Origin of the sequence: Pseudomonas sp. BF-RE-22 (genome assembly GCF_019956155.1) — a bacterium.
Taxonomy (GTDB): Bacteria; Pseudomonadota; Gammaproteobacteria; order Pseudomonadales; family Pseudomonadaceae; genus Aquipseudomonas; species Aquipseudomonas migulae.
The window spans coordinates 1-115,343 of the sequence record NZ_JAHBDD010000008.1 but is presented as its reverse complement, the minus strand read 5'-3'; the positions used below and the strand labels follow the sequence as shown (position 1 = coordinate 115,343).

Annotated in this window: 81 protein-coding genes and 1 pseudogene (1 of these 82 running past the window's edge); 42 read left to right on the top strand and 40 right to left on the bottom strand. The window is 62.0% G+C overall.

The genetic code is table 11. The features are described 5' to 3' along the window. From KGA82_RS05625 to KGA82_RS05610, 4 genes are all read left to right on the top strand, one after another. Positions 1-488, top strand: the 3' portion of a protein-coding gene (locus KGA82_RS05625) for a 2-hydroxyacid dehydrogenase (protein ID WP_223449877.1). It extends 442 nt beyond the left edge of the window; 488 of the gene's 930 nt are visible here — the last part of the coding sequence; its start codon lies beyond the left edge, outside the window; its stop codon occupies positions 486-488. A 119-nt stretch (positions 489-607) separates the two neighbouring features. Then, complete coding sequence (locus KGA82_RS05620; RefSeq protein ID WP_223449876.1) at positions 608-1,987, top strand: MFS transporter; 1,380 nt, start codon at positions 608-610, stop codon at positions 1,985-1,987. 18 nt (positions 1,988-2,005) lie between these two features. Beyond that, positions 2,006-2,398, top strand: a complete 393-nt coding sequence (locus tag KGA82_RS05615) for a RidA family protein (RefSeq protein ID WP_223437932.1) — start codon at positions 2,006-2,008, stop codon at positions 2,396-2,398. After that, positions 2,391-3,002: an RraA family protein gene (locus KGA82_RS05610; protein WP_223449874.1), complete on the top strand. Its 612-nt coding sequence runs from the start codon at positions 2,391-2,393 to the stop codon at positions 3,000-3,002. The genes KGA82_RS05615 and KGA82_RS05610 overlap by 8 nt, the downstream gene beginning before the upstream one ends. On the opposite strand, the gene KGA82_RS05605 is transcribed toward KGA82_RS05610, so the two are convergent. After that, positions 2,999-3,931 (bottom strand): LysR family transcriptional regulator, encoded by a 933-nt coding sequence (locus tag KGA82_RS05605; RefSeq protein WP_008027993.1) that lies wholly within the window; start codon positions 3,929-3,931, stop codon positions 2,999-3,001. The genes KGA82_RS05610 and KGA82_RS05605 overlap by 4 nt on opposite strands. 161 nt (positions 3,932-4,092) lie before the next feature. On the opposite strand from KGA82_RS05605, the gene KGA82_RS05600 reads away from it, so the two are divergent. The 7 genes from KGA82_RS05600 (at position 4,093) to KGA82_RS05570 (ending at position 13,791) form a co-directional block, all read left to right on the top strand. Beyond that, entirely contained in the window at positions 4,093-5,403 is a 1,311-nt protein-coding gene (locus KGA82_RS05600) for an MFS transporter (RefSeq protein WP_223449872.1), read from the top strand. Between the two features lie 128 nt (positions 5,404-5,531). Beyond that, positions 5,532-6,761, top strand: coding sequence for a Zn-dependent hydrolase (locus KGA82_RS05595; protein ID WP_223449870.1), 1,230 nt, complete (start codon positions 5,532-5,534; stop codon positions 6,759-6,761). Positions 6,762-6,911: 150 nt separating this feature from the next. Next, complete coding sequence (locus KGA82_RS05590; RefSeq protein WP_223449868.1) at positions 6,912-7,937, top strand: histone deacetylase family protein; 1,026 nt, start codon at positions 6,912-6,914, stop codon at positions 7,935-7,937. 278 nt (positions 7,938-8,215) lie between these two features. After that, complete coding sequence (locus KGA82_RS05585; RefSeq protein ID WP_223449866.1) at positions 8,216-10,120, top strand: sigma-54-dependent Fis family transcriptional regulator; 1,905 nt, start codon at positions 8,216-8,218, stop codon at positions 10,118-10,120. Further along, positions 10,120-11,838: an ABC transporter ATP-binding protein gene (locus KGA82_RS05580; protein WP_223449865.1), complete on the top strand. Its 1,719-nt coding sequence runs from the start codon at positions 10,120-10,122 to the stop codon at positions 11,836-11,838. Before KGA82_RS05585 ends, KGA82_RS05580 begins: the two co-directional genes overlap by 1 nt. Then, the gene (locus tag KGA82_RS05575; protein WP_008027979.1) at positions 11,828-12,505 is read left to right on the top strand and encodes a S8 family serine peptidase; all 678 of its coding nucleotides are present in this window, start codon (positions 11,828-11,830) and stop codon (positions 12,503-12,505) included. The genes KGA82_RS05580 and KGA82_RS05575 overlap by 11 nt, the downstream gene beginning before the upstream one ends. Continuing rightward, positions 12,502-13,791, top strand: coding sequence for a tryptophan 7-halogenase (locus KGA82_RS05570; RefSeq protein WP_223449863.1), 1,290 nt, complete (start codon positions 12,502-12,504; stop codon positions 13,789-13,791). Before KGA82_RS05575 ends, KGA82_RS05570 begins: the two co-directional genes overlap by 4 nt. Before the next feature lie 126 nt (positions 13,792-13,917). Here the strand turns inward: KGA82_RS05570 and KGA82_RS05565 are convergent, their stop codons facing one another. Both KGA82_RS05565 and KGA82_RS05560 read right to left on the bottom strand, forming a co-directional pair. Next, positions 13,918-15,408 (bottom strand): aldehyde dehydrogenase family protein, encoded by a 1,491-nt coding sequence (locus KGA82_RS05565; RefSeq protein ID WP_008039918.1) that lies wholly within the window; start codon positions 15,406-15,408, stop codon positions 13,918-13,920. Between the two features lie 231 nt (positions 15,409-15,639). After that, a complete protein-coding gene (locus KGA82_RS05560; protein ID WP_192228860.1) occupies positions 15,640-16,362 on the bottom strand; it encodes a hypothetical protein in 723 nt (240 codons plus the stop codon). Between the two features lie 202 nt (positions 16,363-16,564). On the opposite strand from KGA82_RS05560, the gene KGA82_RS05555 reads away from it, so the two are divergent. Then, positions 16,565-16,819: a DUF1652 domain-containing protein gene (locus tag KGA82_RS05555; protein ID WP_008027970.1), complete on the top strand. Its 255-nt coding sequence runs from the start codon at positions 16,565-16,567 to the stop codon at positions 16,817-16,819. A gap of 50 nt (positions 16,820-16,869) precedes the next feature. Here KGA82_RS05555 and KGA82_RS05550 read toward each other — a convergent pair whose 3' ends face one another. Further along, a complete protein-coding gene (locus tag KGA82_RS05550; RefSeq protein WP_008039921.1) occupies positions 16,870-17,226 on the bottom strand; it encodes a hypothetical protein in 357 nt (118 codons plus the stop codon). A 345-nt stretch (positions 17,227-17,571) separates the two neighbouring features. Between KGA82_RS05550 and peaA the strand changes: the two genes are divergently transcribed. The 4 genes from peaA (at position 17,572) to peaD (ending at position 22,132) form a co-directional block, all read left to right on the top strand. Continuing rightward, positions 17,572-19,152, top strand: a complete 1,581-nt coding sequence (gene peaA / locus KGA82_RS05545; RefSeq protein WP_223449859.1) for a quinohemoprotein amine dehydrogenase subunit alpha — start codon at positions 17,572-17,574, stop codon at positions 19,150-19,152. A gap of 80 nt (positions 19,153-19,232) precedes the next feature. Beyond that, positions 19,233-20,663, top strand: a complete 1,431-nt coding sequence (peaB, locus tag KGA82_RS05540; protein WP_046032632.1) for a quinohemoprotein amine dehydrogenase maturation protein — start codon at positions 19,233-19,235, stop codon at positions 20,661-20,663. A 1-nt stretch (position 20,664) separates the two neighbouring features. Further along, positions 20,665-20,988: a quinohemoprotein amine dehydrogenase subunit gamma gene (gene qhpC / locus KGA82_RS05535; protein ID WP_008027961.1), complete on the top strand. Its 324-nt coding sequence runs from the start codon at positions 20,665-20,667 to the stop codon at positions 20,986-20,988. Between the two features lie 25 nt (positions 20,989-21,013). After that, positions 21,014-22,132, top strand: a complete 1,119-nt coding sequence (gene peaD / locus KGA82_RS05530) for a quinohemoprotein amine dehydrogenase subunit beta (RefSeq protein WP_008039931.1) — start codon at positions 21,014-21,016, stop codon at positions 22,130-22,132. A gap of 113 nt (positions 22,133-22,245) precedes the next feature. Here peaD and KGA82_RS05525 read toward each other — a convergent pair whose 3' ends face one another. Further along, positions 22,246-22,647, bottom strand: a complete 402-nt coding sequence (locus KGA82_RS05525; RefSeq protein WP_223449855.1) for a lysozyme inhibitor LprI family protein — start codon at positions 22,645-22,647, stop codon at positions 22,246-22,248. Between the two features lie 48 nt (positions 22,648-22,695). Then, positions 22,696-23,619 (bottom strand): ADP-ribosylglycohydrolase family protein, encoded by a 924-nt coding sequence (locus tag KGA82_RS05520; protein WP_223449853.1) that lies wholly within the window; start codon positions 23,617-23,619, stop codon positions 22,696-22,698. A 198-nt stretch (positions 23,620-23,817) separates the two neighbouring features. Here KGA82_RS05520 and KGA82_RS05515 point away from each other — a divergent pair, with 198 nt between their 5' ends. Next, positions 23,818-24,306 (top strand): SRPBCC family protein, encoded by a 489-nt coding sequence (locus tag KGA82_RS05515; RefSeq protein ID WP_223449852.1) that lies wholly within the window; start codon positions 23,818-23,820, stop codon positions 24,304-24,306. A 481-nt stretch (positions 24,307-24,787) separates the two neighbouring features. Here KGA82_RS05515 and inhA read toward each other — a convergent pair whose 3' ends face one another. Further along, complete coding sequence (gene inhA / locus KGA82_RS05510) at positions 24,788-25,471, bottom strand: isonitrile hydratase (RefSeq protein ID WP_008027950.1); 684 nt, start codon at positions 25,469-25,471, stop codon at positions 24,788-24,790. A gap of 90 nt (positions 25,472-25,561) precedes the next feature. On the opposite strand from inhA, the gene KGA82_RS05505 reads away from it, so the two are divergent. Continuing rightward, positions 25,562-26,554 carry a GlxA family transcriptional regulator gene (locus KGA82_RS05505; protein ID WP_223449846.1) on the top strand — a complete coding sequence of 331 codons (993 nt, stop codon included), beginning with the start codon at positions 25,562-25,564 and terminating at the stop codon, positions 26,552-26,554. Here the strand turns inward: KGA82_RS05505 and KGA82_RS05500 are convergent. Continuing rightward, a complete protein-coding gene (locus KGA82_RS05500) occupies positions 26,530-26,919 on the bottom strand; it encodes a hypothetical protein (RefSeq protein ID WP_223449845.1) in 390 nt (129 codons plus the stop codon). The two genes, KGA82_RS05505 and KGA82_RS05500, sit on opposite strands and share 25 nt — an antisense overlap. 353 nt (positions 26,920-27,272) lie before the next feature. On the opposite strand from KGA82_RS05500, the gene KGA82_RS05495 reads away from it, so the two are divergent. From KGA82_RS05495 to KGA82_RS05455, 9 genes are all read left to right on the top strand, one after another. Further along, positions 27,273-28,445 carry an MFS transporter gene (locus KGA82_RS05495; RefSeq protein ID WP_223449842.1) on the top strand — a complete coding sequence of 391 codons (1,173 nt, stop codon included), beginning with the start codon at positions 27,273-27,275 and terminating at the stop codon, positions 28,443-28,445. 170 nt (positions 28,446-28,615) lie between these two features. Then, on the top strand, positions 28,616-29,350 hold the full coding sequence (locus tag KGA82_RS05490) for a thioesterase II family protein (protein ID WP_223449840.1): 735 nt from the start codon (positions 28,616-28,618) through the stop codon (positions 29,348-29,350). 192 nt (positions 29,351-29,542) lie between these two features. Beyond that, positions 29,543-38,785, top strand: a complete 9,243-nt coding sequence (locus tag KGA82_RS05485; RefSeq protein ID WP_223449838.1) for a non-ribosomal peptide synthetase — start codon at positions 29,543-29,545, stop codon at positions 38,783-38,785. A 54-nt stretch (positions 38,786-38,839) separates the two neighbouring features. Next, positions 38,840-39,898, top strand: coding sequence for a TauD/TfdA family dioxygenase (locus KGA82_RS05480; RefSeq protein WP_008032309.1), 1,059 nt, complete (start codon positions 38,840-38,842; stop codon positions 39,896-39,898). An 11-nt stretch (positions 39,899-39,909) separates the two neighbouring features. Next, complete coding sequence (locus KGA82_RS05475; RefSeq protein ID WP_223449830.1) at positions 39,910-43,008, top strand: non-ribosomal peptide synthetase; 3,099 nt, start codon at positions 39,910-39,912, stop codon at positions 43,006-43,008. Then, positions 43,005-54,803, top strand: a complete 11,799-nt coding sequence (locus tag KGA82_RS05470) for an amino acid adenylation domain-containing protein (RefSeq protein ID WP_223449827.1) — start codon at positions 43,005-43,007, stop codon at positions 54,801-54,803. Before KGA82_RS05475 ends, KGA82_RS05470 begins: the two co-directional genes overlap by 4 nt. A gap of 92 nt (positions 54,804-54,895) precedes the next feature. Then, entirely contained in the window at positions 54,896-55,861 is a 966-nt protein-coding gene (locus tag KGA82_RS05465; protein WP_223449821.1) for an alpha/beta hydrolase, read from the top strand. Positions 55,862-56,237: 376 nt separating this feature from the next. Next, positions 56,238-56,933, top strand: a complete 696-nt coding sequence (locus KGA82_RS05460; protein ID WP_207286022.1) for a DUF1963 domain-containing protein — start codon at positions 56,238-56,240, stop codon at positions 56,931-56,933. Positions 56,934-57,037: 104 nt separating this feature from the next. Further along, entirely contained in the window at positions 57,038-57,229 is a 192-nt protein-coding gene (locus KGA82_RS05455) for an antitoxin (protein ID WP_223449819.1), read from the top strand. A 98-nt stretch (positions 57,230-57,327) separates the two neighbouring features. Here KGA82_RS05455 and KGA82_RS05450 read toward each other — a convergent pair whose 3' ends face one another. From KGA82_RS05450 to pvdM, 5 genes are all read right to left on the bottom strand, one after another. After that, entirely contained in the window at positions 57,328-59,745 is a 2,418-nt protein-coding gene (locus KGA82_RS05450; protein ID WP_223449818.1) for a TonB-dependent siderophore receptor, read from the bottom strand. A 125-nt stretch (positions 59,746-59,870) separates the two neighbouring features. Further along, positions 59,871-61,532 carry a cyclic peptide export ABC transporter gene (locus KGA82_RS05445; RefSeq protein WP_223449816.1) on the bottom strand — a complete coding sequence of 554 codons (1,662 nt, stop codon included), beginning with the start codon at positions 61,530-61,532 and terminating at the stop codon, positions 59,871-59,873. A 104-nt stretch (positions 61,533-61,636) separates the two neighbouring features. Further along, complete coding sequence (locus tag KGA82_RS05440) at positions 61,637-62,542, bottom strand: formylglycine-generating enzyme family protein (RefSeq protein ID WP_008032321.1); 906 nt, start codon at positions 62,540-62,542, stop codon at positions 61,637-61,639. A 29-nt stretch (positions 62,543-62,571) separates the two neighbouring features. After that, a complete protein-coding gene (locus KGA82_RS05435) occupies positions 62,572-63,852 on the bottom strand; it encodes an aminotransferase class V-fold PLP-dependent enzyme (RefSeq protein WP_223449810.1) in 1,281 nt (426 codons plus the stop codon). A 28-nt stretch (positions 63,853-63,880) separates the two neighbouring features. Further along, positions 63,881-65,230, bottom strand: a complete 1,350-nt coding sequence (gene pvdM / locus KGA82_RS05430; protein ID WP_223449808.1) for a pyoverdine-tailoring dipeptidase-like protein PvdM — start codon at positions 65,228-65,230, stop codon at positions 63,881-63,883. A 260-nt stretch (positions 65,231-65,490) separates the two neighbouring features. On the opposite strand from pvdM, the gene KGA82_RS05425 reads away from it, so the two are divergent. Continuing rightward, positions 65,491-67,119, top strand: a complete 1,629-nt coding sequence (locus tag KGA82_RS05425) for a PvdJ/PvdD/PvdP-like protein (RefSeq protein ID WP_223449802.1) — start codon at positions 65,491-65,493, stop codon at positions 67,117-67,119. A 160-nt stretch (positions 67,120-67,279) separates the two neighbouring features. Here the strand turns inward: KGA82_RS05425 and KGA82_RS05420 are convergent, their stop codons facing one another. From KGA82_RS05420 to KGA82_RS05410, 3 genes are read right to left on the bottom strand one after another with little or no spacing between them, the layout of a single operon-like run. Beyond that, positions 67,280-68,674 (bottom strand): efflux transporter outer membrane subunit, encoded by a 1,395-nt coding sequence (locus KGA82_RS05420; protein ID WP_223449801.1) that lies wholly within the window; start codon positions 68,672-68,674, stop codon positions 67,280-67,282. Positions 68,675-68,681: 7 nt separating this feature from the next. Continuing rightward, a complete protein-coding gene (locus KGA82_RS05415; protein ID WP_207286032.1) occupies positions 68,682-70,655 on the bottom strand; it encodes a MacB family efflux pump subunit in 1,974 nt (657 codons plus the stop codon). Then, a complete protein-coding gene (locus KGA82_RS05410) occupies positions 70,656-71,828 on the bottom strand; it encodes an efflux RND transporter periplasmic adaptor subunit (protein ID WP_223449800.1) in 1,173 nt (390 codons plus the stop codon). A 514-nt stretch (positions 71,829-72,342) separates the two neighbouring features. Between KGA82_RS05410 and KGA82_RS05405 the strand changes: the two genes are divergently transcribed. The 7 genes from KGA82_RS05405 (at position 72,343) to KGA82_RS05375 (ending at position 82,876) form a co-directional block, all read left to right on the top strand. Continuing rightward, positions 72,343-72,822, top strand: a complete 480-nt coding sequence (locus KGA82_RS05405) for a sigma-70 family RNA polymerase sigma factor (protein WP_008032335.1) — start codon at positions 72,343-72,345, stop codon at positions 72,820-72,822. A gap of 149 nt (positions 72,823-72,971) precedes the next feature. Further along, positions 72,972-74,309: a lysine N(6)-hydroxylase/L-ornithine N(5)-oxygenase family protein gene (locus KGA82_RS05400; RefSeq protein ID WP_008032337.1), complete on the top strand. Its 1,338-nt coding sequence runs from the start codon at positions 72,972-72,974 to the stop codon at positions 74,307-74,309. 492 nt (positions 74,310-74,801) lie between these two features. Then, positions 74,802-77,504 carry a magnesium-translocating P-type ATPase gene (gene mgtA, locus KGA82_RS05395; RefSeq protein ID WP_223449799.1) on the top strand — a complete coding sequence of 901 codons (2,703 nt, stop codon included), beginning with the start codon at positions 74,802-74,804 and terminating at the stop codon, positions 77,502-77,504. A 153-nt stretch (positions 77,505-77,657) separates the two neighbouring features. Continuing rightward, a complete protein-coding gene (locus tag KGA82_RS05390; RefSeq protein ID WP_008032341.1) occupies positions 77,658-78,374 on the top strand; it encodes an MgtC/SapB family protein in 717 nt (238 codons plus the stop codon). A gap of 123 nt (positions 78,375-78,497) precedes the next feature. Further along, a complete protein-coding gene (locus KGA82_RS05385) occupies positions 78,498-78,896 on the top strand; it encodes a chemotaxis protein CheY (RefSeq protein WP_223449794.1) in 399 nt (132 codons plus the stop codon). A 110-nt stretch (positions 78,897-79,006) separates the two neighbouring features. Continuing rightward, positions 79,007-79,633 carry a response regulator transcription factor gene (locus KGA82_RS05380; protein ID WP_008039990.1) on the top strand — a complete coding sequence of 209 codons (627 nt, stop codon included), beginning with the start codon at positions 79,007-79,009 and terminating at the stop codon, positions 79,631-79,633. After that, a complete protein-coding gene (locus tag KGA82_RS05375) occupies positions 79,634-82,876 on the top strand; it encodes a transporter substrate-binding domain-containing protein (protein ID WP_223449793.1) in 3,243 nt (1,080 codons plus the stop codon). 3 nt (positions 82,877-82,879) lie between these two features. Here the strand turns inward: KGA82_RS05375 and dkgB are convergent, their stop codons facing one another. From dkgB to KGA82_RS05360, 3 genes are all read right to left on the bottom strand, one after another. Then, positions 82,880-83,683: a 2,5-didehydrogluconate reductase DkgB gene (dkgB, locus tag KGA82_RS05370; RefSeq protein ID WP_223414215.1), complete on the bottom strand. Its 804-nt coding sequence runs from the start codon at positions 83,681-83,683 to the stop codon at positions 82,880-82,882. 236 nt (positions 83,684-83,919) lie between these two features. Then, positions 83,920-84,459, bottom strand: a complete 540-nt coding sequence (locus KGA82_RS05365; RefSeq protein ID WP_008032351.1) for a PaaI family thioesterase — start codon at positions 84,457-84,459, stop codon at positions 83,920-83,922. A gap of 97 nt (positions 84,460-84,556) precedes the next feature. After that, a complete protein-coding gene (locus tag KGA82_RS05360) occupies positions 84,557-85,465 on the bottom strand; it encodes a LysR substrate-binding domain-containing protein (RefSeq protein ID WP_223449792.1) in 909 nt (302 codons plus the stop codon). A 105-nt stretch (positions 85,466-85,570) separates the two neighbouring features. Between KGA82_RS05360 and KGA82_RS05355 the strand changes: the two genes are divergently transcribed. The 4 genes from KGA82_RS05355 to KGA82_RS05340 all read left to right on the top strand — a co-directional run bounded on the left by KGA82_RS05355 (position 85,571) and on the right by KGA82_RS05340 (position 89,520). Then, a complete protein-coding gene (locus KGA82_RS05355; protein ID WP_192417982.1) occupies positions 85,571-86,437 on the top strand; it encodes a pirin family protein in 867 nt (288 codons plus the stop codon). A gap of 92 nt (positions 86,438-86,529) precedes the next feature. Beyond that, positions 86,530-87,213, top strand: a complete 684-nt coding sequence (locus KGA82_RS05350) for an isochorismatase family protein (protein ID WP_223449790.1) — start codon at positions 86,530-86,532, stop codon at positions 87,211-87,213. Positions 87,214-87,269: 56 nt separating this feature from the next. Continuing rightward, complete coding sequence (gene ycaC / locus KGA82_RS05345) at positions 87,270-87,896, top strand: isochorismate family cysteine hydrolase YcaC (protein ID WP_008032356.1); 627 nt, start codon at positions 87,270-87,272, stop codon at positions 87,894-87,896. A gap of 181 nt (positions 87,897-88,077) precedes the next feature. Next, a complete protein-coding gene (locus KGA82_RS05340) occupies positions 88,078-89,520 on the top strand; it encodes a mechanosensitive ion channel domain-containing protein (protein ID WP_223449787.1) in 1,443 nt (480 codons plus the stop codon). Positions 89,521-89,656: 136 nt separating this feature from the next. Here the strand turns inward: KGA82_RS05340 and KGA82_RS05335 are convergent, their stop codons facing one another. From KGA82_RS05335 to KGA82_RS05325, 3 genes are all read right to left on the bottom strand, one after another. Further along, positions 89,657-92,086 carry a TonB-dependent receptor gene (locus KGA82_RS05335; RefSeq protein ID WP_223449786.1) on the bottom strand — a complete coding sequence of 810 codons (2,430 nt, stop codon included), beginning with the start codon at positions 92,084-92,086 and terminating at the stop codon, positions 89,657-89,659. Between the two features lie 101 nt (positions 92,087-92,187). After that, positions 92,188-93,147, bottom strand: coding sequence for a FecR domain-containing protein (locus KGA82_RS05330; RefSeq protein WP_207286040.1), 960 nt, complete (start codon positions 93,145-93,147; stop codon positions 92,188-92,190). Further along, entirely contained in the window at positions 93,147-93,653 is a 507-nt protein-coding gene (locus KGA82_RS05325; protein ID WP_223449785.1) for a sigma-70 family RNA polymerase sigma factor, read from the bottom strand. Before KGA82_RS05325 ends, KGA82_RS05330 begins: the two co-directional genes overlap by 1 nt. 303 nt (positions 93,654-93,956) lie before the next feature. On the opposite strand from KGA82_RS05325, the gene KGA82_RS05320 reads away from it, so the two are divergent. After that, on the top strand, positions 93,957-94,397 hold the full coding sequence (locus KGA82_RS05320; RefSeq protein ID WP_008040019.1) for a carboxymuconolactone decarboxylase family protein: 441 nt from the start codon (positions 93,957-93,959) through the stop codon (positions 94,395-94,397). Here the strand turns inward: KGA82_RS05320 and KGA82_RS05315 are convergent, their stop codons facing one another. From KGA82_RS05315 to paaA, 12 genes and pseudogenes are all read right to left on the bottom strand, one after another. Continuing rightward, positions 94,398-95,990: a DHA2 family efflux MFS transporter permease subunit gene (locus KGA82_RS05315; protein WP_223449784.1), complete on the bottom strand. Its 1,593-nt coding sequence runs from the start codon at positions 95,988-95,990 to the stop codon at positions 94,398-94,400. Then, positions 95,987-97,108: an HlyD family secretion protein gene (locus KGA82_RS05310; protein WP_223449783.1), complete on the bottom strand. Its 1,122-nt coding sequence runs from the start codon at positions 97,106-97,108 to the stop codon at positions 95,987-95,989. The genes KGA82_RS05315 and KGA82_RS05310 overlap by 4 nt, the downstream gene beginning before the upstream one ends. A 97-nt stretch (positions 97,109-97,205) precedes the next feature. Continuing rightward, positions 97,206-97,301, bottom strand: a pseudogene (locus tag KGA82_RS05305) (AraC family transcriptional regulator); the annotation flags it as partial. A 241-nt stretch (positions 97,302-97,542) separates the two neighbouring features. Continuing rightward, the gene (gene paaZ, locus KGA82_RS05300; protein ID WP_008032371.1) at positions 97,543-99,597 is read right to left on the bottom strand and encodes a phenylacetic acid degradation bifunctional protein PaaZ; all 2,055 of its coding nucleotides are present in this window, start codon (positions 99,595-99,597) and stop codon (positions 97,543-97,545) included. A 58-nt stretch (positions 99,598-99,655) separates the two neighbouring features. Then, the gene (locus tag KGA82_RS05295) at positions 99,656-100,909 is read right to left on the bottom strand and encodes an OprD family porin (protein WP_223449782.1); all 1,254 of its coding nucleotides are present in this window, start codon (positions 100,907-100,909) and stop codon (positions 99,656-99,658) included. 32 nt (positions 100,910-100,941) lie between these two features. Then, entirely contained in the window at positions 100,942-102,588 is a 1,647-nt protein-coding gene (locus KGA82_RS05290) for a cation acetate symporter (protein ID WP_008032374.1), read from the bottom strand. Beyond that, the gene (locus KGA82_RS05285) at positions 102,585-102,893 is read right to left on the bottom strand and encodes a DUF485 domain-containing protein (RefSeq protein WP_008032377.1); all 309 of its coding nucleotides are present in this window, start codon (positions 102,891-102,893) and stop codon (positions 102,585-102,587) included. The genes KGA82_RS05290 and KGA82_RS05285 overlap by 4 nt, the downstream gene beginning before the upstream one ends. Positions 102,894-103,070: 177 nt before the next feature. Beyond that, positions 103,071-104,147, bottom strand: a complete 1,077-nt coding sequence (gene paaE / locus KGA82_RS05280) for a 1,2-phenylacetyl-CoA epoxidase subunit PaaE (RefSeq protein ID WP_223449781.1) — start codon at positions 104,145-104,147, stop codon at positions 103,071-103,073. A gap of 33 nt (positions 104,148-104,180) precedes the next feature. Further along, a complete protein-coding gene (gene paaD / locus KGA82_RS05275; RefSeq protein WP_223449780.1) occupies positions 104,181-104,714 on the bottom strand; it encodes a 1,2-phenylacetyl-CoA epoxidase subunit PaaD in 534 nt (177 codons plus the stop codon). Then, a complete protein-coding gene (gene paaC / locus KGA82_RS05270; protein ID WP_223449779.1) occupies positions 104,701-105,462 on the bottom strand; it encodes a 1,2-phenylacetyl-CoA epoxidase subunit PaaC in 762 nt (253 codons plus the stop codon). Before paaC ends, paaD begins: the two co-directional genes overlap by 14 nt. 8 nt (positions 105,463-105,470) lie before the next feature. Then, entirely contained in the window at positions 105,471-105,752 is a 282-nt protein-coding gene (paaB, locus tag KGA82_RS05265) for a 1,2-phenylacetyl-CoA epoxidase subunit PaaB (RefSeq protein ID WP_007943393.1), read from the bottom strand. A 28-nt stretch (positions 105,753-105,780) separates the two neighbouring features. Further along, the gene (paaA, locus tag KGA82_RS05260) at positions 105,781-106,770 is read right to left on the bottom strand and encodes a 1,2-phenylacetyl-CoA epoxidase subunit PaaA (protein ID WP_008032385.1); all 990 of its coding nucleotides are present in this window, start codon (positions 106,768-106,770) and stop codon (positions 105,781-105,783) included. Between the two features lie 220 nt (positions 106,771-106,990). Here paaA and KGA82_RS05255 point away from each other — a divergent pair, with 220 nt between their 5' ends. Beyond that, entirely contained in the window at positions 106,991-107,542 is a 552-nt protein-coding gene (locus KGA82_RS05255) for a hypothetical protein (protein ID WP_223449778.1), read from the top strand. 550 nt (positions 107,543-108,092) lie between these two features. Here KGA82_RS05255 and paaK read toward each other — a convergent pair. From paaK to paaF, 6 genes are all read right to left on the bottom strand, one after another. Next, positions 108,093-109,418, bottom strand: a complete 1,326-nt coding sequence (gene paaK, locus KGA82_RS05250; protein WP_223449777.1) for a phenylacetate--CoA ligase PaaK — start codon at positions 109,416-109,418, stop codon at positions 108,093-108,095. Between the two features lie 99 nt (positions 109,419-109,517). Next, entirely contained in the window at positions 109,518-110,729 is a 1,212-nt protein-coding gene (gene pcaF / locus KGA82_RS05245) for a 3-oxoadipyl-CoA thiolase (RefSeq protein ID WP_192228902.1), read from the bottom strand. Next, positions 110,722-111,171 (bottom strand): hydroxyphenylacetyl-CoA thioesterase PaaI, encoded by a 450-nt coding sequence (paaI, locus tag KGA82_RS05240; protein ID WP_008025274.1) that lies wholly within the window; start codon positions 111,169-111,171, stop codon positions 110,722-110,724. Before paaI ends, pcaF begins: the two co-directional genes overlap by 8 nt. After that, a complete protein-coding gene (paaH, locus tag KGA82_RS05235; protein WP_223449776.1) occupies positions 111,164-112,681 on the bottom strand; it encodes a 3-hydroxyacyl-CoA dehydrogenase PaaH in 1,518 nt (505 codons plus the stop codon). The genes paaI and paaH overlap by 8 nt, the downstream gene beginning before the upstream one ends. 3 nt (positions 112,682-112,684) lie before the next feature. Then, a complete protein-coding gene (gene paaG, locus KGA82_RS05230; RefSeq protein ID WP_008038297.1) occupies positions 112,685-113,476 on the bottom strand; it encodes a 2-(1,2-epoxy-1,2-dihydrophenyl)acetyl-CoA isomerase PaaG in 792 nt (263 codons plus the stop codon). A gap of 50 nt (positions 113,477-113,526) precedes the next feature. Then, the gene (gene paaF, locus KGA82_RS05225; RefSeq protein WP_223449775.1) at positions 113,527-114,300 is read right to left on the bottom strand and encodes a 2,3-dehydroadipyl-CoA hydratase PaaF; all 774 of its coding nucleotides are present in this window, start codon (positions 114,298-114,300) and stop codon (positions 113,527-113,529) included. A 359-nt stretch (positions 114,301-114,659) separates the two neighbouring features. Here paaF and paaY point away from each other — a divergent pair, with 359 nt between their 5' ends. Next, on the top strand, positions 114,660-115,256 hold the full coding sequence (paaY, locus tag KGA82_RS05220) for a phenylacetic acid degradation protein PaaY (protein WP_223449774.1): 597 nt from the start codon (positions 114,660-114,662) through the stop codon (positions 115,254-115,256). The last annotated feature ends 87 nt before the right edge of the window (positions 115,257-115,343 follow it).

The window sequence follows — 115,343 nt, the reverse complement described above, 5'->3', positions numbered from 1 at the left end:
TCGCTCAGGATCTGGCCGCTTCCGGTTATGACGTTCGTGGTTGGGCGCGCAGTGACAAGACGATAAACGGCGTGCAGACCTTCGCCGGTGCGGCAAGCCTGAAACCGTTTCTTGAGGGTGTGGAGTTGCTGATCAACTTGTTGCCGCTGACCAGCGAAACCCGCGGCATTCTTGGTCATTCAACTTTCGAACAATTGGCCAATGGCGCTGCGCTGGTGAATTGCGGCCGGGGCGGTCATCTCAATATCGACGACCTCGAACAGGCCCTGAAACGAGGAAAACTGCGCGGCGCGCTGCTGGATGTTTTCGAGCAAGAACCACTGCCGGTTGATCACCGTCTCTGGACAATGCCCGGTGTGACGATTACGCCGCACATGGCTTCGGCAGCCTCCCACGACTGCATTGCCGAACAAGTTGCGGAGAACTTCCGCCGTTTAAATGCCGGCGAACCTTTATTGAATAACGCGGACCGATTACTGGGTTACTGAATATAAAAACTCGCCCACTCAGTTGGGCGATACATAACAACAATCCCTCACTCTCAAACGATTTACTGCCAGTCAAAACAATTAAATAAACGAGTTCTGAAGAATTCCTGGAGTCAGTGATGAGCGATCTATCGTCCGCAGAAAAGTCCGGTGCCCCGCCGGAAGTTGCAATCAGCATGAAAAAAGTTGCCGTGGCCAGTGTCATCGGCACCACGGTGGAATGGTACGACCTGTTTGTGTTTGCCACCGCTTCGGCGCTGGTATTCAACAAGGTGTTCTTTCCGGACTTCGTGCCGCTGATCGGCACATTGCTGGCATTCGGCACTTTCGCTTCGGCGTACCTGGCGCGGATTGTCGGCGCGGCATTGTTCGGGCACTTCGGTGACCGCTTGGGTCGCAAGTCAATGTTGTTGATTTCGCTGTTGACCATGGGCGCCGCCACGTTCGCGATCGGCTTGTTACCCAATTACGCGGCCATCGGGATATGGGCGCCGATCCTGTTGTTATTGCTGAGGGTGATTCAAGGCCTGGCGCTGGGCGGTGAGTGGGGCGGGGCGGTGTTGATGGCGGTGGAACATGCGCCGGCCAACAAGCGCGGCCTGTACGGTTCCTGGGTGCAGATTGGCGTCCCGGCCGGGACCATGATTGCCAACCTGGCGTTCCTGGTGATCGCCGCGTGGCTGTCGCCTGAAGACCTGTTGGCCTGGGGCTGGCGTATTCCGTTTCTGGCCAGCGTGCTGCTGATCGCCGTGGGTTTGTACATCCGCTTGAACATCGCCGAAACCCCGGCCTTCAACAAGGTCAAGGAAGCGGAAGTGCAGGTGAAAATGCCGCTGGCCGAAGTCTTCCGCAAGTACTGGAAGCAAGTGGTGCTCGGCGGTATTGCGACGATGTCGACCGGCGCGTCGTTCAACATCATCGTCGCGTTCGGCCTGACGTACGGCACGCAGAATCTCGGTTTCAGTCGCAGCGTGATGCTGGGCGTGGTGCTGCTGTCCTGCGCCTGGTGCATCGTCATGCTGCCGGTGTTCGGCGCGTTGTCGGACCGTTTCGGCCGCAAGCCGATCATTGTTGCCGGCATCGTTGCCGAGGCGTTGGTCGCGTTCCCGATGTTCTGGCTGATGGACACCAAGGAGCTGTCGCTGGTGATCTTCGGCTACTTGCTGTTGATGACCGCATTTGCCGCCAACTACGGGCCTATCGCGACTTTCCTGGCGGAGTTGTTCGGCACCCGCGTGCGTTATTCGGGACTGTCGATCAGCTACATGCTGTCCGGCCTGCTCGGCAGCGCCGCAACACCCATCGTCACCACTGCGTTGCTCGCAGCGACCGGCAAAGGCTCGTCGGTGGCCTGGTACATGATCGGCGCGGCGCTGATTTCCTTGGTGGCGTTGTTGCTGCTGACCGAGACGTTCAAGCGCGACATCAGCGAAATCCCGGCGGCGGGTCCGGCCGACGATCAACCCGTTCGCAAACCTTTCAAATCGGCTGCGGCCTGATTCATGGAGCTCAACAGCATGCGCAGAATTCAATCCGCTCCGGGCTTCATCGGCCCCGTCGGGCCTTACTCTCAAGCGGTGGTCAGCGGCCATCTGGTGTTCACCGCCGGGCAGATTCCGGCCCAAAGCACACTCGATGAGCAGCCCGCCGATTTCACCGAGCAAGTGCGGCAAACCTTGCGCAATCTCGAGGCGATCCTGATTGAAGCCGGCTCGGGTTTCAGCCACGTGATCAAGGTCAATGCGTACCTCACCGATCCGGCGCAACTGGAGCCGTTCAACGCGGTGTATCGCGAGTTTCTCGGCCATGCGCCGCCGGCGCGAACCACGGTGTGCGTGGCACTGTGGGGCGTGTCGCTGGAAATCGACTGTGTGGCCGAGGTGATTGCCAGGGAGCCGCAGCATGGATAAATCACAGTTGATCGAGCAGTTCAAAGCGGTGAGCTTTCCGACCCTTGGCCATTTTCTGGAGGCGGGTTTTGCCGACTCGCAACTGCGGGCGATGGTGCCCAATGTGAAACTGGTGGGCCGTGCGCTAACCCTGAAATTGGTCGGCGCCGATGCCATTGCCGTCAACCGGGCGTTGGCGCTGATAAAGCCGGGCGACGTGTTGGTGATCGACACCGGCGGCGACTGGCAACACGCACCGGTCGGCGCGGTGACCAGTTGTGCCGCGAGTTGCGCCGGGGCGGCGGGCATCGTGGTGGACGGCGCCGTGACTGATTTGCTGGAGCTGCGAGAGGGCGGATTGCCGGTTTTCGCTCGCGGCACCAGCCTGCTGACCACCAAGCTGCACGGTCGCGGCGACAGCCAGATCAACCAGCCGATTCACTGCGCAGGCGTCACCGTGCAGCCGGGTGATCTGGTGCTGGCGGACGACAACGGCGTGCTGTTTCTCGATTGGCACACCGCGGCCGGTGTCATCGAGCAGGCGCTGGCGTCTGATCATGCCGAACCGCGCTTGCTCGAACGTTTGCGCGCCGGTGAACCGGTCGCGCAGGTGTTGCGGGTCTAAGCCGTCAGGCAGCGTTGCAGGCTCTCGATGAATATCGTCTCGGCCCGGCTCATGCGCTGCTCGCGGTTCCACAGCAAATGAATGTCCACGTCGGCAATCCCTTCGTGGGGCGGCAGGCGCCAGAGCAATCCGGCGTCGACGTCCGCCGCCACTACGTGCTCGGGCAAACAGCCGATTCCGAACCCGGCGATCACCAGTCGCCGCACTTCTTCCAGGCTCGGTGACGACGCCACGATGCGTCCGCTGAAGCCCTGCTGATCGCGAAAAATCGTCAGCGGCGAGAGCATGCCGCCGATCTGGTCGCTGGTGAAACTGACGAAATTCTCCCGCTGCAAATCCCCTTGGTCGACGTTCTGCTGGCCGAACATCGCATGATGCTTGCCGCAGAAAAACGCATAGCGCTGACGCAGGAACAACCGTTGTTCCAGCCGCGGTTGCGGGCGGCGATTGAGGCTCAGCCCCAGCGTCGCGGTTTTTTCCTGAAGCGCACTGACGATGTCGGAGCTGCGCATCACGTCCACCTCCAGATCGACCCGCGGGTGCTGCCGATGGAAGTCCGCGAGGAAGTCATCGAAGCGTTCCGAGTAGATCCGGCTGATGATCAGCAGGCGCACCTTGCCGATCACTTCGTCGGCCGGTTGCTCCAGCACGCTGCTGACCTGGGACATCTGCCCATAGATTTCCCCGGCCAGTGCGAAGATCTGCTCGCCGACTTCGGTCAGGGCAAAACGTGGCCCGCGACGGGCGATCAGTTGGCGACCGAGTTGTTCTTCCAGACGCTTCAATGCCTGGCTCACGGCGGGTTGCGTCAGGTGCAGGCGGGCGGCGGCGCGGCTGATGCTCAGCTCCTGGCCGATCACCCGAAAGGTGCGCAGCAGGTTCCAGTCCAGTCGGTCATTGAGCAGGCGTTGCACATCGCGTTCGACCATGTGGTTCTCGATTATAAGCTGTCGTAATACTGCGCATAATAAATAGAAAATTGACTAATCATAGCCTCGGGACGATAAATCACTCCCAGACAGGCGCCGTCAGAGTGCCTTGGATTTACTGCTTTTCTCCTGCCAAAAAAACAATCAATGGAGTCCGAACCATGAAGCCCCCAGCTTCTTCCCAGCCACGTCGTGCGGCAGCCGCAGCCTTCATCGGCACCATGATCGAGTGGTACGACTTTTACATTTACGCCACCGCCGCCGCGCTGGTGTTCGGTGCGCTGTTCTTCCCCTCCGACGACAAACTGTTCAGCACCATGGCCGCGTTCGGCACATTCGCCGTGGGCTTCTTCGCGCGGCCGTTGGGCGGGATCATCTTCGGCCACATCGGTGACCGCATCGGGCGCAAGAAATCGCTGATCATTACCTTGCTGATGATGGGCGTGGTCACGGTCTGCATCGGTTTGCTGCCGACTTATGCACAGATCGGCGCCGCAGCGCCGGTACTGCTGATTCTGCTGCGCATCGTCCAGGGCATTGCCGTGGGTGGCGAGTGGGGCGGGGCGGTCTTGATGGCCGGCGAGCATGCGCCGAAAGGTCGCCGCAATTTCTTCGCGTCCTTTGCGCAACTTGGCAGCCCGGCCGGTTTGATCCTGTCGCTGCTGGCATTCAGCGCAGTCACCCGTTTGCCGGAAGAAGACCTGATGAGCTGGGGCTGGCGCTTGCCGTTCCTCGCCAGTTCGTTGCTGCTGCTGGTGGGGTTGGCGATTCGCCTGGGCGTGAACGAGTCACCGGAGTTCCTCGCCAGTCGCGAACTCGCCGCCAAGAGCACGCGTAAAGAGCAGGCGCCGGTCATGGAAGTCCTGCGCACCGCGTGGCGTCCGCTGTTGCTGTGCATCGGCGCCAACACCCTGGGGATTGCCGGGGTGTATTTCACCAACACCTTCATGATCGCCTACACCACCCAGCAACTGCAGTTGCCGCGCTCGCTGATCCTCGAGTGCCTGTTCGTGGTGGCGATCATTCAGTTCTGCATCCAGCCGCTGGCGGCGTGGCTCGCAGAAAAAATCGGCGCCACGCGTTTCCTGTGCCTGGTGTCGTTGTTGGCAATGGCTTCGCCTTATCCGATGTTCGTGCTGGTCAGCTCGGCCCAGGCACCGCTGATCATCCTTGGCATCGCGCTGGCAGTGGTGTGCATGGCGTCGTTCTACGCGGTGATCGCCGGGTACGTCAGCGGCATGTTCGAGACCCGCGTGCGCTACACGGCGATTTCGCTGGCGTATCAGATCTGTGGTGCTGTGGCCGGTGGTTTGACGCCGCTGATCGGCACGCTGCTGGCGCATAAATTCGCCGGTCAATGGTGGCCGATGGCGCTGTTCTACAGCCTGATTGCTGCGACTTCGCTGGTCTGTGTGCTGTCCCTCGCCCGTCGCCATGCCAGCGCTGAACGCGCTGAGCTGGCCACCATTTGAACTTGTAGGAGCCGGCTTGCTGGCGATTGCGGTGTGTCAGTCGACATATTTATCGCCTGAACGCACGCCATCGCCAGCAAGCCGGCTCCTACAGGGGATCGTCGTTTCGAATATTTTTGGAGAACCTCATGTTGAAGATTAATGGCGAACGCCTGTGGGCGAGTCTGATGGCGATGGCCGAAATCGGCGCCACCGCCCGTGGCGGCAGTTGCCGCCTGGCCTTGAGCGATGAAGACAAGGCCGGTCGTGAACTGTTTGCCCACTGGTGCCGCGAAGCCGGCATGACCCTGAGCGTGGACGCCATCGGCAACCTGTTCGCCCGCCGCGCCGGCACTGACCCGGACGCTGCGCCCGTGATGATGGGCAGCCATCTCGACACCCAGCCTGAAGGCGGACGCTTCGACGGCGTGTACGGTGTGCTCGCCGGCCTTGAAGTGGTGCGCTGCCTCAACGACCTCGGCATCCAGACCCGCAAGCCGCTGGAAGTGGCGGTGTGGACCAACGAAGAAGGCGCGCGCTTCACCCCGGCGATGTTCGGCTCGGCGGTGTTCACCGGCATCATGCAATTGGACGCGGCGCTGGCGGTGCGTGATGCCGATGGCATCAGCGTCGGTGATGAGCTGAAGCGTACCGGTTATGCCGGCGAGCGTCCGTTGGGCGGTGCGGTGGATGCGTATTTTGAAGCCCACATCGAACAAGGCCCGATCCTTGAAGACAACGCCAAGAGCATCGGCGTGGTCAGCGGCGGCCAGGCGATTCGCTGGCTCGACGTGCGGGTCGAAGGCATGGCCGCTCACGCCGGCACCACGCCGATGCCGCTGCGCAAGGATGCGCTGTACGGCGTGGCGCGGATGATTCAGGCGATTGAGAGTCTGGCCACCGATTTCGCCCCGGAGGGCCTGACCACCGTCGGTGAGTTGAGCATCAACAAGTCGTCGCGCAACACCATTCCGGGGTTGGTGAATTTTACCGTCGACCTGCGTCATCACCGGGACGACGCCATCGATGCGATGGAGCAGCAAGTGCGCGCGCGGCTGCAGGCGATTGCCGACGGTCGCGGCCTGAACCTGACGATCACCCCGCACTGGATCAGCCCGGCGACACCGTTCGACGCAGACTGCGTGGCGGCGGTGCAGCACGCTGTGGATGCCCTGGGCTACGCTCAGCAATCGATTGTCAGCGGTGCCGGGCATGACGCGATTCACCTGGCGCGATTCTGCCCGACGGCGATGGTGTTCATCCCGTGCGTCGGAGGCTTGAGTCATAACGAAGCCGAAGACGTGCTGCCGGAAGACGTGCGGCAAGGCACCGACGTGCTGCTCAACGCCGTGCTGTCCCGCGCCGGCAGAACTGAATAAACCCGGTCCCTGTAGGAGCGAGGCTTGCCCGCGAAGGCGTCAGCACAACATCGACGTTTGACTGACACACCGCCTTCGCGGGCAAGCCTCGCTCCTACAGGAGGGTGCACTCGGACTCGAGAATTACGTTAACTGACAGGAATCAGGCCCATGCGCAGTTTTTTCCATCCCGAACAATTGCTTCACCATCCACGCAGCTATTACTCCCGCGGACAGATGCGCACGCCGCAGGAAGTGCCGGAGCGTGCGCAGCGACTGGTGCAGGCGTCTCGCTCGCTGGGCTTCAAAGTCGAGCAGCCGGTGGATGCCGGACTTGATCCGCTGCTGGCGGTGCACGGTGCGCCGTACCTGGCGTTTCTCCAGGAAGCGCATCAGCGCTGGAAGGAAATCCCGGAAGATTGGGGCGACGAAGTGATGTCGAACATCTTCGTCCGTGAGCCAAACGCTCTGCGCGGAATCCTGGCTCAGGCCGCCCGTTATCTCGCGGATGGCAGTTGCCCGGTGGGTGAACAGACCTGGCGTTCGGCCTATTGGTCGGCGCAAAGCGCAGTGGCCGGGGCGCAGGCGTTGCTTGATGGCGAGCCGGCGGCTTACGCGTTGTGCCGTCCACCGGGGCATCACGCCCGGGCCGAAGCGGCCGGTGGTTTCTGCTATGTGAACAACGCGGCGGTGGCGGCGCAGGTGTTGCGCGGCGGGTTTGAACGCGTCGCGGTGCTCGACACCGACATGCACCACGGTCAGGGGATTCAGGAGATTTTCTACGACCGCGATGACGTGCTGTATGTCTCGGTGCACGGCGATCCGACCAACTTCTATCCGGGGGTTGCCGGGTTTGCGGATGAGCGCGGTGTCGGGGCGGGCGAGGGGTACAACCTGAACTTGCCGATGGCCCATGGTTCGAGTGAGGCGCACTTTCTTGGGCAACTGGAGGTGGCGCTGGCGGCGGTGAAGGATTTCGCTGCCGAGGTGTTGGTGCTGTCCCTGGGTTTCGACATTTTCGAGCTGGACCCGCAGAGCAAAGTGGCGGTGACGCGGGAAGGGTTTGCGCGGCTGGGTGAGCGGATTCGCAGCCTTGGGTTGCCGTGCCTGATTGTGCAGGAGGGTGGGTATCACCTGGAGAGTCTTGAGGACAATGCACGGGCGTTTTTTGTCGGGCCCGAGGTGTGGCGGATCTGAGTTGTGGGGTGCCTGGATGATCGCCTTCGCGGGCAAGTCGGGTCGCCGCACCGCTCGCTCCTACAGTGCCTGAGTTGGCTCGCCTGTTTGTGGGCGACGCTGAACCTGTAGGAGCGAGCGGTGCGGCGACCCGACTTGCCCGCGAAGAACGATAACTCGGTGCAACGGATGAAACCCAAACGCTGTAAGGCACTTGCCATCGCCCTGACGTTAACGTAAAGATTGCGGCAGGGCGCTGAACTTAAAAAAGCGCAGGGCGGACCGATCCGGAGCGCTTGATGACGCTAATAAAAACAACTTCCCCCAAGCTGCACCGTGAAGCCCGGCTGGCCCGGGAAAAACTCCATCTTGAGGGTGAAGTCCCCGATGGCGTGTTGCGGGCGGAAATCGATGCATCGTGGCGACGCAGCCTCAGCCATGGCGTGCATTTCAACAGCAAACATGAACTGGCGCTGGAATCGAGCGCGAGCCTCGACGTGCTGCTGGCGAACAATCGCCTGCTGATCGACGCGGCATTGCCGGCGATCGATTACCTGGCCGAGCGCCAGGGCAAGGAAGGCCTGATCATCCTCGCCAATTCAGACGCGACCATCCTCGCGGTCGAAGGCCGTGCCGATCGCCTCAAGGGCAGCGGCCTGCAGGACATCACCCTTGGTGCCTGCTGGAGCGAAGCCGCTCGCGGCACCAACGCGCTGGGCACCGCGCTGGTGGAAGCCCGGCCGACGATGATCGATTGCGGCGAGCATTACCTCGATCGCCTGACCGATTTCTCCTGCACCTCCGTGCCGATTTATTGCCCGCAAGGCGACATCCTCGGCGTCCTCGACCTGACCCGCGAAGGCCCGCTCGGCCGAGTTCACGACAGCACCGCGCTGTTGGCCATGGCGGTCAGCCAGATTGAAAGCCGGGTGTTCAACGCCAGTTTCCCTGACCAGATCGTGCTGGCGTTCCACAGCCGCCGACAGTACCTCGAATCCCCTTGGCAGGGCTTGCTGGCGGTGAGCCTTGGTGGGCAGATTCTTGCGGTCAGCGCCCAGGCGTGTCAGTTGCTCCATGCCGAACGCTCGGCGCTGGTCGGTCGCCGTTGCGAAGAGTTTCTCGGCGTCGATGGCTTGCAACTGTTGTCGCGTTTGCACCAGGGCGGCGTCGGCAGTTTGCAGACCGCCAAAGGTGAGTTCTTCTACAAAACCCTGCGCGCACCGCAGCGCTCGATCAACGTCAGCACGCCGCCGCGCAGCCCGGCGAAAACCGCCAAACCTCAACCGGATCTCGACGCCCTGGCCGGCAGCAACGTCCGTTATGCCCGCGCCCTGCGCATGGCCCGTCAGGGGCTGGCCAACGAGTTGCCGGTGTTGCTGCTCGGCGAAACCGGCACCGGCAAGGAAATGATCGCGCGCGCCTTGCACATGGCTGGCAGCCGCTGCGACAAGCCCTTTGTCGCGGTGAACTGCGCGGCGATCCCCGAAGGCCTGATCGAGTCGGAACTGTTCGGCTACCGTGAAGGCGCGTTCACCGGTTCCCGGCGCGGCGGCATGGTCGGGCGTCTGCAACAGGCCCATGGCGGCACGTTGTTTCTCGACGAAATCGGCGACATGCCGCTGGCCTTGCAGGCGCGTCTGCTGCGCGTTTTGCAGGACCGCAAGGTCGCGCCTTTGGGCGCCGGTGAAGAACAGGACATCGACGTCGCCCTGATCTGCGCGACCCACCGCGACCTCAAACGCCTGGTCGAAGAAAAACACTTCCGTGAAGACCTGTTCTATCGGGTCAACGGTATCAGCGTGATGCTGCCGGCCCTGCGCGAACGCGACGATTTCGGCGCGCTGGTCGGTCGTCTGCTGGCCAGGCTAGACGCACCGGCCATGCTCCTGCATGACGACTTGAACCGCTTGCTCGCGGGTTACCACTGGCCGGGCAACATCCGCCAACTGGAAATGGTCTTGCGCACCGCGCTGGCCATGCGCGAACCGGGGGACACCGTCCTCACCCTCGATCACTTGCCCGACAGCATGCTCGACGAACTGAACGCCAGCGAGCGGCCGGCGTCCGGGAGCATTCGCGAAAACGAACTGGAGCTGATTCGCCAGTCCCTGGACAGCCATCAGGGCAACGTCTCGGCCGCCGCCGACGCCTTGGGCATCAGCCGCGCAACCTTGTACCGCAAGCTCAAACAGTTGCGTTCGTGATGCAGCGCCTGATCGTTCGGCTGATCGACAGCCAGAACCCCGAAGCCCTGCAAGCGGCGTTGCGCTGGCTCTACAGTTTTGTGCGCCCGCATCGTCTGGCGATTGCCGGACTGCTCGGTTTATCGGTCTGCGCCTCGTCGCTGGTGCTGGTGCAACCCTGGCTGACCAAGCTGTTGATCGACGATGGCTTACTGGCGCGCAACTTCCCCATGCTGGTGCTGATCGCCGGGTTGATGATCGTCGCCGGGCTGCTCGGCACAGCGCTCTCGGGGATCAATCGTTACCTGCACACGCGGCTGTCCGGGCGGATTCTGTTCTCGCTGCGCGATGACCTTTATCGGCATTTGCAAACCCTGTCGCCGAGCTTCTACGGGCAACGGCGCATTGGCGACCTGATGTCGCGCCTCGATGGCGATGTCGCGGAGATCCAGCGCTTCGCCGTGGATTCGCTGTTCTCGGCAGTGTCGAGCGTGATCGGTCTGGTGGTCGCCGTGGCGATGCTGCTGACGTTGTCGTGGAAGTTGTCGCTGCTGGCGCTGGTGCTGATTCCCCTCGATGTGCTCTGGCTGCGCTGGATGCGGCGCAAGGTCGAGCGCGATGTGCGCCAGTTGCGCGAGCGTTCGGCGGACATGTCGTCGTTCATGGTCGAGACCCTGCCGGTGATGAAATTCATTCAGTCGGCCGGTCAGCAGCAACGTGAGTCGCGGCGTCTGGAGGCGTTGGGGCAGGGCTACATGAGTCAATTGCTGCGCCTGCAAGTCACCGAGTTTTTCACCCAGGCGGTGCCGGGCACGCTGACCTCACTGTCCCGTGCCTGTGCGTTTTTGATTGGCGGTTATTGGGTGGTGCAGGGGACCTGGCAACTGGGCGCGTTGATCGCGTTTTCCACGTACCTGGGGATGGCGGTCGGACCGGTTCAAAGTCTGCTTGGGCTCTACGTGGCGATTCAGCGGATGACGGTCAGTCTGGGGCGCGTCATGGAATTGCGCGGTGAAGAACCGACCGTGCTGACCCCAGTTGAACCCCGGCCAATGCCGTCCTCCGGTGAACTGCGTTTCGACGACGTGCACTTCAGCCATCCCGGTCGGCCGAGCACCTTGCGCGGCATCGAAGCGCGGATTCCCTACGGTTTGAAAGTCGCCCTGAGCGGCGGCTCCGGCGTCGGCAAATCGACGCTGATCGATTTGCTGCAACGGCATCACGATCCACAGTCCGGGCGGGTGCTGCTCGGCGAAGTCGACCTGCGGGAACTGGACCTTTTCCAGTTGCGCCGGCGGATTGCCGTGGTCAGTCAGGACATCGTGCTGTTTCGCGGCAGCCTCGCCGACAATCTGGCCTACGCGGTACCCGATGCCAGCCGCGAAGCAATCGCCGACGTGGCGCGGCTGGCGCAACTCGACAGCCTGATCGCCTCATTGCCCGAAGGTCTCGACAGTCCGTTGGGCGAACGCGGGCAGCAGTTGTCCGGCGGGCAGAAACAGCGCATCGCCATCGCCCGGGCACTGTTGCAGGACCCGCTTATTCTGGTGCTCGACGAAGCCACTTCGGCGGTGGATGAAGCCACCGAGCGCGAAGTGATCGAGGCCATCGACCGACTGTTTGCCGGACGCACGCGCATCCTCATCAGTCATCGCCCTTCAACCCTGGCCGATGCCGACCTGCGCTTTGAATTGCTCGACGGCGTGCTCACGTCGAAAACGGTGCTGCATGAAATCTGAACTGCGAATCGGTGTAGTGGACAGCGGCCATTCGGCGGCGCAGCGGGTGCAGGTGATCGCCGGACGACGGTTCTCGTTGCTGGCGGACGGTCTGGCCGAAAGTGACTTGCGCGACGACCCGCTCGGCCACGGCAGTGCGGTGATCGAAGCCATCAGTCATCGGGCTCCTTCTGCGGTGTTCTGCGTGGCTCAGGTGTTCGACCAGCGTGGCGTCACCAGCGCCTTGCAGATCGCCACGGCAATTGACTGGCTGGTGGCGCAGGACGTACGGCTGATCAATCTGAGCCTCGGTTTGCGCCAGGACCGCAGTCTGTTGCGCGAAGCCTGCGCGGCAGCGGTAGCGCAAGGCATTCTGCTGTGTGCGTCGAGCCCGGCGCAGGGCGAGGGCGTGTTCCCGGCGAATTATCCACAGGTGCTGCGGGTGACCGGCGATGCACGTTGCGCCGAACAGGAATGGTCATGGCTCAACAGCGCTCAGGCGGATTTCGCGGCGTGCGTGCACGGGACGTATCCGGGGCAGTCCGGTGCCAGTCTGGGCTGCGCGGCGTTGAGCGGGCACATTGCCGGGTTCCTGGTTTCACAGCCCGAGGCGAGCAACGAACAGATCATCGACTGGCTGCGCAAGAATGCCCGTTATCGCGGTCCTGAACGGCGCTTCGGAGCATGATCCTGATTCTGGGCGCGGGGCCAGCGGGGGCGGCGGTTGCCTTGGGCTTGCGGCGGCTCGGTTACCCCGTGACGCTGGTCAGCGAGTGGCGCCGGTTCGCCGCGCTGGAAGGCGTTTCGCTGCGGGTGCTGGAGGCATTGCGCGGTGCCGGTCTGTATCAGGCGCTGGCGGATGCGGCCTTGCCGTCGCAGCGGCAGGTGTCGTGGAACGGTCAGCAGCATGCGCAAAACATCGAATTCCTGCTGGACCGCCCGAGCTTTGATCGAGGACTGCGCGTGGACCTGCGCCTGGCGGGCGTTGAGCTGATTGAAGGTCGGGTGCTGAGCGTTCAGACCTCGGCGGAGGGACATCGGGTCGAGATCGAAGGGCACGAAGCGTTGGTTGCCGATTTTCTGGTGGAGGCGCGCGGACGCCAGGCACCGGCACTCGGCAAGGGGCTGCGCGGGCCGGAGACGGTCAGCCTGCTCAATCGCTGGCAAGGCGCGCCGGGCAACACCGCCAGTGCCGTGGAAAGTCTTGCGGACGGCTGGGCGTGGATGGCGCGGCGGGCGGACGGTCAGTGTTATTGGCAATGGACGGTGGACGTCGCCAGCGCCGAGCTGCCGGGCAAGGCGCAGTTGCTCGATTATTGTCGCCGGCAGCGCCAGGGTTCCTCGTTGGCGCGTGAGTTTTTTGGTGCCGAACATGAGGTCGATCTACAGCTGCACGCCCGCAGCAGCACCGCGATTTTGAGCCCGCAAGTGTGCGGCGAAAACTGGATTCGGGTCGGCGATGCGGCGATGGCGGTGGACCCGCTGTCGGGCAATGGCATCTTTCAGTCCTTGTCCTCGGCGTTGCAGGCGCCGACGGTGATCAACACGTTGTTGCGAAAACCTGAGCGGTCGGCGTTGGCCCAGCGCTTTCATCAGCAACGGGTGGAGCAGTTGTTTTTGCGTTTTGCGCGGATCGGGCGGGATTTTTATGCCGATGAGCAGCGTTGGCTGGATCAACCATTCTGGCAGGCGCGGCAGCAGTGGCCGGATGCCGAGGTGGCGCATGCCGAGGCGGATTTTGCCGCGCTGCGGATCGAACGGGCGCCGGTGTTGAAGGATGGGTTTGTGGATGAGGCCGAAGTGGTGATCACAGCGGATCAGCCGTTGGGGATCTGGCATGTGCAGGGGGTTGAGTTGGCGCCGCTGGTGCGCAGGTTGCGGACCGAACCGGCCGGGCAGGCGTTGGCGGGGTTGACGGTGGAGCAGGGGAGGATGGTCAGGAGTTGGTTGTTGGGGCAGGGGTTCAAGCCCTGAGTTTGTGGTGACTGATCTGGCCTCTTCGCGGGCAAGCCTCGCTCCTACAGGTTTTCGTGCCCTTGTAGGAGCGAGCGATGCGGCGATCCGACTTGCCCGCGAAGGCGGCCTAAAGAACGCTGAAAATCAAAGCTTGATCAACACCGACTTCAACTCGGTGTAATGCTCAATCGCCGCATACCCCATCTCCCGCCCGACCCCCGACATCTTGTACCCGCCAAACGGCAGCGCCGGGTCCAGGGCGCTGTGGCAATTGACCCACACCGAACCGGATTTGATCCGCGGAATCATCCGGTGCACCGCCGCCAGATCATTCGACCAGATGCTCGCGCCAAGCCCGTAGGGACTGTCGTTGGCCATGCGCAACGCATCGGCCTCATCATCAAATGGAATGGCCACCAGCACCGGCCCGAAGATCTCTTCCTGCACCAGCGAGTGCTTCTGGTCGACATCAACGATCACCGTCGGTTTGACGAAGAATCCCGGCCCGAATTGCTCACCGCCGCAGGCAATCGTCGCTCCGCTTTCCCGACCCTTTTCGATGTACCCGTAAACCCGTTCCTGCTGGCGCGCCGAGATCAGCGGCCCCATCTCGACACTCGGGTCCAGCCCGTTGCCGAGCTTCATGGCATTGGCAATGTCGGCGATGTCCGCCACCACATTGTCGAAATGCTTGCGCTGCACATACAGCCGCGAACCGGCACAGCAGACCTGACCCTGGTTGAAGAAAATCGCGCTGGCAGCGCCTGCGGCGGCGGTCTTCAGGTCGGCGTCGGCCATGACGATGGTCGGCGATTTGCCGCCCAGTTCCAGGGTCACGCGGGTCATGGAATCCATGGCGATCTTGCCGATCTGCTTGCCGACGGCGGTGGAGCCGGTGAAGGTCAGCTTGTCCACCAGCGGGTTGTGGGTCAGCGCCGAACCGGCGGTGATGCCGGTGCCGGTGACCACGTTGAACACGCCTTCGGGATAACCCGCTTCCAGCACCAGTTCAGCGAGTTTCAATGCAGTCAGCGGGGTTTCGTCGGCGGGTTTGAGCACCACGGTGCAACCGGTGGCCAGTGCCGGGCCGAGTTTCCAGCAGGCCAGCAGCAGCGGGAAGTTCCAGGCGACGATGGCGCCGACCACGCCCACCGCTTCGCGACGAATGAAACTGTGGAACTGATCGTTTGGCATCAGCGGCAACGACACTTCCACGCTGGAGCCTTCGATCTTGGTCGCCCAACCGGCCATGTAGCGCAGGAAGTCGATGGACAGTTGCACGTCCATCACCTGGGCCACCGCCGCGCTCTTGCCGTTGTTCAGGCATTCCAGCTGCGCCAGCAGTTCGGCGTCGCGTTCCATCAGGTCGGCGAGTTTCCACAGCAAATTCTGCCGCTCGCGGGGGCGGGTGCGGGTCCAGGCGGAATCATCGAACGCCTGACGCGCCGCGAGCACCGCACGGTCAACGTCTTCGGGCGTGGCTCGCGGCACCACGCACAGCACTTCGCCGGTGGCCGGGTTGTGCAGTGGCATGGTCTGGCCGTCGGCAGCCTCGACCCAGTCGCCGCCGATAAGCATGCGCGGGGCGCGCTGGATGAACGCCGAGGTGGCGGGAAGCAGGTAGGGGAGCGTCATGGCGAGGCCTCTTGTTGTTCGTGAGAACGAGGCTTTCGCAATGGCTGTGCCAACTGTCCGGAAGGGCCGGATAGCCCTTTGGCGGCGGGCGTGGGATGAAATTCGGGGCCGTCGGGTTCCGCTGTGTTGTCGCAAATCGCGACGGCGGCTGAGATTCAAGAGACGGGTTTTTCAGCTCAGGCCAACGATGTGGCCTGAGCTGATTCGGGCACTCCGCGCCTGTTGTCGGAATCAGGCCGTCACGTCGATCTTGTTGCGCTCGGCCAACATCACCGTTTCCGTCTCCCGCGTCATCCGCTCGCCTTTACTCCACAGCTGGGAAGAGAAGAAGCCGTTCAGGGTTTCAGCGTTTGGCACCGAGCCTTTCTTCAAGAACAGGGCGCCCAGATCGATGGTGTTGGCGAAGTTTTCCTTGTTCAGGTTGTACCCGCCCACGTAGCTGCCGCCCCATACAGAGTCGGCGGCCACCAGGTCGATGGAGGCGTCGCGGTAACTGCTCGCTGCCGATTTCAGCGAACTGGAAGCATTCAGCAGATTGTTCAGCCGGTTCATATCGGAGGAACTGAGCTGGCCTGAACTGTTGAGGGCTTTGAGGCTTCCATCCGCTTGAATGGTGAAGCCGAATTTTTTGTCGGCGAGATCCGGATAGGCGTGGGCCAACGCTGACTGGAACTCTTCAAAAGAGTATTTCAGCGATTGATGGGCATTTTTGTGCCGCTCGGCAACCTGCGGGAAGTCAGGTGACTGGGATCGGCCGATCCAGGTCTCGATCGATTCCATGGCCGGGCTGGGTGCCGGGGTTTCATCGCCTGGATGGTAAATCGCTGCCGGATTGATGTTGACCGCTGTTTTCTGCAGGTCTTCACTCAGCGTTTTCGCGGTCAGTGGTTGGCTGGACTGGCTGAGCTGAGCCGCCGATGGCTGGATCAAGGCAGCATTTAAAGAAATTGCCATGTCGTCATTCCCTTAACGTTTGGTGTAGGCAGGTTATCGGCGCAAAGCGCGATACCTTGAGCGCCGATGACCGCCCGTCGAGACGACGAGCAACCGGGTTGCGCCCTTGAGCCCCCCACTTTTGGGGAATAGAATTTTCAGGCTCGGTGGTGAAATGACGGAGCATTTCCCCTGCTATACATCTGGCGTAAGGGAGGTTGCGATGTTCCTTTCAACCCTGGAAATTCAAAGCATCATCGAACACAGTTTTCTACCCGCCGTCTGCACCTGCAACATGGAAGCGGACCAGTCCATGACGATCCGGGTCTGTGACTGCATGACGGGCAAAGTGGACCTGATCGCCACCCACGTTCCGGTGTGGACACTGGACAGTCCCCATGCCATCGCCACGCTGGTGGCGGACATGCGCCAGGAAATCGAGGCGCACAAGAGCATTCATCCCACCTATTCCATCTGAACCGGCGACAAGCCGCACCGTTGAAGGCCGGTGCGGCTCGCGTCAGGCAATCAGGCTGCTATTTTCCGGGAAATCTCGTCGAACGTGTTGCTATCAACGGCGGCCAGCAGCTTTTTGTCGTCTTTCAGCGTTGCCAGAAAGGTCACTTCGGTTTCTTTTCCGGCCAGCATGAAACCGGCAATCGCGCCGATGGGCCCCAGCAGCATGGCGCCGGCGACGCCGAAGCCGATGGCGTCCTTGATGTTGTTGATCGACTCTTCGTTGGCGACTTCCACGCTTTTGAACGAGGAGAGTGGCAGGGTGATGCCGGGCCACGGGTGAAGCGACGTTCTCAAGGTGAAAACGCCGTCTCTGTACTCTCCGTCACCCTGCAGAAAGTCCCCCGCCAGGACAGTGATGTTTGCCATTTCGTTATCCCCTGAACGGCAATTGGTGAACAACCATTTCGCCCCCGCACGGGCCTGTCGTCAATCGTCGTGCGATGAGCTGTCCCGGTTAAGGCATCTATGCTTGTCTCAGACTGCAACAACTGTCGCGATATTAGACGCACGCGCTCTCGATCAAGCATGGCCAATCGCATTCAACTTCACGCAAACGCTTGATAAAAAAGGTAATCGGCAAGCTGGCACGCTCCGTGTATTGCTCATCGCAGACGTTTCTCTTGCCTCCGTCTGCGGTGCGCCGCCGGCGGCAGAAACCATAAAAACGATAAGCCACAAAAATAAGAAAGCACCGTGCGAGGTTCGACGTTGATGAAGAGAAAACTCCGATCAGGCCTGAGCGTCAGTCTGCTGGCCGTGGCCGCGTGTGTGGCGCTGCATTCGCCTGACAGCCTGGCAGCCCGCGACGCCCAGACCATCCTCAAGGAAACCTGTCAGGGCTGTCACACCCCTGAAGCCGAAAACACCCTGAGCCGCATCAGCCACCAGCGTAAAACCCCGGAAGGCTGGCTGATGAGCATCGCCCGGATGCAGACCATGCACGGTTTGCAGATCAGCGATGACGACCGCCGTACCCTGGTCAAATACCTGGCCGACACCCAGGGCCTGGCGCCGAGCGAGACCGACGGCGTGCGTTACGCGCTGGAGCGTCGACTCAATACCGTCGAGAAGTTCGACGACCAGACCAGCCAGATGTGCGGTCGCTGCCACTCCGGTGCGCGGGTCGCCCTGCAACGGCGTCCGGCCCAGGAATGGGAGCGCCTGGTGAACTTCCACCTCGGCCAATGGCCGTCCCTCGAATACCAGGCATTGGCCCGTGACCGCGACTGGTTCGACATTGCCCGTAAAGACATGGTGCCGCTGTTGGCCAAGCGGTATCCGCTGGACAACCCGGCCTGGAAAAAATGGCTGAGCGCAGCACCCAAAGCCGAAGCGTTTGCCGGTGACTGGAGCTTCAGCGGCCACTTGCCGGGCAAAGGTGAACTGGCCGGGGTGATGAGCGTGACCGCCGCTGGCGACGACACCTTCAAGGTCAGCGTCAAAGGCCAATACGCCGACGGCACGCCGTTCAATGGCGACGGCAGCGCGATTCTCTACACCGGCTACGAATGGCGCGGCAACGTGACCATCGACGGCGTGACCATGCGCCAGGTGTTCGCCGCCCAAGGCAATGCGATGCAAGGCCGGATGTTCGAGGCCGAGCACGATGAACGGGGTCTGGACTTCGTCGCGGCCAAGCAGGGCAGCAGTCGTTTGCTCGCCGTGCAGCCGGGTTACCTCAAGGCCGGCAGCGAGTCTGAAGTGACCCTGGTCGGCAGCGGTCTCAGCGGTAAACCGAACTTCGGCAAAGGCGTGGAAGTGGTCGAAGTGCTGGAGCAAAGTCCGCAGCGTATGCGCGTCAAGCTCAAGGCTGCCGCCAACGCCCAACCGGGGCTGCGCAACGTCACCGTCGGCACGCTGAAAGGCCCGACCCTGTCGGTCTACAGCAAAATCGCCGAAGTCAAAGTCGTGCCCGAGTTCTCGGTGGCGCGGATCGGTGAGGGCGGTGGTTCGACGCCGAAAGTCCAGGGCCGTTTTGACGCCGAAGCCTGGGGCAAGGGATCTGACGGCAAACCGTATCGCATCGGCGTGTTCCCGGCGCAATGGAAAGTCGAAGCCTTCGACGACCGCGCCAAGGAAGACGAAGACGTCAAGTTCGCCGGCACCATGCAGGCTGACAGCGGCGTGTTCACACCGGGCGATGCCGGGCCGAACCCGCAACGCAAAATGTCCACCAACAATGCCGGCAACCTCAAGGTGATCGCCGCCGTCGACGACGCAGGGAAATCCCTGACCGGCGAGGGCCACATGATCGTCACCGTGCAACGCTGGAACAATCCACCCATTCCATGAGTTGGCTGACCGTTAACCGTTTCAGACACTTTTTGGAATGACCGCAGGCCTCGTGAAGGAGGTCTGCACAGGAGGTTGCAATGGGCGCTATTTTGAATCTGGTCGAGCGGAATCTGCACGAAGTGCACGTCGACGCCGACCGCATGCTGTTCCACATTCCCAGCAGTTCGCTGTTCGCCAGCGATGAGCTGACGGGCACCATCATCGACACCTTGCGCGGTCCAGGCTGTTCGTCGGACGACCTGATCCAGCGCCTGGCCGCACGTTTCAACGGCGAAGAAATCACCGAGACCCTGCGCGAACTGATCTCGCTGGAACTGGTCAGCGACGGCTCGCCGCTGACCCCGGACATCGGCACCAAACGGGTCGAGCGCACCGCGATCAATACCGTGGTGCTCAACGTCAACACCGGCTGCAACCTGAGCTGCACCTACTGCTACAAGGAAGACCTCGACAAGCCGTCGGCGGGCAAGAAAATGGACGTCGAAACGGCGATTGCGTCAGTGGAAATGCTGCTGCGCGAATCCCCGGACGAAGAGCGCTTCACCGTGGTGTTCTTCGGCGGCGAACCGTTGAGCAATCGCAAGCTGATCGAGTACATGGTCGATTATTGCGAGAAGCGTTTTCGCGAAGCCGGCAAGTTCGTCGAGTTCGTGATGACCACCAACGCCACGCTGCTCACCGAAGAAACCGTGGACTACCTCAACGCTCACCGTTTCGGGCTGTCTGTCAGTATCGACGGGCCGAAAACCGTGCACGACCGCAACCGCATCACCGTGGGCGGGCAGGGCACCTATGATGTGGTGCGGCGCAAGGCCGAGATGCTGCTGTCGCGCTACAACAGCCGTCCGGTTGGCGCGCGAGTGACGTTGACCACCGGCGTCACCGACGTCGAAACCATCTGGGATCACTTGTTCAACGAGCTGGGGTTTGCCGAAGTCGGTTTTGCCCCGGTGACTTCCGGCGACATCAGCACCTTCAACCTGACCAGCGATGAGCTGATCGAAGTCTTCGCCAATATGAAGAAGCTCGGTCGGCGTTATCTGGAAGCGGCGCTGGAGCACCGCAACATCGGCTTCTCCAACCTTCACCAGTTGATCACCGACATCCACGAAGGCCACAAAAAAGCCCTGCCGTGTGGCGCGGGCCTGAAGATGCTGGCGGTGGATCACAAGGGCGAACTGAACCTGTGTCACCGTTTCACCGGCTCTTCGCTACCAACCTTCGGCAACGTGCACAGCGGGGTGAAACAGGTGGAGTTGAACGACTTCCTGTCCCAGCGTCTCGACCGTACCAACACCGGTTGCGAAGACTGCCAGATCCGCAACCTCTGCTCCGGCGGCTGCTACCACGAGAGTTACGCCCGTTACGGCGACCCGACCCACCCGACCTATCACTACTGCGAACTGATGCGTGACTGGGTCGACTTCGGCATCGAGGTCTACACCCGGATCATGGCCAACAACCCTGCGTTTATCAGCAGCTACATCACTCCGCGCAAGGCTCACTGATATGAAACATCTCAAGGCAATCAATAACAAAGCGTTGAAACTCGATGAAGCCGCGGCCGAAAACCGCATCGAAGAAGTGGTGGCGATGAGCTCTGTCGCGGGCTGCGCCTCGACCACCGACCCGGGCTGGGAAATCGATGCGTTTGGCGGTGTGTCGTCGCTGTGCCAGCCGATGGAAGCCGACCTTTATGGCTGCTCCGACCCTTGCTGGTGGCCGGCCCAGGTGCCGGACATGATGAGCACCTACCCGGACTGGAACAAGGATGCCCAGGCGTCCAACGACAACTGGCGCAACCTTGGCACTGTCTTCCCTAAAGACAAGTGATCGGACAGACAAGAAGGATTCCAGCATGCCTAGCATCAAAGCCTGCGGCCTGGCCGCGTTTGCCGTCCTGAGCACCTGTTCGCTCACTGTTCTGGCCGATGAAAACACTGCACTGCAAGACGGTCACGAGTACATGTTGACCACCAATTACCCGAACAACCTGCACGTGATCGACCTGGCCACGGACACGCTGTTCAAGACCTGCAAGATGCCCGACGCCTTTGGTCCGGGCACCGTCCAGTTGTCGCCGGACCGCAAGACCGCTTACGTGCTGAACAATCACTACGCGGATGTCTACGGCGTCGAGCTGGACAGCTGCAAACAGGTGTTCCACGCCAGCATCACCCAAAAGCCGGGGGAGAAAGCGAAGTCGATGTTCGCCTTCACCCTCAGTCATGACGGCAAGGAGCTGTTCACCGTTGCCAACCCGACGTTGATGCTCAATGACCGCTATGAAGTTCAGCAGCCACGACTGGATGTCTACGCCACCGACGCCGGCATGGATGCCAAACCCGTGCGCAGTTTCCCGGCGCCACGGCAGCTGACCATCATGCAGAGTGGCGACGACGGCACGCTGTATGTGGCCGGGGCGGACGTCTACAAGGTCGATGTGAAAACCGGAAAATTCGACGTACTGATCCCCAGCCGGCACTGGAAACGGGCGAACTACAGCGCACCGGACGTGCTCTACGTGTGGAACCAGCAGACCTATCGCCATGACTTCTCGCTGCTCTACACCGCGGCAAAGTTCAAGGACAAGAAGCAGGATCCGTTGACCGCCGAGTACCTGTACGGGTTGTTCAGCATCGATCTGAAAACCGGCAAGACCGAAACCACCGACTTCGGCCCGCTGACGGAAATCTACTTCAGCGGCATGCGCTCGCCGAAGGACCCGAACCTGATGTTCGGCGTGCTCAATCGCCTGGCGAAGTACGACATCAAGGAAAAGAAAATGCTCCAGGCGGCGACGCTGGATCATTCCTACTACTGCATTTCCTTCAACAAGGACGGCAGCAAGATTTACCTGGCGGGGACGTTTAACGATGTGGCGATTTTTGATGCCGACAGCCTGAAACAGGTGGGCAGCATCAAGTTGCCGGGTGGGGATATGGCGATTACCACGGCGCAGATTTTCGTCCGGTAATCGCGGCGTTTGAAAGGACGTCTTCGCGGGCAAGCCTCGCTCCTACGGGTTTCGGTGATCCCTTGTAGGAGCGAGGCTTGCCCGCGAAGAGGCCATGGAAAATGCTAGAGAACTTACTGCCCCGGCACAGGGCAACTCAAATCCCCCTCCTGGCACTTCAAGTAAGTTTTGAAAGCCTCCACCCGAGCCTTGGTCAGGTCCGTGATGCAATTGCTGTAAATCAACGGATAAACACTCCCGCCCTCAACCCCGGACGCCGAAAACCTGCACTCGGCATCCCGGAACCCGATCCACGCCCGTTGCGCGCCAATCAACTGCTTCTTGCTCTCGGGGCTGTCCTTCAAGCGCGCGGTGATCTGCTGGTAAAGCGCATTCAACTCCTTGTCCGCCGCCTTGTTCTGCTGCGCCGCGCATTGATTCATCGTGGCCTGGTCGGTGGCGTTATCGCAATCGACGGCATGGGCAACGGTGGTGAACAGCAACGGCGTCAGCGCCAGGAGCACGCGTGGGGTCATGGGAAACTCGCTGTGACAGGAAAAGAAGAGGTGCAGTGTAGCGAAGCCTCATTCACTTGCGGTGTCAGCGCCGGAAGCCTTGAGCAATTGATCGGCGCAAGCCTCGATGTCTTCGCGCAGGTACAACTTCGCCAGCCAACGTTCGGGAATGGCCTGGACACCGTAGAAAGCGCCGGCCAACTGACCGACGATGGCTGCGGTGGTATCGGCGTCATCGCCCAGGTTGGCGGCATTCAGGATGGCGGCTTCGAAGCTGTCGGTGTGATGAAAACACCACAGCGCGGCTTCCAGCGAGGCAACGCAATAACCGCTGCCACGGATAGCGCTTTCGGGTTTTTCGAAGTAATCGCCGCGTGCGATGGCGGCGACTTTGGGCTCCATGAAGGTCGTGGCTGGCAAGCGGAGTAAATCCGCTTTGGCCGCGCCCTGTAACGCGTTACCTGTCAGCTCGGCGAACAATTGGCAGCACTCAACGGCTTCAGGCGCGGCGTGGGTCGTGCGGGAACTGTTTGCGGAAAACGACCTGATCCGGTCGCGGTCGGGGAAGTAATACAGAACCACCGACACCAGCCGCATCAACGAGCCGTTCCCTGCCGTATAGGGATCGGTTGATCCCGCGAAGGGGTCGCCGGTTTGCTGATACCGGGCCAAAGCCTCGCTCACGGTCATGCCGATGTCGAAACATTCCCCGGTGGAACTGAGATAACCCGATTGCCACCAATTGAGGTAGCGGCCCATCTGGTCGGCGGCATCGAAGCCGTTTTTGCTCAGCAGGCTTTCGGCCAGGCACAACGCCATTGAGGTGTCATCGGTCCATTGCCCGGGTTTCAGGTTGAATGGGCCGCCGCCTACCATGTCGGTCAGGGGCCTGAACGAGCCGCGTGGCTGAAACTCGACCGTGGTGCCGACGGCATCACCGCAGGCCAGGCCCAGCAGGGCGCCGCGATAACGTTCCGTGAGTGAGGGCTGCATGAATCTTCCTTGTCCGGTCAATGTCGTCCCTGCAAACGGTAGCAGCTCCCGCCTGATGACTCTTGTTCGCAGCGCCGAACTTTGGCCCGGATGTGCGGCCGAATATTTCAGGCAGGTTGATTGAGAGGCCCGATTGGTACAACTTTAGGGTTGGACTTGTGGTCACACAGGCCTACTGTTCAGTACAGGAGGTGACTTATGAACCCAGCATCAGATCGCATCGAAAGGAAGATCCTGCTTAAAGCCCCGCGCTCGCAGGTCTGGCGTGTGCTGGCCCATGCCGAAGCGTTCGGGCAATGGTTTGGCGTGGCATTGGAAGGCAAGCGTTTTGTCGCCGGTGAGTGGACTCAGGGGCAGGTCACGTACCCCGGTTATGAGCACGTTTTGTGGAATGTGCTGGTGGAGCGGGTCGAGCCGGAGCGGGTGTTTTCGTTTCGCTGGCACCCCTACGCGGTGAGCCCGGAAGTCGACTATTCCCAGGAACCCACCACGCTGGTGAAGTTCGAACTGGAGGACCACCCTGAAGGTACGTTGCTCAAGGTGTCCGAGTCCGGTTTCGATCACATCCCCCAGACACGCCGCGAAAAGGCTTTCCGCATGGACAGCCGGGGCTGGGAGGAACAGATGAACAACATTGAACAGTTTTTGGCTGAAACCGCCAAAGCCCGGGTGAGACAGGAAGAATGATCACCATGGCGCAGGCGCTGCCCGTCGTAGCTCCGCTGCAGGCCGCGAAACTCGCGGCTTGAGCGCTCGATACCTGAGGCGCCTAAGGGTTTTCGGAAGGGCTGGTATAGCGAATGTCTTACACGCGATGGTAGCTATGTCGTCTATTGCACATTGGATCCGATGCGTAATCTAGCCACATCAACTGAAGCACAGGAAGCGCTTCAGGATCACGGATGATCGACCATCAGCAAGGATTCGCTACCGACAGGGAGTCGACAATGGTCTTGGGAAAAACCCGCCTCTGGCGGGTTTTTTTTCGCCCGTAGAAAAGTGACTCAACCATCACGCACATCAACTGTAGGAGCCGGCTTGCTGGCGATGGCGTGCGTTCAGGCGATAAATCTGTTGACTGACCCACCGCCATCGCCAGCAAGCCGGCTCCTACAATTCATCCCCGTCGTACACAGAGTATGAGCGAACCTGAACCCACATTGATTACCTACAAGCCGAGATTTGCTGCGGCCCGTTCAGTGATCAGCGTCCGCTGCTGCAACGATGGCGCCGTACGCCGATGAGCCTCTGCCAAAACACTCTGAGGCGCTGATTCCGGGCTGCCGGATTCAAACGGCGGCGCCGGCGCGTACTCCAGCTGCAATTGCACCAATTGCGCCGTGTCCTTATCGAACAATTCAGCCGCCAGGGTCAGGGCAAAATCGATCCCGGCGGTGATCCCGCCACCGGTCAGCAGATTGCCATCGCGCACTACCCGATCCTTCACCGGGATTGCACCCAGCGGTCCAAGCAACTCGTGATACGCCCAGTGAGTCGTGGCGCGCTTACCCTTGAGCAAACCTGCCGCGCCGAGTACCAGCGCGCCGGTGCACACCGAGGTGACATACCGCGCATTGGCCGCCTGCGCCTTGATGAACGCCAACGTCTGCTCATCCTCCATCAACGGCCCGACACCGCTGCCGCCGGGAACGCAGATCACATCCAGCGCCGGGCAATCGTCGAATGTGGTGGTGGGCTTGAGCACCAGGCCGGTGCTCGCGGTGACCGGCATCAGGTCTTTCCAGATCAAATGCACCTTCACGTCCGGCAGCGAGGCGAGCACGTCGTAAGGGCCGGTCAGGTCCAGTTGCTGAACCTGCGGGAACAACAGAAAACCGATCTGCAACGTCATGGTGTTTTTCTCGTGAAGTGGGTGGACGGCTTCACTGTAGGCTCGTAGGATTTGGCGTATACGCCAATTACCCCACGAATTACGCCAAGCATGCCCAAGACTATCCATGTACTCGCCTTCACCAACGTGCAACTGCTCGACGTCACCGGGCCGCTGCAGGTATTCGCCTCGGCCAATGACATTGCCCGCCAGAAAGGCTTGCCGCCGCCTTACGCGCCGACGGTGATTGCCAGCGGCGGCGGGGCGGTGATGTCGTCGGCGGGCTTGGCGCTGGTGGCCGAGCCGTTGCCCGGGCAGGGCAGCGACACCCTGATCATTGCCGGCGGTTGGGGCGTTTATGCGGCGGCGGAGGATGAGGCGCTGGTGGCTTGGGTGCGTGAACATGCGGCGGGGTGTCGGCGGGTGTCATCGGTGTGTACCGGGGCGTTTTTGCTGGCGGCCAGCGGTTGGCTCGATGGCCGGCGGGTGGTCACTCACTGGACCCGTTGCGAGCAGTTGGCGCAAAAACACCCGCGCTTGCGTGTCGAACCCAATCCGATCTTCATCAATGACGGCCCGGTCTGGACCTCGGCCGGGGTCACTGCCGGTATCGACCTCGCGCTGGCCATGGTCGAAGAGGACCTCGGTCGCACCATGGCGCTGGAAGTGGCGCAGCAGTTGGTGGTGTTTTTGAAGCGTCCGGGCGGTCAATCACAATTCAGCGTGACCCTGTCGTTGCAAAAGGAAGGCAACCGTTTCGACGATCTTCACGCCTGGATCAGCGAAAACCTCACCATGGACCTGGGCGTTCCGACCCTCGCCTTGCAGGCTGGCATGAGCGAACGCAGCTTCGTCCGTCACTACCGCGCCGACACCGGCCAGACGCCCGCGCGGGCCATAGAACTGATTCGGGTCGAAACGGCGCGGCGGTTACTCAGCGATACCGGCGTGCCGATCAAACGGGTCGCGGTGCAGTGCGGGTTTGGCAGCGAAGAGACGTTGCGGCGCAGCTTCCTGCGGGCGATGGGCGTGACGCCGCAAGCCTATCGCGAGCGGTTTTCAGTGAGTTCCGAGGCGGATCAGCCTTCCGTTTCCATGACCTGATTGAAGTACTTCGCCCGATCCGGCGTAAACGTCACCACCATCCCGGTTCGCGAGCAGGTCAATGCCCGCTCTTCAGCCAGGTCAACGTCCAGGTCTTCCCCGCGTAAACCTTGCCACTGGGCGAGGTACTTGAGGGATCCGTACTTTTCGAGTTTCTTCAGGCTGCGGCTGACGCCCCCTTTCCAGCCCAGCACCGGCAGTTCACCGGCCAGGCATTGTTGGGCCATTTCGGGAAAGCGGGCGGCGCGTTGGCGGCCGATTTCCCAGCATTTGATCAGGCCTTTGTCGGGGCCTTCCCACAGTTCATCGCGGTTCAGGCCGGATCGGAGTGGGGTGTCGATGCTGCGGTAGATGCGCTGGCTCATTCTGGTTCCTTGAATTCGGGTTTTGTTGGACAGCTCCGCTGTACCCGTTGAGGAGGGATGTTAGGTGGGGATGTAATGAGTGGCAACAAACGATTTTCCGGGGGCGGTGCGGTTTTGTTTAGTGCTTGTAGGTGTGTGGGCCACAGAGCCTTAGTGTTTTAGCAGGCGGACCGAGTTAACGTTCATCGCCAGCAAGCCGGCTCCTACAGTGGACCGAGTCCTTCCAGAAGAAACGCGATCAACTGTAGGAGCCGGCTTGCTGGCGATAGGGCCTTCACATTCAACCAACATTTCGCCGCTTCCACCTTAAGCGGCCATATGGCAACTTGCAGGCCCTTGTCGAGAGCCGAGCCATGGCCAACCCCTACCGCGAACTGTTCAAAGCCCCGGGCAGCCGAGCCTTTGTGCTGGCCGGGATGATCGCACGCATGCCGATTTCCATGACCGGCATCGGCCTGATCACCATGCTCTCGCAATTGCAGGGCGGCTACGGATTGGCCGGTGCGGTGGCGGCGACGTTTGCCTTGGCCACGGCGTTTTGCGCGCCGCAGGTTTCGCGGCTGGTGGACCGTTTCGGGCAGCGTCGGATTTTGCCGGTGTCGGCACTGATCGGTGGCGGCGCGTTGTTGCTGGTGTTGTTGTGCACGCGTTTGCAGGCGCCGCAATGGACACTGTTTGTGTTCGCCGCGCTGGCCGGTTGCATGCCGAGCATGTCGGCGATGGTGCGGGCGCGCTGGACCGAGGTCTATCGCGGCCAGCCGCAACTGCAAACCGCGTACGCCCTGGAGTCGGTGCTCGACGAAGTCTGTTTTATTGTCGGGCCGCCGCTGTCGGTAGGCTTGTGCGTGGTGATGTTCCCCGAAGCAGGGCCATTGGCGGCACTGCTGATGCTGGCGATTGGCGTCACGGCGTTCGTTCTGCAACGGGACACCGAACCGGCGATACATCCCCATGAAGAACACCATCAGGGCTCGATCATTCGTTCCAGCGAGATTCAGTTGCTGATGTTGTTGATGGTCGCCATGGGCACCATTGTCGGCGTGGTGGATGTGGTCAGCGTGGCCTTCGCCCAGCATCAAGGGCAACCGGCGGCGGCGAGCATTGTGTTGTCGGTGTATGCCATCGGTTCATGCCTGGCCGGTTTGGCGTTCGGCGCGTTGCGCTCGAAAGTGCCGCTGCCGCGACTGTTTCTGTACGGCGGGGTGGCGACGGCGGTGACTACGTTGCCTTTGCTGCTGGCGACCAATATTGTCGGATTGGCGCTGGCCGTGTTCGTCGCGGGTCTGTCTTTTGCGCCGACGCTGATTGTCGCCATGGCATTGGTGGAACGCATCGTGCCGCCGGCCAAACTCACCGAAGGCCTGACCTGGCTGGTGACGGGGATGAGCATCGGCGTGGCGATTGGCGCGGCCAGCTCGGGTTGGCTGGTGGATGCGTTTGGCGCGCGCAGCGGGTTTTGGGTGGCGATTGCGGCGGGGGCGGTGGTGCTTGGTTCCGCGGTCCCAACCTATCGCCACCTTAGGTAAGTATTCATTCAGTGACTTCTCGCTGTCTTCTTCGCGGGCAAGCCTCGCTCCTACAGGCTTCAGTGCGTCCTGTAGGAGCGAGGCTTGCCCGCGAAGGCGTCATCACCGTCGACTAATTCCCTGCGGCGCTCGTCCGTTCTCTTTACAGACAACTTTTCGAGGTAAGCCCGGTGACCCAGCTGACATTGCTGTGCCTGCCCTATTCAGGCGCGAGCGCCATGGTTTACAGCCGCTGGCGGCGCAAGCTGCCGGAGTGGCTCAAGCTGCAGCCAGTGGAACTGCCGGGCCGTGGCGCGCGGTTCGGCGAACCGTTGCACACCGACATGCGGCGCCTGGCGCTGCAACTCGCCCAGGAACAGAAAGCCACGCTCAAGGCGCCATACGCGCTGTTCGGCCACAGTCTTGGTGCGTTGCTGGCCTGTGAAATGGCCCATGCCTTGCGCTCGCTGGGTTGCCCGGAACCGGTGGCGCTGTTCGCCTCGGGCACCGCTGCACCGACGATGCGGGCTGATTACGATCAGGGTTTCGCTGATCCGAAGACCGATGCCGAGCTGATCGAGCAACTGCGCACCCTCAATGGCACCAGCGAAGAAGTGCTGGCCAATGAAGAGCTGATGAGCCTGACACTGCCGATTCTGCGCGCAGACTTCCTGCTGTGCGGCCGTTTCGAGCCGATCCAGCGTCCGCTGCTGAAATGCCCGGTGCACGTGCTCGGCGGCAAGGCGGATCGCGCAACCACCGAACAGTTGATCGGCTGGAGCAAGGAAACCCACGGCAGTTTTTCCGTGGACATGCTGGCCGGCGGTCACTTCTTCATCCATGAGCACGAAGCCAAGGTGCTGCGCGTGATCAAGGACCAGCTCGACGTTCACCATCGCCGGCACGCCATGGCCGCCACTGCCTAATACAATCTCAAGATCACCTATCCCCCTGTGGGAGCGAGCAGGCTCGCTCCCACAATGATTTTTGGCGGTCCACAGACCTCGATCCACCTCCCCGCTGACACTTATTCTCATTCGCTAATTTTTCCGGTCTGCATTCGTTTTATAGGGACGACGTGCCTTTGTGCTTCCCGCCACTGATCCGGATGCTTAGAAATGAATGCTGATGACTCCTTGAAACTTGCTCGCCGGTTTATCGGGTTGCCCCTGGAAAAGCGCCAGATGTTCCTTGCGGCCTTGCAAAAGGAAGGCATTGATTTCGCCCGGTTCCCCATTCCTGCCGGCGTCGAGGCCGAGGATCGCCAGGCGCTGTCATATGCCCAGCAACGCATGTGGTTTCTCTGGCAACTGGACGCGCAAAGTGGCGCCTACAACCTGCCGGGCGCGGTGCGTTTGACCGGTGCGTTGAACCTGTCGGCGCTGGAACAAGTCTTCGTCAGCCTCGTGGAACGTCACGAAACCCTGCGCACGGTGTTCCAGCGCCAGGCCGACGACACCTTGCTGCAAGTGCCGGCCAGCGCGCCGCTGATCATCAAGCACGTGGACTTCAGCGCCTTGCCGGAAACGGAGCGCGAACGTGCCGTCGCCCAAGCGGCCGAACAGCAGTCGGTGCTGCCCTTCGATTTGTCCATCGGCCCGCTGCTGCGGGTGACCTTGCTCAAACTCGCCGAGCAGGAACACGTCCTGCTGCTGACCCTGCACCACATCGTCTCCGATGGCTGGTCGATGAACGTGCTGATCGACGAGTTCATCCGCTGCTACGACGCCTTCGAGGCCGGTGCACAACCGCAACTCGCGCCGCTGCCGATCCAGTACAGCGACTACGCCTTGTGGCAACGCCGCTGGCTGGAGGCGGGCGAGCAAGCGCGCCAACTCGATTACTGGCAAGCGCAACTCGGCGATGAGCACCCGGTGCTCGAATTGCCGACCGACCACTCGCGCCCGACGATGCCGAGCTATCGCGGCACACGCTACGAATTCGCCGTCGACACGCAACTGGCCGAGCAACTGCGCACCACCGCGCAGAAACACAACATCACCCTGTTCATGCTGTTGCTCGGGGCGTTCAACGCGTTGCTGCATCGCTACACCGGGCAGACCGACATCCGTGTCGGCGTGCCGATTGCCAACCGCAACCGAGCGGAAATCGAAGGCCTGATCGGCTTCTTCGTCAACACCCAAGTGCTGCGCACCCAGCTCGATGGCCATACCCGTGTTGACGATCTGCTGCGCGCCATCAAGGAAACTGCGCTCGGTGCCCAGGCCCATCAGGACTTGCCGTTCGAGCGTCTGGTCGAAGCGCTGAAACTGGAGCGCAGCCTCAGCCACACGCCGCTGTTCCAGGTGATGTACAACCACCAGCCGCAGGTCGCGGACATGTCCAGCATCAGCACCGCGTCCGGCCTGGTGCTGGGCGCGATCGAGTGGGAAGGGCGCACCACGCAGTTCGACCTGACCCTCGACACCTATGAAAAGGGCGGCAAGCTGCACGCCGCGCTGACCTACGCCAGCGACCTGTTCGACGCGCCGACCATCGCGCGTATGGCGCAGCACTGGACGCGGCTGTTGCAGGCAATGGTGATCGACACGCATCAACGGGTCGGCGAGCTGCCGATGCTGGCGGCGGATGAACAACAGGTGCTGGTGCATGACTGGAACCGCACCGCCGAAACCTATCCCGTCGAGCAATGCATTCATGAACTGATCCACGCCCAGGCCCTGCGCACACCCGAGGCGCCGGCGCTGGTGTTTGGCGACCGTCAGCTGACTTATGCACAGCTCGATGCGCGCACCAATCAGTTGGCGCATTACCTGCGCAAGCAGGGTGTCGGTCCCGATGTGCTGGTGGGAATCGCCGTTGAGCGTTCGCTGGAAATGGTCATTGGCCTGTTGGCGATTCTCAAGGCCGGCGGCGCTTACGTGCCGCTCGATCCGGAATACCCGGCGGAACGCCTGGCCTACATGATCGAAGACAGTGCGATTGGCGTGTTGCTGACCCAAAGCGCCCTGGCTGGCACGCTGCCGACCGAGGGCATCAAGGTCATCGCACTGGATCAGGACGAGGACTGGCTGGCCGGTTACAGCGAAAATTGCCCGCAGGTGTCGGTGAATCCGCTGAACCTGGCCTATGTGATTTACACCTCCGGTTCCACCGGCAAACCCAAGGGCGCCGGCAACAGCCATGCGGCGCTGGTCAACCGTTTGTGCTGGATGCAACAGGCGTACGGGCTGGACGGCAGCGACTCGGTATTGCAGAAAACCCCGTTCAGTTTTGACGTGTCGGTCTGGGAGTTCTTCTGGCCGTTGATGACCGGCGCCCGTCTGGTGGTGGCGCCGCCGGGCGCGCATCGCGAGCCGGCGCGATTGATCCGCCTCATCGGCGAGTTCGGCATCAGCACTTTGCACTTTGTGCCGTCGATGCTTCAGGCGTTTATCCACGAACCGGGCGTAGAAGCCTGCACCAGCCTCAAACGCATCGCGTGCAGCGGTGAAGCCCTGCCGCTGGATGCCCAGCTTCAGGTGTTCGCCAAACTGCCGGGCGCCGGGTTGTTCAACTTGTACGGGCCGACCGAAGCGGCCATCGACGTGACCCACTGGACCTGCGTTGACGAGGGCGCCGACAGCGTGCCCATCGGCCGGCCGATTGCCAACCTGCGCACCCACGTTCTGGACGCGCAGTTGCTGCCGGTGCCGGCGGGCGTGGCGGGGGAGTTGTACCTGGGCGGCGCCGGTCTGGCGCGCAGTTATCACCGGCGTCCGGGGCTGACGGCCGAGCGATTTGTGCCGTGCCCGTTCCATGACGGCGCACGCCTGTACCGCACCGGCGACCGCGTGCGCCAGCGTGCCGACGGGGTGATCGAATACCTCGGCCGCCTCGACCATCAAGTGAAACTGCGCGGCCTGCGTATCGAGCTGGGGGAAATCGAAACCCGTCTGATGCAGCATCCGCTGGTGCGCGAGGCGGTGGTCCTGGTGCAGGGCGGCAAACATCTGGTGGCGTACCTGGTGCTGGAAAACGCCGAGGCGCAGTGGCCGGAAACCCTCAAGGGCTGGCTGCTCAAAAGCTTGCCGGAATACATGGTGCCGACCTACCTGATGCCGCTCGATGCCTTGCCGGTGACCGCCAACGGCAAACTGGACCGCAAGGCCCTGCCGCAACCGGATGCGGCGCCGCAACAGGCGTTCGTCGCGCCGCAAGATGCGATGCAGATGGCATTGGCGCAGATCTGGCAGGACGTACTGGGCCTGGAGCGTGTGGGCCTCGAAGACAACTTCTTCGAACTGGGCGGTGATTCGATCATCTCCATTCAAGTGGTCAGCCGCGCCCGTCAGGCCGGTATCCGTCTCAGCCCGCGCGACCTGTTTCAGTACCAGACCGTGCGCAGCCTGGCGCTGGTGGCGACGTTCGACAACCGCAGTGCCATCGACCAGGGGCCGGTCAGCGGTGAGGTCATCCTGACCCCGGCGCAACACTACTTCTTCGAACAGGCCATCGCGCAACCGCAACACTGGAACCAGTCCTTGCTGTTGACGCCGCGCGAGGCGCTGAACCCGCAAGCACTGGAAGCCGCGCTGGTTGCGCTGATTAACCATCACGATGCCTTGCGCCTGCGGTTTGCCGCGAGTGTCGATGGCTGGCAGCAGTCTCATGGACCACAGGTCGAAACGGCCGGGTTGTGGCAGCGGCACGCGGCGTCGACCGAGGCGTTGACGGTGCTGTGCGACGAAGCACAACGCAGCCTCGATCTGGCCGAAGGGCCGTTGCTGCGCGCGCTGCTGGTCAGCCTCGACGATGGCACGCAACGCCTGCTGCTGGCGGTCCACCATCTGGCGGTGGACGGTGTGTCCTGGCGGGTGCTGCTCGAAGACCTGCAGCAAACCTATGCGCAATTGGAGGGTGGCAGCGCCGCAACGTTGCCGGACAAAACCAGCGCTTATCAACACTGGGCCAAACACCTGCAAGCGCATGCCCGCACGCTGGATCAGCAACTGCCGTACTGGCAGGCACAACACGCCGATGCCCGCGACCTGCCGTGTGAAAATCCGCTGGGCAGCCTGCAGCATCGCCACGGCCACAAAATCGAATCGAAACTCGACGCCGGGTTGACGCGGCAATTACTGCAAACGGCGCCGGCGGCCTATCGCACTCAGGTCAACGACCTGCTGTTGACCGCACTGGCGCGGGTGATCTGCCGCTGGACCGGGCACAACTCGACGCTGATCCAGCTCGAAGGCCATGGCCGTGAAGACCTGTTCGACGACCTCGACCTGACGCGCACCGTGGGTTGGTTCACCAGCCTGTTCCCGGTGCGCCTGCAACCTCACGCGCAAACGGCGAACACGATCAAGGCGATCAAGGAACAACTGCGCGCCATCCCCGACAAAGGCCTGGGATACGGCCTGCTGCGTTACCTCGGCGAACCGGCCCAGCGTGAAGCGTTGCAAGGGTTGCCGGCGCCATGCATCACCTTCAACTACCTTGGCCAGTTCGACCGCCAGTTCGATGAAGACGCGCTGTTTGTACCCGCAGCGGAAAGCGGCGGTCAGGCCCAGGGTGACGATGCGCCTCTGGCCAACTGGCTGACGCTGGAAAGCCAGGTCTATGGCGGTCAACTCTCGCTGCAATGGGGTTTCAGTCGCGACATGTTCGCCGACAGCACCGTTCAAAAACTGGCCGACGCCTACACCGAAGAACTCACCGCACTGATCGAACACTGCTGCGTCACGCCGGCGGGCCAGGTCACGCCGTCGGACTTCCCGCTGGCACGGATCAATCAGGCGCAGCTGGACGCCTTGCCCGTCGCAGCCCCGGCCATCGAAGACATTTATCCGTTGACGCCGATGCAGCAGGGCATGCTGTTCCACACCTTGTATGAGCCGCAGGCCGAGGCCTATATCAACCAACTGCGCCTGGATATTCAGGGGCTGGAACTGGCGGCCTTCGGTCGGGCGTGGCAGGCGGCGGTCAACCGTCACGACATTCTGCGCAGCAGCTTCCACTGGTTGGGCCTGGAAGCTGCGCATCAGGTGATTCATCGCCAGATCGACCTGCAATTGCAGGTGATCGAAGCGGCCGATATCGACCTCGATGCACTGGCCGCCGAAGAGCGCAGCCGTGGTTTCGAACTCAGTGCCGCGCCGCTGTTCCGCCTGATGCTGGTGCGCCAGAGCAGCGACGCCTGGCACCTGATCTACACCAGTCATCACATCCTCATGGACGGCTGGAGCAACGCGCAGTTGCTCGGAGAGGTGATTCAGCATTACGCCGGGCAGGCACTGGCCAAGCCTTTGGGGCAATACCGCGACTACCTCGGCTGGATTCAGCAGCAGCCACCGGCGGCGGGTGAACAGTTCTGGAAACAGGCGCTGGCCGCACTCGAAACGCCAACCTTGCTGGCGCACGCCTTGCCGACGCCGGTCGAAGGACGCGGCATGGGCGAGCATCACCTGACGCTCGAAAGCGCCGCGATGCAGCGTCTGGCAGAGTTTGCCCGGCAGCAGAAAATCACCCTCAACACCTTGTTGCAGGGCGCATGGGGCCTGCTGTTGCAACGCTACACTGGCCAATCGTGCGTGGCGTTCGGCGCTACGATTGCCGGGCGATTCGCACCGTTGCCGGGTATCGAGCAACAGTTGGGCCTGTTCATCAACACCTTGCCGATCATTGCCACGCCGTCGTCCGCGCAACCGGTCAGCCAATGGCTCAATGAGTTGCAAGCGCTGAACCTGAGCCTGCGTGAGTTCGAGCATGTGCCGCTCTACGACATTCAGGGCTGGGCCGGGCAGCAGGGCAATGCACTGTTCGACAGCTTGCTGGTGTTCGAAAACTTCCCGGTGGCCGAAGCGCTGAAGCAAGGGGCGCCAGCGGGACTGACCTTCGGCGCATTGCGCAATCACGAAATCACCAGCTACCCGCTGACCCTCGGCATCGAAGTCGGCGCCAGCCTGCGTCTGGAATTCAGTTTCGACCGGACCTTGTTCAGCGCCGCGCAGATCGAGCGTTTGAGTGCGAACCTGCTGCATGTGCTGGAACAGTTCGTTGCGCAGCCGCAGCAGGTATTGGGCGCCGTCAGTCTGTTGGACGCGAAGCAAACAGCGCAGGTATTGCTGGGCTCGCGTCCCGCCGCGCCGCAGCTGGACAGTCCGCTGTTGGCGCATCAGCGTTTCGAGCAGCAAGCGGCCCGCACGCCCGATGCATGGGCCGTAATTGCCGGCGACGAGCGACTGACTTATGCACAGCTCAACGCCCAGGCCAACCAGCTCGCCCATCGCCTGCGCGAACACGGCGTGGCGCCGGGGCAACGGGTCGGCCTGTCGGTGCGGCGCAATGCACAGATGATCGTCAGCCTCATGGCCATCCTCAAGTCCGGTGCCGGTTACGTGCCGCTGGACCCGGACTACCCGGCCGAACGCCTGGCCTACATGATCGAAGACAGCGGCATGGACCTGCTGCTGGCGCAACCGGAGCTGCTGACCGATGTCGCGCTGCCCGAAGGCTTGCCGCGCCTGGCGCTGACGACGGCGTCGCTGGCCGGCTATTCCACGGCCAACCCGGTCAACCTCGCGTGTGCCGAAGACCTCGCGTACCTGATTTACACCTCCGGTTCCACCGGGCGGCCGAAAGGCGTGTGCCTGGCCCACGCCGCACTGCGCGAGTTTTGCGTGATTGCGGCGGACTATTCGCAACTCAGCGCCGACGACCGCGTGCTGCAATTCGCCACGTTCAGCTTCGACGGCTTTGTCGAGCAGTGCTACCCGCCACTGTGCGTGGGCGCGGCGCTGGTGTTGCGCGGCGATGAGCTGTGGGACACCGACACCTTGTACCGACAGATCATCGAACAGGGCGTGACCCTGGCGGACTTGCCGGCGGCCTACTGGTATTTGCTGGCCCAGGAATGGGCCGCGCAGCCTCAGCGCGACAAAGGTCGGTTGCGGCAGGTTCATGTCGGCGGCGAAGCCATGTCACTGGAGGGCCTGAAGCTCTGGCATGCCGCCGGTCTCGGCGACGTACGCCTGCTCAACACCTACGGGCCGACCGAAGCCACGGTGGTTTCCAGCACCCACCTGTGCACCTTGGCCGACACGCAAAACCTGATCGGCGTGCCGATTGGTCGCGCCTTGCCCGGTCGGGCGTTGTACGTGCTGGACACCGAGGGCCACCTGCTGCCAACCGGTTGCGTGGGCGAGTTGTGCATCGGCGGTGATGCCGGCATTGCCCAGCACTATCACCAGCGTCCGGGGCTGAGCGCCGAACGCTTTATCGCCGATCCGTTCTCCACCACGCCGGGCGCACGTTTGTACCGCAGCGGTGACCTAGCGCGGTATCGCGAAGACGGCGCGCTGGAATACCTGGGACGCATCGACCATCAGGTGAAAATTCGCGGTTTCCGCGTTGAACTCGGTGAGCTGGAAGCGCACCTGCAAGGCTTGCCGATGATCAGCGAAGCCGCGGTGCTGGTGCACGAAGGCGTCGGTGGCAAGCAACTGATCGGTTATGTCGTGCCGGTGTTGCCGAACGCTGATTCGCGTCAACTCACCGAGACCGTGCGCCAGGCTTTGGGCGAGCGTCTGCCGGACTACATGCTCCCGGCGCAACTGGTGGTGATGAGCGCATTGCCGCTCAACCGCAACGGCAAACTCGACCGCGCGGCGCTGCCCGCACCCGAAGTCTGGGACGCCGTGGCCGGCACCGCACCGCAAGGTGAGCTGGAAATCGAGCTGGCGCAGATCTGGCAGCAGGTATTGCAAGTTGCCCGTGTCGATCGCGAAAACAGCTTCTTTGAGTTGGGCGGTCATTCGTTGCTGGCCACGCAGATCGTTTCGCAGATTCGTCAGCGTCTGGGCCTGTCGGTGAGCCTGCGCAGCCTGTTCGAACACCCGCGCCTGCAGGATTTCGCGGCTCAGGTGCAAGGCCTGCGACACGCCGCCAATGTCTGCGAGCGCCCGGCGCTGGTGGCGGACCACTCCGGCGAACGCCAGCCGTTGTCCTTCGCCCAGCAGCGGTTGTGGTTCCTGTGGAACCTCGAACCCGACAGCTCGATGTACAACATGCCCGGCGCCCTGCGGTTGCGCGGCGCGTTGAACCTGTCGGCGTTGCAGCAAACCTTCGAGACCCTGGTGCAACGCCACGCCGTGTTGCGCACCACGTTCTATGAGGAAGACGGCCAGGCCTGGCAGCGGGTACACGCCGAACTGCCGCTGGATTTCGCCATCAGCGACCTGCGGCACTTGCCGGCCCCGGACGTCGAAGCCGCGCAGTTGGCCCGTGAAGAAGTCGCCCGGTCGTTCGATCTGCGCAACGGGCCTTTGCTGCGGGTGCGGGTGTTGCAGGTTGCGGATCAGGAGCATGTGCTGCTGCTGACGGTGCACCACATCGCGGCGGATGACTGGTCGTTCCGGATTCTGATCAATGAATTCGTCACGCTGTACCCGACCCTCAACCGGGGTGGTGTCGCGCAGTTGTCGGAGCAGGTCGTGCAATACGCCGACTTCGCCAAATGGCAGCGCCAGTGGCTGGAGCAGGGCGGCGAGCTGCAACGACAGCTCGATTACTGGCAGGCGCGCCTCGGTCAGCCGCAAGCCGTGCTGGAGCTGCCGGGCGACGGCGATCAGCGTCAGGCGCAGGAGGGCGCCAGCCAACATTTCACCTTGAATTCGACCTTGAGTCAGCAATTGCGCGACTTCGCCCAACAGCGTGGATTGTCGCTGTTCATGGTGCTATTGGCCGGCTTCACCCTGGTGTTGCGCCAGCGCACCGAGGTCAGCCGCGTGCGCATCGGCACCGATATCGCCAACCGAAATCAAGTTGAGCTTGAACAAATGGTCGGCTTCTTCGTTAACCAATTAGTGCTGCAAGTGGAGGTCGATGCCGACCAGGCTGCCGGGCAACTGTTGCAAGCCTGTCGCCGTGCGGTTCTGGAGGCTTCGGACCATCAGGACCTGCCGTTCGAGCGACTGGTGGAAGCGTTGCGCTTGCCGCGTCGGGCCGGGCGTTCGCCATTGTTCGACATCAAGTTGATCTATCAGGAAGGCGTCGGTCGCTTGCCCTCCATGGACGGCTTGTTGGTCGAGGACTTCCCGTCGGGCCGGCAAGCTGCCGAGATCGGCATGGTCGCTGCGTTCTACAACGAGGCCGAACACATTCACCTGAGTTTCGAAACACCCGCCGGGCAGTACTTGCCGAGCACGCTGCAAAGTCTGTTCGAACAAATCGAGGCGGTACTGCAAGCGTTGTTGCGCGCCGACGAGCTGACGGTCAGCGATCTGCTGGAACTGGCCACCGAGGTGCAGCGCCGTGCCGATGCGCGATTGAACGAGCAGCGCAAGGCGTTGCTGGGCGGGCCCATGGCGATCAAGCGTCGTCGCGGCACGCCGGCAACGCAAGGCGCGGCGGACTGATTCATTGCGGCGGCGCCAACCGGGCGCCGCCGTCATCATTTTCTGGAGGGGTTTATGACTGTTTCAACCACCAAGTCCATTCCCAAAATCGGCCGCGGTGCGCGCAAGAGCCTGTCCACCGACCCGACCCGGCTGGTGAGTTTTGCGCCGATGTTCGACGGTGCCAGCATGCCGCTGGTGTGCCGCCCGGCAGTGCCTGGTGTGAGCCTGGTGGAATGGGCGACGGAGAATCGCGCCCTGATCGAAAGCAAGCTGCTTGATCACGCGGTGATTCTGTTCCGTGGCTTCCAGGTGGCCGACATCGCCGAATTCAACCGCTGCGTGGCGGCGATTTCCGACGGCGCCCTGGAGTACCTGTTCCGCGCCTCGCCACGGACCCAGATCACCGGTCAGTTCAAGATCTACAGCTCCACCGATTACCCGGCGGCGGAGAAAATCTTCCCGCACAACGAGCATTCCTATTCGCCGGTGTTCCCGCGTCACCTGTACTTCTACTGCGACACACCCTCGACCACCGGCGGCGAAACCCCGTTCGGCGACACCCGCGAAATCCTCGCGCGGATCGACCCGGCCGTGCGCGAGGAGTTTCAGCGTAAACGCATCATGTACGTGCGCAACTACGGCGACGGCATGGGGCTGCCATGGCAAACCGTGTTCCAGAGCGAAGATCGCGGCGAAGTCGAAGCCTACTGCGCCAAGATCGGCATTCAGGCCGAGTGGAAGTCCGGCAATCGCCTGCGCACCCGGCAAAACGGCCCGGCCATCGTGCGCCATCCGCTGACGGGCGAGCGCATCTGGTTCAACCACGGCACCTTCTTCAACGCGCTGACCCTGCCGGACAGCATCCGCGACAACCTGCTGCGTGAATTCGGCCCGCTGGACCTGCCGCAAAACACCTTCTTCGGCGACGGCTCGGCCATCCCCGACGACGTCATCCGCCACCTGCAAGGCATCTATCGCGACGTGATGGTCGAGTTCGCCTGGGAGAAGGGCGACGTGGTCCTGCTGGACAACATCCTCAGCGTGCATGCGCGCAACGAATTCACTGGCTACAGAAAAATCCTCACGGCCATGGCCATCGCGCAGAAAAGCGCCGACCTGGATCAGGAATAAGGACCCTCGACATGAACACCACCGCCCTCGAACCTTCGGTAGACGTTTTCCAGACTTCGGCTCAGCAGGCCTTTTATTTGCGCGCTCAGGAACTGGGCGGACAGCCGCTGTTCGCCGCCTTGACCGTGCCGGTCGCCCAGGCTGTGGAGGCGCAGGCATTGCGCGCGGCACTGGATGAACTGGGCCAGCGCCATGAAACCCTGCGCACGGTCTATCGCCGTTTGCCGGGGATGAAATGGCCGGTACAGAGCCTGTGCGATGAGTTGCCGGTCGCGTTGCTGGGTCGCGTGTCTTCGCTGGATGAAGCGCTAAACCGCAGCCGTGAAACCCTGACTGAGGCGTCGGATCGGGTGCTGGTGGTGGCGTCAGTGGAAACCACGGACGGTCAGCATTTCGTCACGTTGCTGGCGCTGGCCAGCAGCCTCGACGAAGCATCGCTGCGGGTGCTGTCGGCGGAGCTGGCGAGCCTGTTGCGCGGCGAAACACTGGCCGACAATCAGGAAGACTTGCAGTACCTGGATTACACCGCGTGGCAGGAAGAACTGCGCGAAGAAGACATCGGCCATCAAGGCGCCGCATTCTGGCGCAACCTGCAACAGCAGTTCGCGCAGGCCCATCATCTGCCTTTTGAAAAGGCCGTTGGAGTGACGCTGGCTCGCCATCAGGCGACGCTTGATGACGCGGCATGGTTGGCCGATGTGCAACGGCTGGCCGCCGCTCAGGGCGTCGAAGCGCAGCGCGTGGCGTTGCTGTTGTGGAGCGCGTTTGTGGCGCGCATCGGCAATCAGGAAAAGTTGCTGATGGGCTGGGAAGTGGCGGGGCGCAACGAGCAGACCGAAGCGACCCTCGGGCGTTTCGCCCGCCGTTTGCCAGTAGCGTTTGATCACCGCAGCCACGAAACCCTGGCGCAAGCGCTGGCCTCGTTTGCTGGCAACGTCGAGCAATCGCTGTCCTGGCTCGACTGCCTCAACGAGTTTGAACTGAGCGCCGAAGTCGCGACGCCGCTGCGTTATGGCCTGGTGTATCAGGCCGATGCCGACGCGAACATTGAAGTGGACGATGCCAACCCGGAAGTCCTGCGCCTGCGGGTTCAAGGCGAACAGTTGCAGCTGTCGTGCCTGGCCGGCGCGGTGCCCGAGTCGATGCTGGCAGCGTGGCTGGAACAGTTTGTCGAATTCAGCCGCCAGTTGCTGACCTCGCCCGAGCTGACCCTGGGCCAGGCCACTCAGGTCAATGCGGTGCAACTGACCCGTTTGATCGAAGACTTCAACCCGCTGGCCGCCGAGCAGGCACTGCCGCATCGCTACCTGCAAGATCTGTTCACCGAACAGGCACGCCTGCATCCGCAGCGCATCGCCGTCAGCGTCAATGGCCAACGCCTGAGCTACGCCGAACTGGATGCACGCTCCAACCAGGTCGCCAATACCCTGCGCGCCCAAGGCGTGGCGCCGGATGAAATCGTCGCGGTCTACGGCCAGCGCTCGCTGGAAATTGTTATTGCACTGCTCGGCACACTCAAGGCCGGCGCCGCTTACCTGCCGCTCGATCCGAACTACCCGATCGAGCGTCTGGCGTTCATGTTGCAGGACGCCGCTGCGCGTCAGGTGCTGGCCTGTCAGCCGCTGCCGGAAGCGTTACACGGCGAGCGGGTGATTTCGCTGATGCCGCAGGCCGAAGTCTGGTCCGCATCGCAGGAACAGCCAGCCCCGCTGGGCGACAGCGCCCATCTGGCCTACGTGATTTACACCTCCGGCTCCACCGGAAAGCCCAAGGGCGTGATGATCAGTCACGTTAACGCGGTGGCCTCGACCCTCGCACGCAGCGCGTTCTATCGTCAGCCGTTACGCGCGTTCCTGATGCTCTCGTCGTTCTCCTTCGACAGCTCGGTGGCCGGGGTTTTCTGGGCGTTGGGGCAGGGCGCGACCCTGTGCCTGCCGGACGAAGACAGCTACAAGGACCCGGCGCTGCTGGCGGCGCTGATCCAGCGTGAAGAGGTTTCCCACTACCTGACCTTGCCGTCCTACCACGCGCAGATTCTCGAACACCTCGAAAACCCGGCGCTGGCGTGTGTGATTGTGGCGGGCGAAGCGTGCAGCAACGCCCTGGTCGCACGTCATCGCGAGGCCTTGCCGCAAGTGGCACTGGTCAACGAATACGGCCCGACCGAAGGCACGGTCTGGTGCTCGGCGTGGGAACTGCCGCTCGGTCAGGACGACGACACCATCCCGATTGGCCAGCCGATTCCGGGGATGCGCATTCACGTGCTCGGCCCGGACTTGATGCCGGTGGCCGTGGGCGTCGAAGGTGAGCTGTATGTCGGCGGCGCCGGCATTGCCCGAGGCTACCTCAAGCGTGCCACGCTGACCGCCGAACGTTTTGTGCCCGACCTGTTTGCGAAGCAGGCCGGTCAACGCCTGTACCGCACCGGCGACCTCGCACGCTACCGCGCCGATGGCGTGCTGGAGTACCTCGGCCGGGTCGATCATCAAGTGAAAATCCGTGGCTTCCGCATCGAACTGGGCGAGATCGAATCCGCCATGCGCAGCGCCCCCGGCATTGAAGAGGCCGCCGTCATCGCCCGTGAAACGCCGACCGGTCCGCAACTGCTGGGCTTCGTGATTTCCCCGGCCGACACCGCCGACATCCGCCTCAACGAATTGCGCAGCCACCTCAGCGAAGCGTTGCCGGAGCACATGCAACCTGCGCGCTTGCAGGTGCTGGAACGTTTCCCGCTGATGCCCAACGGCAAACTCAACCGCCAGGCCTTGCTCGACCTCGACGTGCGCCGCAGTGCCTTCGTCGCCCCGCGCACCGACCTGGAAAAAGTCCTGGCGGCGATCTGGGCCGAAGCGCTGCACGTGGAGCGGGTCGGCGTGCACGACAGCTTCTTCGAGCTCGGCGGTCACTCGCTGTTGGCAACGCGGATTCGTGCGCGGATTCAGGAAGAACTGAACCTGGCGATCCCGCTGAAGCTGTTCTTCGAGGGCGACACCCTGGAACGCCTGGCGGCGGAAATCGAGCAGTTCCGTCAGCACAGTGAACACAAAGAAAACGATGTAGACGCGCTGGAAGCGTTGTTCGACGAAGTGGATGAGGAACACACGCGATGAGTGTTGCACCGGACAGAATGATGACCCTGGCCCAGCGTTTCTGCGGCTTGAGCCTGGACGCGCGGCGTGCCTTGCAAGAAAAGATGCACGCGCAAGGCCTGACCCTTGAGCTGCTGCCGATCCCGCCACGGGACCCGGCGGTCGACACCTTGCCGGCGTCGTACGCGCAGCAGCGCTTGTGGTTTTTGTGGCAGATGCAGCCACAGGCGACCGCGTACAACCTGACCGGTGCCTTTCGCCTCAGCGGTGAGCTGAACCGCGCCGCGCTGGCGCAAACCCTCGCTGCGCTGGTGCAGCGTCATGAAGTGCTGCGCACCACCTTCGTGTTCGATGAGCAGCAGGTGCTGCAAAAAATCCACCCGCAGATGGACGCGCCGCTGGTCGAGGCAAACGCCGCCGACGACGCCGAACTGCATCACCAGGTCGGCCTCAACGCCGAGCAGCCATTCGATTTGCAGCACGGTCCGCTCATGCGCTGCCGGTTGATCCGCCTCGACGCGCAGCAGCATGTGCTGGTGCTGACGTTCCACCACATCGTCACCGACGGCGGTTCGCTGCCGATCCTGTTGCAGGAATTCACCCAGCTCTACGCGCAACTCAGCGCCGGGCAAGCGCCGCAGCTACCGGAGCTGGGCATTCAGTACGCCGATTTCGCCCGTTGGCAGCGCCTGTGGCTGGAGGCCGGCGAGGCCGAGCGTCAGCTTGCTTACTGGCGTGAACAATTGGGCCGCGAGCACCCACAGCTGAACCTGCCGGCCGACCGTCGTCGCCCGGCGATCCCGAGCCAGCAGGGCGCCAGCGTCGAGCTGAATGTGCCGGCGGCCCTGGCGTCTGCTCTGAAAGATCTCGCCCGTCGCGAAGGCTGCACGCTGTTCATGGTGTTGATGGCGTCGTTGCAAACCCTGTTGCATCGCTACAGCGGCGAACGGGACATTCGCGTCGGCGTGCCGATTGCCAACCGTACCCGCCAAGACGTGGAAAACCTGCTGGGCTTTTTCGTCAACACCCAGGTGTTGCGTACCCAGCCCCATGCCGACCAGCCATTTTTGCAGTTGCTGGCCGAGGTCAAGGCGGCGGCACTGGGCGCGCAGGCGCATCAGGATTTGCCTTTTGAGCAATTGGTCGATGGCCTCGATGTCGAACGCAGCCTGAGCCACACGCCGTTGTTCCAGGTGATGTTCAACCACCAGCGCGAAGCCGGCGGCGAACAGCGCTGGGACTTGCCGGGCCTGAGCGTCGAGCCGTTGATCTGGGATGAAAAGACCACCAAGTTCGAGCTGATGCTTGACACCGTGGAGAGCGACGACGGCATCCACGCCTCGTTCGTGTACGCCACCGAATTGTTCGACGCTTCGACCATCGAGCGTCTCGGTCAGCATTGGCTGAACTTGTTGCAGGCGATCTGTGCCGACGGCTCGGTCGCCTTGGCCGACCTGAACATGCTCGCCGCAACCGAGCAGCACGCCACGTTGCTGGACTGGAACCGCAGCGCCGCTTCGCAGGCCACGAACACGCTGTGCGCGCATCAACTGATCGAAGCCCAGGCCGCCGCGCACCCGCACAACATCGCGGTGACCTGCGACGGCGCGACCCTCAGCTACGCGCAACTGAACCAACAGGCCAACCGCATCGCCCAGCGTCTGCGCGAGCGCGGTGTCGGGCCGGATGTGTTGGTGGGGATCGCGCTGGAGCGGTCGCTGGAAATGATCGTCAGCGTGCTGGCGATCCTCAAGGCCGGCGGCGCGTACGTGCCGCTGGACCCGGAATACCCGCAGGATCGTCTGGCCTACATGCTGGCCGACAGCGGCACGCGCTTGCTGCTGACCGATTCCGCGCTGCTGCCGCGTTTGCCGTTGTCCGAAGGCATCGAAGTGATTTGCCTGGATCACGCCAGCGACTGGCTGAATGAGGCGTCCGTCGAGAACCTGCCGAACCTGACCCGCCCGGAAAACCTCGCGTACGTCATCTACACCTCCGGCTCCACCGGCAAACCCAAAGGCACCTTGTTGCCGCACAGCAACCTGACCCGCCTGTTCAGCGCCACCGAACACTGGTTCGGTTTCAACGCGGACGATGTCTGGAGCCTGTTCCATTCCTACGCCTTCGACTTCTCGGTATGGGAAATCTTTGGTGCGTTGTTCTACGGCGGCAAGCTGGTGGTGGTGCCGCACGCCATCAGCCGTTCCCCGGAAGAGTTCGCTCGCCTGCTGTGTGATGAGCAGGTCACGGTGCTCAACCAGACCCCGTCGGCGTTCCGTCAACTGATGCCGTTTGCTTGCGCCAATGCTCAGGGCATGGCCCTGCGTTATGTGGTGTTCGGCGGCGAGGCGCTGGACGTCGCGAGCCTGCGTCCGTGGTACGACGCGTTCGATGAGCAACAGCCGTTGCTGATCAACATGTACGGCATCACCGAAACCACGGTGCACGTGACCTACCGGCCGTTGTCCCGCGCCGACCTCGACGGCGCCAACAGTTCGCCGCTGGGCGAGCCGATTGCCGACCTGCGCTGGTACGTGCTCGACCCACGCCTGAACCCGGTGGCCAAGGGTTGCGTCGGCGAGCTGTACGTCGGCGGTGCCGGTCTGGCGCGGGGTTATCACCAGCGCGCCGATCTGACCGCCACGCGGTTTGTCCCGGACCTGTTCGCCGCCGAGGCGGGTGCGCGCCTGTATCGCACCGGCGATCTGGCGCGCTATTGCGCCGATGGCAGCATCGAGTACGCCGGACGCATCGACCATCAAGTGAAGATTCGTGGCTTCCGCATTGAGCTGGGGGAAATCCAGGACCGTCTGCAAAGTCACCCGGCCATTGAACAAGCGCTGGTGCTGGCGCCCGAGATCAATGGCAGTCAACAGTTGGTCGCCTGGTTCACCGTCACCCAGGACGTCGCTGATTTGCGTCAGTCGCTGCGTGAACATTTGCGGGCCGGTCTGCCGGATTACATGGTGCCGGCGCATTTGCTCAAGCTTGATCAGTGGCCGCTGACCAGCAACGGCAAGCTCGACCGCAACGCGTTGCCCAAGCCTGATGCTGCCCTGGCGCAACAGGTTTACACAGCACCGGTGGACGACCTGCAAGCCGAGTTGGCGGCGATCTGGCAAGACGTGCTCAAGCTTGAGCGCGTGGGGATCGACGACAACTTCTTCGAACTGGGCGGCGATTCGATCATCTCGATTCAGGTGGTCAGCCGTGCGCGTCAGGCCGGGATTCGCATCACCCCGCGTGACCTGTTTCAACACCAGACCGTGCAGAGTCTGGCGAAGGTCGCGCAGCGCAGCGCCGGTCTGCTCATCGACCAGGGCCCGGTGCGCGGCGACGTGCTGCTGACACCGATCCAGCACTGGTTTTTCGAGCAGGCCATCGAGGCCCGGGACCACTGGAACCAATCGGTGCTGCTGGAACTTCGCGAGCCGCTCGACAGCGCGTGCCTGCAACAGGCATTGGCCGCGTTGCTGGAACATCACGACGCATTGCGCCTGCGATTGAGTCAAGTGAATGGCGTGTGGCAACAGGCTCAGGCCGAGCACTGGAGCAGCGCCGAATTGTTGTGGCAGCGTCAGGCTGCGAACGCCGACGAATTGCTTGAGCACTGCAACGCCGCACAGGCCAGCCTGAATTTGCACGACGGTCCATTGCTGCGCGCCTTGCTGGTGGACATGGGCGCGGGCGGTCAGCGCTTGCTGCTGGTGGTGCATCATTTGGCGGTGGACGGCGTGTCCTGGCGTCTGTTGCTCGAAGATTTGCAAACGGCCTACGACCAGGCGCGTCAGGCTCAACCTGTGCGCCTGCCGGCCAAATCCAGCGCCTATCAAGCGTGGGCGGCACGTTTGCAAACCCATGCGCAAAGTCCCGAACTGGCGAGCCAAGCGGCTTACTGGCAGCGCCAATACCACGACGTGGTGGTGGACCTGCCCGCCGATAATCCGCAAGGCAGCCTCGCCAGCCAACACGCCGTGAGCGTGGAAACCGTGCTCGACAGCACCTTCACCCGCCAACTGCTGCAAGACGCACCAGCGGCTTACCGCACGCAGGTCAACGACCTGTTGCTGACGGCGTTGGCGCGGGTGCTGGGCGACTGGACCGGCCAGCCATCGACCCTGGTCAAACTGGAAGGTCATGGTCGTGAAGACCTGTTCGACGACATCGACCTGACCCGCACCGTGGGTTGGTTCACCTCGATTTTCCCGGTCAAGTTGACCCCGGCCAGCGATTTGGCGGGGAGCATCAAGGCGGTCAAGGAACAGCTGCGCGCCGTGCCGGACAAAGGCATCGGTTTTGGCATCCTGCGGTATCTGGCGCAGGCCGGTCTTGAGGATCTGCCGCAACCGCAAGTCACCTTCAACTACATGGGCCAGTTCGATGCCAGTTTCGATGAGCAGGCACCGTGGCGCCCGGCCCGTGAAAGCGGTGGCGCCGAGCAGGGCGCTTCGGCCGCGCTGGACCGTGGCCTGAGCATTAACGGTCAGGTGTACGCCGGGCAATTGCGCCTGAGCTGGACCTTCAGCCGCGACATGTTTGCCGAGCACACCGTGCAGCGCCTGGCCGAGGCCTACGCTGGCGAACTGCAACAGCTGATCGAACACTGCCTCAGCGGTGCCGGTGGCTTGACGCCGAGTGACGTGCCGCTGGTCAGCGTCGATCAGGCGCAACTCGATGCACTGCCGCTGGCGGCGTGTGAGATCGAAAACATCTTCCCGCTGTCGCCGATGCAGGAAGGCATGTTGTTCCACAGCCTGTTCGCCCCGGATGCCGGCGCCTACATCCCGCAAATGCGCGTGGACGTGCAGGGCATCGACGTCGAGGCGTTCCGCAGCGCCTGGCAACAGACGCTGGAAAACCATGAAGTGTTGCGCGCCGCGTTCTTCAGCGAGAGCCATGGCTCGCAGCCGCTGCAAGTGATTCTGGCCAACGCCACGTTGCCGGTGACCGTGCTCGATTGGCGCAATGAAGCGGATCAGGCACACGCCCTGGAACGTCTGGTCGAAGACGATCGCCTGCGCGGTTTCGACCTGACAGCCGCGCCGTTGCTGCGCCTGACCCTGGTACAGACCGCAAACGACACCCATCACCTGATCTTCACCAACCACCACATTCTGCTGGACGGCTGGAGCACCTCGCAGCTGTTCGGCGAAGTGTTGCAGCGTTACTCCGGCGTGATGCCGGTGGCAAGCGGCGGTCGTTATCGCGATTACATGACGTGGCTGGGCGGGCGTGATCGCGCCGCGTGCGAAGCGTTCTGGCTGGAGCAGTTGCAGGCGTTCAACGAGCCGACCCGTTTGGCCGGCGCGATGCCGGGACCGGTCGCAGGGCAGGGCGACGGTCATCGCACCGTTCACCTGAGCCTGGACCGGGCGGCCAGCGAACGCCTGAGCGGCTTTGCCCGTCAGGCCCGCGTGACGCCGAACACCTTGCTGCAAGCGGCGTGGCTGTTGCTGTTGCAGCGCTACACCGGCCAGCGCACGGTCGCGTTCGGCGCCACGGTGTCGGGGCGTCCGAGCGAGTTGCAGGGGATAGAGCAGCAAGTCGGCCTGTTCATCAACACCTTGCCGGTGATCGCCACGCCGCATCCTGAGCGCACGGTCAGCCAATGGGTGGACGAGGTGCAGGCGCTCAATCTCAAACTGCGCGATGTCGAATACACGCCGCTGGCGGATGTGCAGCGTTGGGCCGGGCACTCTGGTGAGTCGCTGTTCGACACGCTGCTGGTGTTCGAAAACTACCCGGTCGCCGAGGCGCTGGAGGGCGGTAATCCGAGTGCGCTGAAGTTCTCGGGTATCAGCAATCACGATCAAACCAGTTTCCCGCTGGCCATCGCCGCCGAGCTGGGCGAGTGCCTGGACCTGCGTTTCAATTACGACACCGCGCTGTTTACCGCCGAGGCCATCGACGGCCTGAGCGAGCGTCTGGTGGCGTTGCTCGATGCCATGGTCCGTGAGCCGCAACAAGCCTTGGGTCGCCTGAGCCTACTCGACACCGCGCAGACCGAGCAACAAGTGCAAGGCTTCAACGACACCGCCGTGACCTGGCCCGACGTGCGTCCGGTCCACCTGTGCTTCGAAGCCCAGGTGCTGAAAACCCCGGACGCCCAGGCGTTGGTGTTTGCCGGTCAGAGCCTGACGTATCGCCAACTCAACCAGCAGGCCAACCGCCTGGCGCACTACCTGCGCGCCCAAGGTGTCGGCGCCGAAGTGCTGGTGGGGATTGCCGCCGAGCGTTCGCTGGAACTGGTGATCGGTTTGCTCGCGATCATGAAGGCCGGCGGCGCCTACGTGCCGCTGGACCCGGATTACCCGCGCGAGCGCCTGGAGCATATGTTCGAGGACAGCGGCGTCCACGTGCTGCTGACCCAGCGTCATCTGCTGGCGCAATTGCCGATTCCCCCCGGGACCACGGCGATCTGCCTGGACGACAGCGCTCAGCTGGTCGAAGGCTTGAGCGACGAAAACCTGCCGTGCGTGGTCGAGCTGCAATCGCTGGCGTACATGATTTACACCTCCGGCTCCACCGGTAAACCGAAGGGCGCGGCCAACCGTCACGATGCGTTGTTCAACCGCATTGAGTGGATGCAGGGCGCGTACCCGCTGGACGGTCGCGACACCGTACTGCAAAAGACACCGTTCAGTTTTGACGTGTCGGTGTGGGAGTTCTTCTGGCCGCTGATGGTCGGTGCGCGCCTTGCGGTGGCCGAACCGGGCGCCCATCGCGACCCGGCGCAGCTGGTGCGTTTGATCGAGCAATATCAGGTGAGCACCCTGCATTTCGTGCCGTCGATGTTGCAGGCATTTGTTCAGGGCGAAGGCTTTGAGCGTTGCGCCAGCCTGCGGCAGATCATGTGCAGCGGCGAAGCGTTGTCGGCGGATTTGCAGAACAGCCTGTTCCGCGTGCTGCCCGGCGTTGCTTTGTACAACCTGTACGGGCCGACCGAAGCCGCCATCGACGTGACCCACTGGACGTGCGTCGATGACGGCTCGATTAGCGTGCCGATCGGTTACCCGATCGCCAACCTGGTGACCTACATCCTCGATGACAGCCTGCAACCGCAAGTGGCGGGCTGCGTCGGTGAGCTGTACTTGGGCGGCATCGGTCTGGCGCGGGGTTACCATCGCCGTCCGGACCTGACGGCTGAGCGTTTCGTCGCCAGCCCGTTCAGTACACGGGGCGAGCGTCTGTATCGCACCGGCGACCTGGCGCGTTATCGCGATGACGGCGTGATTGAATACGTCGGCCGCATCGACCATCAAGTGAAGATCCGTGGCTTGCGCATCGAACTGGGTGAAATCGAAGCCTGCCTGCTGGAACATCCGCAGGTGCGCGAGGCGGTGGTGATCGCGCTGGATGTCGGTAAATCCAAGCAACTGGTGGCTTACGTGGTCGCCCAGTCGCTGGCACTCGATGGGCTGAAGCAGCACCTGCGCAACGCGTTGCCCGAGCACATGCAGCCGAGCCATGTGATGTTGCTTGAGCAACTGCCGGTGACGCCGAACGGCAAGCTCGATCGCCGCGCGTTGCCGCAACCCGATCAGCAGGTTGGTGAATACATCGCGCCGCGCAATGCCGTGGAGGCGACGCTGCAAGAGGTCTGGCAGGCGCTGTTCGAAGTGCCGGTCGGCATTCAGGACAACTTCTTCGAGCTGGGCGGCGATTCCATTGTGTCGATCCAGGCGGTCAGCCGTGCGCGCAAGGCCGGCCTGAGCATTTCGCCGAAGCACGTGTTCAGTCACCCGACCATCGCCGAACTGGCGACTGTCGCCCAGGCTGTGGACGCCGAGGAAGCTGCGCCGGTAGTGGCTGCGCCGGCGCTGAAAATCGAGCTGAGCGCCGCGCAATATCAGGCGCTGGCATTGACGGCAGACGAGGTGGACGACGTTTATCCTCTGTCGCCGATGCAGCAGGGCATGCTGTTCCACTCGGTGCAGGACGGCGACTCGGGGCTGTACGTCAACCAGATCGAAGTGGGCGTGCGTGGCGTTGACGGTCCGCGTTTCCTCGAGGCCTGGGCCGATGCCGCGCAGCGTCACGCGATCCTGCGCACCGCGTTCCTGTGGGAGGGCGACAAGGAGCCGCTGCAAGTGGTGCTGCGCAACGCACCGGCGCTGCTGACCGAACTCGACTGGCGCGGTCTGGATAACCAGGTCGAGCGTGTGCGCCAATTGGCCAGCGATGAACGTGAACGTGGCTTCTCGCTGAACCGTGCGCCGTTGTTGCGCCTGCTGCTGGTGCGTCTGGAAGACGACCGTTATCGCCTGATCTGGACCTATCACCACATCCTCATGGACGGCTGGAGTGTGTCGCGCCTGATCGGTGAAGTGCTGCGTCATTACAGTGGCGATGCGCAGGAGCCGGTGGCCGCGTATCGCGACTACATCGACTGGCTCGGCCAGCAAGTCGCCGAGGCCAGCGAAGCGTTCTGGAAAGACAAACTCAATGCCCTCGAAGGCGCCACGCACCTGGCCCGCGCGTTGCCGGTGAAGGCGCCGCAGGCCGGTTATCACGCGATCTATACGCACCTGAGTACCGAGCAAACCGCGCGTTTGCAGGCGTTTGCCCAGCAACAGCAAGTGACGCTCAACACCCTGGTGCAAGCCGCGTGGCTGTTGCTGTTGCAGCGCTACACCGGCCAGCGCACGGTGACGTTCGGCGCCACGGTGTCGGGCCGCCCGGAAACCCTCAACGGTTCGGAGAACATGCTCGGGCTGTTCATCAATACCTTGCCGGTGGTCAACAGCGTGCCGACCGAAGCGAGCGTCGGTGACTGGCTGCGCGAGATCCAGGCCTACAACCTCGACATCCGCGACTTCCAGCAAACCCCGCTCAGCGATATTCAACGCTGGGCCGGGCAGGGCGGGCAGTCGCTGTTCGACAGCATCATCGTTTTCGAAAACCAGCCGGTGGACCGCACGCTGCGCGAATGGAACGGCGATTCCCTGCGCTTCGAAGACGTCTCCGACTTCGGCTTGACCAGCTTCGCCATGGACTTGATGGTCAGCCTCGATGAAGGCCTGCGCATCGAGTACATGCACCAGCGCGATCAGTTCGACCTCGCCACTGTCGAAACCCTGCGCAGCCACATGGAAAGCCTGATGCAGCGGCTGTGCGACAACGCCGGTCGCGCTGTTGGCGAACTCGGTTTGCTGACGCTGGACCAGGGTCGGCAACTGGACGGCGACCTGCCGAAGCTGGCCGACGACCACGAACGGCCGGTGCACGAACTGATCCGCGAACGGGCGCGGCTGCAGCCGCAGCACACCGCGCTGGTGCTGAGCTACGCCGACCGCGACGGCGAACAGTTGAGTTATGCCGAGCTGGACCGTCGTTCCGACGCGCTCGCGGTGCACCTGCTGGAGCAGGGCGTGCAGGCCGAAGACGTGATCGGCGTGTTCATGGAGCGCTCGCTGGAACTGGTGGTTTCGCTGCTGGCGGTGATGAAGTGCGGCGCTGCGTATGTGCCGCTGGACCCGCAATACCCGCAGGAACGCCTGCGCTACATGATGGCCGACAGCGACATGCGTTTGCTGCTGACCCAGGAGCGTTTGCGTGACACGGCGCAACTCAATCCGGGCACGCCGATGGTCGCGGTGGATCGCTTGAACCTCGACGTCGAGGTGTCGGCGCCATTGCTTGATGTACACGCGGAACAACTGGCCTACCTGATTTACACCTCGGGCTCGACCGGCAAACCGAAAAGCGTCGCCGTGGCCCACGGCCCGTTGAGCATGCACGTGCAGGCGATTGCCGAGCTGTACGACATGGACCCGACCAACCGCGAACTGCATTTCATGTCGTTCGCCTTCGACGGTGCCCATGAACGCTGGATCACCGCGCTGATCAGCGGTTCGACCCTGGTGGTGCGCGACAACACCTTGTGGACCGCCGAGCAGACCCTGGCGGTGTTGCATCGTCAGCGTATCAGCGTCGCCTGCTTCCCGCCGGCGTACTTGCTGCAACTGGCCGAACACGCCGAGTTGCAGGGCGGTGATCCGCCGCCGGTGCGCATCTATTGCTTCGGTGGCGATGCGGTGCCTGACGCCACGTTCGAACGGGTCAAGCACAGGCTCAAACCGCAATACTTGGTGAACGGTTACGGCCCGACGGAAACCGTGGTCACGCCGCTGCTGTGGAAAATCGCTGCCGACGGCCACTGCGAGGCGATGTACGCGCCGATTGGCCGCCGTGTCGGCACCCGCAGCCTGCACGTGCTGGACATGGACCTCAATCCGTTGCCGGTGGGCATGGTCGGCGAACTGTACATCGGCGGTCGTGGCGTTGCGCGTGGCTACCACCGTCACCCGTGGCAAACCGCCGAGCGTTTTGTCGCTGATCCGTTCAGCCGCGACGGCGGCCGTCTGTACCGCACCGGTGACCTGGTGCGCCGCCGCGAGGATGGCGTGTTCGATTACGTGGGGCGCATCGACCATCAGGTCAAAGTGCGCGGCTTCCGCATCGAACTGGGGGAAATCGAAGCTCGCCTGCGCGAGCAAGTCGGGGTCAATGACGCGCTGGTGGTGGTTCGTGACGGCGGGCAGGGGCCGCAACTGATCGGCTATGTGGTCGCGGTTGAAGACGACGGCCTGGGCCTGCGTTGCCAGGCGGCCTTGCGTGAAAGCCTGCCGGATTACATGGTGCCGACGCAGGTCGTGGTGTTGCCGCGTTTCCCGCTGACACCGAACGGCAAGCTCGACCGCAAGGCCTTGCCCGACCCGACCTTCGAGGGCCGCGAGTACGTGGCACCGCGTACGCCGCTGGAATGGGCGCTGGCCGAGATCTGGCAGCAAGTGCTGGGCGTCGACAAGGTCGGCATCACCGACAACTTCTTCGAGTTGGGCGGCGACTCGCTGCGCACCCTCAAAGTGATCTCGAAGGTGCGGGCGCTGAACGAGCCGGGCTTCCAGTTGAAACTGCGCGACATGATGGCCAAACCGACCATCGCCGGGTTGTCCGGTGTCGATGAGCAACCGCTCAAACAGAGCCCGGAACCGTTGCTGCTGTTGAACCAGCCGGTGGACGATCAACCGGCGCTGTTCTGCCTGCACGCCGGGTTCGGCACGGTGTTCGACTACGAACCGCTGGCCCGTCGACTGGAAGGCCAGCGCACGGTGTACGGCGTGCAATGCCGCATGCTGCTCGACCGCCAGTGGCACGACACTTCGCTGCAGCAAATGGCTGCGGACTACGTCGAGGCGATCCGCCGCAAGCAACCGCAAGGCCCGTATCACTTGCTGGGCTGGTCGTTGGGCGGGGCGCTGGCGTTGATGGTCGGCGACCTGCTTGAACAGCAGGGCCAGCGTGTGGCATTCGTCGGCCTGGTGGACAGCTTTGTGCCGACCCAGGCCAACGCCGTCGCCAGTGTGGATGAGTGGCGGGCGGACCTGCGCGAGTTCCTCGGTGCAACCTTGAGCATGGATAGCGATGTCATTGCCCAGGCATTGAGTGTCGAAACCACGGGTGATCAGGACGCTGTCGCGCGGATCATTCGCACGGTGATCGACACCGAAGGCGAGCAGGCCAGCGGTTACGCATTGCTGGGGGCCGATGAGTTGGCGCAGACGTTCATGGTCAGCACGCGCTTGAAGGCGCTGTCACGGCTGGTCGAGACCTTGCCGCTGCCGCACGCCGAACTGTGCTGCTGGTGGGCCGATGGCAACCCGACGGCCGAACGCGCGACGCTGGAGCGTCAGCAACCACGGCTGCGCAAAGTGCAAACCGTCGCCGCCAGCCACTTCGATATCCTGCAACGGGATGAATGCCTGAGCGCCGTGGTGACGGCACTCGGTCGCGAGGTGGTGGCGCAGGACTAAGGTTTTACCGCGCCAAAACAAGCTCGCCCTAATGAACGGCCCTCACGGTTCGTTTATAGGGCGAGCTTTTTATTTTTTGGAGACCACCGCCCATGGCACTGCACCCGGACATCGAAGGTTTTCTAGAGCTGGCCGAGTTCGGCCGCCTCACCGGCAAAAGCCTGCCCATGCACGAGCTGGACCCGACCGAAGCGCGCCAGCAATTCGAACAAACCTCGCAGCTGCTCGACGCCGCACCGATGGGCGCGCTGACCGTGACTGCGGTCAGCATTCCGGCCCGCGACGGCCATCTGCTCAATGCTCGCCTCTACGCTCGGCCGTCGCTGGGCACGCAGGAGCGCCCGGTGCTGCTGTATTTCCATGGCGGCGGTTACGTGGTCGGCAGCCTCGATTCCCACGACACCCTGTGCCGCCGACTGGCACTGGCGGGTGGTTTTGCGGTGCTGTCGGCGGATTATCGACTGGCCCCGGAACACCGTTTTCCTGTCGCCTACGAGGATGCCGAAGACGTGACGCGCTGGCTCGCCACCACCGGCGCCGGTGCCCTCGGGCTGGACCCGGCTCGTATCGCATTGGCGGGAGACAGCGTCGGCGGCAGCCTGGTGGCGTCCTTGTCGATTGCTATCGCCCAGGACCCGCAGGCCTGGCTGCTCACGCCACGGCTGCAAGTGCTGTTGTACCCGGTGATCGACGCCGTGGAAAAACGCCCGTCGCTTGCACGTTTCGCTGAAGGCTACCTGCTGGAAGCGACCACGCTGGAATGGTTCTATCAGCAATATCAACGCGGCATTGATGATCGCCGCGACTGGCGCTTTTCCCCGTTGTTCGCCGAGACCCTGCAAGGGCTGACACCGACCGTACTGTGGCTGGCCGAATACGACCCGTTGCTGGATGAAGGCCTGGCCTGGGCTGAAAAATTGCGTGCCGCCGGACAACCCGTAGTGCTGGACGTGAAAGCCGGAATGACCCACGACTTCGCACGGATGGGGGAGATGGTCCAGGAAGTACCGGCGATGCTGGAGCAACTGGCGGCGCAGATCACAGAAAGCCTGGGTTAATCGTGATCTGTAGGAGCCGGCTTGCCGGCGATGGCCCCGCCGCGGTGAACCAGACAAACCGTGTCGCCTGCATCGCCAGCAAGCTGGCTCCTACAACCTACGCAATTCCTGTAGGAGCCGGCTTGCCGGCGATGGCATCACCGCGGTGAACCAGACAAACCGTGTCGTCCGGATCGCCTGTAGGAGCCGGCTTGCTGGCGATAAACGATAACGCGGTCTGACTGACCGCCTACCGCGCCATTCACCGGCTTCCTACACCCGAGGTAAAACGCGAAAATTCCGGGGAAATTTCCGACATCTTTTTAGGGTTGGCGCTCGGACGTTCGCCGTATAGCGTTGTGGCTCCCTGCAGTTGGCAATGGAGTGATGTACCGGTATGAACATCCAGGAAATCAAAAGACGCTTGGCCAGACCCGCTACAAAATTCGTCGCTGGCGGATTTCGTCCCACCCATGGGGATGACGAAAGCTGGCTTGGAAACGTATTCCTGTTTCGCCCGGATGAAGGCGTCCCGAGAAACGACGCCGGAGCTGAACTGCATCCCTTTGCACAATTCCACCTCCCCAGCCTGCCGTTTAACAGTCCGGCGCTGGACGGCGTTCGCGTCCTTACCTTGTTTGTTTCCAGTCCCTTGCCAGAAGCGCTGGACCCGATGGGGAACAACTGGCTGATCAGGGAGTACGGATTTGACGATGTACTTGTCCGCAAAGAGCTGCCGGTAGCAGGTTCATACCTCAAGCCCTTTCCGTTGCTGGCCGAACGGGTCGCAGAGGACTTTCCACTGTGGGATGGCGGTGGCGCGCCAGCGGACCTTGAAGAGGAAATATGCAGCCTTCAGCGGACGGGCGAGATAGAAAGTTACTCAGACCTCGTGACTCACACCTACGAACACAAGATTGGCGGCTACCCCTCGTTCTGCCAGTCCGGCGTGGACCTCGGTGATGATTTTGAATTCGTGTTCCAGATTTCCTCCGACACGAAAATCAACCTGAACGTGGTGGATTGCGGGAGCCTGATGTTCTGGAAGAGCAAAAGTACGGGGGAGTGGGTGCTTTACTACGACTTCTATTAGGCCGGGTGCTGAAGCGAATGGCCTGCACCCAGCTTGGTAGGGGCGGACAACCAGCCGCATACCCATTAGGCTGCTGAAAAATAAGCACCGGAGCTGACTAGACTATGAGTGCCGAACTTTCCCCCACTGTTTCAGGGTTCGAAACCGAAGAGCAGGCTGCCAGTTACGACCTTTGGTTTCGTGCCAAAGTGCAAGCTTCGCTCGATGATCCACGACCGAATATCCCGCATGATCAGGTGATGGCTGATATGCGAGCCCTCATTGAGTCAAAGCGCAACAAGCACGATGCTGGTTGAGTGGCGACCGCGAAGCGCGGGCTGAACTCCATTCCCCCCAAAAACAAAACCGGGCCGCAAGCGGCCCGGTATTGTTCAGCATGTAACGTACTTAGCAATCAATAATTAGCCCGCAACGTCAACGTCAGATTACGCGGGTCACCATAGAAGTTAGTCCCCCACGAAGCATCCACGCGATCGTAGTACTTTTTATCAAACAGGTTGTTGCCGGTCAGTGTCGCCGACAGGTTCTCGTTGAACTTGTAGCCCACCTGCGCGGTGGCGATGCCGTAGCCGCTTTGTTCGAAGCGCACTTCACGCTGGTACCAGGTCTTGCTGACCACACGTACACCGCCGCCGACGCTGAAGTCTTTGAGCGGGCCGTCGGCGAATTCGTATTTGGTCCACAGGTTGAAGTTGTGTTTAGGCGTGATGGTGCTGAAAGTGCTGCCTTCGGTCGCGTCGTCAGATTTCAACAATTTGGTGGTGGTGAAGGCATAACCGGTGACGATGCTCCAGTTGTCGGTCAGGTTACCGCTCAGCTCGGTTTCCCAGCCCTGGCTGCGCGCCTTGCCCTGTGCTTCGTTTCCACCGGTGTCGGCGTTGAATTGAGCACGGTTTTCATCGTAGATGCGGAACATCGCGATGCTGGCGTTCAGGCGGCCGTCGTAGAACTCGCGCTTGAGGCCGACTTCATATTGCTTGCCTTTACGCGGTCCGATGGGCGTATTGTCGCTGTCGAGCTCGCTTTGTGGCTTGAACACGCCGGTGTAGCTGGCGTAGGCCGACAGTTCCGGGGTCAGCTTGGCGATGATGGCGCCGTAAGGCACGACCTTGCGGTTGATGCTGGTGTGGGCTTCGCCGAAGCTGTTGAAGAAGGCGTTGGAGTTCTTCGCGTCACTTTCGTACCAGCTCACGCGGCTGCCGCCCACCACGTCGAGCCAGTCGGTGACGTTGAACTTGGCGCGGGTATAGAGGCCGTATTGGTCGGATTTGGACCAGTTACCGTTGTTGCGCTCGTAGTTGTTCTCGGGAATATCGATACTGCCCGGATTGTAGACGTTGATCGGGAAGTACTCGCCGCCACCGTATTCGAAGTCTTTGTCCAGGTGCTGGTACTCGGCACCTACGGTGAACTCGTGATTGCGATCGGCGAATTCGAACGGCGTGGTCACGAAGCTGTCGACACCGATGGTCTTGATGTGGGTGTAGTAGTCGTATGCCACGGCCCAGCTGTCACCGGTATCACGATCGACTGCGCCGTCGGCCCAGGTGAAGTTTCGCTGTGGCGTTTCAGCGTCGCGGTAGGTGACAGTGGTCTTGAACTGACCACCGTTGTCCAGCGCGTGATCGACCTCGGCAAAGGACTCCCAGACTTTCTCGTTCAGGGTGTTCCACTTGGCATCGACGAACGTCGAGCGCGGCACGTCCAGCAATTTGCCGTCGGCAAAGGCCGGCAAGCCGAACGCCGGGGTGGAGTGGTTCTGCTGGTAGGCGCCGCCGACCGACAGGGTGGTGGACGGGGCGAGGTCGAATTCCAGGCGACCGTACACCATCGGGCGTTCGTTCTGGGCAGAGTCGACGTAGGATTTGTTGTTTTCGTAAGCGGTGATAAAGCGACCGCGCACGGTGCCTTGATCGTTCAACGGGCCAGTGACGTCCACCATCGAGCGGTAGTGGTCATAGGAACCTGCGCCCAGCTCGCCGCCGAGGGCGAATTTGTTCAGGGCGCGCTTGCGCACCACGTTGATCGTACCGCCGGGCTCGCCAGCGCCTTGATACAGGCCGGATGGGCCGCGCAACACTTCGACGCGATCGTACATCGCGAGGTCGAAGCTGGTGCCCATGTCGCCCTGGCCGGTCGGTTGCGATACGCCGTCAACCTGCACCTGGTCGACGAGGAAGCCGCGCATGTAGACGTCGTTCAGGCTGGAGCCGGAGTTGTAGGTCTTGATGGTGACGCCGGTGACCTGGCGCATCGCGTCTTGCAGGCTGTTCATGTTCTGGTCGTCCATGCGCTGGCGCGTGACGACGGACACCGACTGCGGGATGTCCTTGAGCTTGATGTTGCCCTTGCCGATGCTGACTTGATCGGTGGTGTAGGAATGTGTGCCTTCGGTGGTGGGCCCCGGCGCCACGCCGGAAATGGCGGTCGCGCCCAGTTGCAGCGCGCTGGAGTTACCCGCGACCGGAATCAGCGAAACGGTGTTGCCAGTCAGTTGAAACGTAATGCCGCTCCCCAGCAGCAACGTATTCAATGCCTGTTCCGGCTCCAGATTGCCGGAAACCGCCGTGGACTTGAGGCCGTTGACCATGTCCTGGCTGTACAGAATCTGCAGGTCGGTCTGTTGACCCAGTTGCTGCAGCGCGCTGGCCAGCGATTGCGCAGGCACGTTGACGTTCACCGGCGCGGCCTGGACCTGAGAGGTGCCCAGCAGCAACAGGGTCAGCAACGCACCCGGTACGACTGTTCGGAATTTCTTTTGCGGCGCGATGGCCAGAGCCAACGGCGCGCGGGACAGGGTAGGGCTTTGCATTGCTCAAATCGCTCCTAAGGTGTGCAGATTTTTTTAGTTAATGATAATTATTATTAGACGCATCACCCCGACGAAACCGGAAAACAAACTCCGAAAATCGTCGAGGTAGATGGATTCAACGCTGCTCAGGCGGTCGCCCGCTCCGTCACCACACGGCCCGATTCCATGCGAACCAACTGATCGGCCATGTCGAAATAGCGGTCGTCGTGGGAGATGACGATGATGGTTTTGCCCAGGCGCTTCAGGTCCGGAAGCAGCTCGGTGTAGAAGATCCGGCGGAAGGTCGGGTCCTGGTCGGCCGCCCATTCGTCAAACACCAGTACCGGGCGTTCTTCCAGCCAGGCATTGACCAGTGCCAGGCGTTTACGCTGGCCGGTGGACAGGTCGGTGGTGGTGAAACTGCCGTCCTTGACGCTGACCTTGTGCGCGATTTCCAGGCGTTGCAGGTATTTGTTGGCGTCTTCGGGAATGTGCTGATCGCCCTGCACCACGTCATCGAACAGGTAGTAGTCGGCAAAAATCGTGGTGAACAGTTGGCGGTAGTCGTCACGGTTCTGCGCATCGACACCTTCGCCGTTGAGCAGGATTGCGCCTTGTTGCGGCGCATAAAGCCCCAGCAACAACTTGATCAGCGTGGTCTTGCCGCAGCCGTTTTCGCCGACGATGAAAATGATGTCGCCCTGTTCGATGGTCAGGTTCACCGGCCCCAGGCGGAACGCTTCGCTGCCCGGTGCGGCCGGGAAGGCATAGCTGACGTTGTCCAGTTGCAGGCTGTTGACCACGGCCGGTTTTTTGCCGGTGTCGTTGAGCAGCAAGTGCGGCTCGGGCGAGGAAAACCGGCTCGACAGTTCGGCGATGCGGCGGAAGGCAATCCGCGCCCGGCTGACCACCGGCAAGGTGCCGACCAGATGCTCGATAGGGCCTTTCATGTACAGCAGCACCAGGACGAAGCCGCTCATCACCGACTTGTCGGCGCTGGGCCAGAACGATTGCAGGGCCAGCGCGAGACCGATGACCACGAAGAACAGCATCGACCCCAGCGTCTTGGCGATCACGAAGGTATTGATCGAGCGCACCTGGGTGTTGCAGATGAAATCCGCCGTGCCCTGAATGCCCGAGGTGAACATGCGCTGGCGGCGCGGACGGTGAATGCGCAGTTCCTTGGCGCCGCCGGCGATGGCGTTGTAATGCTTTTGCAACTCGTCTTCGGCGTCACGGGCGGCCATGAAGCCCTTGATGCCCTTGCCCTGTGCGTAGAACTGGATGCCGGTGCCGATGGCAATCGCCAGCACCATCATCAGGAACATCGGCCACGACAGCATCGCCAGGTAGCCCATGCAGCCGAGGGTCACGGTCAGGGAGATGGCCAGCGGCGCGAAGGCAAACGCGAAGTCGCTGATGGTGTCGACGTCATGGGTCAGCACCGGGATCAAACGGTGGCTGCGATAGCGTTCGATCTGTTCGATGGGCGCCGACAGCACCTTTTCCCCCAGCTCTTTGCGCAGCTTGGCGATGATGTGCTGGCCGACGTAGTTGGTGCCGATGTCCGAGCAGATCGAACTCGCCAGCGCCAACAGGCAAAGGCCGCCGAACAGTGCGACCACGCCTTGAGTCAGGCCGCTTTGCGAATGCAGGGCATTGTTGATCGTGGCCAGCAACACCGTCACGCTCAGACCGCCCACCATGCCCAGAATGATCGACAGGCTGACCACCAGCCGGAACGGTTTCAGGAGGGTGAACAATTCATGAATTGCACCGCGCGCAGGCTGGGTCTTGGGAAGATGCATGTGAGGAAGGTCTCTTGGGTCTTGAGGCAGATACCCAGAAGAACGTGTGGCCAGGCGTTTAATTTAGACGGCCGCCGACTGGCGGCGGCCGGGGGGAAGGGGTGTCAGCCTTTGGACGGCAGATCACGCACGACGCGGAAACCGATCCAGTCGCCACGGGTTTGCGGGTAGATGTTGTTGCGGTTGCCGGAGCGCGAGAACACCGGCGCTTCGCCCCAGTCATTGCCGCGAATCTGCAAGGCTTCGCAGTTGGGTTCGACCCACGCACTGCCGTCGGTGGGGGCGCCCACGTAATCGCTGTGCTCGCAGTCGGCGATCCACTCGTAGACGTTGCCGTGCATGTCGTACATGCCGAAGGCGTTCGGCGGGTAGCTGCCGGCCGGGGAGGTGTAGCTGTAGCCGTCGGTTGGCCCGTAAGTATTGGCATGGGTGGCAATGCTGTACTCGGTGCCCTCATCGAACGGGAACGGGAACGGCCCCGTTGAACCGGCACGGGCGGCGTACTCGCGCTGGGCCTCGCTGACGATGTGGTAGTGCTGGCCGGTCTTGAGCGACAGCCACGCGACATACGCGCTGACCTCGGCAAAGTTCATGCACACCGCCGGTTGGCGCGGGCTCTGTGGATAACGCGGCTTGCTGTTGATGCACTCGCGGCCGGGGCGCGTATCGCCATCGGGAATGGTGATCCCGGTTTCTTTCAGGTACTGGTCCCATTCGCCGGCGGTGATCTGGTAACGGCTCATGGCGAACGGCTTGTCGAACGTCACTTCGTGCATCGGGCCTTCATCGGGTTCGCGACCGACTTCACCTTCCGGTGTGCCCATGGTGAAGGTGCCGGCGGGCAGCACCACCATTTCCGGGCAGTTGCGGCAATCCTTGAACACCTTGCCCGGCAGCGGTGCGGTGGTGGCCTGGGCGGCGCCGGGCAACGCGGTGCCGAGCAATGCCAGGATTGTCAGTGCCCCGAGTTGTGGGAGCGACAACCCGAGTCTGTGCAGGATGTTTTTCATATGCATTCTCGCTAAAGGAAATCGGTGTTTCAGAGCTTGCTGGCCAACAACGTCATGACGCGGTCGATGTGCGCCTCGGTGTTGAGCAGGCCCGGCGACAGGCGAATGATCGGGCCGACATCGCGGTCCACGGCATCGCAGACCACGCGCTGGTCCATCAGGAAATTGGCGACTTCTTCGCAGTCGCGGTTCTTGATCCGGAAGAACGTGAAGCCGGCGGAATACTCAGGCGACAACGGCGTGACGAGCTCCACCGACGGATGCTCCTGCAAGCGCTTTTTCAGGTAGCTGTTGATTTCATGGATGCGCGCCTGAACCTCGGCCTTGCCCAGGTCCAGATGCAACTTGAACGCTTCGGTCAGCGCCCAGCGGTGTTCAAACGAGTGATAGCCGCCGTAGGTCATCACGGTCGAAAACGTGGTCGCTTCGGAGAATGTCGGGATGGTCGGCGTGAGGTCCTTCATGTCATCGGAGCGCGCGCAGATGATCCCGGTGCCCCGTGGGCCGAACATCCATTTGTGGGTGCCGGCGATGAAGTAGTCGCAATGCATGTCCGGGAAATCGAGGTTTTCCACGCCGAAGCCGTGGACGCCATCGACCACATACAGGATGCGATCCTTTTCCTGGCGGTCGCGGTTTTTCTCGGCGACCAGTTTGCCGATCTCGCCGATGGGCAGCTTCACACCGCTGCCGGAATGCACCCAGGTCATGCCGAGCACGCGAGTCTCGGGGCGAATGTTGCGGGCAATGGAGGCCAGTATTTCTTTCGTCGAAACCTTGTGCGGGTCTTTGAACAATTTGATTTTACGAACCTTGGTTCCGTCCTTTTGCGTGCGGAATTCAAACACGCTGTTGGCGGCGTAGTGCTCATGTTCGCTGGTCAGGATTTCCTGATCCGGACGCACGTGAATGCCGGCGTAAATCATCGCCAGGCCTTCGGTGGTGCTGCCGGTCAGGGCGATCTGCGAAGGCTTGGCTTTCAAGTAATGGCCGGCCCACACGCGAACGTCTTCTTCGCGGCGTTCGGTTTCGCCGCGATGCCAGTCCATCGCCAGGCCGGGGTTGCGGTCGAGGTTGGCGCGGTGCATCTCGATGGCTTCGCGCACGGGGCGAGGGTGTGAGGTCACCAGGAAGTTGGCGAAGTGCAGGTAATCGGGATCCTGATTGAACAGCTGGCGAAACTGCGCCCATTTGTCTTTGGGCAGCGGTGCCGGCGTGGCTGCCAGCGCCGGCAAGCTGACCGCTGAACCCAAGGGAATGGCGGCCGCGACAATGCCGGCCTGCTTGAGGAAAGTACGACGGTTGGTCATGAATTCGGTTCGCTTGGCAAGGTGAATGTCAGTGTTTGGCGACGGGTCTGGAGGACTTCTGCACCTGATCCCAGACGCGCAGGAAATTGCCGCCCCAGAGCTTGGCGATGTCGGCTTCGCTGTAGCCGCGGCTGATCAGTTCGGCGGTCACGTTGCGTGCCTCGCTGACGTCTTTCCAGCCGTTCAGGCCGCCACCGTCGTTGAAGTCGGAGCTGATGCCGACGTGATCGATGCCGATTTTTTTCACGGCGTAGTCGATGGCGTCGCCGTAATCCTTGAGGGTGGCCTTGGGTTCTTCATCGACAATGCCGTAGAGCTGACTGGCGTAGTCGCCGAAACGCTGTTCCGACCACACGGTGATCACCGGGTCGCCCGGCATCAGCGCCATCTCCAGGCCTTGCAGCGGTTGCAGGTCGAAACGCGCACGCAGGGCGTTGAGTTTGTCCTGGGTGCCCTGGCTCAGCGGCTTGATGTAGGTCGGGAAGCCGACGATCTGCACCACGCCGCCGCTGTTCTTGATCAGCTGCATTTCGCTGTCGCTGAGGTTGCGCGGGATGTCCACCAGCGCCCGTGGCGCCGAGTGCGAGGCGACCATCGGCGCGCGGCTCAATTGGCTGACTTGTTCCAGCGCTTTGGTCGACATTTGCGACACATCGATGATGACCCCGAGGTCGTTCAGGCGATGCACCGCTTGTTTGCCCAGCTCTGACAGGCCGCCCAGCGCATCACGGGAATCATTGAAAAACGGCAGCGGCCGGGACGAATCGGCCCAGGCGTTGTTGCCCACGTAACTGAAACCGAACATGCGCATTCCGCGCGCGGCCCACTTATCCAGGGCGTTGACGTCGTTGCCCAGCGGGTAGGCGTTGAGCATGCTGATGAACACGGCGAACTTGCCCTCGCCGTGCAGGCGTCGGAAATCGTCCGGGGTGTAGGCAATGGCCACCTGATTGGGGAAGTCGCGCACCAGGGTGGTGATGATTTTGTAGCGGGTCTCCTGCTCGTGACGGGCTTCGTCGATGAACCCGGCGGTCGGGCGGTGCGGGGCGTTGTCGCCGTTCCAGATTTCGGGCCAGCCGAAAATGGTCAGCGCCGCGCCGGACAGGCGACCACGCGCTGTCTTGACCAGGTCGAACTGGCCGCTGCCGTCCTTGTCGGCCTCGTTTTCGGCGGTGCCGAAATCCATGGGCACGGTGATGTGGCTGTCGAACGAGAGGATGCGTTCTTGCAGTTCATCGGCCTGTTTCATCACCGCGACCGGGTAGCCGGGGTTGTCGTTGAGCCAGTAATCCCAGGCCGCAAACCCTGCCGCGCCAGCGATGGCCAGCGCCAGGGGCAGGCCAATGAAAAGAGCCTTTTTCGAACGAGGTTTTGTCATTGCCATCTCAGTCAGGTTCGCCGTCGAGGGTGCAGGCGCGGGGGCCTTTGCTATCTGGGAAGAACGAGTGGCCGAGTGGGAAATTTAGTGCGGCTGAAGGCCTCTTCGCGGGCAAGTCGGATCGCCGCACCGCTCGCTCCTACAGGGTTTGTATGCCGACCTGTAGGAGCGAGGCTTGCCCGCGAAGCTCTTAAATTTGTCGAGGCAACAAACGTTCTAGCTTGGATAAAGCCTGCTCCATGGCTGACACAGGTAGGGCAATGACGATTTCTCGACGATGGTTCCTGGCGGGTCTGGCACTGACCGGTGCCGCCCTGCCTGCGGCGTATTACGGGCATCGCGAACTGACAAAACCGGACCCGACCATTACCCCCGGCGAAGCGTCATTCGACGTCGCGGATGTGGCCGGTCAGCGTTTGGCCAGCACCTTGCAGGGCGTCTGGGACATTCGCTTCGAGGGGCGTGACGCGGGGCTCGACGGCTTGCCTCGCGAGGGCTTGCAACTGCTGCTCGACGTCGGTCACAAGGGCCGTGGGCTCAACGGTTTTCTCGATACTTTCGAGGCGCTGCGTGCCGCACCGCCGCCGCGCTATCGCGTCCTCGGCGATCTGGCGGGCATAGATAACAAAGAGCTGAGCTGGCGACTGATCGATTCCCGATCCCCGACGGGGACGCCGGACTACGAATTCACCTTCAAGCTGGACGAAGTCTGGGCCGCGTTCGGCAATGCCGGCAGCGGCACCTTGAGTGGGCGTGTGCTGCGTCTGGATCGTCCGTTGGCCCTGACCGCTCAGGACAACCGTTTCGTCGCAGTCAAACAGGTGTTCCCTGAAGCACGCGAGCGCACGGGCCTGGGCCCGGCGTTGCTGGCGTGGCTGATTTCGCCCGAGCACCGCTTGTTCCATCAGCTCTGGCACGCCTCCCGCGACAAATGGCACACCTTGTCCGAAGACAAGCGCAACGCCTTGCGCGGCATCGGCTGGCAGCCGGGGCTTCGAGACAAGGAGCGCGATGCGCGCGGACCGCGCAAGGACCGCAATGGCTCGGGCATCGACTTTTTCTTCATGCACCGGCACATGCTCGGCACCGCGCGCTCCCTGCAAGACTTGCCGTCGTGGCAGCAATTTCCGTTGCCGCAACCGGAACTGGTGCGTGATCGCCAGGCCTTTGCCCGTTACTTCGACAACCACGACGGCACCGCTTTGCCGCCGGCCTGGCGCGCCGAAGACGATGACGAATACTCGCAGTGGGTGGCCGATCTCAAGACCGCCGAGACCTACCACAGCAATTTTCAGGTCTGGGAGTCGCGATACCGTGACCCGCGTTACTTGTCGAAATTGACCTTGGGGCAGTTCGGTTCCGAGGTTGAACTCGGGCTGCATGACTGGCTGCACATGCGCTGGGCGTCGGTGCCCCGTGATCCGTCCAATGGCCAGCCTGTGCCGTTCGCGCGGGACACCGCGGACTTTTCCGCCCGTTGGTTCGCGGCGGAAAACGACTTTCTTGGCGACCCGTTTTCCTCCCATGTGAACCCGGTGTTCTGGCATTTCCATGGCTGGATCGATGACCGTCTCGAAGACTGGTTCCGTGCGCACGAGCGCTTTCATCCGGGGGAAGTCCGTCGGCTGGAGGTCAATGGTGTGCCGTGGTTTGCGCCCGGTCGCTGGGTCGAGATCGACGATCCGTGGCTCGGCCCGAGCACCCATGGCTGCAACACCACACCGGGGTTGCAGGCGGGCAAGTCGGTGGAAATGGACCCGGAAACCATGAAACTGGCGCTGCGGATTACCTTTGGTGAAGACGAGAAAAAGTTGGAAGACCTGTTCCGCAAGGTGCCGCAACGGCCTTGGTATGCGCGGAATTTGAAGGCTAAACAGAGTCCGGTTTGATTACCGCGTTATCGTTCTTCGCGGGCAAGTCGAATCGTCGCACCGCTCGCTCCTACAGGATTCAGGTGTGCCGCATGATTGGGGCATGACACTTAACCTGTAGGGGCGAGCGGTGCGACGATTCGACTTGCCCGCGAAGGGGCCATCGCTATCAATACAATCACAACACCTGCCACCCACCCCCAAGCGCCTTGTACAACGCAACACTCGCCTGCAACCTCGCCAACCGCAGCTGCACATTCAAATCCTGCGCGGCATACAGCGTGCGCTGGGTCTCCAGCACCGTCAGCAAATCCTCGGCCCCGGCCTGATAGCGGCTTTGCGCAATGTCGAAAGCCGTTTGCGCCTGATTCAATTCTTCACTTTGCCATTGGCGCTGGGCGTCCAGTCCGCGAATGCCGGTCAGGGCTTTTTCCACGTCGGCAAAGCCGTTGATGATCGCGCCACGGTAGGTTTCCAGCAGCTCTTCCTGGCGCGCCGTGGCCTTGTCGCGTTCGGCGCCCAGGCGACCATTGTTGAAAATCGGCGCGACCAATCCGGCGGTGAGGTTGTAGAACGGGCTGCGCAGCACATCGTTGAAGGTGTCGGCGCCAGAACCGATCTGGGCACTCAATGTCACGGTGGGCAGCATTTTCGCCCGGGCCACGGTCACATCGGCGCGTGCGGCTGCCAGCTGCGCTTCGGCGCGAGCGATGTCCGGGCGACGGTTGAGCAAATCGCTGGGCACACCCGCACCGATGACCGGCCAACTGAGCTGGTCGAAGCGCTGATCGTCGAGCTTCAGCTCCTGAACCGGACGGCCGAGGAGGGCGGCGAGGGTGATCCGCGCTTCTTCGGCTTGTTGCTGCACCAGCGGCAACTGCCGTTGTTGCGCGGCCACCAGGCTTTTTTGCTGGGCCAGTTCCAGTGCCGTGGCAGAGCCTGAGTCGAAGCGGGTTTGTACCAGGTTCAAAACCTTCTGCGCGTTCGCCAGATTGAGCTGCGCGATACGGTGCTGTTCCTGCAATGACAACGCTTGCGCGTAGGTGCTGGCAACCGCACTGAGCAGCGTCAACTCAACCGTGTCGCGATCGAACTCACTGGCTTGCAGGCCGAATTGCGCACTGTCGCGGGAGGCGCGCTGGCCGCCCCAGAAATCGATTTCATAACTGGCGCTGAGGCTGGCGTCGAAGTAATCCACCGCCTTGTTGCTGTCGTCGGCGTCCAGTTGGCTGTAGCCGTTGCCGCGCATCAGCTTCTGGCGGTTGGCGTTCCCGGCGGCCTTCACTTCCGGCAACAGCGAACCGCCGGCGATCACGGTGGTGGCCTGGGCCTGGCGAACCCGGGCCAGTGCCGCCGCCAGGTCATAACTGCCGACGCGGGCCTGTTCAATCAGTTGATCGAGCTGCGGGCTGCCAAAGTGCGTCCACCACTGGGCGTTCTGCATCAAGGCGTTTTCATGGTGTGCCGACTGCCAGGAGGGCGGCGGCTGCAGGCCACTGTCCGGGCGCGAGTCCGGGTTGGCGCACGCGCTGAGCAACACGCAGAGGGTCAACAGGCTGAGTGGCGCTTTCATAGATCGATCATTCACTGGTAAGGGCCGTGACCGGGTCGAGCCGGGCAGCTTTGCGGGCCGGCATGAAGCCGAAGACAACACCGGTGACCAGGGCGCAGCCGAAGGCACCGAGTACTGCTATCAAAGAGAACGCGACGGCCACTTCGCTGAGAATCAGCACGCCGCCGACGATCAGCGCCAGGGCAATGCCGGCGAGGCCGCCGACCACCGAGAGCATCACCGCTTCGGTGAGGAACTGCCGCAGGATGTCGCGCTGACGGGCGCCGGTGGCCATGCGGATGCCGATCTCGCGGGTGCGTTCGCGCACGGTCATGAGCATGATGTTCATCACGCCAATCCCGCCCACCAACAGCGAAATCGCGGCGATCGAACCGAGCATCAGCGACAGGGTGTTTTGCGTGCGCGCTTCGGCCTGAATCATCGCTGCGTTGTTGGTCAGTTCGAAATCCTTTTTGCCGTCGTGCAGGCGCAACATCAACTGCTCGATGGCGGTTTCCGTCTCTTTGACCTTGCGCGCATCAGCCGCCGCGATGGCCACGTATTCGGGGTTGTGGGTGCCAAACAGCCGCACACTCGCGGCGGAATAGGGGATGGCGATGCGGTCGTCGCTGTCGCTGTCACCGGAGCTGGCACCTTTTTCCGCAAGCACGCCGACCACCTGGAACGGCACGTTTTCGATCAGGATGTACTGGCCGATCGGGTTGGCCACGTCCTTGAGCAATTTGCTCCGCACCTTGTGCCCGATCACCGCGACGGCCGCCGCGTTGCGTTCATCGTCCTGGGTGAAATAGCTGCCTTCCACCACCGGCCAATTGAAGATCGCCGGGAAATTGGTGTCGTTGCCGCCGACGTAGCTCAAGTGGTCGAGGTTGCCGAAGCGCACCCCGGCCTCCTGGCCGTTGACCGGCATGATGCGCGTCACCTGCGGCAGGCTGCCGACCGCCGCGACGTCATCGAGGGTGATGATGCCCAGCGGTGTTCGCGGGTTCGGTGCCGAGCCGCTGAGGTAAATGATGTTCGAGCCGAACGCGCCCATCTGCGCCATCACCTGGCGCTTGCTGCCTTCACCGACGGCGAGCATCACCACCACCGACGCGACGCCGATGATGATCCCGAGCAGGGTCAGCGCGGTGCGAAACTTGTTGATCCACATCACCCGCCAGGCCGCGTGTACGGCGTCCACCAGTTCGCCTTTCCAGGCACCGGTGGCCTCCGCGCCTTCGCTCAGGCGCTTGCGCAAATCCACGGCTTGCAGGGCGCCGGGGTTGGCCGAGGTTTGTACGTCGGGGTTGTCGTGGGCGCTGTCGCTGATGATCAGCCCGTCGCGGATTTCGATGATGCGTTTGGCCCGGGCCGCGACTTCGCGGTCGTGGGTGATGAGGATCACCACGTGGCCCTGGCTTGCCAGTTCATCCAGCAGCGTCATCACCTCGGCACCGCTGTGGCTGTCGAGGGCGCCGGTGGGTTCGTCGGCGAGGATGATGTGGCCGCCGTTCATCAAGGCGCGAGCGATGGATACGCGTTGTTGCTGGCCGCCGGAGAGTTGATGCGGGCGGTTGCCGGTGCGCGAGGCGAGGCCGAGGCGGTCGAGCAGGGCGGCAGCGCGGGCGTGGCGTTCGGCGGCCGGGGTGCCTGCGTAGATCGCCGGCATCTCGACATTTTCCTGGGCTGAGCCGGACGGAATCAGGTGATAGCCCTGGAACACAAAACCAAAGGCTTCGCGGCGCAGCCAGGCCAGCTCATCGCTGTCGAGCCCGGCGACGTTCTCTCCGGCGAAGCGGTATTCGCCGGACGTCGGACGGTCGAGGCAGCCGAGGATGTTCATCAGCGTCGACTTGCCGGAACCGGACGCGCCGACAATCGCCACGAACTCCCCGGCATGGATCGACAGGTCGATGCCGCGCAACACGTGAACTTCAGGTGAATCGCCGCCGCCGTAGGATTTGCGGATGTCCTGCAGGTCGATCAGGGGCGTCTGCATTCAGCCGCCACTCCCGTCGACCGGGCCGATCAACAGGTGATCGCCATCCTGCAAGCCGTCGAGGATTTGCACTCTAAGACGATCGCTGATGCCGGTGTGCACCTCGCGTTGCTCGATGCGGCCGTTTTTGGCGACGACCTGGGCGGTCTGGATGTTCGGTTGCGTGCCGCCTTGCAGCGCAGCGATGGGCGCCGTGAGCACGTCTTTCGCCTGGTCGGACACGAAGAACACTTGTGTGGTCATTTCCGCCATCAGCGCGTTGTCGGCGTTATCGACGTCGAGCAGCACGGTGTACAGCACCACGCGAGCGCTGCCGCTTTTGCTCGAACTGGTCGGGCTGCCACCGCCCTGGCTGGTCTGGTCCAGAGGCTTGGGCGGCACCGGCAGGATTTGCCGCACGGTGCTGCTCCAGCGCCGCTTGCCACCGCTGAGGGTGGTGAACCACGCCGTCATGCCGGGTTTGACGTGGCCGATGTCGGCTTCCGAAACTTCGGCCCAGACTGTCATCGGCGACAACTTGGCGATGCGCAGAATCAGCGGAGTTTGCTGTTGCGCGTTGAGGGTCTGGCCGACCCGGGCGTCGAGTGCGACCACGGTGCCGGACATCGGCGCGTAAATGCGCGTGTAGCCGAGTTCGGCCTGATCGCTGCGCAGGCTGGCCTGGGCCTGGCGGATCTGCGCCTGGAACATGTCGATGCGCGCCTGGGTGGCGCGCAGTTCAGCCTGAGCGGTTTGCACGTCTTCTTCGCGGGTGGCGCCGCCGGCCTTGAGGTTCTGCTGGCGCTGGAACTTTTGCCGGGCCAGCTCGTGCTGTGCCCGTTGTTCCTCGAGTTGCGCCTTGAGGTTTTCCACGGAAAAACGCCCGGCGTCGAGTTTGGCCTGTTGCGTGGACGGATCGATTTCCACTAGCAACTGGCCTTCCTTGATCACGTCACCGACTTCCACATGGATCTTCTGGATCTGCCCGGACGCCTGCGCACCGACGTCGACGTAGCGTCGAGGTTGCAGGGTGCCCAGCGCCGTGACGCTGCTTTCGATGTCACCCCGACTGACTTGTACGGTGGCGAATTTGTCTCGGCCGGGCGGGATGACCTGCCAGGCAGCCACGGCGATAACGGGGATCAGACAAAGTGCTACAAGCAGGGCGCGTCGGGTGTGTCGGGGACGTTTCATGCAGGGTTCCGGCCAATGGATATCGGCCCGTCGCTCAGCCTGCGCACAAAATCCGGCAACAGTTGAACGCTGTCGGGAAGCCGACAGAGACGGGGAGCTGTCCTTTATACGAGGAAAGAGCCGAGGAATTTAGCTCTCGACACAACCCGACACAATCACATTGCGGGAGCGGCGGGGATCGTATTCACAACACAAAACTTTGTAGGAGCCGGCTTGCTGGCGATGGACGAAAGTGCGCCGCGTTGATTCAGGCAGAACGCGTTATCGTTAACGACCATCGCCAGCAAGCCGGCTCCTACAGGGGATCGGGTGCATAAAATAGCCGGTTGCAAGCAGGGAGTATTAAACAGATCGAAGACTATTTGTCGGGCAAGATGAAGCAATACTTTAAATCTATATGAGAATTACTATAAATTACGCACCTCGAACTGCCACTATCGTGCCACTGCCCATTTCGGCGGTCGTTGCGGTGGCTCAAGGAAAGAAACCGCACCCCTGCGGCCGGGAGTCATGGTTGGAAAACTACTATCGCGAGCTGGTGTGTTTCCTCAACGCCAAGCTGGGCAACCGTCAGGTGGCCGAAGATGTGGTGCATGACGCTTATGTGCGGGTTCTGGAGCGTTCCAGCGACACGCCGATCGAGCAGCCCCGGGCATTCCTTTATCGCACCGCGCTCAATCTGGTGATCGACGACCATCGGCGCAATGCCTTGCGTCAGGTCGAATCGCTGGAAGTGCTCGACAACGAAGAACGCTATTTCACCCCGTCCCCGCACAACAGCCTCGACCACGGCCAACGCCTGGAAATGCTCCAGCGTGCCCTGGCGGAATTGCCACGGCTGTGCCGCGAGAGTTTCCTGCTGCGCAAGATCGATGGCCTGTCGCACCCGGAAATCGCCGAACGCCTGGGGATTTCCCGGGCGCTGGTCGAGAAGCACATCGTCAATGCGATGAAGCATTGCCGCGTGCGGATGCGCCAGTGGGATGCCCACTGATCTTCTCCGCTGGGTAAAAAAACAATATTAAATTTTGTTTCATTGTCCTCGTTCCCTATCAACAGACGACCTGCTGTCCTGCTCAAGGCTGGTCAGGTCACTTAGGCTTACGCCCCACTGTTGAGGGGTTCATCCAGAGGACACTGGAAATGACACAGGCAATTGCATCGCCCATCGTTCACGACCTGATCGGCGTCGGTTTCGGCCCTTCGAACCTGGCGCTGGCCATCGCACTGCAAGAGCGCGGGCCGAGCCAGGGCGAGCTGGATGTACTGTTTCTCGACAAGCAGGCGGACTATCGCTGGCACGGCAACACTCTGGTGACCCAGAGCGAATTGCAGATTTCCTTCCTCAAGGACCTGGTGACCCTGCGCAATCCGACCAGCCCGTATTCCTTCGTCAACTACCTCAAGCACCACGGTCGTCTGGTGGATTTCATCAACCTCGGCACCTTCTATCCGTGCCGCATGGAGTACAACGACTACCTGTGCTGGGTCGCCGGGCAATTCGCCGAGCAGAGCCGTTACGGCGAAGAGGTGCTGACCATCGAGCCGGTGCTGCACAACCAGCAGGTCGAAGCGTTGCGCGTGATCTCCCGCGATACCCAAGGCCAGCAACACGTGCGCACCGCCCGCTCGGTGGTGGTCAGCGCCGGTGGTACACCGCGCATTCCCGAAGCGTTCAAGGCGCTGAAGGATGACGGTCGGGTGTTCCATCATTCGCAGTACCTGGCGCAGATGGCCAAGCAGCCGTGCGTGAACAATCAACCGATGAGCATCGCGATCATCGGCGGCGGGCAGAGCGCGGCGGAAGCCTTCATCGATTTGAACGACAGCTTCCCGTCGGTGCAGGTCGACATGATCCTGCGCGGCTCGGCGCTGAAACCGGCGGACGACAGCCCGTTCGTCAACGAAGTGTTCTCGCCGGAGTTCACCGACCTGGTGTTCCAGCAGGCGAGCAGCGAGCGCGAGCGTCTGGTCAACGAGTACCACAACACCAACTATTCGGTGGTGGACATTGACCTGATCGAACGCATCTACGGGATCTTCTATCGCCAGAAAGTCTCGGGTATCGCGCGTCATGCCTTCCGCACCCTGACCACTATTGAAAAAGCCACCGCCACCGAGCGCGGCATCGAACTGGCAGTGCGTAACAACGCCACCGGCGAAGTCACGGTTCGGCATTACGACGCCGTGGTACTGGCCACCGGTTATGAGCGTCAGATGCACCGCAAACTGCTGGCGCCGCTGGAGCAGTACCTCGGTGATTTCGAGGTGGACCGCAACTACAAGCTGATCACCGACGAACGCTGCAAGGCCGGCATCTACATGCAGGGCTTCTGCCAGGCGAGCCATGGTTTGAGCGACACCCTGTTGTCGATCCTGCCGATTCGCGCGGATGAGATTGCCGGGTCTTTGTATGAGCATGGCAAGCACCGTGGGCATGGCCGTTCGGTGGTGGACCTGCTGTTGGCGACTGCCAGCTAAATTCTGCGGCGTCTGTTCGGTCGCCATCGCCAGCAAGCCGGCTCCTACAGGGGAACGCGATCACCTGTAGGAGCCGGCTTGCTGGCGATGGCGGTCTGAACAACACCACAAAATTTTGAATCCTGAACCCTTCCTGAAGATCCCGGCAATTCCCCGACGACTTGCCAATGCATCGTTTACTCTCCAGAAATCGGGGCGTAAGCTTCGCGCGTTTTCATCAATAGCGGAGACCCACAGTGGGTACTTGTTCGAGTGACAGTAGTCGGCCGGTTTCGATAACCGGCAACAACCCGGCAAGATAACGCGCAACCTTTTGTGCCGTTGTCTCGCCTGATAGCGAGCAGCGGCATCCCGATCGCGGCCAGTCCTGGTCCGTGTCCCGACGTCCTCTCATCGACGCTGAACCGTGCGTGATGTTCGACTTTTTGTCGTCATCGCGGTGCACCGACACGCCTGCTGGAAGGTTTCCCGGCTGACCCTGGGGGAACTGCCATGAACCTGAACCTGCTCAAAGAATTCTTTGCCGGATTCCTGCGCACCCGTCACATCGCCCGACACTTCCGTCGCCTGGCGCTGCTGGAAACCTTCACCGACACCACGGTCAGCCGCGAGGTGCCGCCCACCTTGGCGCAAACCCTGGTGAGCGCCGCCAACAGCGACACCGGCCAACTGCTGCACAACCTCGGCAGTCACACTGACGGCCTGAGCGAAGCCGAAGCCGATGCACTGCGCGTGCAATTCGGCCTCAACGAAGTCGAGCACGAGCAACCGCTGCCGTGGTGGACTCACCTGTGGCACTGCTACAAAAACCCGTTCAACCTGTTGCTGACATTGCTCGCGGTCATCTCGTGGCTGACCGAGGACATGAAAGCCGCCATCGTGATTTTCTCGATGGTGGTGCTCTCGACCTTGCTGCGCTTCTGGCAGGAAACCAAATCCAACCAGGCGGCCGACGCGCTCAAGGCGATGGTCAGCAACACCGCCACGGTGATGCGTCGCGATGCCCTGCGCACCGAAGTCCCCATCAAACAACTGGTGCCGGGCGATCTGATCGTGCTCTCGGCCGGCGACATGATTCCCGCCGATTGCCGGGTACTCAGCGCCAAGGACCTGTTCGTCAGCCAGGCGGCGATGACCGGCGAATCGATGCCGGTGGAAAAATTCCGCCACCAGCAGGACAGCGACACCAGCAATCCGCTGGACCTCGACAACATTCTGTTCATGGGCACCAACGTCGTGTCCGGCACGGCGATCGCGGTGATTCTGACCACGGGCAACAGCACCTATTTTGGCGCGCTGGCCCAGCGGGTCGGTGCCACCGATCGCGCGCCGACGTCGTTCCAGACCGGGGTCAACAAAGTCAGCTGGTTGCTGATCCGCTTCATGTTCGTGATGGCGCCGCTGGTGCTGTTCATCAATGGGTTCACCAAAGGCGACTGGACCGAAGCGCTGCTGTTCGCACTGTCGATTGCCGTGGGCCTGACCCCGGAAATGCTGCCGATGATCGTCACCTCGACGCTGGCGAAAGGTGCGGTGTTCCTGTCGCGCAAGAAAGTCATCGTCAAGCGCCTCGATGCGATCCAGAACTTCGGCGCCATGGACGTGCTGTGCACGGACAAGACCGGCACCCTGACCCAGGACAAAATCTTTCTGGCGCGCAACGTCGACGTCTGGGGCAACGACTCCGACGACGTGCTGGAAATGGCCTACCTCAACAGCTACTACCAGACCGGCCTGAAAAACCTGCTGGACGTGGCGGTGCTCGAACACGTCGAAATCCACCGTGAACTGAAAGTCGGCACGGCGTTTCACAAAGTCGACGAGATCCCGTTCGACTTCACCCGGCGGCGCATGTCGGTGGTGGTCGCCGAGCGCGGTCAACCGCATCTGTTGATCTGCAAAGGTGCGGTGGAAGAGGTGTTGGCGGTGTGCACTCGGGTGCGTCACGGCGAACGCGATGAAGCACTGAGCGATGAACTGCTGGCGCGGATTCGTCAGGTCACCGCCTCGTTCAATGCCGAGGGGCTGCGGGTGGTGGCGGTTGCCGCGCGGCCAATGATCGAGGGGCGCGAGACTTACAGCCTGGCGGACGAACAGGCCCTGACGCTGATTGGCTACGTGGCGTTTCTCGATCCACCGAAGGAAAGCACCGCCCCGGCCTTGAAAGCGCTGGCCGCGCATGGCGTGGCGGTGAAAGTGCTGACCGGCGACAACGAACTGGTGACCGCGAAAATCTGCCGCGAAGTCGGCCTGGAGCAGCAAGGCCTGTTGATGGGCAACGACATCGAGCGCATGACCGACGCCGAACTGGCGCGGGCGGTGGAGACCACCAACGTCTTCGCCAAACTGACGCCGTCGCACAAGGAACGCATCGTCCGTCTGCTCAAGGGCAACGGCCATGTGGTCGGGTTCATGGGCGACGGCATCAACGACGCCCCCGCGCTGCGCACCGCCGACATCGGCATTTCGGTGGACAGCGCCGTGGACATCGCCAAGGAAGCGGCGGACATCATCCTGCTGGAGAAAAGCCTGATGGTCCTGGAGGAGGGCGTGCTGGAAGGGCGTCGGACCTTCGCCAACATGCTCAAGTACATCAAGATGACCGCGAGTTCGAACTTCGGCAACGTGTTCTCGGTGCTGGTGGCCAGCGCGTTCATCCCGTTCCTGCCGATGCTGCCGATGCACCTGCTGGTGCAGAACCTGCTCTATGACATTTCGCAGATCGCCATTCCGTTCGATAACGTCGACGAAGAAATGCTCAAGCAACCGCAACGCTGGCAACCGGCGGATGTCGGGCGTTTCATGCTGTTCTTTGGCCCGATCAGTTCGATCTTCGACATCACGACGTTTGCCTTGATGTGGTACGTGTTCGACGCCAATACCCCGGACCACCAGACCCTGTTCCAGTCCGGCTGGTTCGTGGTCGGGCTGCTGACCCAGACGCTGATCGTGCACATGATTCGCACACCGAAGATTCCGTTCCTGCAAAGCCGCGCCGCCATGCCGCTGCTGGTGATGACCGGAATCATCATGGCCGTGGGGATCTTCCTGCCGATGGGGCCCTTGGCGCACTACTTCAAATTGCAGGCGCTGCCATCGCTGTACTTTGTGTTTTTGCCGGTGATTCTGCTGGCGTACATGGCGCTCACCCAGGCGGTGAAGGGCTTCTACATCCGCCGGTTTGGCTGGCAGTAATGCTGCCAGATGTAGGAGCGAGCGGTGCGGCGATCCGACTTGCCCGCGAAGGGCGCGCCTCATTTCCAAAGCAAACCGCGTCATCGTTCTTCGCGGGCAAGCCTTGCTCCTACAAGGAATTGAATACAAGGCTGAAGATTCAGGAAAACATTCATGCAAGCACTCAACAACATCAACCTGACCTCCCTGGTCGACACCCTGGTCAGCCTCAGCGCGGCCTTCATCCTCGGTGGCCTGATCGGCTTCGAGCGCCAATACCGCCAACGCACTGCCGGCCTGCGCACCAACGTGCTGGTCGCGGTGGGGGCGGCGATTTTCGTCGACATGGCCAACCGCCTCGGCGGGGCCGAAGGCGCGGTGCGGGTGGTCGCCTACGTGGTTTCCGGCATCGGCTTCCTTGGTGCCGGGGTGATCATGCGTGAAGAGGGCAACGTGCGTGGCCTCAACACCGCGGCAACGCTGTGGGCTTCGGCGGCGGTCGGTGCCTGCGCAGGGGCTGATCTGGTCCTGGAGGCCTTGCTCGGCACGCTGTTCGTACTGGCGGCCAATACCTTGCTGCGGCCGATCGTCAACAACATCAACCGTCAGCCGCTGGATGTGATTTCGGCTGAAGTTACCAACATCGTTTACGTGATCGCCCGCCGTTCACAACAAAAAGCCGTGCTGGCGCTGCTGGAAGCGGAACTTGAGCGCAGCAATTACCCGGCGAGCGATGTTGATGTACACGCGTTCGGCGCAGATGAAATCGAAGTGGAGGCGACCCTCGCGACGACGTCCGTGGACGGCGACGAACTGGATGCGCTGGTGGCGCGGATTTCGACATCGACGCTGGTGGTGCAGGCGTTCTGGAGTCCGAGTACGACGGAATAGCGTTGAATCCGCTCTGGCAACGGAATAAATGTCTCGGGTTTTAGGAATAGTCCTACAGAAAGCTCGTTGGCTCTTCCGTAGCCTTGCGGCCTCACGAATCTGAAACCCTCCTGGGGGCCCCGGTTGCCGAACAAAGCGTTACGTATCCTGATTGCCGACGAGCAGCATTTTCAGCGGATGAGAATCGAGCGCCTGTTCAACCAGCTCGATTATTACCGCGTGGCCCCCGTGCAAAGCCTTGCCGAACTGCTGACCCTGACCGAGTACGGCGGCGTGCCTTTCGACCTGGTGGTCATCAATGCCGCGCTGGCGGACGGGGCACTGGACCTGCGCGACTTCTTCCTCGATCACCCACAGGTTCACCACGCCTTGATCTATAACGGGCCGCCGACCCCGGCTTGCGGGCAGCAAAAGGTTCAGGTGAGCGATGCTGCGTTACCCGATCTGGCGTGCATTCAACGGCTGATGGCGACCGTTGATCCACAGCTACCGTTCGTCGGTACTGTCATTTCTGTCAGGTAGTCGGGCACGTGTTTCCGTGCAAGAGTCTTCGCGCAGCTGCTGCGTGTAGCCGGGGGCTGCCCCATGGGCATTCATTACCCAATCGTCTTGTATCTGCACAGGGAGTTGCCATGAAGTCAGCGGTAATAGCAGACGATCATCCGGTGGTGTGCACTGCAGTCGCGATGCTGCTTACACAGCTGGGATTCAAACTGATTCATAAGGTATCCAACGGCAACGAGGTCTTTTCAGCGATCCGTAAGCATCAACCCGATCTGGTGGTGCTGGATCTGATGATGCCCCGTCTCGGCGGGCTGGAAGTGTTGGCCCGCATTCAGGCCAGTGACGAGCGTTGTCGAGTACTGGTTTTCACCGGGCAAGATCCAAGGTTTTATCAGGACCGCTGCATGCGTGCCAGCGCCAGGGCTTATGTTTCCAAGGCCAACGACTTGAAGCATTTGCACGAGGCAGTGCTGGCGGTGATGGCCGGTTACACCTATTTCGCCAAGTTGCCGTCGAGTTCGGTGTCGTTGAGCACAATGCAACTCAGCGAGATGGAGAGGATCGACAAGCTCTCCGACCGTGAACTGACCATATTCCGGTACCTGGCCGAGGGATTAAGCAACAAGGAAATCGCCAAACTCTTGAACCTGAGCCACAAGACCATCAGCACCTACAAAACCCGTTTGACGGAAAAACTCAATGTGGAGTCCAAGGTTCACTTGAGAGAGACCGCCCAGCGTAACGGTCTGATTTGAGTGAGTACCTCTCGGCAATTGCGTTGGCTGATATCCCTCGTACTCCCGGTCTGTTTGTGGGTATCGACTGCCTATGCCCAACCGCAATCACTGACCCTGCTCGGACGCTCCAGCGTCGACGGCTACGACGTCAAACTGTCGGATGCCGATTCGCGTGTGCTGCGCCAGAAGGGCCGGCTGGTGCTGGCCGTCTCGGCGCCGGATTATCCGCCCTTCGACATCACCACCACCGGCACCGACTACGAAGGGCTGACGGCTGACTATGCCGGGCTGCTCAAACAGCTATTGAACGTTGAGATCGATGTTCACCGCTATGCATCGCGGGACGAGGCGGTGCGTGCGATCAAGGAAGGGGCGGCTGACCTGTTGGGAACGGCCAACCGTTATGAGGTCGAGGATCCACAACTGCGGATGTCCAGTGCCTATGCCGATGATCAACCGGTGCTGGTCACGCGCACCGATTCATCCCTGCCACTGGACCCGGACCTTGCCGGTAAACGGCTGGCGATGCTGTACCACTATTTGCCCGAGCAACAAGTGCAGGCTTTTTATCCCAAGGCGAATGTGCAGCTGTTCCCTTCAACGCTGGGCGCGGTGGGCGCCGTTGCGTTTGGTCAGTCGGACGCCTATCTGGGGGACGCCATCAGCGTCAATCACCTGATCAGCAAAAATTACCTCAACAACGTTCAACTGGCGGATTTTTCCCGTATGGAATCCGGGCGTTTCGCGTTTGCGATGAACCTCGACAACCTCCAGTTGCAACGTATCGTCAACCGGGCGCTGGCGGCGATCCCGACCAATGAACGAATGAATATCCTGCGGCGATGGGGCGGCAGCGGGGCTTCCATTGCCGGTACGCAAGCCCTGCACTTCAGTGTCGCCGAGCAACGCTGGCTCAATAATCATCCACGCGTGCGAGTGGCGATCAACCAAAACCTCATGCCGATTTCCTTCGTCGATGACGGGGGCAATTACCGGGGCATCAGCATCGATGTGCTGGCGAAAATCAGTTTGCGTACAGGTTTGAAATTCGACATTCAGCCAACCCGGTCAGTGGCCGAATTGTTCGAGTGGATCAGGAGCGGTCATGTTGACGTGGTCGCCGGGATCAGCCCCAGCATTGAGCGTGAAACAGAACTGCGATTTACCCGGCCGTTTCTGACCAGCCCGAATGTGCTGGTGACCCGCATTGCATCCGACAGTCCGCGGACACTGGATGAGATGGCGGGCAAAAAACTGGCCATCACCCAGGGTAACAGTGCCGGGGAATTCATTCGCCAGCATTTTCCGCAGGTCGAACTGGTCACTGCGCCGTTGACCGCGGACGGGATGGAAATGGTCGCCCAGGGCAGGACGGACGGCGCCATCAACTCGTTGATCGGTGCCCGGATCATGATTTCCCGGCAATACCGCGACCGCCTGCAAGTGACCAGCACCGTCGGCACCGATCCGGCCCGCAGCACCCTGGCGACCGGTCGCGAGGCCGTTGAGCTGCATTCGATCCTGGACAAGGCACTGCTGAGTATCTCCCCTGAAGAAATCGATGAAATGACCGGTTATTGGCGCAATGACCTGATGGTTGAACAGAGCTTCTGGCTGCGTCACCGGCAGGACATTCTCCAGGCCTTTGTCGGTGCCGGCGCCTTGCTGTTGCTGGCGCTGGCGTGGATCGCCTGGCAGCGCCGGCAGATCCGCCTGCGTCAGCAATTGCTCAGTCAACTGCAGGACGCCAAGGACGCGGCGGATGAGGCGAACCGTGCCAAGACCACGTTTCTGGCGACCATGAGCCATGAGATCCGCACGCCGATGAATGCGCTGCTTGGCATGCTCGAACTGGCGCTGAAGCGAGCGGATGAAGGCGTCACCGACCGGTCGGCCATCGAGGTGGCGGCCAATGCCGGGCAACAATTGCTGGCGTTGATTGGCGACATTCTGGACATCGCCCGCATCGAGTCCGGGCATTTGTCCCTGACGCCGGAACGGGCCAACCTGCGCACGCTGGTCGAATCGGTGTGCCGGGTATTTGAAGGCCTGGCCCGGCAGAAGAACCTGGAGTGGCGCGTCGACTTGGGCGAGCACAGCGAAGCCGACGTGTTGATCGACCCCACGCGTTTCAAGCAGGTGCTGTCCAATCTGCTGAGCAACGCGATCAAGTTCACCGAAGAAGGTGAAGTGCGCCTGACGCTGCGGGTCGAGCCCCGTGCAGTCGGGCAACTGGCGGTCTCGGTGCGCATTGAAGACACAGGCATCGGTATCAGCGAAATCGATCGGCAGCGACTGTTCAGCCCGTTTGTGCAGGCGCAAAACAGCCAGCAAACAGGTCGAAACGGCTCAGGTCTGGGGTTGGTGATCAGCAGCACGTTGTGCGAAATGATGGGCGGTCAATTGCAGCTTGCCAGCGTGTTGGGGAAGGGCACGCGGATTGATGTCTGCCTGGATCTGCCCGCGTTGCAACCGTTGCCGTCCAGCGAGTCACCCGACCGTGAGGAACAGGCGCAGACCCGGCCGCTGACCATTCTGGTGGTCGATGATTACCCGGCCAATCGATTGCTGCTCTCACGGCAGTTGAGCTACCTGGGCCACCGGGTGATGGACGCCGAGGATGGCCAGCAAGGTCTTGATCGATGGCGCGAATATGAATTTGATGTGCTGATTACCGACTGCAACATGCCGGTGCTCAGCGGTTATGAGTTGGCCGGGGCCATCCGCGATGAAGAGCGGACTCAGGGATTGCAACCGATCCTGATTCTGGGGTTGACCGCCAATGCGCAGCCCGAGGAGAAGGCCCGTTGCCTGGAAGCGGGGATGGACGACTGCCTGTTCAAGCCGATCCGCCTGGCGGATCTGGGCGCCTGGTTGGCGTCCAGGTTTGCCGATGGCGCGGTGCCGCCCCTCGAAATCGAAACACCCTCAACCGCCGACATCGACTTGAGCGGTCTGGAGCGTTACGTCGGCGAGGACTACGAGCTGATCAATCAACTGCTGAGTGACCTGGCCGCGACCAATCGCACGGATCGGGACGAGTTGCTCAAGGCCCACGCCAGTGGCGAACAGCATGCCCTGCGTAAGTTGGCGCACCGCATCAAGGGCGGGGCGCTGATGGTGCGGGCGGTCAGTCTGATCGAATGCTGCGAGGACCTCGAGCGTGCCTGCGGTGATGGCCATCCAGAGCTGATCGACAAAGCCGTCGATCAGCTGGCTAAGACCATGAGGCGCCTCGACGAACAGCTGGCGCGAGGCTGACGCTTAATCCCAGTTCGGCGCGATGCCTTTGGGGCTGGTCAGGCGGTGGGCGCGTTCAAGGCCGGCGATCAGTGCCATGTCGGCGTCGCTCAGGGTCAGGGCGCAGGCCTTGAGGTTGCTTTCCAGGTTGGCGCGTTTGGTGGATGACGGGATCACCGCGTAACCCGATTGCATGGCCCAGGCCAGGGTGACTTGCGCAGGCGTTGCTTGCAGGCGCTCGGCAATCTGCTGGATGACCGGGTCTTTCAGCACTTCGCCGTAGGCCAGGGTCATGTAGGAGGTGATCTGGATGTCCTGGCTCTGCGCGAACTCGACGACCTTGCGGTTTTGCAGGTACGGGTGCAGTTCGATCTGGTTGGTGGCGATGTGCTCGGCACCGATGGCGGCGATGGCTTGCTTCATCAGGTCGACGGTGAAGTTGGAGACGCCAATCTGCCGGGTCAATCCGAGTTTTTTGGCTTCGAGCAACGCGCCCATGAATTCTTCGACCGGCACCTGGTTTTCCGGTGATGGCCAGTGGATCAGCGTCAGGTCGAGGTAGTCGGTCTGCAGTTTTTGCAGGCTCTCTTTGAGGCTGTCGATCAAGCGGTCCTTGGCGAAGTTGGCGACCCAGATCTTGCTGGTGATGAACAGTTCTTCACGGGCAATGCCGCTGGCTGCGATGGCCTCGCCGACCTCGGCTTCGTTCTCGTAGATTTGCGCGGTATCGATGGCGCGGTAGCCCAGTTCCAGGCCAGTGCTCACCGAATCAATGACCACCTGGCCTTGCAAGCGAAACGTACCAAGACCGAATGCGGGAATAGACATCAATGACTCCAGGGGTTGCAGTGGGAATGGGCACGAGTATCCGTGCCTGCATCCTTGAGAAAAACCGCTGGATGGGCAAAGCAATGTTTACCGCAAGTCATGAATAGTGGGATGTCTGCGAAATTGATGGTGTCCGGTCTGGCCCCTTCGCGGGCAAGCCTCGCTCCTACAAAAGTGCGCCGCTCCCCCTGTAGGAGCGAGGCTTGCCCGCGAAGGCAACGACTCGGTCTAAAACCTTACCCCCGAGCCTCAAGAATCATGCAGGTGGTCGACCCCGTCGCATACAACCGCCCATCCACATCATAAATCCGCCCCTCGGCCAGCGCCGTCGAGCGCCCCAGGTGCACAATCTTGCCCTCGGCCCGCACCGGTCCGCTGGCGCCGGTCAACGCGCGGACATAACTGATGCGCAGATCCAGCGTCGTATACCCCTGGCCCTTTTTCAGCTGCGTATGAATCGCGCAGCCCATGCACGAATCCAGCAAGGTCGCCGCATAGCCGCCATGCACGCTGCCCAGCGGGTTGTAATGCCGGGCGTCCGGCGTGCCCTGGAAGATGAACAGCCCGGCCGACCATTCGATAGGGATGAAATCCATCAGCGTGCCAATCGGCGGCGAGGGCAGTTCACCGTTGCCGATGCCCTCGAAGAACTCGGCCGGCGACAGCGCGCTGACCTCGGCCAGCGACAGGCTGCCGGGCCCGGCCAGACGTGCGCGCATGGCGTCTTCCTGAACGATCCATTGGGCGAGGGTGGCTTCTCGGTTGGGGCTTTGCATGTTCAGTGTCCTCGGACGGGCGCAGATATTATGGTTGTAATCTGCGCTGATATTATGTCCGAAATAAAAACTCCGCCAGCCCCGCGTGTCGCGTTCCTCAAGCAATATCGGAGTAGCTGAATTCCTCACCGAGAAAGTCGATCAACGTCCGCACCGACGGCAGTAACCCACGGCGAGAGGGGAAGATCGCATGGACGATCCCGCACTTGGGCGCCCAGCCCGGCACCAGTTCGACGAGGCGTCCGGCGGCAATGTCATCGCGCACCACCACGCTGGGCAGGTGCGCGACGCCAATCCCCGCGAGCACCGCGTGGCGCAGGGCCAGCAAGTCATCGGTGACCATGCGTGGCGCGTGTCGAATCAGCGCGCTGGCGCCGTTCGCGCCGAATAATTCCCACTGATATTCACGCTGCGCCGCGCCCCAGTGCACGCTGGGCAAACCGCTGAGGTCGGCCGGGGAGGCGGGCGTCGACAAGCGTTCGGCAAAGGCCGGGCTACCCACCAGGCATTGGGTGCTGTTGCCCAGCACCTTCATCACCATGTCGGTGTTCTCCAGCGGCGGAAAGCGCACGCGCAAGGCAATGTCGAAACCCTCGTGGATCAGGTCGACCCGGCGGTTGGTGCTCTCGATGAACAACTCCACCAACGGGTATTTGAGCATGTAGCGGGTCAGCATCGGCCCGACCCAGGAGTTGAGCAGCGCGGTCGGGCAACTGATGCGCACCAGGCCTTGCGGTTCGGAGCGGTTGCGCTCGATCAGTTCGGCGGCGCTTTCCGCTTCCACGCGCATGGCCAGGCAACGCTGGTAATACGCCTGGCCGATTTCGGTCAGCGAACAATGCCGGCTGGTGCGGTGCAACAGACGCACACCTAGGCGCTCTTCGAGCTCGGCGATGCGTCGGCTGAGCTTCGATTTGGGCATGTCCAACGCGCGGCCGGCCGCAGCGAAACCCTGATGTTCCACCACTTGGGTGAAGTAGTAGAGGGTGTTGAGGTCTTCCACCATCGTTCTCCATATAGAACGCTAAGGCTGATTTTTGCAGTCTAGCGCACCAAAGGGTTCGGTTTTAAGCTTTGTCCATCGCGTCAAACCACAGATTTCGGAGGCAGCATGAAAAACATCATCGGCATCTACACCAGCCCACGGACCCATTGGGTCGGCGACGGTTTTCCGGTTCGTACGCTGTTTTCCTACGACAACCTGGGCAAACACATCAGCCCGTTTTTGCTGCTGGATCACGCCGGCCCTGCTGAATTCACCCCGACCACCGAGCGTCGTGGCGTTGGTCAGCATCCGCACCGCGGTTTCGAAACCGTGACTATCGTTTATAAGGGCGAACTGGAGCACCGCGACTCCACCGGCAGCGGCGGCAAGATCGGCCCGGGTGATGTGCAATGGATGACCGCCGCCTCGGGGATTCTCCACGAAGAGTTCCACTCCGAAGGCTTCGCCAAAACCGGCGGTACCCTGGAAATGGTCCAGCTGTGGGTCAACCTGCCGGCCAAAGACAAAATGGCCGACGCCGGTTACCAGACGATTCTCGACGGCGACATTCCGAGCATCCCGCTCAAGGACGAGGCCGGCAGCCTGCGCTTGATCGCCGGCGAATTCGACGGCCACACCGGCCCGGCGCGGACATTCACCCCGGTCGATGTCTGGGACTTGCGCCTCAACGGCGGCAAGTTGCTGACCCTCGATCTGCATGAAGGTCGCAACACCGCACTGGTGGTGCTGCGTGGCACGGTTCAGGTCAACGGCCTGGAGCTGGTGCGCGAAGGGCAGTTGGCGTTGTTCGAACGCAATGGCCATCAGATCAGCCTGGAAGCCAATAACGACGCCGTCGTGTTGCTGCTCAGCGGCGAGCCGATCGACGAACCCATCGTCGGCCACGGCCCGTTCGTGATGAACAGCGAGCAAGAGATTCACCAGGCCTTTGCTGACTTCCAGTCCGGTCGGTTCGGCCGGATGCACGGTTAACCCTACAGGTTCAACAACCCGCTCTACACAGGATGCGTAGGCCGGTTCCGGGGCCAGGGATGGCTGTTGCCTGAAATAAAGAGGAGACGCACATGAGTACCGTCAACGCGGCCAACTTCAATGGCCAAAAACCGATCATCGATCCCGACGACAGCGCGATGCTGTTGATCGACCACCAGAGCGGATTGTTCCAGATCGTCAAGGACATGGACGTACCGCAACTGCGCGCCAACGCCATTGCCCTGGCCAAAGCCGCGACACTGCTGAAGATGCCGGTGATCACCACCGCTTCCGTACCGCAAGGACCGAACGGACCGTTGATTCCGGAAATCCACGAAGCCGCGCCGCATGCTCAATACGTGGCGCGCAAAGGTGAAATCAACGCCTGGGACAATGCCGAGTTTCACGCGGCAGTCAAAGCCACCGGCAAGAAAACCCTGGTGATCGCCGGCACCCTGACCAGCGTATGCCTGGCGTTCCCGTCCATTGCGGCGGTGCATGAAGGCTACAAAGTGTTTGCCGTGGTCGATGCTTCCGGCAACCACTCGAAACTGGCCACTGATCTGACGATTGCCCGTTTGGCACAAGCCGGGGTGGTGCCGATCGACATCATGGCTACGCTCTCTGAGCTGCAAGGCTCGTGGAACCGTCCGGATGCCGAGCAGTGGGCGGCTGTCTACGCCCAGGCCATGCCGCATTATCAATTGCTGATCGAGAGTTACCTCAAGGCCCAGCAAGTGGCGAACGAACACGAAGTGCTGGATTCCCAGCGCTAACCGAGTACCCCACGCCGATTTCCACTCGGCATCGATAACACGCGAGGACTACTGAAATGACTACTTCTTACAAACGTCTCGACAAGGATAACGCCGCCGTTCTGTTGGTGGATCATCAGGCGGGCCTGCTGTCTCTGGTGCGGGACATCGAACCGGACCGTTTCAAGAACAACGTGCTGGCCCTGGCCGACCTGGCCAAGTACTTCAAATTGCCGACCATCCTCACCACCAGTTTCGAAACCGGCCCCAACGGCCCGCTGGTGCCCGAGCTCAAAGCGCTGTTTCCGGATGCGCCGTACATCGCCCGTCCTGGCCAGATCAATGCCTGGGACAACGAAGACTTCGTCAAGGCGATCAAGGCCACCGGCAAGAAGCAACTGATCATCGCCGGCGTGGTGACCGAGGTGTGCGTGGCATTCCCGGCGCTGTCGGCACTGGCGGAAGGTTTTGACGTGTTTGTGGTGACGGACGCTTCCGGCACGTTCAACGAGCTGACCCGCCAATCGGCCTGGGACCGCATGTCGTCCTCCGGCGCGCAATTGATGACCTGGTTCGGCCTGGCCTGCGAGCTGCATCGCGACTGGCGCAACGACGTGGAAGGCCTGGCGACCCTGTTCTCCAACCACATCCCGGACTACCGCAACCTGATGACCAGCTACAACACGCTGACCAATAGCAAATAATCACTGACACACATCACCCCTGTAGGAGCCGGCTTGCTGGCGATAGCGGTAGAGCAGTCAACAATTGAGTGACTGTCAGACCGCCATCGCCAGCAAGCCGGCTCCTACAGGTTTTTGTGTTGTTCTCAAGCCTGCGTTTGCTCCTACACTGTGCCCATCCGTACATGGCTGGAGTTGCTTGATGCTGTCACTGCTTACCAATCACCCGCTGGTCTGTGCCCTGATCCTGATCATCATCGATCTGGGGCTGTGGCGCTTGATCAGTGCCAGTGGCAGCAACTGGAAACTGTTGGTGCGGCTGCTGATTTTCACGTTGTTCAGCATCCTGTTGTTCAACGAAGGCCTGAACCCTCTGGAGCCCGCGCCCTGGGCGGACAACGTGCCGTTGCACCTGGCGGCGACCGGCTTGCAGATTGGCTGGTGGCTGTTCGGCGCGCGCACCCTGACGGTGTTGATCGGCGCAGGGATGATGCAACGGGTCGGGCACACCGGTCGCCTGCTCCAGGATTTGCTGGGCGCGGTGATTTTCCTGATCGCGATCATCGCGGCCCTGGCGTACGTGCTCGACCTGCCGGTCAAAGGCGTGCTGGCGACGTCCGGCGCGTTGGCGATCATCGTCGGCCTGGCGTTGCAAAGCACCCTCAGCGACGTGTTCTCGGGGATCGTCCTCAACACCACCAAACCCTATCAACTGGATGACTGGATCTCCATCGACGGCACCGAAGGTCGGGTCACCGACATCGATTGGCGCGCCACGCGCCTGCAAACGTCCCAGGGCAGCATGGCGGTGATCCCCAACTCGCTGGCGGCCAAGGCCAAGATCATCAACTTCAGCCGGCCGAGCGACATTTTCGGCGTGTCGATCAGCTTGCAGTTGAGCCCGCACGCACGTCCGCAAACGGTGATCGATGCGCTGGAACGGGCGATGGAGGGGTGCCGATACCTGCTGACCAAGCCGGCGCCGTGTGTCGCGCTCAAAGGTTCGAGCGCCACCGGCGTGGAATACGAAATCAGCGGCTTCGTGGTCTCGATGGACCAGAAGCGCATGGTGCGCAATCTACTGTTCGATCTGGCGTTCCGGCACTTGCAGGCATCCGGCGTGAGCCTGTTGTCCAGCGTCGAATCGAATGCACCGGTGAACCTGTCGCGGCCACGGGCGTTGCTGGAAAGCTCGGCGATTTTTTCGACTTTGCGTCAGGAAGAAAAAGAAACCTTCAGCCAGCACATGACCCTGCAAAACTTCCGCGCCGGGGAAATGATCCTGCCGGCGGGGGAGGTCAGCGATCATCTGTTCATCATCGAATCCGGCGTGGTCTCGGTGGCGCTGAGCCGCGCCGGGGGCAAGTTCGAGTCCGGGCGCATGGGGCCGGGCGAGGTGATCGGCGAGGGCGGGATCCTGTCGGACACGGCGCTGCCGGCGGACTTCAGCGCCAAGACCGCTTGCAGCCTGTACCGGATCGAAAAGGACTACCTCAAACCGTGCCTGGATGCGCGGCATGACATCGGCGAAGCGATGAAGGCGTTGCTGGATTTCCGTTTGCACAAGGCACAGACGTTGACCCAGGAAACGCCGAAGGTGGTGGAGAAGAAGGGGTTTTTGCAGTGGTTGCGCAGTCGGGCTTAGTGGTTGGTGTTGGATGGCCGCTTCGCGGTTCGCGAGCAAGCCTCGCTCCTACAGGTACGACTCAATCCCCTGTAGGAGCGAGCGGTGCGGCGACCCGACTTGCCCGCGAAGGCAATATTGGCCTCACCACAAACAATCAGAAATCCAGCGTCGCCGACACCTTCAGCGTCCGCGGCGTCCCCTGCGTCAGGTACCCGCCATTCGCCGAAGCCCAATAGGCCTTGTTCGCCACGTTCTCCAGATTGGCGCGCAAGGTGATGTACTTCTCATCCATCTTGAAGGCATACCGCGACCCCACATCAAAGCGGTTCCACGCCGGAATGCTCTGGGTGTTGGCGGCGTTCAGGTATTGCCCGCCGGTGCGCAGCATCCGCGCACTGAGCGCCGCGCCTTCAATCCCCGGCACGTCCCAATCCGCCCCGACGTTGAGTTGAAAACGCGGTACGCCGACGGCGCGGTTGCCATCGTTGACCCCGTTGGTGCTGCCTTCGATTTCGGTCTTCATCAGCGTCGCGCCGCTTAACAGGCGCAGGCCATCGAGCGGCTCGCCGTAGACGTTCAACTCCACGCCTTTGTTTTGCTGCTCGCCATCGACCCGGAAGATCCCGTCCTGGGTGTAGCTCGACGGTTGTTCGATGCGGTACACGCCCAGGCTAGCACCATAGGTGTCCATGTCCAGGCGCACGCCGGCTTCGATTTGCTTGCTGCGCACCGGGGCGAAGGTCTCGTCGCGGTTGATCGCGCTGGTCGGTGGCGTGGGCCCCTTGGCCAGGCCTTCGATGCGGTTGGCGTAGAACGAAACGTGTTCCCACGGCTTGATCACCAGGCCATAGACCGGCGTGGTGATCGACTCTTCGTAGCTTGAGGTGCGCGCGCCGGTGGTGGTGTTCCAGCCGTCGACGTTGAGCGTCTGGCGCCGTACGCCGAGGGTGAGCAAGACGCGATCATCGATGAAGCCCAGGGTGTCGGACACCGCCGCGCTGCGCAGGGTGTTCTTGCCGACGATGCGCGGGTCGTGAATGTCGCTGGCAAACGAAGTGGGGCTTGGGCGCGGCTTGTCCGTGACGTCGTAGAGGTTGGTGCTGTAGCGCGTGGCGGTTCCTATGGTTTCGAACGCCGAGCGTTGCTGGCCCCAGATACCCGCGAGGCCCAGGTTCAATTGGTGACTGATCGGCCCGGTGTTCAAGTGGCCGTTGAGGCCGGTCATCAGGCTTTTGTTGTCCTCGTCGTGAGGCGAGTAAAGCATGCCGCCCCGGGCATTGCCGTTGAGGTCGGTGACGGTCAGCGACGAATACACGCCGTTTTCCCGCGTGTGTTTGGCGCCGCCGGACACGTAGGCGGTCCAGTTGTCACTGAGGTCGTACTCGGCGCGGGCCATGCCGAAGGTGTCTTCCAGTTGCGAGTAGCTCCAGCTCTGTGCGTAACCGGCGTTGGCATCCGGCACCTTGGGCGCTTTGCTCAAGGTCGAATCGACATAGATCACCGAGCGGCCCTGATTGATCACCTGTTTCTGATAGCCCAGGTCCGTCGACACCCGCAGGCGATCACCTCGGTAGTCCAGGCCGACGCTGATCAGCGACGAGCGACGGTCTTCGTCATCGACGGCGGTGGCGCCTTCGCGTTGCAGCAGATTGACCCGCGCGCCGAATCGGTTGTCTTCGCCAAAGCGCTGGCCCAGGTCCAGATGCCCGCCGACCCGGCCATCGTCGCTGTAATCGAGGGTGACGCTGCGGGTCGGCGCATCGTTGGCGCGTTTGGGTTGCAGGTTGACGCCACCGCCAATCCCGCTGCCGCTGGGCGTAACACCATTCACAAAAGCGTTCGGTCCCTTGAACAACTCGACCCGTTCCAGCGCTTCGGTGGCGATGATCTGCCGGGGCAGGATGCCGTAAAGACCGTTATAGGAAATGTCATCGGACAGCAGCGGCAAACCGCGGATCACGAACACCTGGGAGAAGTTGCCAAAGCCGGCGGACTGCCGAACCGAAGCGTCGTTGAGCAACACATCGCCCACGGTCTGCGCTTGCTGGTCGGCGATGGTTTTGGCGGTGTAGCTGGTGACGCTGAAGGGCAGGTCTTTCAAGGCCTGGTTACCGAGCATGCCGATCTGCGCAACCTTGGCGACCTGACCGCCACCGTAGGTGTCCGCGTTGTCGTCGCGCAGGGCGCTGACGCTGGTGGCGCCCAGCTCCAGCGCACCGTTGGCAGCGACTCGCGGCGCCACGGTGTAACCGTTTCCGCCCGTGCTGATCAACTCGAAACCGCTGCCCTCAAGCAATTGCGCGAAGCCTGACTGCACGCTGTAGTTGCCTTGCAATCCCGGGCTCTGGCGATTGCCCAGTTGCGCCGGATCGAACGACAACGGCACGCCGACCGCCACGGCGAATTGCGCCAGGGTATGACTGAGCAAGCCCGGCCCGATATCGACGTTGCGGCTGGCACTTTCGCTGACGGTGTCAGCGGCATGGCTGTTGATCGGCAGCATCGCGGTAAAGGCCAGGGCAATGCTCAGGCTCAGGGCCTTGAGCGGGAAATCGGCGGGGCGGTGCAGCGGTGTTGAAGTCATTCGGCGTTCCTGTCGAGCGCGTGGAATTGAAGAGGTCTATCCACACACCGAACGAAACGCGGAAAGGTATCAGGGGACTGTGAAATAGTTTTTCAGCGCACTCAGGCCCGGGGCTCGACCGACAGCCAGTAGCGGGTCAGGCTGCTGATTTTCAGCGGCAACGTATCGCTGAGCAGACGCAGGCTGGCATCGGTGTCACGCAAGGAAAACGCCCCCGACACCCGCAACCCCGCGACATCCGCATGACAACGCAACACGCCGGGGCGATAGCGGCTCAATTCGCCGAGCAATTCGTCCAGGCGCATATTGCTCGCCAGCAACATGCCCTTGTCCCAGGCCAGGGCGCTGGTGTCGAAAGGTTCGAGCGGGTCGAGGCGATTGAGCTTGAAGCTCTGACGCTCACCGGCCTTGAGCGTCGTGCTCTGCTGGAGCAACTGCGGCGTGACTTCCACCAGCCCTTCGAGCACCGACACCTGGCTTCTCGAGCCAGTGATGCGCACGCAAAACCGCGTACCCAGCGCACGGGCGATGCCTTGCGGGGTTTCGACGATAAAGGGCCGGGCGCCGGGATCCTTGGCGGTGCTGATCAACACTTCGCCATCCAGCAGCACCACTCGGCGTTCACGCGGGGTAAAGGCAATGTCCACCGCACTTTCGGTGTTGAGCAGCACCTGACTGCCATCGGGCAGTTGCAGGTTTTTCTGTTCGCCCACTGCCGTGCGCTGATCGGCGGTCCATTGTTGCCAGGACGCGTGTTGCGAGGCGATGCCCAAGGGGCCGGCCATCAGCAGCAAGCCAATACGCGTGAGGGTCTGGCGGCGGCTCAGACCATCCTTGCGTGCCGCTCGCTGGAGGGTCTGGATGGCCAGGTTGGCCGGCACACTGCGAAATTCTCCGAGCAGCGCTTCGGCCCGTTGCCAGGCCAGCGCATGTTCGGCACTGCGATTGCGCCATTGGGCAATGGCGTGATGGTCGGACGGCGTCGCGCTGCCTGAATGCAACTGCACCAGCCAGTCGGCGGCTTCGCCGAGAATGTGCGGGTTGATCATCGACGAATTCATCAGGCGACACTCAGGCAGGTAATGAACGCAGTGCGCATGTGCCGTTTGACGGTGATCAGCGACACATTCAGGCGTGCGGCGATCTGGTGGTAGGTCAGCCCTTCGATCTGTGACAGCAGAAAGGTTTCGCGAGTGATGGCCGGCAATTCGCGCAGCAGCGCTTCGATGCGCATCAGGGTTTCGAGAATCAGCAGGCGGGTTTCCGGTGATGGCACCTCTGTGGCTGGCAGGTGGGCAATGGTCTCCAGATAAGCGCGTTCGATGTCCTGTCGACGCCAGCGATCAATCACCAGGCCCTTGGCGATGTGCGTCAGCAGTGCCCGGGGCTCGCTGCCCCAGGGCTTGACGACTTGCCGGGTCAGCAAACGCAGGAACGTATCGTGGGCCAGGTCCGCCGCGTCGCAGCGATTACCGAGTTTTCGCTGCAGCCATCCCTGAAGCCAACCGTGGTGTTCGCTGTAGAGGGTATGGATTTGCTGGTTCAAAGGCTGGTCGGCTGACGACATGGGGGGCTGATACTCTTTTCCGGCGTCCTAGCCTGATGCAATTAAGAATTGATCGCATTCTAGTGGTGAGGACCGAGTGCTGGCAATCCGCCCGACAGACTATTTTTCGCCCCCCTGTAGGAGCCGGCTTGCTGGCGATAGCATCACCTCACTCATCAATTTGCTCCGAGTTGCCCGCATCGCCAGCAAGCCGGCTCCTACAAGGGCGGCGGCGGTCTACTCGACTTTTGAGAAATTGGATATTCCAGCAGCCGGCCTGCGGGACTAACTTAGCTCCACCCCCACTTGCTCCCGGAGCCTGCCATGAAACCCCGTATCGATTTCTACACCGCGTCCCCTGATGCCCTCAAAGCCATGATCGCCCTGGAAACCGCCGTTTCGAAGCTGCCGCTGGAAAAGACCCTGATCGAACTGGTCAAGTTGCGTGCTTCGCAAATCAATGGCTGCGCCTTCTGCATCGACATGCACACCGCCGATGCGATCAAGGGCGGCGAAACCCCGCGTCGCCTGTTCGCCGTGACCGCCTGGCGCGAGGCGCCGTTCTTCACCGAGCGCGAACGTGCTGCGTTGCTCTGGACCGAGTCCCTGACCCAACTGAGCCTGACCCACGCTCCGGACGAAGACTACGAAGTGGTCGCTGCGCAGTTCAGCCCCAAGGAAATGGTCGACCTGACCGTGGCGATTTCCACCATCAATAGCTGGAACCGTCTGGCCGTAGGCTTCCGTAAAACGCCTCAGGCCTGATCAGTGAGCGTCCGCTGAAGGCGCGGCCGGTGGTTGCACCTTGCGCATCAAGGGCACCATCGCCGTGGCGATGATGAAGCAGACCATGATCATCAGAAACGCATCGCCGTAGGTTTGCGTCTGCGCTTCGCGGTAGGTCAGCAGCCATAACTGGTGCAGGCTGGCGGTGACACCCGCGTCACCGCTTTGGTCGAGCGTGGCGAAGTTGTTGCCGACCTGGGAAAGCCATTGATTCAGGGCTTCGTTGGTGCTGTTGAGGTTTTCCGCCAATCGTGTGAAGTGCAGGTTGGTGCGGTCATTAAGGATCGTCGCGCAGGCGGCGATGCCAATGGCTCCGCCCAGGTTGCGCATCAGGTTGAACAGCCCGGAAGCGTGTTTGAGTCGCGCCGGTGCCAAGCCGCCGAGGGTCAAGGTGACCGCCGGCGGCACCGCCAATTGCTGGGCAATTCCGCGTAGCGCTTGCGGCAGCATCAATTCCTTGCCTCCCCAGTCATGGGTGATCGGGCTGAAATCCCACATCGACAAAGCGAACAACCCAAGGCCGGTCATCATGACCCAGCGCAGATCGATGCGGTTGGCCAGAAAGGCGTACAGCGGAATCGCCATGATCTGGAACACCCCGGTGGAGAAAACCGCCAGACCAATGTCCAGCGCGCCATAACCCCGCACCCGACCGAGAAACAGCGGCGTCAGGTAAATCGTGGCAAACAGGCCGATCCCGGTGACAAACGAGAAGAAGCAGCCGAGGGCGAAGTTGCGGTCTTTGAGGGCGCGCAAATCGACGATCGGGTTGGCCACGTGCAAGGTCCGGCCGATGAACGCCAGGCCCGCCAGGCCGCTGATCCATGCGGTGGTCAGAATCGTGCGGTCACTGAACCAGTTCCAGCGCGGGCCTTCTTCGAGGGTGTATTCCAGGCAGCCGAGAAACAGTGCCAGAAACACCATGCTCAAATAGTCGGCGCCCTTGAGCAGCGACAGTTCCGGCTGATCGATCTTCACCAGCATCGGCACCGCCACCGCAACAAAAATCCCCGGCACCAGGTTGATGTAGAACAGCCAGTGCCAGGAGGAAACGTCGGTGATCCAGCCACCAATCACCGGTCCCAGTGTCGGTGCCAAGGACGCCACTGCGCCGATGGTCGCGGCGGCGATCACCCGTTGTTTGCCGGTGAAGAAAAAGAACGCCGTGGTGAACACCAGCGGGATCATCGAGCCGCCAAGAAACCCTTGCAGGGCGCGGAAGGCGATCATGCTCTGAATGTTCCAGGCCGCGCCGCAGAGCAGGCTGGCCAGGGTGAAACCCACCGCGGATGCGCAGAACAGCCAGCGGGTCGAGAATACGCGGGAGAGCCAGCCGGACAGCGGAATCACGATGATTTCGGCGATCAGGTAGCTGGTCTGCACCCACGCCGTTTCGTCAGTGCCTGCCGAAAGTCCGCCGCCGATATCGCGCAATGAAGCCGAGACGATCTGGATATCCAGCAGGGCAATGAACATGCCGATGCACATGGTGGCGAAGGCGAACACCTTGGTCGCCGTCGCCATGTTCGCGGCGTTGAACGGCTGTGCGGGGACGGCGAGGGCGCGGCTCATGGCGCGCTGGCCACGGCAGGCGTTTCAGGTTCCTTGCGTGTGTCGACTTCAGCGGTCACCGACAGGCCCGGACGCAGATGCCCGAGCACGCCGTCGGCAGGATCGAGCACGATCCGCACCGGCACTCGCTGCACGATTTTGGTGAAGTTGCCGGTGGCGTTTTCCGGTGGCAACACGCTGAACTGCGAACCGCTGGCTGGCGCGAGGCTATCGAGGTGCCCGTGGAATACCTGCCCCGAGAGCACGTCGGCGTGAATGATCACCGGTTGGCCCGGTGTCATGTGCGCCAGTTGGTCTTCCTTGAAGTTGGCATCGACCCACAGCCCGCTGGCCGGCACCACCGACAACTGCTGCGAACCGGCCTGTGCATAAGCACCGACCCGCGCCCGGCGATTGCCGATCACGCCATCCATCGGTGCGCGCAACTCGGTGTAGCCGACGTTCAATTGCGCCAGGTCTCGTTCGGCCCGGGCCTGCATCAGCGCGGCACGTGCTTGCTGTTTCTGGGTGTCGATCACGTTCAATTGGCGTTGCGCCGCCAGCAGTTCAGCCTGGGCCCGAGCACTCAGCGCCTGGGCGGTCTTGAAGGTGGCGTCGGCCCGTTGCGCACTTTCCACGGAGACAGCGTTGCTGCCGACCAGGCGTTTGTAGCGTGCATTGTCGTCCCGCGAGCGGGCGGTTTCAGCGCCGGTGGCATCGATTCCTGCGCGGGCCTGACCGATCACTGCGTGTTGCAGTTGCTCGGTGGCGTCGAGGTTGGCCAGCAAGGCTTCTTGCGCAGCCACCGCGCCTTCGGCCTTGGCCAGGTTGGCGCGGTAGTCACGGGAATCGAGACGGATCAGCACATCGCCGGCCTTCACTTTCTGGTTGTCGCTGACCATCACCTCTTCGATGTAACCCGCGACCTTCGGCCCGATCACCGTCACGTCGCCGCCAATGTAGGCGTCGTCGGTTTCTTCGATGAAACGCCCGGCGGTCCACCAATGGGTGGCGTAAAGGCCTGCACATATCAGGGCAGCAATGGCCAGCGTCAGCAGGATCAGGCGCTTGAGCAGGGGAGGCTTGGGTGTGCTCACCGCAACGGCAACGTCGGGTTCAAGGCTGGGCATGCTGGTCATGGAGGATTACCTGTGGGAATCGGCGTTTAATTACGTACGTAATATGACGTATGTAATATTTGGTCGCAATTAATTTCTGCTGCCGATCGTCAGGTGCTTATTTTCGCCAGTGGCCAGGGGTGATGCCGGTCATGTCCTTGAAGAAGGCAATAAACGCACAGTCACTGGCAAAACCCAGTGCGAAGGCGTTGTAACAGGAACTCACAGAAAGCCCCTTGTAGGAACCGGCTTGCCGGCGATGGGGCCTTGGGATGTGCATCGATCATGCGGCCGTCATCGCCAGCAAGCCGGCTCCTACAGTGGATCGGTGTGAACGTTGAAACTGGCGTTCACACAAACCCCTTGTAGGAGCCGGCTTGCTGGCGATGGGGCCTTTGGATTGGCATCGATCATGCGGACGTCATCGCCGGCAAGCCAGCGTCTACAGGCCTGCGTTAATCCTCGCGTTTGACGACCAAGGTGAGGATGTCGTAACTGGCGACCAGTTCACCCAGCTGGTTGGTGACTTCCACGTCCCATGCCACCACGCCCTGCGGAATGCCCTGCGGGCTCTTTTTGCCCTGATCGATTTTGCGTTTGCAGGTCAGGCGCGCCTGGATGGTGTCGCCGATGCCCACCGGGTTGATGAAGCGCAACGTATCCAGGCCGTAGTTGGCCAGCACCGGGCCCGGCGCCGGGGAGACGAACAGACCGGCCGCCGCCGACAGCACGAAGTAACCGTGGGCGATGCGTTTGCCGAATTGCGATTCCTTGGCGGCGATCTCGTCGAAGTGCATGTAGAAGTGATCGCCGGACAGGCAGCCGAAGTTCACCAGATCGGCCTCGGTCACGGTGCGACGGTGGGTCAGCAGCGACTCGCCGATCTGCAGGTCCTGGAAGAACCGGCGGAACGGATGCACCTCGGTCTCGATGACCTTGGCGCCGCGCACGTATTCGCCGGTGACGGCGGCGAGCATGGTCGGCGAGCCTTGCACGGCGGCGCGTTGCAGGTAGTGTTTTACCGCGCGCAGACCACCGAGCTCTTCACCGCCACCGGCACGACCCGGCCCGCCATGCTTGAGTTGTGGCAGGGGCGAGCCGTGGCCGGTGGATTCGGCGGCGGATTCGCGGTCCAGCACCAGCAAGCGACCGTGCCAGGCTGCCGCGACAGGAATGGCTTTGGCGGCGATCTGCGGATCCTTGGTGATCAGACTCGCCACCAGGCTGCCTTTGCCGCGCGCGGCCAGGGCCAATGCTTCGTCGAGGTCGTCGTAGGCCATCAGCGTGCTGACCGGGCCGAACGCTTCGATGTCGTGCGCGCCGCCTTCAGCGTGCGGGTCGCGGGCCTGCAACAGGGTCGGCGCGAAGAACGCACCCTGGCTGACGTTTTCGCCACGCGGCTCAAAACCGTCGCGAGCGCCAAACAGCATGTCGCTGCTTTGCAGCAGGCTTTCCAGGCGCTCGGCGACGTCTTTTTGCTGATCGTGAGAGGCCAGTGCACCCATGCGCACGCCTTCCACCGACGGGTCGCCGACCACGACTTTCTTCAGACGGTCGCGCAAACGGGTCGCGACGGCATCGATGTGTTTGGCCGGCACGATGGCGCGGCGGATGGCGGTGCATTTCTGCCCGGCCTTGGTGGTCATTTCCCGTGCGACTTCCTTGATGAACAGCTCGAACTCTTCGTCGTCCGGGGTCACGTCCGGGGCGAGGATCGCGCAGTTCAGCGAGTCGGCTTCGGCGTTGAACGGCACCGAGTTGCGGATCAGGTTCGGATTGACGCGCAACTTGGCTGCGGTGTCGGCGGAACCGGTGAACGTCACCACGTCCTGGCCTTGCAGGCGGTCGAGCAAGTCACCGGTGCTGCCGATGATCAGTTGCAGGCTGCCCGCCGGCAGCAAGCCGGATTCGTCCATCAGCCGCACCACGGCTTCGGTCAGGTAGCTGGTGGCGCTGGCCGGTTTGACGATGCACGGCATGCCGGCGAGAAAGCTCGGCGCGAATTTTTCCAGCATGCCCCAGATCGGGAAGTTGAACGCATTGATGTGCACCGCCAGACCACCGCGCGGCACCAGAATGTGCGTGCCGGCGAAGGTGCCGAGCTTGCTCAGCTGCATCGCCGGGCCTTCGTGGACGATGTTGCCCGACGGCAGTTCCCGCGAGCCGAGGCTGGCGTAGGTGAACAGCGTGCTGTTGCCGCCCTCGATATCGATCCAGCTGTCGGCGCGGGTGGCGCCGCTGTGGTGGGAGATCGCGTAAAGCTGTTCCTTGCGCTCGCTCAGGTACAAGGCCAGTGCCTTGAGGCGTTGCGCCCGTTGCTGGAAGTCCAGCGCCATCAAGCCGCTGATGCCTTGGCGACGACCGTGCTCGACGGCTTCGGCGAAGTCCGGGCGTTCCTCGTGGGTGCGTGCAATCTCGTGGCCGTCGATGGCGCTGCGCAGCACCTGGGCACCGTGTTGGCCGATCCAGCGACCGGCGATGAAACTTTGCAGGGTAGGGGCGTGAGACATCACGATTCCTCCAGGTTGTGAAAGGTGTTGGCGCGGCGGTAACCGCGCCCTTCAGGGATTACCAAAGCGCCACGGTGTAACCGACGATCAGCCGGTTTTCATCGAGGGCGGTGTTCAGGCCATTGCCGGAGCGGAAGGTCACGTTGCGCCAGCGCAGGCTGACGTCCTTGAACACGCCGCTCTGGATGACGTAACTGATGTCGGTGTCGCGCTCGCGCTCACGACCGTTGTCGACGCTGCCGGCCTTGACGTGGCGACCGTCGGTGTAGCGGGTCATGAAGGTCAGGCCGGGAATGCCTTGCGCCGCGAAGTCGTAGTCGTAACGCAACTGCCAGGAGTCCTCGTCGGCCCGGGTGTAGGTGTTGAAGGTCACCAGGTTGACCACGTACGGATCGCCGCCGTTGAGGAACGGAAAGGCACTGTCGCCGGACAATTGCTGGTACGTGGCGCTGACCTTGTGGGCACCGTGGGACACGGTGAACATGCTGTTGAAGTTGCGGTTGTCGATGCGCCCGGCGCGTTCGGCGCCGTCGCCCCGGCTGTCGAAATAGCGCAAGTCGCTGCGCAGATTGAAACCGTTGCCCAGCGGCTGGGTATGCACCAACCCGACAAATTGCTGGCGATAAATCTGATCGAGCTTGCCGTAGTAATAGCTCAGGTTCAGTTGCGGACTGAACGCGTAGCTGCCGCCGGCAAAGTCGAAGTGATCACTGCTGGCGGCGGCGTAACCGATGTCATCGTTGCTGGAGGAATCCCGCAGGTTGGCCTTGGTCAGGCGCCCGGTATTCAGCGTCAGGCCACTGATTTCCTGGCTGGTCAGCAAGCCGCCTTCGAAGGTCGAACCGAGCAGGCGGGTGTCGTTGTAAGTCGCCACCGGCAGCAGGGGTTGCAGGGTGCCGAGCTTCAACACGCTTTTCGATACCCGCAGCTTGCCGGTCAGCCCCAACTCGCTGAACTCGTCCGCCGGCTCATGGCTTTTCGGACCGAAAGGCAGCAGCCCGGTGCCACGGCGATCCGGGCTGGAGTCGAGTTTCAATCCCAGCTCCCCCAACGCATCGAGACCGAAGCCTAAAGTGCCGTCGGTGAACCCGGACTCGATGCGCGCGGTGAAACCCTGCGCCCATTCTTCAGCCTTGGATTGCGCGGCGTTGTCCTGACGGAAATCGCGATTGATGTAGTGGTTGCGCATTTCAATGCGGGCCTTGCTGTCATCGATAAAGTCGGCCATGGCGCTGGGGGCGACCATGGGCAGGCTCAATGCGGCGGCCAGCGAAAACAGTGATTCGTAGGGTGCAGAACGTGCGGGCTTCATTGTTTTTATTCCCTGCCATCAGTCGGTCGTGATTAGTGCTTGCTGGCGCCGGAGGCACCGATGCCGGTCATCGAACGGATGAACTGCGCCAGGTAGCGGCCGCGCTCAAGGGCCGCTCGCGGCGAGGTGTCGGTGACCGAAAACAGCCAGGCACTGAAAAACGCGAGGCTCATGGAAAACAGCGCCGGGTTGGAGTACGGGAACAGCGCCTTGTCGTGATGCAACACGTTGACCCACACCGCCGGGCTCAGCACCAGCAGGACAATCGCCGAGACCAGCCCCGTCAGGCTGCCGGTGACCGCGCCGCGAGTGGTCAGGCCTTTCCAGTACATCGAAAGGAACAGCACCGGGAAATTCACCGACGCGGCGATGGCCAGCACCAGGCCGGAAAGGAACGCAATGTTCTGCGATTCGAACAGCAGGCCGAGGATGATCGCCAGCACGCCGATGCACAGCGTGGCAATGCGCGAGACGCGGATTTCCTGCTGCTCGGTGGCCTGGCCCTTGCGCATCACGCAGGCATACAAATCGTGGGACACCGCCGAGGCACCGGACAACGCCAGGCCTGCAACCACCGCCAGAATGGTGGCGAAGGCCACCGCCGAGATGAACCCGAGGAACAGGTTGCCGCCCACGGCTTGTGCCAGGTGCACGGCGATCATGTTGCCGCCGCCGATGATCGCGCCGCTGGCATCGCGGAACGCAGGATCGGTGCCGACCATGACGATGGCGCCGAAGCCGACGATGATCAGCAGCAAGTAGAAGTAACCGATGAAACCGGTGGCGTAGAACACGCTTTTACGCGCTTCCTTGGCATCGCTGACGGTGAAGAAACGCATCAGGATATGCGGCAGGCCAGCGGTGCCGAACATCATGCCCAGCCCCAGCGAGATTGCATCGATCGGGTTCGACAGCAAGCCACCGGGCGCCATGATCGCGCTGCCCTTGGCGTGCACGGCAGTGGCGCCGGCGAACATCGCTTCGGTGCTGAAGCCGAAATGCTTGAGCACCATGAATGCCATGAACGTGGTGCCGAACAGCAGCATCACCGCTTTGATGATCTGCACCCACGTGGTGGCGAGCATGCCGCCGAAGGTCACGTAGAACACCATCAACACACCGACCAGCATCACCGCGTAGAGGTAGTCGATGCCGAACAGCAACTCGATCAATTTGCCGGCACCGACCATCTGCGCCACCAGGTACATCAACGCGACGGTCAGGGTGCCGAAGGCCGAGGTCAGGCGCACCGGGGTTTGTTCCAGGCGATAAGAGACCACGTCGGCGAACGTATATTTGCCGAGGTTGCGCAGGCGTTCAGCGATCAGGAACAGGATGATCGGCCAGCCCGCCAACACGCCCAGGGCGTAGAGCAAACCGTCGTAGCCATTGAGAAACATCATCGCCGAGATGCCGAGGAAAGACGCCGCCGAGATCATGTCGCCGGCAATCGCCAGGCCGTTCTGGAAGCCAGTCATGCCACCGCCGGCGGTGTAGAAGTCGCTGGCAGAGCGGGTACGCAATGCGGCCCAACGTGTGACGCCGAGGGTGAACAGCACGAACACCAGGAACATGCCGATGGCGTTCCAGTTCAATGGGCGGGACGCGCCGTCGGCGGCGACCGCGAAGTCGGTGACTGCTGCCAGCGGCAACAGGAACAACGCCAGGAGCCGGCTCATCGGGCGCACTCCTGTTTCAGTTTTTCGTTGAGCGGATCAATCACGTTGTTGGCGCGATAGACGTAGAAACCGGTCAGCGCGAAGGCCAATACCACAATCACCACACCGACCAGCATGCCCACCGAGGTCACGCCGCCGCTCAAGGACTGGCCGAGGGTGGCGGGGGAGAACGCCACCAGCAACACGAAGCCGAAATAGATCACCAGCATGATCAGCGACAGCGACCAGTACAGGTTTTGTTTGCGACGAACCAGCTGGATGAAATCGGGGTGCTGGCGGATGAGTTCTACGTCTGTGGGTGTCATGGCACGCTCTCTGTTGTTGTTTTTGTTGTGGGGTGAAGCAGGTTCTCGGGGGCGCCCCGGTCCCTGTAGGAGCGAGGCTTGCCCGCGAAGAGGCCGGCAGATTCAACATTGATGTCGTCTGATGGTCAGTCTTCGCGGGCAAGCCTCGCTCCTACAGGTTCCGTGTTTGCCGGATAATCAGAGTTGGTCGAAATCCAGGATGACTTTGTCGCTGACCGGATACGCCTGGCACGACAGCACGTAACCGGCAGCCACTTCGTAGTCTTCCAGGGCGTGGTTGCTGTCCATTTCCACTTCGCCTTCGATGACCTTGCATTTGCACGTCGAGCACACGCCGGCCTTGCACGAGTAAGGCAATTCGGCGCCCTGGGCGTTGCCGGCATCGAGGATGCTCTGGCTGTTGCGCGGCAGGTCGAAGGCCAGCGCGCGGCCGTCGCTGATGACGGTGATCTGGCTGACCGCCGCATCAACTTGCCGTGCAGCCTCGCGAGCCTCGCGTTTTTGCTGGCTGCCAGCGGCGGCGAACAGTTCGAAATGGATGCGCTCCGGTGCCATGCCCTTGGCCTTGAGGCTGTCGCGCACGGTTTCGGTCATCTCCTGAGGGCCACAGATGAATGCCGCATCAAGGGCTTTGACATCGAGCCAGCGGGAGAACAGTTGCTCGCATTTCTCGGCGTTGATCCGGCCGTTGTACAGGTCGACATCCTGCTGCTCGCGACTGAACACGAAGATCAGGTTCAGACGCTGCAAGTAGCGGTTTTTCAAATCTTCGAGCTGTTCACGGAACAGCGCGCCGGAACTTGAGCGGTTGCCATACAGCAGCGTGACGCGGCTGTGCGGTTCGGTTTGCAGGGTGGTCTTGATGATCGACAGGATCGGCGTGATGCCGCTGCCCGCCGCCACGGCCAGGTAATGACCGTGGCGTTGTGGGTCGAGCTCGACGCAGAAGTGCCCGGCCGGCGGCATCACTTCCAGGCTGTGCCCGGCCTTGAGCTGCTCATTGGCGAATGCGGAGAAACGCCCGCCGGCCACACGCTTGATCGCGACGCGCAGTTCGCCGTCATTGACGCCGGTGCAAATCGAATACGAACGACGCACTTCTTCGCCATCCATCTGCGTGCGCATCACCAGGTGCTGGCCCTGGGTGAAGTGAAAACTGTCTTGCAGGTGCTGCGGAATATCGAAGGCGATGGACACCGAGTCACGGGTTTCGGCGCGCACGTCCTTGATGGTCAGGCTGTGAAATTTGCTCATTATTGTTCTCCAGCTGGGACGGCCGATCGCCGCTCAGATGCACTTGAAATAGTCGAACGGCTCGCGGCAATCGACGCAGCGGTACAACGCCTTGCACGCGGTGGAACCGAACTCGCTGAGCACTTCGGTGTGCGCGCTGCCGCATTGCGGGCAGACGATCACCGGGCTTTCGCCGAGCAGGCTGCGTTTGCTGGTGCTGCCGTCGGGCGGTGCGATGCCATAAGCGCGCAGGCGTTCGCGGCCGCTGTCGGTGATCCAGTCGGTGGTCCACGCCGGGGTCAATTTGCGTTCCAGTTGCGGTGCCCTGAAGCCGGCAAGTTCCAGCGCATCGCGGATGTCGCTTTCAATCACCTCGGTGGCGGGGCAGCCGGAGTAGGTCGGCGTGACCACCACGTGCAAGTGGCCGGCTTGCCAGTCGAGATCGCGCACGATGCCGAGGTCGACCACGCTGACCACCGGCACTTCCGGGTCCATGACCTGCGCCAGGGTCGCCCACGCGGCGGCCAGGTCCGTCGGTTGGGCCGGCCGGGCGCCGAGGTCGCTGGCGATCAGCTCACCAGGTTGCATCGGGGTACGCTCGTGGCAGGAATTGCATCTCCGCCAACAGGATGCCGAGGTGTTCGGTGTGCAGGCCCTTGCGCGCATTCAGGTAGAAATAGCTCGGCGCGGCAGGCACCGGCAGGGTGGCGCTGGCGAAAATCTCGTTGACCCTGGCTTGCCACGCGGCGGCGACGGTGGCGATGTCCGGGGTGATGCCGGCTTCGCACAGACGCTGTTCGCTGTCATCGGCAGCGATCAGTTCCACGGTAAAGCGCCAGACCTCAGGGATCGCTGCGAGCATGCGCTTGTGGCTTTCCTCGGTGCCGTCGCCCAGACGCTCGACCCACTCGCCGGAACGGCGCAGGTGATAGGTGACTTCCTTTACGGCTTTGGCAGCGATCCCGGCGATGCGCTCATCGCTGGACTGGCTCAGACCTTTAAGCACTTCCAGGTGCCAGGCGTCATACAGGAACTGCTTGAGGATGGTCACCGCGTAATCGCCGTTGGGTTGTTCCACCAGCAGCAGGTTGCGATAGGCGCGCTCATCGCGACGGAACGCCAGGTGATCGGCATCGCGATCGTCGCCCAGCAGTTCAGCGGCGTATTCCAGCCAGTTGCGCGCCTGGCCGACGAGGTCGAGGCCGACGTTCATCAGCGCCAGTTCTTCTTCCAGCGCCGGCGCCTTGCCGCACCATTGGCACAGGCGCTGGCCCTGGATCAGGGCGCTGTCGCCGAGGCGCAGCAGGTATTCGATCAGATCGGTGTTGTTATTCATGGTCGACCTCACATGTGCCCGACTTCGGCCGGCAGCTCGTAGAAGCTGGCATGGCGATAAACCTTGTCGTCCGACGGGTCGAACAGCGGATCTTTTTCATCCGGCGACGAGGCGGTGATCAGTGCCGACGGCACGACCCACAGGCTCACGCCTTCGCTGCGACGGGTGTACAACTCACGCGCGTTCTCGATGGCCATGGTGGTGTCGGCGGCATGCACGCTGCCGACGTGCTTGTGGTTGAGGCCGTGCTTGCTGCGCACGAAGACTTCGAAAAGGGTCCATTCGGACATGGCGGTGTCTCCAGATCAGGTGGCCGAATCAGGCGGCGTTCTTGTTTTGTTTTTTGCGGGCGTGGGCAACTGCGGCTTCGCGGACCCAGGCGCCGTCTTCAATGGCTTTGCGGCGAGTGGCGACGCGTTCCTGGTTGCACGGGCCGTTGCCCTTGAGCACTTCGTAGAACTCGCTCCACTGGATTTCACCGAAGTCGTAATGGCCGCGTTCGGCGTTCCACTTCAGGTCCGGATCGGGGCAGGTGCAACCGAGCAATTCGAGTTGCGGGATGGTCTGGTCGATGAAGCGCTGGCGCAGTTCGTCGTTGCTCTGGCGTTTGATTTTCCAGGCCATGGACTGGGCGCTGTTCGGCGAGTGTTCGTCGCTCGGGCCGAACATCATCAGCGACGGCCACCACAGGCGGTTGATCGCGTCCTGGACCATGTCTTTTTGCGCCTGATTGCCGTGGCGCATCATGGTCAGAAGGATTTCGTAGCCTTGGCGCTGGTGGAAACTTTCTTCCTTGCAGATGCGCACCATGGCCCGGGAGTAGGGGCCATATGAGGTGCGCTGCAACACCACCTGATTGACGATCGCGGCGCCGTCCACCAGCCAGCCCACTGCGCCCATGTCGGCCCAGTTCAGGGTTGGGTAGTTGAAGATGCTCGAGTACTTGGCCTTGCCGCTGTGCAGCTTGGCGATTTCTTCGTCGCGGTCGGCGCCGAGGGTTTCCATGGCGCTGTACAGGTACAGGCCGTGGCCGGCTTCGTCCTGAATCTTGGCCATCAATTGCAGTTTGCGTTTGAGCGATGGCGCGCGGGTGACCCAGTTGCCTTCGGGCAGCATGCCGACGATTTCCGAGTGGGCGTGCTGCGAGATCTGCCGGATCAGGGTCTGGCGATAGGCATCAGGCATCCAGTTTTTCGCTTCGATCTTGATTTCTGAATCGATTTTTTCCTGGAAGGCGCGTTCCTGTTCGGACATTTCCGACAGGTCCTTGATGCGCTTAACGCCGGTTTCTACGAGCTGTGCGTACATTGGGGGTCTCCCGCCTTGAATCTGATCGAGGGCATGGAGAACTTTATAAGCGATACAGAATTTAATATCAAACACAAAATATCGTGTCGTATGTTTTTTTGTATCGCTTTCGACGTACGGGGCAAGTCCGGTTTCTGGACAGCCTGATGGCGCCTTAGTAGCATCCGCCGCTTACCGACTGGGCGACTCGTCATCGGTGACGGAATTTCAAGGAGTGGGCATGCAGGATTTCACCTTCGGTAAGGTCAGGATTCATTTCCACATCGAGCATGGGGTGGTGATCAGCAATACGCCGAGCCGTGGGGTGATCTGGATCAGAACGAAGGAGGGCGAAGAGCGCCGTCTGGAATATGGTTTTGAAGATTTCCAGTTGCGTAAAGGTCATGAGGTTTCCGTGATCTACGCAAGCAGTTCACACAAGGAATATGTGTGTCCGGTAGTGCTGCGCAATCACCATCTTTCGCTCAGTTATGCCTTGGGTTCGAGTGATGTTATCTATAAGGAGATGGCCAAGCCGCTGTCCTGGTCCTGGCTGGTTTTGGTGGCGCTGATCGTCCCGTCATCGTTTATCGCCAAGTGGTTTGGTCATTTTGGAGGAGGCTTTGTACTGCCATTCATCTATTGGCTGGGGGTGGCCAAGCTCGACGACATGCGCAAAGCGCGACTGATCCCGGCGCTGGGTGCTCACATCGATAGGCTGGACAGACGCGTCACTGCCAGGCGCTCCGTTGACCGGGCGCTCTCTCGCGATTCCATGAAGGCGAGGCTCTGAAATCATGGCTTTTCGGAGCCCGCATGAACCCTGTAGGAGCTGGCTTGCCGGCGATAGCCTCCGTCCAGCCAATACAAACGTCGACTGACCCACCGCCATCGCCAGCAAGCCGGCTCCTACAGGGAATCGCGTACGCTTTTGCTTCTCACCACTCATCAGGCCGAGCGTTAGCTCGCCTTCAGCTTTTGATCTGAGCGCCCCCTCGAGAGGCCGGAGCGAGGGAATGCCGAGCCTAGGCGAGGCACCGAACGAAAGGGGCAAGAGCCCTTGGTTACTTGGGGCTCTTCCAAGTGACTCGCCGTAAGGGCGAAACCATTAGCGGCCGTTACCGCAGGAATGGATATGTACACCCGAAAGAAAATGGTCGGCTGTCAGGCCGCCATCGTCGGAACGCCGCCCGCAGCAAGCCGGCTCCTACAATAGATCGCGGTACATACGCGAGAATCGGGTTGCCTGTAAAGCCTTCGCGAGCAGGCTCGCTCCCACAGAGTTCGTGCGCGCACACCCAAAAAAAAAGCCCCGCAAAAGCGGGGCTTAAAGGGTGCAGCAGTCATGCTTTCGGGCGTTTGTCCATCACGTGACAAGCCTTGCCCTCAGAGCGCTTGATCGAATGCAGAGGCTGCAAAACAATCCGCGAACTGATCCCGATATACGTCTTGATGTGCTTGCTCAACTCGCCACAAACAGCCCTCTGCTGCTCATCGCTCAAGTGCTGGTGTTCAGCCTTCAACTCGACATGCACATCCACGCTGTCCAGGTTCCCGTTGCGATACAGATGAATCTCATAACACTCTGAAAGCTGTTTGATTTTCAGCACCTGCTCCTCGATCTGCGTCGGAAACACGTTAACCCCGCGAATGATCAACATGTCATCGCTACGCCCGGTGATCTTGTCGATCCGCCGCATCGGCCGCGCAGTCCCCGGCAGCAGGCGCGTCAGGTCGCGGGTGCGGTAGCGGATCATCGGCAAGGCTTCCTTGCTCAGGGACGTGAACACCAGCTCGCCCATCTGCCCGTCCGGCAGCACTTCACCGGTGACCGGGTCGATGATTTCCGGGTAGAAATGGTCTTCCCAGATCGTCGGCCCGTCCTTGGTTTCGGCGCATTCCATGGCGACGCCCGGCCCCATGATTTCCGAGAGCCCGTAGATGTCCAGTGCAGTGATGCCCAAACGGTCCTCGATGGCGCTGCGCAGTTCGCCGGTCCACGGCTCGGCACCGAAGATGCCCAGGCGCAGGGCCAGTTTGTGCGGGTCGATGCCCTGGCGCTCGATTTCATCGGCGATGTTGAGCATGTACGAAGGCGTGACCATGATGATGTCCGGCTGGAAATCCTTGATCAGTTGCACTTGCTTTTCAGTCTGGCCGCCGGACATCGGAATCACCGTGCAACCCAGGCGTTCGGCACCGTAGTGCGCGCCGAGGCCGCCGGTGAACAGGCCGTAGCCATAGGAAATGTGCACTTTGTCGCCACGTCGGCCACCGGCTGCGCGGATCGAGCGAGCGACCACGTTGGCCCAGGTGTCGATGTCGTTCTGCGTGTAACCGACGACGGTCGGTTTGCCGGTGGTGCCGCTGGACGCGTGCAGGCGCACCACGTCCTGCATCGGCACGGCAAACATGCCGTAGGGGTAGTTGTCGCGCAGGTCGGATTTGGTGGTGAACGGAAACTTCGCCAGGTCTTCCAGGGATTTGATGTCATCCGGGTGCACGCCCAGTGCATCGAAGCGCTGACGGTACAGCGGCACATTTTTGTAGGCGTGGTTGAGGCTCCAGCGCAGGCGTTCCAGCTGGTGCTGACGGAGTTCGTCAATGCTGGCGGTTTCCAGCGGGTCCAGCACGGGATCAAGCACGGCTTTGGCAATTGGCATGTTCATAACTTCACTCGAATTATTTTTGTGTTTCAGCCCGGCCGCAGCCGGGCTTTGAGTGCATGCCCCAAGGATACCTCTAGGCTCCCCGGGAATCGCGATTCTTTAGTCGGACAAGCGCTCAATGATCAGCGCAATGCCCTGGCCGACGCCGATGCACATGGTGCACAAGGCGTAGCGGCCCTGACGTTCTTCCAGTTCGTGCAGGGCGGTGGTGACCAGCCGCGCACCGCTCATGCCCAATGGGTGGCCGAGGGCGATGGCGCCGCCATTCGGGTTGACCCGCGGGTCGGTGTCGCTCAAACCCAGTTCGCGCAACACCGCCAGGCCTTGCGCGGCGAAGGCTTCGTTGAGTTCGATCACGTCCATGTCGGCGAGGCTCAGGTTGGCCAGTTCCAGCACTTTGCGCGTCGCTGGAACCGGGCCGATGCCCATGATGCGCGGCTCGACGCCGGCAGTGGCCATGGCCACAACCCGGCCGCGAGCCTTCAGGCCGTGGCGTTTGGCGACCGCCGGGCTGGCCAGCAACAGCGCGCAAGCGCCGTCATTGACCCCGGAGGCATTGCCGGCGGTGACGCTGCCGCCTTCGCGAAACGGCGTGCCGAGTTTCTGCAACTGCTCAAGCGTGGTGTCGCCGCGGGGGTGTTCGTCATGCTCGACGACTTTGGCCGGGCCTTTGCGCTGCGGGATTTCCACCGCGACGATTTCCTTGGCCAGACGCCCACTGGCCTGGGCCGCGCCGGCACGCTGCTGGCTGCGCAGGGCAAAGGCGTCCTGGTCGGCGCGGGAGATGTTGAACTGCTCGGCGACGTTCTCGGCGGTTTCCGGCATCGAGTCGATGCCGTAGGTTTTTTTCATCAGCGGATTGACGAAGCGCCAGCCGATGGTGGTGTCGTAGACCTGCGCATCCCGGGAGAAGGCCTGTTCGGCCTTGCCCATGACCAACGGCGCGCGGGACATCGATTCGACGCCGCCGACCAGCATCAGCCCGGCTTCGCCGCAACGAATCGCCCGCGCTGCGGTGCCGATGGCATCCAGCCCGGAACCGCACAAACGGTTGAGCGTGGTCCCCGGCACGCTGACCGGCAAGCCGGCCAGCAGCGCCGACATGCGTGCGACGTTGCGGTTGTCTTCGCCGGCCTGGTTGGCGCAACCGTAGATCACATCATCCACGGCATTCCAGTTGACCTGCGGGTGGCGGCGCAGCAGTTCGCGCAACGGCACTGCACCGAGGTCGTCGGCACGTACGCTGCTCAAGGCACCGGCGTAGCGGCCGATCGGGGTCCGCACGGCGTCGATGATCAAGGCGTCATTCATTCGGGGTCTCCTGCGCGAGCACAGCGCCGCGCACTTTGTAGGATTTGCCATGGAACAGCGCGATCAGCTGGCCCAGTTGGTTTTCAATGCGCACGTCGTAGTTGCCGGTGCGACCGGAGCGGCTCTGCTCGGTGCAATCGGCGGTCAAGGTGTCGCCCAGGCGTGCCGGGGCGATGTAGTCGATGCTGCAACCGATGGCCACGGTGGCTTCGTTGTAGCTGTTGCAGGCAAAGGCAAACGCCGAGTCGGCGAGGGCGAACAGGTAACCGCCGTGGCAAGTGCCGTGGCCCTGAATCATGTCGGCGCGCACGCTCATGCCGACGCGGGCGCAGCCCGGTGCTGCCGAGAGCAGACGCATGCCCATGGCCTGGCTCGCGGCGTCGCGCTTGAACATCGTTTGCGCGCAGTTGCTGGCCAGGTTCATTGCTTCGTGATTAGTCATGGAACGTCCTCCCTTCAGCGACGCGGCGGCGCAACAGCAGCGACGGTCGATAGCGTTGTTCGCCGTAGCTCGTTTGCAGGTTTTCCAGCACGTTGAGGATGTGCGCGAGGCCAATGGCGTCGGCCCAGGCCAGCGGGCCTTGCGGGTAATTGACGCCGGCGCGCATCGCCAGATCGATGTCGGCGGCCGAGGCCACGCCTTGCAGCACGGCGTCGGCGGCTTCGTTGGTGAGCATCGCCACCGTGCGCAACACTGCGAGCGCGGGGCTGTCGCTGAGTTGGCTGACGGTGAATCCAGCGCGTTGCAGCAGTGCGACGCCGTGTTCGAGTGCCGAAGGGGTGATGTCTGCCGAGCAACTGATGGCGATGCGGCTGGCCTTGCCGTAGTCGAAGGCCAGGTCCAGCAGGATCAGATTGCGCAGCCCGTCTTCTTTCGCCCGCTGACAGGCCATGCGCCCGTCGCTAAGCGCCAGCACCGCATCGCCGACTTTCAACAGGCCTTGGCCATCGCGCTGAATGACGTTGATCTGATGTTCGCGCAGACGCGCAATCAACGCGTTGGCGATGCCGAGATCACCTTCCACGACGCAGGTTTCAACCGGGTGATCGCTGCTGATAGAGGTCGGCTGTGGTCGCTCGGAGCCTTCGGCATAACGGTAGAAGCCATGGCCGCTTTTGCGACCCAGGCGCCCGGCGTCGACCAATTCCTTCTGAATCAGCGAAGGCAGGAAACGTGTATCCCCGTAATAGGCATCAAACACCGAACAAGTCACGGCATAGTTGACGTCATGGCCGATCAGGTCGGTCAGCTCGAAGGCGCCCATCGCAAAACCACCGGCCTCGCGCATCAGCGCATCCAGCGTCGGGCAATCCGCTGCGTCTTCCTGCAGCAGGCGCAGGCTTTCGGCGTAGAACGGGCGGGCGACGCGGTTGACGATAAAGCCCGGTGTCGAGCGGGTGTGTACGGGTTTTTTGCCCCAGGCTTTGGCGGTGTCGTACAGACACTCGGCCAACGCCGGATCGCTGGCCAGCCCCGACACGATTTCCACCAGCGCCATGACCGGCGCCGGGTTGAAGAAGTGCAAGCCGAGCAAGCGTTGCGGATGGTTCAGCTGCGCGGCGATGCTGGTGATCGACAGCGACGAGGTGTTGCTCGCCAGAATGCAGTGCTCACCACAGATGCCTTCCAGCTGGCGGAAGAGCGCGCGTTTGACCTCAAGGTTTTCGACGATGGCTTCGATGATCAACTCGCACTCGGCCAGCGCTTCGATGGCTTCCACGGCGTGCAGGCGCGCAATCGTTGCGCTGCGCGACTCGACGGACAGTTTGCCGTTCTCGACCCGTTTGCCCAGTTGTCGATCAATGCCTTCAATGGCCTGCGCTGCAGCGCCGGGGCGATTGTCTAGCAGCAACACCGGATGACCGGCCTGCGCCGCGACCTGGGCAATGCCTGCGCCCATGGCCCCAGCGCCGATCACTGCGATGCGCGCGTTAGTGTTCAGTGCGGTCATGACTCAGCGCCCCTTGAAACTTGGGCTGCGTTTTTCCATGAACGCGCTGACGCCTTCACGGTAATCCTCGCTGCGTCCGGCCAGGCGTTGCAGGTCTTTTTCCAACTCCAGCTGTTCATCGAAGGTGTTGCTCAGGCTGGCGTTGAGGCTGCGTTTGATCAGGGCCAAACCGTACGTCGGTTGTGTGGCCAGATGGCGGGCGAGGGTCAGGGCTTCATTGCGCAATTCGGCATCGTCGACCACGCGGTAGATCAGCCCCCATTGCTCGGCTTGCTCGGCGCTCAGGCGATTACCGAGCAAGGCCAGCGCCTTGGCGCGGGCCATGCCGACCAGGCGCGGCAAGGTCCAGGTGCCGCCGGAATCCGGGATCAAACCGATCTTGCAGAAGGCCTGGATAAAGCTCGCCGAACGCGCTGCCAATACCAGATCGCAAGCCAGTGGAATGTTGGCGCCGGCGCCGGCCGCCACGCCGTTGACCGCGCAGATCACCGGCAGCGGCAGGTCGCGCAACTGGCGGATCAGCGGGTTGTAGAACTTCTCGATGGACTCGCCCAGATCCGGCACGGCGCTGCCCGGCGCGACATTGCGGTCGCTGAGGTCTTGCCCTGCGCAGAAACCGCGACCTTCACCGGTCAGCAGCAGTACGCGCACGTCCGGGTTCTGCCGAACCTGCTTGAGCGCTTCCTTCACTTCGCCGTGCATCTGCGTGTTGAAGCTGTTGAGTTGGTCTGGGCGATTGAGGCTCAGCAGGGCAACGCCGGCCTCGATGGAAAACAGGATGTGTTCGAAGTTCATGGTCTTGGCGTTCTCTGGGAGGTCGTTCGAATTCGTTATCGATGGCCGGATTACTGGCCAGTGAAGGTCGGCGTGCGTTTTTGCTGAAAGGCCTCAATGCCTTCGTCGCGGTCGCGGGTGCCGGCCAGCACGGTGAAGGCGTGGCGCTCGAAACGCAGGCCGCTGGCGAGGTCGGTGTCCATCGCCTTGAGCAGCGCTTCCTTGGCCAGGCGCACCGCCAGCGGTGCTTTCGTGGCAATGCTGCGGGCGATCTGCAGTGCACGCTCGACGGTGAATTCCGGTTGGGTGACTTCGCTGACCAGTCCGGCGCGCTGGGCCTGGCGGGCGTCGATCGGCTCGCCGGTCAGGACCATCTGCATGGCCATGGATTTGCCGACGGCGCGCAGCAAACGTTGGGTGCCGCCGGCGCCGGGCATGATCCCGAGGTTGATTTCCGGCTGACCGAAACGTGCGTCCTCGCCGGCGATGATGATGTCGGCGTGCATCGCCAGTTCGCAGCCACCGCCGAGGGCGAAGCCGTTGACGGCGGCGATCAGCGGTTTGTTGAAGCGGGTGATGGTTTGCCATGACGCCTGGCGCGGGTCGTCGAGGATGCCGACCAGATTGCGTTCGGCCATTTCCTTGATGTCAGCACCGGCCGCGAAGGCTTTGCGGCTACCGGTCAGGACCACGACGCGGGTCTCGGCATCGGCTTGCGCGGCCGTCAGTTCGTCCGCCAGTTCACCCAGCAATTGGGTGGTCAGGGCATTCAACGCTTGCGGGCGCTGCAGGGTAATCAGGCGGACGCCCGGTTCGAAGAGTTCGACAGCAAGGGTTAGAGGCATGGCGGATGCCCTCACGGTGCACGCTCGGCTGTAATGCCGGCTCATTATTGGATCGGCGCGTAGGCCGGTTTTTCCGGAGTATACCTATAACGTGATACGTAAATGCAATACAAAAATAGATTTAATGTGTCCTATCGTCGGGTTTGTGGTTTTATGGTTGTGGTTTGAATGGCTTTGATCAAGCGCTGGATGCGCCTGTTTTATTGGTTTTAGCCGGGGTTTTGTCGTCTAAATAGACGCGGCAGGCCCGTGGCTTTGTAAGTGATACGGTTTTTGTGCTTTGTTAATGTAAAAGTGATGTGATACAAAATGAGTCTGCATCGGCATCGCTTTGTGAATGCTCTATAAGGAAACGCCCCATGACCTGCTACAGCCTCGATGGCCTGACTCCGGTGGTTGACCCCAGCGCTTACGTTCACCCGTCCGCCGTGCTGATCGGCGACGTGATCATCGGTCCCCATTGCTACGTCGGTCCGCTGGCGAGTCTGCGCGGTGACTTCGGCCGGATCGTGCTGGAGGAGGGCGCCAATCTGCAGGACACCTGCGTGATGCACGGTTTCCCGGACAGCGACACCGTGGTCGAGCGCAACGGCCACATCGGCCATGGCGCGGTGTTGCACGGCTGCCGGATTGGTGCCGACGCGTTGGTGGGGATGAATGCGGTGGTGATGGATAATGCGCGCATCGGTGCTCGCTCATTCGTCTCGGCGGCGGCCTTCGTCAAGGCCGGTTTCGAAGGCCCCGAGCAGTCGCTGATCATGGGCGCGCCGGCCAGCGTCAAGCGCAGCCTCAGCGATGAAGAGGTGTCGTGGAAGCAGGCGGGCACTCGTGAATATCAGCAACTGGCCAAGCGTTGCCTGGAGCAGATGCAAGTCTGCGAGCCGCTGACCGAACCGGAGCCCGACCGCCCGCGTATCAGCGACAGCGGCCTGCGGCCCAAGGGCAGTTTTCTATGAGAACGCAATCCCCTGTAGGAGCCGGCTTGCTGGCGATCGCGGTGTGTCAGTCGAGATTAATGTTTCTGGCACACCGCGATCGCCAGC

Excerpts from the sequence above, each read along its gene's own strand:
- KGA82_RS05465 (WP_223449821.1), top strand. The coding sequence starts at position 54,896 with ATGGCACTGCACCCGGACATCGAAGGTTTTCTAGAGCTGGCCGAGTTC.
- KGA82_RS05420 (WP_223449801.1), bottom strand. The coding sequence starts at position 68,674 with ATGAAAGCGCCACTCAGCCTGTTGACCCTCTGCGTGTTGCTCAGCGCG.
- paaZ (WP_008032371.1), bottom strand. The coding sequence starts at position 99,597 with ATGTCTCACGCCCCTACCCTGCAAAGTTTCATCGCCGGTCGCTGGATC.
- KGA82_RS05505 (WP_223449846.1), top strand. The coding sequence starts at position 25,562 with ATGCCCAAGACTATCCATGTACTCGCCTTCACCAACGTGCAACTGCTC.
- KGA82_RS05455 (WP_223449819.1), top strand. The coding sequence starts at position 57,038 with ATGAGTGCCGAACTTTCCCCCACTGTTTCAGGGTTCGAAACCGAAGAG.
- KGA82_RS05285 (WP_008032377.1), bottom strand. The coding sequence starts at position 102,893 with ATGACACCCACAGACGTAGAACTCATCCGCCAGCACCCCGATTTCATC.
- KGA82_RS05525 (WP_223449855.1), bottom strand. The coding sequence starts at position 22,647 with ATGACCCCACGCGTGCTCCTGGCGCTGACGCCGTTGCTGTTCACCACC.
- paaC (WP_223449779.1), bottom strand. The coding sequence starts at position 105,462 with ATGAATAACAACACCGATCTGATCGAATACCTGCTGCGCCTCGGCGAC.
- KGA82_RS05515 (WP_223449852.1), top strand. The coding sequence starts at position 23,818 with ATGAACCCAGCATCAGATCGCATCGAAAGGAAGATCCTGCTTAAAGCC.
- KGA82_RS05335 (WP_223449786.1), bottom strand. The coding sequence starts at position 92,086 with ATGACTTCAACACCGCTGCACCGCCCCGCCGATTTCCCGCTCAAGGCC.
- peaB (WP_046032632.1), top strand. The coding sequence starts at position 19,233 with ATGGGCGCTATTTTGAATCTGGTCGAGCGGAATCTGCACGAAGTGCAC.
- KGA82_RS05360 (WP_223449792.1), bottom strand. The coding sequence starts at position 85,465 with ATGGTGGAAGACCTCAACACCCTCTACTACTTCACCCAAGTGGTGGAA.
- paaK (WP_223449777.1), bottom strand. The coding sequence starts at position 109,418 with ATGAACATGCCAATTGCCAAAGCCGTGCTTGATCCCGTGCTGGACCCG.
- mgtA (WP_223449799.1), top strand. The coding sequence starts at position 74,802 with ATGAACCTGAACCTGCTCAAAGAATTCTTTGCCGGATTCCTGCGCACC.
- KGA82_RS05575 (WP_008027979.1), top strand. The coding sequence starts at position 11,828 with ATGAAATCTGAACTGCGAATCGGTGTAGTGGACAGCGGCCATTCGGCG.
- KGA82_RS05590 (WP_223449868.1), top strand. The coding sequence starts at position 6,912 with ATGCGCAGTTTTTTCCATCCCGAACAATTGCTTCACCATCCACGCAGC.
- KGA82_RS05435 (WP_223449810.1), bottom strand. The coding sequence starts at position 63,852 with ATGACCAACCGTCGTACTTTCCTCAAGCAGGCCGGCATTGTCGCGGCC.
- KGA82_RS05400 (WP_008032337.1), top strand. The coding sequence starts at position 72,972 with ATGACACAGGCAATTGCATCGCCCATCGTTCACGACCTGATCGGCGTC.
- KGA82_RS05555 (WP_008027970.1), top strand. The coding sequence starts at position 16,565 with ATGTTCCTTTCAACCCTGGAAATTCAAAGCATCATCGAACACAGTTTT.
- KGA82_RS05480 (WP_008032309.1), top strand. The coding sequence starts at position 38,840 with ATGACTGTTTCAACCACCAAGTCCATTCCCAAAATCGGCCGCGGTGCG.
- pvdM (WP_223449808.1), bottom strand. The coding sequence starts at position 65,230 with ATGACAAAACCTCGTTCGAAAAAGGCTCTTTTCATTGGCCTGCCCCTG.
- KGA82_RS05495 (WP_223449842.1), top strand. The coding sequence starts at position 27,273 with ATGGCCAACCCCTACCGCGAACTGTTCAAAGCCCCGGGCAGCCGAGCC.
- KGA82_RS05470 (WP_223449827.1), top strand. The coding sequence starts at position 43,005 with ATGAGTGTTGCACCGGACAGAATGATGACCCTGGCCCAGCGTTTCTGC.
- inhA (WP_008027950.1), bottom strand. The coding sequence starts at position 25,471 with ATGACGTTGCAGATCGGTTTTCTGTTGTTCCCGCAGGTTCAGCAACTG.
- KGA82_RS05580 (WP_223449865.1), top strand. The coding sequence starts at position 10,120 with ATGCAGCGCCTGATCGTTCGGCTGATCGACAGCCAGAACCCCGAAGCC.
- KGA82_RS05390 (WP_008032341.1), top strand. The coding sequence starts at position 77,658 with ATGCAAGCACTCAACAACATCAACCTGACCTCCCTGGTCGACACCCTG.
- KGA82_RS05355 (WP_192417982.1), top strand. The coding sequence starts at position 85,571 with ATGAAAAACATCATCGGCATCTACACCAGCCCACGGACCCATTGGGTC.
- KGA82_RS05415 (WP_207286032.1), bottom strand. The coding sequence starts at position 70,655 with ATGCAGACGCCCCTGATCGACCTGCAGGACATCCGCAAATCCTACGGC.
- paaD (WP_223449780.1), bottom strand. The coding sequence starts at position 104,714 with ATGCAACCTGGTGAGCTGATCGCCAGCGACCTCGGCGCCCGGCCGGCC.
- KGA82_RS05365 (WP_008032351.1), bottom strand. The coding sequence starts at position 84,459 with ATGCAAAGCCCCAACCGAGAAGCCACCCTCGCCCAATGGATCGTTCAG.
- KGA82_RS05595 (WP_223449870.1), top strand. The coding sequence starts at position 5,532 with ATGTTGAAGATTAATGGCGAACGCCTGTGGGCGAGTCTGATGGCGATG.
- KGA82_RS05620 (WP_223449876.1), top strand. The coding sequence starts at position 608 with ATGAGCGATCTATCGTCCGCAGAAAAGTCCGGTGCCCCGCCGGAAGTT.
- KGA82_RS05310 (WP_223449783.1), bottom strand. The coding sequence starts at position 97,108 with ATGACCAGCATGCCCAGCCTTGAACCCGACGTTGCCGTTGCGGTGAGC.
- KGA82_RS05570 (WP_223449863.1), top strand. The coding sequence starts at position 12,502 with ATGATCCTGATTCTGGGCGCGGGGCCAGCGGGGGCGGCGGTTGCCTTG.
- paaB (WP_007943393.1), bottom strand. The coding sequence starts at position 105,752 with ATGTCCGAATGGACCCTTTTCGAAGTCTTCGTGCGCAGCAAGCACGGC.
- KGA82_RS05340 (WP_223449787.1), top strand. The coding sequence starts at position 88,078 with ATGCTGTCACTGCTTACCAATCACCCGCTGGTCTGTGCCCTGATCCTG.
- KGA82_RS05350 (WP_223449790.1), top strand. The coding sequence starts at position 86,530 with ATGAGTACCGTCAACGCGGCCAACTTCAATGGCCAAAAACCGATCATC.
- paaH (WP_223449776.1), bottom strand. The coding sequence starts at position 112,681 with ATGACCGCACTGAACACTAACGCGCGCATCGCAGTGATCGGCGCTGGG.
- KGA82_RS05615 (WP_223437932.1), top strand. The coding sequence starts at position 2,006 with ATGCGCAGAATTCAATCCGCTCCGGGCTTCATCGGCCCCGTCGGGCCT.
- qhpC (WP_008027961.1), top strand. The coding sequence starts at position 20,665 with ATGAAACATCTCAAGGCAATCAATAACAAAGCGTTGAAACTCGATGAA.
- KGA82_RS05560 (WP_192228860.1), bottom strand. The coding sequence starts at position 16,362 with ATGGCAATTTCTTTAAATGCTGCCTTGATCCAGCCATCGGCGGCTCAG.
- ycaC (WP_008032356.1), top strand. The coding sequence starts at position 87,270 with ATGACTACTTCTTACAAACGTCTCGACAAGGATAACGCCGCCGTTCTG.
- dkgB (WP_223414215.1), bottom strand. The coding sequence starts at position 83,683 with ATGTCTATTCCCGCATTCGGTCTTGGTACGTTTCGCTTGCAAGGCCAG.
- KGA82_RS05255 (WP_223449778.1), top strand. The coding sequence starts at position 106,991 with ATGCAGGATTTCACCTTCGGTAAGGTCAGGATTCATTTCCACATCGAG.
- KGA82_RS05565 (WP_008039918.1), bottom strand. The coding sequence starts at position 15,408 with ATGACGCTCCCCTACCTGCTTCCCGCCACCTCGGCGTTCATCCAGCGC.
- KGA82_RS05325 (WP_223449785.1), bottom strand. The coding sequence starts at position 93,653 with ATGTCGTCAGCCGACCAGCCTTTGAACCAGCAAATCCATACCCTCTAC.
- KGA82_RS05320 (WP_008040019.1), top strand. The coding sequence starts at position 93,957 with ATGAAACCCCGTATCGATTTCTACACCGCGTCCCCTGATGCCCTCAAA.
- KGA82_RS05500 (WP_223449845.1), bottom strand. The coding sequence starts at position 26,919 with ATGAGCCAGCGCATCTACCGCAGCATCGACACCCCACTCCGATCCGGC.
- paaG (WP_008038297.1), bottom strand. The coding sequence starts at position 113,476 with ATGAACTTCGAACACATCCTGTTTTCCATCGAGGCCGGCGTTGCCCTG.
- paaF (WP_223449775.1), bottom strand. The coding sequence starts at position 114,300 with ATGCCTCTAACCCTTGCTGTCGAACTCTTCGAACCGGGCGTCCGCCTG.
- KGA82_RS05290 (WP_008032374.1), bottom strand. The coding sequence starts at position 102,588 with ATGAGCCGGCTCCTGGCGTTGTTCCTGTTGCCGCTGGCAGCAGTCACC.
- KGA82_RS05295 (WP_223449782.1), bottom strand. The coding sequence starts at position 100,909 with ATGAAGCCCGCACGTTCTGCACCCTACGAATCACTGTTTTCGCTGGCC.
- pcaF (WP_192228902.1), bottom strand. The coding sequence starts at position 110,729 with ATGAATGACGCCTTGATCATCGACGCCGTGCGGACCCCGATCGGCCGC.
- peaA (WP_223449859.1), top strand. The coding sequence starts at position 17,572 with ATGAAGAGAAAACTCCGATCAGGCCTGAGCGTCAGTCTGCTGGCCGTG.
- KGA82_RS05380 (WP_008039990.1), top strand. The coding sequence starts at position 79,007 with ATGAAGTCAGCGGTAATAGCAGACGATCATCCGGTGGTGTGCACTGCA.
- KGA82_RS05485 (WP_223449838.1), top strand. The coding sequence starts at position 29,543 with ATGAATGCTGATGACTCCTTGAAACTTGCTCGCCGGTTTATCGGGTTG.
- KGA82_RS05410 (WP_223449800.1), bottom strand. The coding sequence starts at position 71,828 with ATGAAACGTCCCCGACACACCCGACGCGCCCTGCTTGTAGCACTTTGT.
- paaY (WP_223449774.1), top strand. The coding sequence starts at position 114,660 with ATGACCTGCTACAGCCTCGATGGCCTGACTCCGGTGGTTGACCCCAGC.
- KGA82_RS05425 (WP_223449802.1), top strand. The coding sequence starts at position 65,491 with ATGACGATTTCTCGACGATGGTTCCTGGCGGGTCTGGCACTGACCGGT.
- KGA82_RS05440 (WP_008032321.1), bottom strand. The coding sequence starts at position 62,542 with ATGAAAAACATCCTGCACAGACTCGGGTTGTCGCTCCCACAACTCGGG.
- KGA82_RS05450 (WP_223449818.1), bottom strand. The coding sequence starts at position 59,745 with ATGCAAAGCCCTACCCTGTCCCGCGCGCCGTTGGCTCTGGCCATCGCG.
- paaA (WP_008032385.1), bottom strand. The coding sequence starts at position 106,770 with ATGTACGCACAGCTCGTAGAAACCGGCGTTAAGCGCATCAAGGACCTG.
- KGA82_RS05330 (WP_207286040.1), bottom strand. The coding sequence starts at position 93,147 with ATGAATTCGTCGATGATCAACCCGCACATTCTCGGCGAAGCCGCCGAC.
- KGA82_RS05610 (WP_223449874.1), top strand. The coding sequence starts at position 2,391 with ATGGATAAATCACAGTTGATCGAGCAGTTCAAAGCGGTGAGCTTTCCG.
- KGA82_RS05600 (WP_223449872.1), top strand. The coding sequence starts at position 4,093 with ATGAAGCCCCCAGCTTCTTCCCAGCCACGTCGTGCGGCAGCCGCAGCC.
- paaE (WP_223449781.1), bottom strand. The coding sequence starts at position 104,147 with ATGAGCAAATTTCACAGCCTGACCATCAAGGACGTGCGCGCCGAAACC.
- KGA82_RS05585 (WP_223449866.1), top strand. The coding sequence starts at position 8,216 with ATGACGCTAATAAAAACAACTTCCCCCAAGCTGCACCGTGAAGCCCGG.
- peaD (WP_008039931.1), top strand. The coding sequence starts at position 21,014 with ATGCCTAGCATCAAAGCCTGCGGCCTGGCCGCGTTTGCCGTCCTGAGC.
- KGA82_RS05315 (WP_223449784.1), bottom strand. The coding sequence starts at position 95,990 with ATGAGCCGCGCCCTCGCCGTCCCCGCACAGCCGTTCAACGCCGCGAAC.
- KGA82_RS05445 (WP_223449816.1), bottom strand. The coding sequence starts at position 61,532 with ATGCATCTTCCCAAGACCCAGCCTGCGCGCGGTGCAATTCATGAATTG.
- KGA82_RS05520 (WP_223449853.1), bottom strand. The coding sequence starts at position 23,619 with ATGCAGCCCTCACTCACGGAACGTTATCGCGGCGCCCTGCTGGGCCTG.
- paaI (WP_008025274.1), bottom strand. The coding sequence starts at position 111,171 with ATGACTAATCACGAAGCAATGAACCTGGCCAGCAACTGCGCGCAAACG.
- KGA82_RS05475 (WP_223449830.1), top strand. The coding sequence starts at position 39,910 with ATGAACACCACCGCCCTCGAACCTTCGGTAGACGTTTTCCAGACTTCG.
- KGA82_RS05550 (WP_008039921.1), bottom strand. The coding sequence starts at position 17,226 with ATGGCAAACATCACTGTCCTGGCGGGGGACTTTCTGCAGGGTGACGGA.
- KGA82_RS05460 (WP_207286022.1), top strand. The coding sequence starts at position 56,238 with ATGAACATCCAGGAAATCAAAAGACGCTTGGCCAGACCCGCTACAAAA.
- KGA82_RS05605 (WP_008027993.1), bottom strand. The coding sequence starts at position 3,931 with ATGGTCGAACGCGATGTGCAACGCCTGCTCAATGACCGACTGGACTGG.